90 protein-coding genes and 1 tRNA gene (1 of these 91 cut by a window edge) are annotated in these 93,887 nt (G+C 69.4%); 59 read left to right on the top strand and 32 right to left on the bottom strand.

What is annotated here, in order from left to right; all coding sequences use genetic code 11:
* Positions 1–156: 156 nt before the first annotated feature.
* From O6P37_RS08525 to O6P37_RS08515, 3 genes are all read right to left on the bottom strand, one after another.
* Positions 157–651 carry a methylated-DNA--[protein]-cysteine S-methyltransferase gene (locus O6P37_RS08525; RefSeq protein WP_269893631.1) on the bottom strand — a complete coding sequence of 165 codons (495 nt, stop codon included), beginning with the start codon at positions 649–651 and terminating at the stop codon, positions 157–159.
* A complete protein-coding gene (locus O6P37_RS08520) occupies positions 648–2,138 on the bottom strand; it encodes a DNA-3-methyladenine glycosylase 2 family protein (protein ID WP_269893630.1) in 1,491 nt (496 codons plus the stop codon). The genes O6P37_RS08525 and O6P37_RS08520 overlap by 4 nt, the downstream gene beginning before the upstream one ends.
* 84 nt (positions 2,139–2,222) lie before the next feature.
* Entirely contained in the window at positions 2,223–3,092 is an 870-nt protein-coding gene (locus tag O6P37_RS08515; protein WP_269893629.1) for a helix-turn-helix transcriptional regulator, read from the bottom strand.
* Between the two features lie 186 nt (positions 3,093–3,278).
* On the opposite strand from O6P37_RS08515, the gene O6P37_RS08510 reads away from it, so the two are divergent.
* Positions 3,279–3,449 carry a hypothetical protein gene (locus tag O6P37_RS08510; RefSeq protein ID WP_269893628.1) on the top strand — a complete coding sequence of 57 codons (171 nt, stop codon included), beginning with the start codon at positions 3,279–3,281 and terminating at the stop codon, positions 3,447–3,449.
* The gene (locus tag O6P37_RS08505; protein WP_408633134.1) at positions 3,449–4,729 is read left to right on the top strand and encodes a lipase family protein; all 1,281 of its coding nucleotides are present in this window, start codon (positions 3,449–3,451) and stop codon (positions 4,727–4,729) included. The genes O6P37_RS08510 and O6P37_RS08505 overlap by 1 nt, the downstream gene beginning before the upstream one ends.
* A gap of 23 nt (positions 4,730–4,752) precedes the next feature.
* On the opposite strand, the gene O6P37_RS08500 is transcribed toward O6P37_RS08505, so the two are convergent.
* The 7 genes from O6P37_RS08500 to O6P37_RS08470 form a co-directional block, all read right to left on the bottom strand.
* Entirely contained in the window at positions 4,753–6,759 is a 2,007-nt protein-coding gene (locus tag O6P37_RS08500; RefSeq protein WP_269893626.1) for a fatty acid desaturase, read from the bottom strand.
* Positions 6,760–6,882: 123 nt separating this feature from the next.
* Positions 6,883–8,133, bottom strand: a complete 1,251-nt coding sequence (locus tag O6P37_RS08495; RefSeq protein ID WP_269893625.1) for a PucR family transcriptional regulator — start codon at positions 8,131–8,133, stop codon at positions 6,883–6,885.
* A 62-nt stretch (positions 8,134–8,195) separates the two neighbouring features.
* The gene (locus tag O6P37_RS08490; RefSeq protein ID WP_269893624.1) at positions 8,196–8,501 is read right to left on the bottom strand and encodes a hypothetical protein; all 306 of its coding nucleotides are present in this window, start codon (positions 8,499–8,501) and stop codon (positions 8,196–8,198) included.
* A gap of 2 nt (positions 8,502–8,503) precedes the next feature.
* On the bottom strand, positions 8,504–9,160 hold the full coding sequence (locus O6P37_RS08485) for a DJ-1/PfpI family protein (RefSeq protein WP_269893623.1): 657 nt from the start codon (positions 9,158–9,160) through the stop codon (positions 8,504–8,506).
* A gap of 107 nt (positions 9,161–9,267) precedes the next feature.
* A complete protein-coding gene (locus O6P37_RS08480; protein WP_269893622.1) occupies positions 9,268–10,329 on the bottom strand; it encodes a M48 family metallopeptidase in 1,062 nt (353 codons plus the stop codon).
* Between the two features lie 89 nt (positions 10,330–10,418).
* Positions 10,419–12,242, bottom strand: coding sequence for a fatty acyl-AMP ligase (locus O6P37_RS08475; protein WP_269893621.1), 1,824 nt, complete (start codon positions 12,240–12,242; stop codon positions 10,419–10,421).
* 60 nt (positions 12,243–12,302) lie between these two features.
* A complete protein-coding gene (locus O6P37_RS08470) occupies positions 12,303–13,907 on the bottom strand; it encodes an adenylate/guanylate cyclase domain-containing protein (RefSeq protein WP_269893620.1) in 1,605 nt (534 codons plus the stop codon).
* A gap of 49 nt (positions 13,908–13,956) precedes the next feature.
* Here O6P37_RS08470 and nucS point away from each other — a divergent pair, with 49 nt between their 5' ends.
* A complete protein-coding gene (gene nucS / locus O6P37_RS08465; RefSeq protein ID WP_264013357.1) occupies positions 13,957–14,628 on the top strand; it encodes an endonuclease NucS in 672 nt (223 codons plus the stop codon).
* An 18-nt stretch (positions 14,629–14,646) separates the two neighbouring features.
* Positions 14,647–14,943, top strand: coding sequence for a hypothetical protein (locus O6P37_RS08460; RefSeq protein WP_269893619.1), 297 nt, complete (start codon positions 14,647–14,649; stop codon positions 14,941–14,943).
* A 6-nt stretch (positions 14,944–14,949) separates the two neighbouring features.
* On the opposite strand, the gene mce is transcribed toward O6P37_RS08460, so the two are convergent.
* On the bottom strand, positions 14,950–15,426 hold the full coding sequence (gene mce / locus O6P37_RS08455; protein WP_269893618.1) for a methylmalonyl-CoA epimerase: 477 nt from the start codon (positions 15,424–15,426) through the stop codon (positions 14,950–14,952).
* A 92-nt stretch (positions 15,427–15,518) separates the two neighbouring features.
* Between mce and O6P37_RS08450 the strand changes: the two genes are divergently transcribed.
* The 3 genes from O6P37_RS08450 (at position 15,519) to O6P37_RS08440 (ending at position 18,080) form a co-directional block, all read left to right on the top strand.
* A complete protein-coding gene (locus tag O6P37_RS08450; protein ID WP_269893617.1) occupies positions 15,519–16,697 on the top strand; it encodes an acetyl-CoA C-acetyltransferase in 1,179 nt (392 codons plus the stop codon).
* A gap of 68 nt (positions 16,698–16,765) precedes the next feature.
* The gene (locus O6P37_RS08445) at positions 16,766–17,161 is read left to right on the top strand and encodes a DUF3817 domain-containing protein (protein WP_269893616.1); all 396 of its coding nucleotides are present in this window, start codon (positions 16,766–16,768) and stop codon (positions 17,159–17,161) included.
* Between the two features lie 13 nt (positions 17,162–17,174).
* Positions 17,175–18,080 carry a tetratricopeptide repeat protein gene (locus tag O6P37_RS08440; protein WP_269893615.1) on the top strand — a complete coding sequence of 302 codons (906 nt, stop codon included), beginning with the start codon at positions 17,175–17,177 and terminating at the stop codon, positions 18,078–18,080.
* Here O6P37_RS08440 and glgB read toward each other — a convergent pair.
* Positions 18,074–20,323 carry a 1,4-alpha-glucan branching protein GlgB gene (gene glgB, locus O6P37_RS08435; RefSeq protein WP_269893614.1) on the bottom strand — a complete coding sequence of 750 codons (2,250 nt, stop codon included), beginning with the start codon at positions 20,321–20,323 and terminating at the stop codon, positions 18,074–18,076. The genes O6P37_RS08440 and glgB overlap by 7 nt on opposite strands.
* A gap of 8 nt (positions 20,324–20,331) precedes the next feature.
* Positions 20,332–22,419, bottom strand: a complete 2,088-nt coding sequence (locus tag O6P37_RS08430) for an alpha-1,4-glucan--maltose-1-phosphate maltosyltransferase (protein ID WP_269893613.1) — start codon at positions 22,417–22,419, stop codon at positions 20,332–20,334.
* Positions 22,420–22,634: 215 nt separating this feature from the next.
* On the opposite strand from O6P37_RS08430, the gene O6P37_RS08425 reads away from it, so the two are divergent.
* The 4 genes from O6P37_RS08425 (at position 22,635) to O6P37_RS08410 (ending at position 27,685) form a co-directional block, all read left to right on the top strand.
* Positions 22,635–25,253, top strand: a complete 2,619-nt coding sequence (locus O6P37_RS08425; RefSeq protein ID WP_269893612.1) for a glycosyltransferase family 1 protein — start codon at positions 22,635–22,637, stop codon at positions 25,251–25,253.
* Positions 25,250–26,107 (top strand): Vgb family protein, encoded by an 858-nt coding sequence (locus O6P37_RS08420; RefSeq protein ID WP_269893611.1) that lies wholly within the window; start codon positions 25,250–25,252, stop codon positions 26,105–26,107. Before O6P37_RS08425 ends, O6P37_RS08420 begins: the two co-directional genes overlap by 4 nt.
* A 120-nt stretch (positions 26,108–26,227) precedes the next feature.
* Positions 26,228–26,935 (top strand): MspA family porin, encoded by a 708-nt coding sequence (locus tag O6P37_RS08415; protein WP_269893669.1) that lies wholly within the window; start codon positions 26,228–26,230, stop codon positions 26,933–26,935.
* Between the two features lie 63 nt (positions 26,936–26,998).
* On the top strand, positions 26,999–27,685 hold the full coding sequence (locus O6P37_RS08410) for a class I SAM-dependent methyltransferase (protein ID WP_269893610.1): 687 nt from the start codon (positions 26,999–27,001) through the stop codon (positions 27,683–27,685).
* Here O6P37_RS08410 and O6P37_RS08405 read toward each other — a convergent pair.
* Both O6P37_RS08405 and O6P37_RS08400 read right to left on the bottom strand, forming a co-directional pair.
* Positions 27,676–29,655: an ATP-dependent DNA helicase gene (locus O6P37_RS08405; protein WP_269893609.1), complete on the bottom strand. Its 1,980-nt coding sequence runs from the start codon at positions 29,653–29,655 to the stop codon at positions 27,676–27,678. The genes O6P37_RS08410 and O6P37_RS08405 overlap by 10 nt on opposite strands.
* A gap of 44 nt (positions 29,656–29,699) precedes the next feature.
* A complete protein-coding gene (locus O6P37_RS08400) occupies positions 29,700–30,986 on the bottom strand; it encodes a nicotinate phosphoribosyltransferase (protein WP_269893608.1) in 1,287 nt (428 codons plus the stop codon).
* A gap of 56 nt (positions 30,987–31,042) precedes the next feature.
* Here O6P37_RS08400 and clpS point away from each other — a divergent pair, with 56 nt between their 5' ends.
* The 14 genes from clpS (at position 31,043) to O6P37_RS08330 (ending at position 43,101) form a co-directional block, all read left to right on the top strand.
* Positions 31,043–31,345: an ATP-dependent Clp protease adapter ClpS gene (clpS, locus tag O6P37_RS08395; protein ID WP_264013345.1), complete on the top strand. Its 303-nt coding sequence runs from the start codon at positions 31,043–31,045 to the stop codon at positions 31,343–31,345.
* A 6-nt stretch (positions 31,346–31,351) separates the two neighbouring features.
* Positions 31,352–31,936, top strand: coding sequence for an oxidative stress transcriptional regulator AosR (gene aosR / locus O6P37_RS08390; protein ID WP_269893607.1), 585 nt, complete (start codon positions 31,352–31,354; stop codon positions 31,934–31,936).
* Complete coding sequence (locus tag O6P37_RS08385; RefSeq protein ID WP_269893606.1) at positions 31,933–32,955, top strand: P1 family peptidase; 1,023 nt, start codon at positions 31,933–31,935, stop codon at positions 32,953–32,955. The genes aosR and O6P37_RS08385 overlap by 4 nt, the downstream gene beginning before the upstream one ends.
* A 25-nt stretch (positions 32,956–32,980) precedes the next feature.
* Entirely contained in the window at positions 32,981–33,394 is a 414-nt protein-coding gene (locus tag O6P37_RS08380; protein ID WP_269893605.1) for a M67 family metallopeptidase, read from the top strand.
* 50 nt (positions 33,395–33,444) lie between these two features.
* On the top strand, positions 33,445–33,726 hold the full coding sequence (locus tag O6P37_RS08375; protein WP_269893604.1) for a MoaD/ThiS family protein: 282 nt from the start codon (positions 33,445–33,447) through the stop codon (positions 33,724–33,726).
* Entirely contained in the window at positions 33,723–34,691 is a 969-nt protein-coding gene (locus tag O6P37_RS08370; protein WP_269893603.1) for a PLP-dependent cysteine synthase family protein, read from the top strand. Before O6P37_RS08375 ends, O6P37_RS08370 begins: the two co-directional genes overlap by 4 nt.
* Positions 34,682–35,380 (top strand): rhomboid family intramembrane serine protease, encoded by a 699-nt coding sequence (locus tag O6P37_RS08365; protein WP_264013339.1) that lies wholly within the window; start codon positions 34,682–34,684, stop codon positions 35,378–35,380. Before O6P37_RS08370 ends, O6P37_RS08365 begins: the two co-directional genes overlap by 10 nt.
* A complete protein-coding gene (murI, locus tag O6P37_RS08360; RefSeq protein ID WP_269893602.1) occupies positions 35,377–36,213 on the top strand; it encodes a glutamate racemase in 837 nt (278 codons plus the stop codon). Before O6P37_RS08365 ends, murI begins: the two co-directional genes overlap by 4 nt.
* A 68-nt stretch (positions 36,214–36,281) precedes the next feature.
* Positions 36,282–37,055 carry a cyclic nucleotide-degrading phosphodiesterase gene (locus tag O6P37_RS08355; RefSeq protein ID WP_264013337.1) on the top strand — a complete coding sequence of 258 codons (774 nt, stop codon included), beginning with the start codon at positions 36,282–36,284 and terminating at the stop codon, positions 37,053–37,055.
* Between the two features lie 30 nt (positions 37,056–37,085).
* Positions 37,086–37,868 (top strand): ribonuclease PH, encoded by a 783-nt coding sequence (gene rph / locus O6P37_RS08350; RefSeq protein ID WP_264013336.1) that lies wholly within the window; start codon positions 37,086–37,088, stop codon positions 37,866–37,868.
* A 5-nt stretch (positions 37,869–37,873) separates the two neighbouring features.
* Entirely contained in the window at positions 37,874–38,488 is a 615-nt protein-coding gene (rdgB, locus tag O6P37_RS08345) for an RdgB/HAM1 family non-canonical purine NTP pyrophosphatase (RefSeq protein WP_269893601.1), read from the top strand.
* 71 nt (positions 38,489–38,559) lie between these two features.
* Complete coding sequence (locus O6P37_RS08340) at positions 38,560–40,608, top strand: TRAP transporter permease (RefSeq protein ID WP_269893600.1); 2,049 nt, start codon at positions 38,560–38,562, stop codon at positions 40,606–40,608.
* On the top strand, positions 40,605–41,615 hold the full coding sequence (locus O6P37_RS08335; RefSeq protein ID WP_269893599.1) for a TAXI family TRAP transporter solute-binding subunit: 1,011 nt from the start codon (positions 40,605–40,607) through the stop codon (positions 41,613–41,615). Before O6P37_RS08340 ends, O6P37_RS08335 begins: the two co-directional genes overlap by 4 nt.
* Before the next feature lie 52 nt (positions 41,616–41,667).
* On the top strand, positions 41,668–43,101 hold the full coding sequence (locus tag O6P37_RS08330; RefSeq protein WP_269893598.1) for an MFS transporter: 1,434 nt from the start codon (positions 41,668–41,670) through the stop codon (positions 43,099–43,101).
* Here O6P37_RS08330 and O6P37_RS08325 read toward each other — a convergent pair.
* Both O6P37_RS08325 and O6P37_RS08320 read right to left on the bottom strand, forming a co-directional pair.
* Positions 43,079–43,435: a DUF3817 domain-containing protein gene (locus tag O6P37_RS08325; RefSeq protein ID WP_269893597.1), complete on the bottom strand. Its 357-nt coding sequence runs from the start codon at positions 43,433–43,435 to the stop codon at positions 43,079–43,081. The two genes, O6P37_RS08330 and O6P37_RS08325, sit on opposite strands and share 23 nt — an antisense overlap.
* Complete coding sequence (locus tag O6P37_RS08320; protein ID WP_269893596.1) at positions 43,432–43,809, bottom strand: hypothetical protein; 378 nt, start codon at positions 43,807–43,809, stop codon at positions 43,432–43,434. Before O6P37_RS08320 ends, O6P37_RS08325 begins: the two co-directional genes overlap by 4 nt.
* Before the next feature lie 63 nt (positions 43,810–43,872).
* Between O6P37_RS08320 and O6P37_RS08315 the strand changes: the two genes are divergently transcribed.
* Positions 43,873–43,956: transfer RNA gene (locus tag O6P37_RS08315), tRNA-Leu, on the top strand.
* A 99-nt stretch (positions 43,957–44,055) separates the two neighbouring features.
* Here the strand turns inward: O6P37_RS08315 and O6P37_RS08310 are convergent.
* The 3 genes from O6P37_RS08310 to O6P37_RS08300 form a co-directional block, all read right to left on the bottom strand.
* Positions 44,056–45,633, bottom strand: a complete 1,578-nt coding sequence (locus O6P37_RS08310) for a diflavin oxidoreductase (protein WP_269893595.1) — start codon at positions 45,631–45,633, stop codon at positions 44,056–44,058.
* Positions 45,634–45,729: 96 nt separating this feature from the next.
* Positions 45,730–46,866 (bottom strand): TDT family transporter, encoded by a 1,137-nt coding sequence (locus O6P37_RS08305; RefSeq protein WP_269893594.1) that lies wholly within the window; start codon positions 46,864–46,866, stop codon positions 45,730–45,732.
* On the bottom strand, positions 46,863–48,032 hold the full coding sequence (locus tag O6P37_RS08300) for a zinc-binding dehydrogenase (RefSeq protein ID WP_269893593.1): 1,170 nt from the start codon (positions 48,030–48,032) through the stop codon (positions 46,863–46,865). Before O6P37_RS08300 ends, O6P37_RS08305 begins: the two co-directional genes overlap by 4 nt.
* 190 nt (positions 48,033–48,222) lie before the next feature.
* Here O6P37_RS08300 and O6P37_RS08295 point away from each other — a divergent pair, with 190 nt between their 5' ends.
* From O6P37_RS08295 to O6P37_RS08275, 5 genes are all read left to right on the top strand, one after another.
* Positions 48,223–48,351, top strand: coding sequence for a hypothetical protein (locus O6P37_RS08295; protein ID WP_269893592.1), 129 nt, complete (start codon positions 48,223–48,225; stop codon positions 48,349–48,351).
* 75 nt (positions 48,352–48,426) lie between these two features.
* A complete protein-coding gene (locus tag O6P37_RS08290; RefSeq protein ID WP_269893591.1) occupies positions 48,427–49,758 on the top strand; it encodes an MFS transporter in 1,332 nt (443 codons plus the stop codon).
* A gap of 17 nt (positions 49,759–49,775) precedes the next feature.
* On the top strand, positions 49,776–50,765 hold the full coding sequence (locus tag O6P37_RS08285; protein WP_269893590.1) for a LacI family DNA-binding transcriptional regulator: 990 nt from the start codon (positions 49,776–49,778) through the stop codon (positions 50,763–50,765).
* An 86-nt stretch (positions 50,766–50,851) separates the two neighbouring features.
* Positions 50,852–52,054 carry a cytochrome P450 gene (locus O6P37_RS08280; RefSeq protein WP_269893589.1) on the top strand — a complete coding sequence of 401 codons (1,203 nt, stop codon included), beginning with the start codon at positions 50,852–50,854 and terminating at the stop codon, positions 52,052–52,054.
* Positions 52,051–53,121: a phosphotransferase gene (locus O6P37_RS08275; RefSeq protein ID WP_269893588.1), complete on the top strand. Its 1,071-nt coding sequence runs from the start codon at positions 52,051–52,053 to the stop codon at positions 53,119–53,121. Before O6P37_RS08280 ends, O6P37_RS08275 begins: the two co-directional genes overlap by 4 nt.
* A gap of 7 nt (positions 53,122–53,128) precedes the next feature.
* On the opposite strand, the gene O6P37_RS08270 is transcribed toward O6P37_RS08275, so the two are convergent.
* The 6 genes from O6P37_RS08270 to O6P37_RS08245 are packed head-to-tail and all read right to left on the bottom strand — an operon-like array spanning position 53,129 to position 59,949.
* Positions 53,129–54,424: an MFS transporter gene (locus O6P37_RS08270; RefSeq protein WP_269893587.1), complete on the bottom strand. Its 1,296-nt coding sequence runs from the start codon at positions 54,422–54,424 to the stop codon at positions 53,129–53,131.
* Between the two features lie 36 nt (positions 54,425–54,460).
* Positions 54,461–55,762 carry an MFS transporter gene (locus O6P37_RS08265; RefSeq protein ID WP_269893586.1) on the bottom strand — a complete coding sequence of 434 codons (1,302 nt, stop codon included), beginning with the start codon at positions 55,760–55,762 and terminating at the stop codon, positions 54,461–54,463.
* 52 nt (positions 55,763–55,814) lie between these two features.
* Entirely contained in the window at positions 55,815–57,293 is a 1,479-nt protein-coding gene (locus O6P37_RS08260) for an adenylate/guanylate cyclase domain-containing protein (RefSeq protein WP_269893585.1), read from the bottom strand.
* 21 nt (positions 57,294–57,314) lie between these two features.
* Positions 57,315–57,617, bottom strand: a complete 303-nt coding sequence (locus O6P37_RS08255; RefSeq protein WP_264013317.1) for a hypothetical protein — start codon at positions 57,615–57,617, stop codon at positions 57,315–57,317.
* Complete coding sequence (locus tag O6P37_RS08250) at positions 57,614–59,116, bottom strand: class I adenylate-forming enzyme family protein (RefSeq protein ID WP_269893584.1); 1,503 nt, start codon at positions 59,114–59,116, stop codon at positions 57,614–57,616. Before O6P37_RS08250 ends, O6P37_RS08255 begins: the two co-directional genes overlap by 4 nt.
* Positions 59,113–59,949 carry an SDR family oxidoreductase gene (locus O6P37_RS08245; protein WP_269893583.1) on the bottom strand — a complete coding sequence of 279 codons (837 nt, stop codon included), beginning with the start codon at positions 59,947–59,949 and terminating at the stop codon, positions 59,113–59,115. The genes O6P37_RS08250 and O6P37_RS08245 overlap by 4 nt, the downstream gene beginning before the upstream one ends.
* A 212-nt stretch (positions 59,950–60,161) precedes the next feature.
* On the opposite strand from O6P37_RS08245, the gene O6P37_RS08240 reads away from it, so the two are divergent.
* The 4 genes from O6P37_RS08240 (at position 60,162) to O6P37_RS08225 (ending at position 64,228) form a co-directional block, all read left to right on the top strand.
* Positions 60,162–61,739 carry a methylmalonyl-CoA mutase family protein gene (locus tag O6P37_RS08240; protein WP_269893582.1) on the top strand — a complete coding sequence of 526 codons (1,578 nt, stop codon included), beginning with the start codon at positions 60,162–60,164 and terminating at the stop codon, positions 61,737–61,739.
* Complete coding sequence (locus O6P37_RS08235) at positions 61,740–62,150, top strand: cobalamin B12-binding domain-containing protein (protein WP_269893581.1); 411 nt, start codon at positions 61,740–61,742, stop codon at positions 62,148–62,150.
* Between the two features lie 75 nt (positions 62,151–62,225).
* Positions 62,226–63,182, top strand: a complete 957-nt coding sequence (locus O6P37_RS08230) for an LLM class F420-dependent oxidoreductase (protein ID WP_269893580.1) — start codon at positions 62,226–62,228, stop codon at positions 63,180–63,182.
* A complete protein-coding gene (locus O6P37_RS08225; RefSeq protein ID WP_269893579.1) occupies positions 63,179–64,228 on the top strand; it encodes a CaiB/BaiF CoA transferase family protein in 1,050 nt (349 codons plus the stop codon). The genes O6P37_RS08230 and O6P37_RS08225 overlap by 4 nt, the downstream gene beginning before the upstream one ends.
* Here O6P37_RS08225 and O6P37_RS08220 read toward each other — a convergent pair.
* A complete protein-coding gene (locus O6P37_RS08220) occupies positions 64,213–64,527 on the bottom strand; it encodes a 2Fe-2S iron-sulfur cluster-binding protein (RefSeq protein WP_269893578.1) in 315 nt (104 codons plus the stop codon). The genes O6P37_RS08225 and O6P37_RS08220 overlap by 16 nt on opposite strands.
* A 141-nt stretch (positions 64,528–64,668) precedes the next feature.
* Between O6P37_RS08220 and O6P37_RS08215 the strand changes: the two genes are divergently transcribed.
* Genes O6P37_RS08215 through O6P37_RS08200 form a run of 4 tightly spaced genes read left to right on the top strand, consistent with a single transcriptional unit; the run spans position 64,669 to position 68,717 of the window.
* Positions 64,669–66,072, top strand: a complete 1,404-nt coding sequence (locus O6P37_RS08215; RefSeq protein WP_269893577.1) for a class I adenylate-forming enzyme family protein — start codon at positions 64,669–64,671, stop codon at positions 66,070–66,072.
* Positions 66,050–66,865: an acyl-CoA dehydrogenase family protein gene (locus O6P37_RS08210; protein ID WP_269893576.1), complete on the top strand. Its 816-nt coding sequence runs from the start codon at positions 66,050–66,052 to the stop codon at positions 66,863–66,865. Before O6P37_RS08215 ends, O6P37_RS08210 begins: the two co-directional genes overlap by 23 nt.
* On the top strand, positions 66,852–67,934 hold the full coding sequence (locus O6P37_RS08205; protein WP_269893575.1) for an acyl-CoA dehydrogenase family protein: 1,083 nt from the start codon (positions 66,852–66,854) through the stop codon (positions 67,932–67,934). Before O6P37_RS08210 ends, O6P37_RS08205 begins: the two co-directional genes overlap by 14 nt.
* A gap of 15 nt (positions 67,935–67,949) precedes the next feature.
* The gene (locus O6P37_RS08200) at positions 67,950–68,717 is read left to right on the top strand and encodes an enoyl-CoA hydratase/isomerase family protein (protein ID WP_269893574.1); all 768 of its coding nucleotides are present in this window, start codon (positions 67,950–67,952) and stop codon (positions 68,715–68,717) included.
* A 66-nt stretch (positions 68,718–68,783) separates the two neighbouring features.
* Here the strand turns inward: O6P37_RS08200 and O6P37_RS08195 are convergent, their stop codons facing one another.
* Both O6P37_RS08195 and O6P37_RS08190 read right to left on the bottom strand, forming a co-directional pair.
* Complete coding sequence (locus O6P37_RS08195; RefSeq protein WP_269893573.1) at positions 68,784–69,533, bottom strand: SDR family NAD(P)-dependent oxidoreductase; 750 nt, start codon at positions 69,531–69,533, stop codon at positions 68,784–68,786.
* Positions 69,530–70,294 carry an SDR family NAD(P)-dependent oxidoreductase gene (locus O6P37_RS08190; protein WP_269893572.1) on the bottom strand — a complete coding sequence of 255 codons (765 nt, stop codon included), beginning with the start codon at positions 70,292–70,294 and terminating at the stop codon, positions 69,530–69,532. Before O6P37_RS08190 ends, O6P37_RS08195 begins: the two co-directional genes overlap by 4 nt.
* Positions 70,295–70,369: 75 nt before the next feature.
* On the opposite strand from O6P37_RS08190, the gene O6P37_RS08185 reads away from it, so the two are divergent.
* Both O6P37_RS08185 and meaB read left to right on the top strand, forming a co-directional pair.
* Positions 70,370–71,521, top strand: coding sequence for a thiolase family protein (locus O6P37_RS08185; protein ID WP_269893571.1), 1,152 nt, complete (start codon positions 70,370–70,372; stop codon positions 71,519–71,521).
* A 36-nt stretch (positions 71,522–71,557) separates the two neighbouring features.
* Positions 71,558–72,436, top strand: a complete 879-nt coding sequence (gene meaB, locus O6P37_RS08180; protein WP_269893668.1) for a methylmalonyl Co-A mutase-associated GTPase MeaB — start codon at positions 71,558–71,560, stop codon at positions 72,434–72,436.
* Here the strand turns inward: meaB and O6P37_RS08175 are convergent.
* From O6P37_RS08175 to O6P37_RS08165, 3 genes are read right to left on the bottom strand one after another with little or no spacing between them, the layout of a single operon-like run.
* Positions 72,425–73,012, bottom strand: coding sequence for a TetR/AcrR family transcriptional regulator (locus tag O6P37_RS08175; protein WP_269893570.1), 588 nt, complete (start codon positions 73,010–73,012; stop codon positions 72,425–72,427). The genes meaB and O6P37_RS08175 overlap by 12 nt on opposite strands.
* Before the next feature lie 32 nt (positions 73,013–73,044).
* A complete protein-coding gene (locus O6P37_RS08170) occupies positions 73,045–74,658 on the bottom strand; it encodes an FAD-dependent oxidoreductase (protein ID WP_269893569.1) in 1,614 nt (537 codons plus the stop codon).
* Between the two features lie 27 nt (positions 74,659–74,685).
* On the bottom strand, positions 74,686–75,396 hold the full coding sequence (locus O6P37_RS08165) for an IclR family transcriptional regulator (protein WP_264013296.1): 711 nt from the start codon (positions 75,394–75,396) through the stop codon (positions 74,686–74,688).
* Between the two features lie 119 nt (positions 75,397–75,515).
* Between O6P37_RS08165 and O6P37_RS08160 the strand changes: the two genes are divergently transcribed.
* The 18 genes in view from O6P37_RS08160 to O6P37_RS08075 are tightly spaced (at most 54 nt apart) and all read left to right on the top strand, a layout consistent with a single transcriptional unit that may run on beyond the window.
* Complete coding sequence (locus O6P37_RS08160; RefSeq protein WP_269893568.1) at positions 75,516–76,382, top strand: alpha/beta fold hydrolase; 867 nt, start codon at positions 75,516–75,518, stop codon at positions 76,380–76,382.
* Positions 76,379–78,088 (top strand): bifunctional 3-(3-hydroxy-phenyl)propionate/3-hydroxycinnamic acid hydroxylase, encoded by a 1,710-nt coding sequence (locus O6P37_RS08155; protein WP_269893567.1) that lies wholly within the window; start codon positions 76,379–76,381, stop codon positions 78,086–78,088. The genes O6P37_RS08160 and O6P37_RS08155 overlap by 4 nt, the downstream gene beginning before the upstream one ends.
* Positions 78,036–78,956: a 3-carboxyethylcatechol 2,3-dioxygenase gene (locus O6P37_RS08150; protein WP_269893566.1), complete on the top strand. Its 921-nt coding sequence runs from the start codon at positions 78,036–78,038 to the stop codon at positions 78,954–78,956. Before O6P37_RS08155 ends, O6P37_RS08150 begins: the two co-directional genes overlap by 53 nt.
* Positions 78,953–80,740, top strand: coding sequence for an FAD-binding protein (locus O6P37_RS08145; protein WP_269893565.1), 1,788 nt, complete (start codon positions 78,953–78,955; stop codon positions 80,738–80,740). The genes O6P37_RS08150 and O6P37_RS08145 overlap by 4 nt, the downstream gene beginning before the upstream one ends.
* A gap of 2 nt (positions 80,741–80,742) precedes the next feature.
* Positions 80,743–82,053 carry an LLM class flavin-dependent oxidoreductase gene (locus tag O6P37_RS08140; protein ID WP_264013291.1) on the top strand — a complete coding sequence of 437 codons (1,311 nt, stop codon included), beginning with the start codon at positions 80,743–80,745 and terminating at the stop codon, positions 82,051–82,053.
* Positions 82,054–82,058: 5 nt separating this feature from the next.
* Positions 82,059–82,898, top strand: a complete 840-nt coding sequence (locus tag O6P37_RS08135; protein WP_269893564.1) for a coniferyl-alcohol dehydrogenase — start codon at positions 82,059–82,061, stop codon at positions 82,896–82,898.
* Positions 82,899–82,902: 4 nt separating this feature from the next.
* Positions 82,903–83,892, top strand: a complete 990-nt coding sequence (locus O6P37_RS08130) for a cyclase family protein (RefSeq protein ID WP_269893563.1) — start codon at positions 82,903–82,905, stop codon at positions 83,890–83,892.
* An 11-nt stretch (positions 83,893–83,903) separates the two neighbouring features.
* A complete protein-coding gene (locus O6P37_RS08125; RefSeq protein ID WP_269893562.1) occupies positions 83,904–84,512 on the top strand; it encodes an NADPH-dependent FMN reductase in 609 nt (202 codons plus the stop codon).
* Positions 84,509–85,354, top strand: a complete 846-nt coding sequence (locus tag O6P37_RS08120; RefSeq protein ID WP_269893561.1) for an alpha/beta fold hydrolase — start codon at positions 84,509–84,511, stop codon at positions 85,352–85,354. The genes O6P37_RS08125 and O6P37_RS08120 overlap by 4 nt, the downstream gene beginning before the upstream one ends.
* A complete protein-coding gene (locus O6P37_RS08115; RefSeq protein ID WP_269893560.1) occupies positions 85,351–86,169 on the top strand; it encodes an SDR family NAD(P)-dependent oxidoreductase in 819 nt (272 codons plus the stop codon). Before O6P37_RS08120 ends, O6P37_RS08115 begins: the two co-directional genes overlap by 4 nt.
* Before the next feature lie 54 nt (positions 86,170–86,223).
* Positions 86,224–86,883 (top strand): TetR/AcrR family transcriptional regulator, encoded by a 660-nt coding sequence (locus O6P37_RS08110; RefSeq protein ID WP_264013437.1) that lies wholly within the window; start codon positions 86,224–86,226, stop codon positions 86,881–86,883.
* Complete coding sequence (locus O6P37_RS08105) at positions 86,883–87,077, top strand: ferredoxin (RefSeq protein WP_269893559.1); 195 nt, start codon at positions 86,883–86,885, stop codon at positions 87,075–87,077. Before O6P37_RS08110 ends, O6P37_RS08105 begins: the two co-directional genes overlap by 1 nt.
* A 10-nt stretch (positions 87,078–87,087) precedes the next feature.
* Complete coding sequence (locus tag O6P37_RS08100) at positions 87,088–88,329, top strand: cytochrome P450 (RefSeq protein WP_269893558.1); 1,242 nt, start codon at positions 87,088–87,090, stop codon at positions 88,327–88,329.
* 36 nt (positions 88,330–88,365) lie between these two features.
* Positions 88,366–89,541, top strand: coding sequence for an amidohydrolase family protein (locus O6P37_RS08095; protein ID WP_269893557.1), 1,176 nt, complete (start codon positions 88,366–88,368; stop codon positions 89,539–89,541).
* Positions 89,541–90,806 (top strand): M24 family metallopeptidase, encoded by a 1,266-nt coding sequence (locus O6P37_RS08090; protein ID WP_269893556.1) that lies wholly within the window; start codon positions 89,541–89,543, stop codon positions 90,804–90,806. Before O6P37_RS08095 ends, O6P37_RS08090 begins: the two co-directional genes overlap by 1 nt.
* On the top strand, positions 90,803–91,969 hold the full coding sequence (locus O6P37_RS08085; RefSeq protein ID WP_269893555.1) for a M24 family metallopeptidase: 1,167 nt from the start codon (positions 90,803–90,805) through the stop codon (positions 91,967–91,969). Before O6P37_RS08090 ends, O6P37_RS08085 begins: the two co-directional genes overlap by 4 nt.
* The gene (locus tag O6P37_RS08080; RefSeq protein ID WP_269893554.1) at positions 91,962–92,921 is read left to right on the top strand and encodes an enoyl-CoA hydratase/isomerase family protein; all 960 of its coding nucleotides are present in this window, start codon (positions 91,962–91,964) and stop codon (positions 92,919–92,921) included. Before O6P37_RS08085 ends, O6P37_RS08080 begins: the two co-directional genes overlap by 8 nt.
* A gap of 2 nt (positions 92,922–92,923) precedes the next feature.
* Positions 92,924–93,887, top strand: the 5' portion of a protein-coding gene (locus O6P37_RS08075; RefSeq protein ID WP_269893553.1) for a CaiB/BaiF CoA-transferase family protein. 1,460 nt of this gene lie beyond the right edge of the window; the window shows 964 of its 2,424 coding nt (coding positions 1–964); it begins with the start codon at positions 92,924–92,926; the stop codon falls past the right edge of the window.

Genomic DNA, 93,887 nt, shown 5'->3' with positions numbered 1-93,887 from the left:
ACCAGCGCCGATGATACTACCCCTCCGGGTGGAAAAGTAGGACACCGCCGAACACACATTAAGTCCCCGGCCCTCCGATTTCGATCGGGGGGCCGGGGCATTTGTGTTTCTGGATACCGAAACAGCTGTTCGGCAATTGCCGCTATAATCGCAGAGTTATTCGAACAATGCCGGCACGGCGCGACGCTTTTCCAGATCGAGCAGGGCCCTTTTCTTGGCGAGTCCGCCGCCATATCCGGTGAGGCTGCCATTCGAACCGATGACACGGTGACAGGGCACGATGATGCCGACCGGATTGTGTCCATTGGCCAGGCCGACCGCCCGGAATGCGCCCGGTGAGCCGATCTCGCGCGCGATTTCTCCGTAGGTTCTGGTTTCCCCATACGGAATGGTCAGCAGCGCTTCCCAGACATGCCGCTGAAACGCCGTCCCGACCAGATCGAGATCGAGGTCGAAGTCGATGCGATCCCCGGCGAAGTAGGCCTCGAGCTGGCCGACCGCATCGGGAAAGGCTTCGTCGTCGATCTCCCAGCCGTTTCTGTCGGGTTCGTAGGTCTGGTCGACCATGCGTAGATGCCGGAGTCGTCCATCGACGCCGGCGAGGGTCAGCAGGCCGACGGGACTGTCCACGGTGCGGAAACGCACGGTCATGATGCCTTCTCCTTCGGGGGCCACTGGTTGACGGCGTGGTCGAGTGACGTCCACAGGTGCTGGGTGGCGTATGCGCGCCATGGCCGCCAGCGGCTGCTGTATTCAATGAGGGGCTTCGGATCGCCGGGCAGACCCAGCTTCTCCGCCGCCAGACGGACGCCGAGGTCGCTGGCCGGGAAGGCGTCGGGATCGCCGAGGCCGCGCATCGCGATCACCTCGGCGGTCCACGGCCCGATCCCCGGGAGGGCGAGCAGTGCCTCGCGGGCAAGGACCCAGTCGCAACCCGCGTCGAGCGTGACGGCGCCCTCGGCGAGGGCGTTGACCATGCCGAGCAGCGACCGTCGTCGCGCCGTCGGGAACGCCATGTGCGCCGGGTCGAGATCGGCCAGGTCATCGACGCCGGGGAACACGTGGGTCAGGCCGCCGCCCGGGTCTTCCACCGTCCTGCCGTGCCGGGCGACGATACGGGCGGCGTGCGTACCGGCGGCCTTCACCGAGACCTGCTGACCGAGCACCACCCGGATGGCCAACTCCGCCTCGTCTACCGTGCGAGGGATGCGTTGTCCCGGTGCCTTCGCCACGAGCGCACGGAGCCGCTCGTCGGCGCTCAACGCATCGATCACCGCTTCAGGATCGGCATCGAGGTCGAGCAGTCGCCTGCAGCGGGCGATCGCCGTGGACAGGTCGCGCAGGTCATCGAGTACGAGATCGCACCGGACGTGGTCGGGATGCGGTGTGAGCGATACGATCCCGCAGCCCGACGGCAATCGCAGGGTGCGGCGGTAGGCGCCGTTGCGCACCTCCTCGACCCCCGGGATCGCGCTCGCCGCCAGATGCCCGAACAGTCCCTCGAAGGCGAACGGGGTGCGCACCGGTAGCCGCAGGGACATCGCACCGGGCGCTGCGGGCGTCCGGCCGAATCGTGCGCTCGCCCGCAGCCGCAGCGCCGTGGGCGTGAGGTCGCAGACGGCGCGGACGGTGTCGTTGAACTGTCGGATGCTGGCGAACCCAGCAGCGAAGGCGACATCGCTGAACGGCAGGTCCGTGGTCTCGATCAGGACGCGGGCGGTCTGGGTGCGCTGCGCCCTGGCAAGGGCCAGCGGATTGGCGCCGACCTCTGCCTGCAGGATGCGTTGCAGCTGACGGGTGGTGTAGCCGAGTCGTGCGGCGAGGCCGGTGACCCCGTCGCGGTCGACGGTGCCGTCGGCTATCAGCCGCATCGCCCGAGCCACCACGTCCCCGCGGACGTTCCACTCCGGTGACCCCGGTGAGGCGTCAGGACGACAACGCTTGCACGCGCGGAAGCCGGCGGCCTGCGCCGCGGCCGCGGTGGGGTAGAAGCGCATGTTGCGGGCGAACGGCGGACGCACCGGACAACTCGGCCGGCAGTAGATCCCGGTGGTCAGCACGGCGGTGACGAACCAGCCGTCGAAGCGGGCGTCCTTCGACTGCACCGCCCTCAGGCACCGCTCGAAATCCTCGTGCACATCTCGACTCTTACACGTCGCCACCGACATCACTGGCGGAAAACCGACATGGTCGTGGCGATGCGCGCAGGGTCCCAACGAGCATCAGGGGATCAGACCGAGCCGGCGTGCCATCACGACTGCACCATGCCGACTGCTCGCCCCCAACTTCGCTGATGCATTGCGGAGATACCCTTTCACTGTTTGCGTCCGCAACGACAGGTGTTCGGCTGCCTGCTGATTGGTGCAGCCGAGGCTGACCAGTGTCAGAACATCGATCTCGCGGGGGCTCAACGCGATCCGGGGGGCGTCGTGGTGGGCTTCGTCGAGGTGGTCATCGCTGACGGCTCGAAGAAGACTTTCGGCGACTTGCTTCAAACGGTGCTTGGACACCGGTGCGGTCGCAGCCGCCAGTTGTCTTAACTCGGCATAGACTGCCCGGATCTGTTCCGGGTCGGCGGTCGATGTCGCAGAGTTGGCCGCTACGGCAGCCTGCATCGCCAAGCGCGCATCCACCTCGTCGCGGACGCGGAGTTCGGTGGCAAGCCGGCCGGCAGCATCGACCATCATCTCGGCGGCTCGGCCGGCGATCGGTCCTCCGCCGCGGCTCGCGCCGTAGAGTACGGCCCGAGCAGTGCGGTTGACCATCACTGGAACTGCAAGCACGGAGCGAATGCCCTCAACCACGACCGGTGCATCGTAGTCATGCGTGATGCTCGAGGACCTGCGGTAGTCGGCGACCGACAACGGTCGGCCCGCGACCATGCTGGCCCCACCCAGGCCCGCCTTCGGTCGAATCAGCAGCCCCCGCAGCGCTGCAGTGCGAACTCCGACATGCTCGGTGAGCACCATCTCGCCGTCTCGTACTTCACCGGCGAAGAGGACAGGAACGCATCGCTCCGCAGCGAGGTATCGCATTTCGGCACGCAGCACGTCGCTGTCGCGCGCTCGAAACGGTGAAGCCCACGAGGACATGCCACCCTCCTTCGGGGGTAGTGCGGTTCAGCATCTGACCGACACCGTGTTGCGTATGAAGATGACCGCTGCTCGTCGCAGGGATGATGCGCTGCCCTCGGGTTTCGTCAGCAAATGCACCTGTGCCGGTGAATGCATGTGTGCGCGGGGTGCACGACGCAGCAGCAACGTAGAGGAGGCGCACGCTTGAAAGCGTACGAGGCGGGGCCGTCGACCGTGCCGATTCTCACCGAGACCGTGGGCGGCAATCTCGAGCGCACCGCAGCAGCGTCCTCCTGTGCGAATGCGCTCATCGTGGCCATGCAGGCCCACACGCGCTCGCAGCATGGCGATCTGCAATCCGGGACAGCAGCATGATGAAACGCAGGCGACGGGCGGTATTCGCCGTCGTCACCGCGGTCGGTCTGTTGTTCGCCTCCGTGGGCATTGCGCTCGCCGATGATCGCTTCGGCGACGGGTTCTATCTGCCGCCCGACCCGCTGACCGTGAGTCAGCCGGGCGACGTGATGCGCACGGAGCCATCGAGAATTCCCTATGCAGCCGACTTTCCTGCAGCGTTACCGGCGAAGACGACGCGGGTGATGTACCGCAGTACCGGTGCTCGGGGGAACCCGATCGCGGTGACCGGCACTCTTCTCGAACCCAAGGGGGATTGGCCAGGGCCGGGACCACGACCGCTTGTCGCCTTCGCGGTGGGCACTCACGGCCAGGGCGACCAGTGCGCGCCGTCACGCCTACTCAACTACTACCTGTACTGGAAGCGCGTGCTCGACGTGTTCCTCGAGTACGAGCTGCTGTTCGTTCAACGAATGATCAAACGCGGCTGGGCGGTGATGGTGACCGACTACGAAGGTTTCGGCACTCCGGCCGTTCACACCTACCTCAATCGGTTGTCCTCCGGCCAGACGCTGCTCGACGGTGCGCGCGCGGCCCTGAAGTTGCCCGCCACCTCCCTCGAGCCAAACGGTCCCGTCGCGCTGTGGGGATACTCGCAGGGCGGGCTGGCAGCCGGATCAGCCGCCGAACTGGCAGCCGCCTATGCTCCCGAACTCAATGTCGTGGGCACCTATTCAGGGGCGCCTCGTGCGGATCTGCCCACTCTGACGCCCTACCTCGACGGAGGGATGATCGTCGGCGTGATGGGCTACATGCTCAACGCCGTGATGGCCGCCTACCCCGAGTACAGCGACGCAGTTCATCAGTTGCTGACGCCCGACGGCGAGGACCTCGTCGCGAAGACTCAGAACCAATGTCTGGCCGAAACGATGGCGAACTTCGGCTTCCGGCATCTACACAGATACTTCAATGTCGATCTGCAGACACTCGCGATGACCGACCCCTTGAAGAGCTATTTCGCCCAGCAACGCCTCGGTTCGCAGAGACCCGACGCCCCTGTCCTCATCATCATCAACCGATTCGATCCGCTGGTGCCCTCTGTCGGCGCGAACCAACTCGGACGGGAGTGGTGTGCACAGGGCGCCGATGTCGAGTTCTTCTACAACGAACAACCACCCGTGTTCAACAAGCTGATCGTCAATCACGCGATGCCTATGGTCGTCGATGGACCTCGCGCGCTCGACTGGGTTGCCGACCGCTTCGCAGGGCACGCCAGCATGCCGAACTGTGGGCGGTTCTAGCGCAGACCCCGCGGACACGCCCCTCAGCCGTCGTAGTCGACTGCGACCGTCGGGGTGGTGGGACGGGACTGACATGTCAGGACGAAGCCGGCCTCGATCTCGGCGGTGTTGAGTGCGAAGTTCTGCTCCATCGACACCGCTCCTTTTGTCACCCTGGCTTTGCACGTGCCACACGCACCGCCAAGACACGCATACGGCGCGTCGATGTCGTTCTTCAGCGCGGACTCGAGGACGGTCTCACCCGCGGCGAGTTCGACGGTGTGATCCGCGCCGGACAGTGTGATGGTCACTTCAGAGTCGGCATGGTCATCGAGTTGTGGACGCCGGTCTGCGCCACGGAACAACTCCAGGTGTATCCGCTCCGTCGGCACCCCCTCCGACGCGAGGTCATCGCGCATCGTCGTGACGAGATCGCCAGGGCCGCACAGGAACCACCGGTCGATCGACGTGACGTCGCCGGCGAGCAGTCGTCGAACCATCGCCAGGTCGATGCGGCCGCGAAGTGAGGCGGGGTGGTGCGCATCGGCCGAGCGGACGTGGAAGATGCGCAACCGGTCGGCGTATCGGTCCTCCAGCTCATCGAGTTCAGCGGCGAACATGGTCGATTCGGCGGTTCGGTTGCCGTAGAAGAGGGTGAAGCGACTCTCGGTCTCGATTTCCATCGTGGTGCGCACGATCGACAGGATCGGTGTGATGCCGCTGCCGGCCGCGACCGCGACATTCTCCCGTCGAGCGAGCGGATCGAGGGGTGCGCCGAAGCTACCCGTTGGCGTCATCAGCTCCAAGACGTCGCCGGCGCGCAGTGATTCGACCGCGAACGTCGAGAACATCCCGCCGCCGATCTTCCGCACACCGATCGCCAGTTGGCCCGAGGTGGCCGAGGTGCAGATCGAGTAGTTCCGTCGCACCTCTTCTCCGGCGACGCGATGTTTGACGGTCAGGTGTTGGCCCGCCTGGAACCGGAACTGGTCGCGCAGGTGCTCGGGGACGTCGAAGGTGACCGCGACGCTGTCTGGCGTCAGCGGCTCGACGCTTCTGACAGCGATCGGGTGCGTGCCCGCATGGCGTGCCGCAGAGTTGCGCGGCATCCGGATCGGCAGCAGCGCAGCCAATTTACCGTTGAGGCGTTTCCACTCGTGGTACTGCGCGGAGTCGAGCTGCTGCCCGAACACGGTGCTGATCGCCGAATCTCGCTCGAGGTACGCGGCCTCGTTGCGGCGCCAGGCCGCCACGTAGCGATAGAACGGGATGGAGGGGTGCAGATGGTGGACCAGGTGATAGTTCTGCGACAGGAGCAGGGGAGTCAGGATCCACTCCGAGCCGACGCGGTTGCGCGTCGCGCGGTAGCGGTTCTCGCGTTGGGTGTCTTCCAGGTCGTGGTGGGGTAGCCAGTCGAACCACCACGCCAGCACGAACATCGCCACCCGTTCGGGAATCAGGTAGATCACCGCGAGCGCCCACAGCTGCCCGGCGTAGGCGGCCGCCACGATCACCGTCACCGAGAAGGTCATCAGGGCAACGGTTTCGACGATCTCAGCGCGCGGCCGCCTGCGCAGGTTGCGTACCAGGAAGCCGATGTAGGGCAGGTCCATCGCCGGGAAGCGGATGGGGAGCTGCCACCAGGGCGCGGCGCTGACGAAGTGGTCGGGATCGGACGCGCCGTCGTTGGTGTTGCGGTGATGCTCGATGTGGATGAACGCGAACGCCTTGAAGGAGATCAGCGGCGAGACGAAGAACATCGCCACCCGGCCGAACACGACGTTGACCCAGCGGTGCGAGCTGATCGAGTAATGCGAGGCGTCGTGCAGCACGGTGAACAGCACGAAGATCGCCACGGCGCTTGCTGCGATGGTCGCGACCGCGGGCAGGGCGTCGGTGAGGGCAGCCCAGGTCGACGCGCCGAAGAGTGCAATCGCGAAGGTGAAGATGCCGACGATCGGCCAGGACAGCGTCGGAACCTGCTCGCCCGGATTCGGCAAGGCGTGCTGCGAGGCCGCCGGGGTTCGGGGGTTTTGAGCCGTGGGCAACATCGGAGTCCTCCGCGCTTCGGGATGAGATGCCTCGAAAGCTACAAACCGCGGGCATCAGGCAACAAGGCCCTCACAGCCCTCTCCGGTGTGCTGCGAGCACATCCTCGCTGCGCTCGGGCGCGATCAGTGCGGCGACGATTCGCGCAGCACAGAGGCCCCCAGCACGTCACACACGAGCAGAGCGGCGTGCAACTCGGCGATCTCGGCCGTCGCCGGCCGGCCCCTGCGCTCCTCGGCGCGACGCACCCGTTGCAGGACCGTGTTCCGGTGAATTCCGAGCCTGCCCGCCGCGGTCACGAGACTTCCCTGCGCGTCGAGAACCGCCAGGAGCGCGGCGCGCTCGCCGCGCTCCTTGGCGCCGTCTCGTGCGAGATCGCCGAGCTGAGCGGCGACGAAGGCCCTGGCCGCGTCCAGGTCGCGCGAGATGGCGTCCACCAGTGCGACTTCGCCGAACTCCGTGATCGACGGTGCCGCCCGCCCCGACAGCTCGACGACTCTGCGAGTGCGCAGGGCCTCGAGATGGGAAGTGCGAAAGCCGGCAGTCCCTGGATGGGGCGAGCCCACCGCGATGTGAACTCTCGCACTTCCGCCGGGTGAATCCTCCGCCACGCCTGCCGCCGACGTCCCCGCGCTGCCGGTGACCGACACCCATCCCCACACTCCGAGCGGGCCGTCCGCCACGACGAGCGTGTGCGCCGATCCGAGTGACCGGCCGACCTGCCTGGCGAGCCCCTCGAGGTCGACGCCGCGGTCCTCGACCCAGCACACGAAACCGATCTGCCGACCGGTGAGCCGGTGGCCGAGAACGCGTTCGGCCCGAGCACTGTCGACACGTTCTCCGGCGAGCAGTGCCCGCACGACATCCGCGCGCTCGGCTCTCACCTGATTCTGGCGCCGGTCGAGCTCGGCGACGTACTCGGCGGCCACCAGACTGGAGATGCGGTCGATGTATCCGAACGCGAACAGCTCGAGATCGGCGAACGTCCTCAGCGCAGCAGCAGGGTCGTCGATCGTGCCGGGAAGCGAGTCGGCGAGCTTTTCGGTGAAGTACTCATGGCCCAACCGGTAGAACCGCAACATCACATCCACGCTGTGCCCTCGTGATGCCATGGCTCGCGCATGTTCCAGCGCCGTCACCGGCGCCTCCGCGGCCGCCACGTCGATGCCGTGACGGAACATCGACAGCGCCGCTTCGAGATTCGACGAGCACGAGCCCAGGGTCAGGCCGCGCAGCTCGGCATCCTCGCCGACCTCCGGTATCCGCTCGACCAGGTACATGAGCATGTCGTCGGCCAGGCTGGACACATCCGCCAGCAGGAACGCAGCGATACCGCGTCCCACGACCGCGCCGCGGGCCGGCTCCAGCGCGTCCATGTCTGCACACTAACGCCGACCGAACTGCGACAGCCGGCCGTTCACGAACGCCGCAGCGGGTCTCAGCGGCGGCGCACGCCCGACACCGCCGACCGTGGTAACCGACCCGCCCGCGAATGTCCCGTGAACCCGTCGCCGTCGACGAGCACGTCGAAGGCGAGGTTGAGTCGCATCGGTCTGGTCACCGTCTGCCGCCAGCTGACCTGCCGGCCGTCGTCGGCGACGACGATGTCGGTCACCTGCACGGTCTCGTGCCTGCCTGCGGCGCTGCCGGTGATCACGCCGTCCCGGTCGGCGAAGCTGTACACGATCTGCAGCGATCCCACCGGCGTCTTGATGGTGACGTCCCAGTCGCCCACGATGTCCACGCTCAGACGGCCTTCGGTTCGCGTCCGGTGTCGGTCCACACTGTGCCGCGGCGCTCGTAGGCGAACATCTGCTCGACGGCCAGCGGGATGCGGGGACCGTAACTGCGGTCGAGCAGGTGCAGCGCCAGGTCGAGGCCGGAGGTCACCCCGCCGGCGGTGACGAGGTCACCGTCGTCGACCACCCGGGCATGCACCGGTACCGCACCGGTGGCCTCGAGCACATCGACACCGAGGTGGTGGGTGTTGGCATGGCGACCGTCGATCAGGCCGGCCATGGCAAGTGCGAGCGACCCGCCGCAGACGGTCGCCACGGTGATGTCGGGATTCTCCATCGCCCGGCGCATCAACGGCACCGCTTCGGTCTCGCCGAACCGGGCGAGCAGGACCGGGATCGTCTCGGCGCCCTCGTCGGGATCGCCTTCCAGCGGGCCGGACGCGCCGGGCACGATCACGAAGCCGGGCTTGGCCGGATCGAGCTGGGCGGTGGCCTGCAACGTCAGGCCGCGCGAACCGCTGACCACCGGCCGCGACCCGTCGGCGGACACCAGCACGACGTCGAGATCACCGCCGGCATAGTCACTTCCGGCCACCAGCACCTCATAGGGCGCGATGACGTCGAGGGGGTCGAATCCGTCGAACAACACGATCTGTGCATGCATGGCTGCCATCTTCGAGGTCCGCTGAACGCCGGGAAAGGCACCGCGAGGCCAGGACACGCCGGGAAATTGCCAGCCGACGGGCCGAACCGCGCTGAGGGTCGCCGCGGCTAGCTCTCGGCGGGCCCGCCGTTCGCCCGTCGCCAGCCGGCCACCTTGCGGCCGAACGAATCAGCGGCGTTGGTGGCGACCCGTCCGACCCCGTCGACGACGCCGGACACTCCATCCCGGAGGCCACGGACCAGCGGGTCCTCGGACTGGTCGAACCCGTCCCGATAGGTGCGCGCGGCCGCACCGACATCGTCACTCCACGAGGCGGACTCGTCCTCGGCGCGCCGCGGGTAGTCGCCGCCGAGCACTGCGCCGTAGCCGCCGGAGTCCACCCACTGGGTCAACGCGGCCGCCCGCAGCACCGAGAAAGGATGGGTCCGCAACTCCAGGTTGAGCAGCTTGAGCAGGCCGTCGCGCATGTCACCGGTGCGGTCGTACTCGCGGGCCTGGGCGAGGAACGCCTGCGAGTCCATCTTGTCGAGCCGGCCGCCGCCGGCCAACTTCAGCTGGACCCGGATCGCGGCATCGAAGTCCTGGCTGCACAGCAGGCCGGCCCGGTCGCCCGACATCTCCGATTTGCGTTGCCATTCCATGAGTGCCGCCACGATCGCCCGCAGTGCCCAGCCGCCGATCGGGATGAACCCGAACGACGATGCCAGCCGCATCAGGTGCATGAGCATGGTGCGGTACACGGCGTGCCCGCTGAGCGCGTGGCCGAGTTCGTGTCCGATGATGAAGCGCATCTCCTCGGCGCTCATCAGGTCGTACATCCCCGAGGTGATCACGATGAAGGGCTGGTCCATGCCGATCGTGTAGGCGTTCACCGTCGGTGACTGCAGCACGAAGAGTTCCGGTTCGACGGGCGCGTCGAGCACGGCGACGCAGTCCTCGAGCAGCGCGTCGAGGTCGGCGAACTGGCGCGGACCGACCCTGGCGGCGCTGGCCAGGTACAGCAGCCGGTGCTGGCGCTCACGAAGCATGCCGGACAACACCTTCAGGATCTGGTCGAAACCCTTGAGCCGGCGCAGTGCGGTGAGTGCGATGCGGTCGGCGGGGTGTTCCCAGGCGCGTGAGCTGATGCCCGGGAACGGGCGTCGTGTCAGCACAGGTGTCTCGGTCATCGGCCGCCCTTCTCGTCTGTCAGTTCACGCTAGGACATCCGGTGCAGGGTCCGGCGCACCAATTCGGCGCACGGTAAGGCCACTCGTGCTCAGGCGGTGGGCCTGGTCGTGAAGCCACCCGACAGGTACTCGCTGCGGCAGGCGCGGCGGGCCAGCTTTCCGCTCGTGGTGCGGGGAATGACCCCGGCCTGCACGAAGCGCACGTCGGCGACGGTCACTTGGTGGCGGCGCGCGACCGCGTCGCCGATCGCGGTGATCTCCGGCGCCGGGTCGGCACGCCGCGTGCCCGAAGCGCGTTCGGCGACGATCACCAGCCTCTCACCGGGCGTGCGGAACGCCGCGGCGTAACCCCGTCGCACCATGGGAGACGCCTCTGCGGCGGTGTGTTCGATGTCCTGCGGGTAGTGCTGCCTGCCGTCGATGACGATCAGGTCGGCCAGCCGGCCCGTGACGTACAACTCCCCGTCGAGGTGCACCCCGAGGTCCCCGGTGCGCAGCCATCCCGCCGCGGCCGGGACGCCGTCGGCATGGCTGCCGGATTCGAGCCGTGACGCGAGCGCGGCGTCGAAGGCGTGGCTCGATTCCTCTGGGCGCCGCCAGTAGCGCCGAGCGATGTTGTTGCCGCGCAGCCAGATCTCGCCGATGTGCCCGTCGGCCAGTTCGGCACCCGTGGCTGGATCGGCGATCACCGCCCACTGGCTGCGCGCCACCTGGCCGCAGGACACCTGCGGAACGGTTCCGTCGGGGTCGGCCCCTGCGTTCGCTGTCGTCCGCACCGCCCTGCCCTCGGCGAGCAGCTTGCGGTCGAAGTGCACCAGCTCCGCACGCGCCGACGGAGCGATGGTCGACACGAACAGCGTCGCCTCGGCGATGCCGTACGACGGCTTGATCGCCTGCGGCGGTAGCCCGTAGGGCGCGAAGGCCGCCTCGAAGGCGCGGATCGCCTCGATGCTCACCGGCTCGGAGCCGATGATCATCACGACGTTGCTCAGGTCGACGTCCTCGCCGGCGTCGGGCAGGCCGCGCTGCGCGGTGTACTCATAGGCGATGTTGTGGGCGGCGGTGACGACCCGTCCGCGCCGCGAACCGTCCGAGAGTGCCCTGATCCACCGCTGCGGCCTGCGGATGAAGGCGGTGGGGGACAACAGCGTCGAATGGCCGCCGTACACGGCCGGGAAGCCGATCATCGACAGTCCCATGTCGTGATAGAGCGGTAACCAGCTGACCCCGTGGGTGTTGCGGTCCAGCAGGTCGATGGACAGGATCATCTGCAGCAGGTTGGTGCCGACGTTGCGGTGGGTGATCTCGATGCCGACGGGTGACCGCGTCGATCCGGAGCTGTACTGCAGGTGCGACACGTCGTCGATGTCGAGCGTGACCGGGCTGAAGGCGTCGCCCGCGCAATCGGGCACCTCGTCGACGACCACGATCTCCACCACCCGCCCGAAGTCGCGCTGCGCCAGATAGTCGCGGACCCCTTCTGCGGCGGAGGCGGTGGTGAGCACCGCCGACGGTCGCGCGTCGCGCATGGCGACGTCGAGGCGCTCGGCGTGACCCTGCAGCTCCGGGGCGAACAACGGCACGGCGATCATCCCCGCCTTGACGGCGGCGAAGAAGCCGGCGATGTAGTCGAGACCCTGCGGGGCCAGCACCGCCACCCGGTCACCGCGCGCGGCGATGCGCTGCAGGGTCGCGCCGATCGCCCGCAGCCGGCGGCCGAGCTGCGACCACGTCAGCTCGACGGCGTGCCCGTCGGCCGCGCCGGTGTGGTCGAGGTAGCGGTATGCGACCTCGTCGCCGACGCCTGTGATGTTGCGTTCGATCAGCGAGATCAGGTTCACCCCGGGCGGCAGCACGATGCCGCCGCCGGCGTCCAGGCAGTCCTCGATCTGCAGCAGGCCCTCGGTCGTCATGCCACCGAGTGTAGTAAGCGTTACGCGCAGTACCACTAACCTGCGGGACGGTGTGACGGATCAGACGGGCAGGGCAAGCCGGGTGGGCTCGTCGTGGCCGCGCAGCGTCACCGTGTCACCCATTGACCAGTGCTCCCGTTCGTCGTCGGTGGCGTTGGACACCGCATCGGACGACGCCACCAGCCGGGCGTCGGTGTCCTTCGCGAGCTCACACAACCGCGCGGCCTCGTTGACCGGTTCGCCGATCACGGTGTACTCGAAGCGTTCCCTGGCGCCGACGTTGCCCGCCACCACCTCGCCCGCCGCCACGCCGATGCCGGCCTGGCATTCCGGCACCTCGTCACACAGCCGCCGGGCGATGGCGCGCGCGGCCGCCAGGGCCTCGTCCTCGGCGTTCTCGAGGGCGACGGGGACCCCGAACACCGCGAGCGCGGCGTCGCCCTCGAATTTGTTGACGAAGCCGTGATGGCGGTCCACCTCTTCGACGATCACCGCGAAGAACCGGTTGAGCAGTTCCACCACCTCGACGGCCGGCCGAGCGGTGACCAGTTGCGTCGAGCCGATGATGTCGACGAAAACGACTGCGGCATGGCGTTCTTCACCGCCGAGCTTGATCTTCTGCTGCTCGGCGGCCAGCGCCACCTCGCGGCCGACGTGCCTGCCGAACAGGTCGCGCACGCGTTCGCGTTCGCGCAGTCCGTGCACCATCGAGTTGAAGCCGCGCTGCAGCTCACCGAGTTCGGTGCCGTCGAAGACGACCAGTTCACAGTCGAGGTCACCCTCCTCGACATGCTTGAGCGCGGATCGCACGACGCGCACGGGCGTCGCGATGAGCCAGGCCAACAACCACATCAGGATCATCCCGAACAACAGGGCGACCACCGCAATGATCATCACGGCCACGGCGAACTGAGTCGCGGTGAGATTCTGCAGCGAGACCGAGAACACCGCGAGCAGCAGGATGCCCAGGACGGGCACTCCCGAGCCGAGCAACCAGACGGTCATCGTCCGGCCCATCACCCCGTGCGTCAGCCGCCGCGGTGGTCGGCCCGCCTCGAGCGCCTCGGCGGCGACCGGCCGCAGGGCGAACTCGGTGATCATGTAGCAGGCGGTGGCCACCACGATGCCGGGGAAGCCCACCGCGAACAGGAAGCGGGGGATGAAGGCGGAGTTCTGCAGGCCGTAGAGCAGCGTGAACAGGGCGGTGCCGACGCCCCAGAGCAGAAGGAGCTTCTTGGCCACCCGCCATGGAGCGGCGAAGACGTTCTGTTGGTCGGTCTTGGTGGGTGGACGCTCCTCGATCGACCACCGCAGCGAGCCGACGGTGCGTGAGGTGATCCACGCGGTGCCGAGGAGCAGCGCAACGAGCATGTATGCCGGGACGACACCCCAGGTCAGCCAGGCCGGTGCGTCGGTGAAGACGCTGGGAACCGGGATGGCGACGGCATTGAGCAGCAGTGACACCCCGATGCCGAGGATGTTGGTGAACAGCAGGAAGAACGTCAGGATGACCTGGATGCGGATGCGCCTGCGGTGCTGGCTCTCCGAGGGCTTGCCGAGCAGCCAGGAGCCGTAGTCCGGCGTGCCGGCGAGCCGGCCGCTCTGACGGGTGACCGCCTCCAACACCTTGCCCAGCCGCTGTGGCACGCTCGTCTTGGTGGTCATCGTGATGTCAGAGTAATTCGCAGCCGCCCGAGACCCTAAGGTTGTCGACGTGCGACTCGTGATCGCCCAGTGCACCGTCGACTACGTCGGCCGCCTCACCGCCCATCTGCCGTCGGCCCGCCGGCTGCTGCTGGTCAAGGCCGACGGGTCGGTGAGCGTGCATGCCGACGACCGGGCCTACAAGCCCTTGAACTGGATGAGCCCGCCGTGCCGGCTCGTCGAGGACACCGACGGGCCGCTGCCGGTGTGGGTGGTGGAGAACAAGGCGGGCGAGCAACTGCGCATCACCGTCGAGGCGGTGGAGCACGACTCCAGCCACGACCTCGGCATCGACCCGGGGCTGGTCAAGGACGGGGTCGAGGCGCACCTGCAGAAGCTGCTGGCCGAACACGTCGAACTGCTCGGCGTGGGGTACACCCTGGTGCGCCGCGAGTACATGACCGCCATCGGCCCGGTCGACCTGCTGTGCCGCGATGAGACCGGCCGCTCGGTCGCCGTCGAGATCAAACGGCGCGGCGAGATCGACGGTGTCGAGCAGCTCACCCGCTACCTGGACCTGCTCAACCGGGACTCGCTGCTGGCCCCGGTCAGCGGGGTGTTCGCCGCCCAGCAGATCAAGCCGCAAGCCCGTACTCTCGCCGTTGATCGCGGAATTCGCTGCGTCACACTGGATTACGATCAGATGCGCGGGATGGACAGCGACGAGTACCGGCTGTTCTGAGCCCGTAGACTCGGCGGCATGCCCAGGCGCCGGACTCCGCCGAGGCAGCCGCGTCCGCTGCCATCGTCCCTCGCCGCGCGGCGGGTCGAGACGGGACCGGACGGCTTCGACTACGAGGTGCGGCCGATCGCCGGGTCACGCGCCACCAAGGTCTATCGGTGCCCCGGCTGTGATCACGAGATCAGGGTCGGGACAGCGCATCTGGTGGTGTGGCCGGCGGACACAGGGGAGTCTGCGGTCGATGACCGCAGGCACTGGCACACGCCGTGCTGGGCGAACCGGGCCCACCGGGGCCCGACGCGACGCTGGTCGTGACCGACGTCAGTGTTCGGCGTCCGCCGCGGGCTCGACGAGTTCGATCAGCACCCCGCCACCGTCCTTGGGGTGGATGAAGTTGATCCGCGAGTTCGACGTTCCGCGTCGCGGCACGTCGTAGAGCAACCGCACGCCCTGCTCGGTCAGCCGCTCGGTCAGCGCGTCGATGTCGCTGACCCGGTAGGCGAACTGCTGCAGCCCCGGGCCGCGCTTGTCCAGGAACTTGGCGATGGTCGACGACTCGTCGAGGGGGGCCATCAGCTGGATCTGGGTGCTGCCGACCGGAGCGCCGCGCACAGACAGCATCGCCTCGCGGATGCCCTGCTCCTCGTTGACCTCTTCGTGCAGCACGATCATGCCGAGATGGTCGTGATACCACTTGATCGCGGCGTCGAGATCCGGCACTGCGATGCCCACGTGGTCGATAGCCGTGACCAGGGCCGTGGCGAGGACTGGACGGGCGTCAACTTGATCGGCGGTCATAACGTAAAGGTAACCTAAGGGCCTCGGTTTCGATACTGACGGTCTAGTGGATAGCCTCGTCGGAGCCGCTTTAAACCGTGATGGAGGTTGGTATGACGACGTCGGTGATCGTTGCTGGAGCCCGCACACCGGTAGGCAGGCTGATGGGTTCGCTGAAGGACTTCTCGGGCAGCGATCTGGGGGCCGTCGCCATCAAGTCCGCGCTCGAGAAGTCGGGCGTCGCCCCGTCGGCCGTCGAGTACGTGATCATGGGCCAGGTGCTGACCGCGGGCGCCGGGCAGATGCCGGCCCGTCAGGCCGCAGTGGCCGCAGGCATCCCGTGGGACGTGCCGGCGTTGACCATCAACAAGATGTGCCTCTCGGGCATCGACGCGATCGCCCTGGCCGACCAGCTGATCCGCGCGGGGGAGTTCGACGTGGTGGTGGCCGGCGGCCAGGAGTCGATGAGCCAGGCGCCGCACCTCCTGGTGAACAGCCGGGCCGGATACAAGTACGGCGACGTCACCGCGGTCGACCACATGGCCTACGACGGCCTGCACGACGTGTTCACCGACCAGCCGATGGGCGCGCTCACCGAGCAGCGCAACGACGTCGACCAGTTCACCCGCGCCGAGCAGGACGAGTACGCGGCGCAGTCCCATCAGCGGGCGGCCGCGGCGTGGAAGGACGGGGTGTACGCCGACGAGGTGGTGCCGGTGTCGATCCCGCAGCGCAAGGGCGATCCGATCGAGTTCACCGAGGACGAGGGCATCCGGGCCAACACCACCGCAGAGTCGCTGGCCGGGCTCAAGCCGGCGTTCCGCAAGGACGGCACCATCACCGCGGGATCGGCGTCGCAGATCTCCGACGGCGCCTGCGCCGTTGTCGTGATGAACAAGGCCAAGGCCGAGGAGCTGGGATTGAGCTGGCTCGCCGAGATCGGCGCCCACGGCGTGGTCGCCGGACCCGATTCCACGCTGCAGAGCCAGCCGGCCAACGCCGTCAAGAAGGCGATCGCCAAGGAGGGCATCACCGCCGACCAGCTCGACGTGATCGAACTGAACGAGGCCTTCGCGGCGGTCGCTCTGGCCTCCACCAAGGAACTCGGCGTCGATCAGGAGAAGGTCAACACCAACGGTGGGGCCATCGCGATCGGCCATCCGATCGGGATGTCCGGCGCCCGCATCACCCTGCACGCGGCGCTGGAACTCCAGCGCACCGGCGGGAAGTACGCGGTGGCCGCGCTGTGCGGCGCGGGCGGACAGGGCGACGCCCTGATCCTGCGCCGCTGAGGTTGCGCGACCGCCGGGCGGCACCGCGCTACGACGAGGCGTAGTAGCTGGCTCGCCGATCGGGCACAATGGCGGCCATGACACGTGCTTTCGATCTGCGTTCGGTGGCCGGGTGGCTGCGCCTCGTCGGTCTGCTGGAGGCGGTGAGCTGGGTCGGTCTGCTGGTCGGGATGTACTTCAAGTACGTCGGAAGCCCCAGCACCGAGATCGGCGTGAAGATCTTCGGGCCCATCCACGGCGGCGTCTTCATCGGGTTCGTCGTGGCAGCGGTGGCCGCCGGTGTGGCGTTCCGGTGGGGCGTCACCACATGGTTGCTGGCGTTGCTGGCGAGCGTCGTGCCACTGGCCACTGTGATCTTCCTCATATGGGCCGACCGGACCGGTCGGATGGGGCCCGCCGCCGCGTCCGTGCCTGCGTCGGCGACGATCTCGCAACCGGGCCGGACGGCACCGGAAACGACGTGACAGACTTGGTCGCGTGACTCGTCCACGACCTTCAGTCGGGCCCGCACTGGCCGGTGCGGTTGACCTTTCGGCGCTCAAGCAGCGCGCCGCCGCACCCAGCGAAGCGACCGCGCCCGGTGGTCAGGGTGGCGCACACGTCACCGAGGTCACCGAGGCCAACCTCGAAGCCGAGGTGCTGGTCCGGTCCGGCCAGGCGCCCGTCGTGGTACTGCTCTGGACGCCGCGCAGCGACGCCAGCGTGGCGCTCGGCGAGGCCCTCGCGGCGCTCGCGGCCGACGACGGCGGCAAGTGGTCGCTGGCGCTGGTGAACGTCGACACCACCCCGCGGGTGGCGCAGATGTTCGGTGTGCAGGCGGTGCCCACCGTCGTCGCGCTCGCCGGCGGACAGCCGATCTCGAGCTTCCAGGGCGCCCAGCCCGCGGAGCAGTTACGCGGCTGGATCGACTCGCTGCTCGAGGCGACCGCCGGGAAGCTCTCCGGCACAGGCGATCCCGAACAGCCCGAGCAGGTCGACCCCGCGGTCGCGCAGGCTCGCGAGCACCTCGACGCCGGTGACTTCGACGCCGCACTCTCGGCCTACCAGGCGATCCTGGCCGCCACTCCGAACCACCCGGAGGCCAAGGGCGCGGTGCGCCAGATCGTGTTCCTGCAGCGCGCCACCGCTCACGATCCCGACGCGGTGACGGCGGCCGACGCCGCTCCCGACGACATCGACGCCGCGTTCGCCGCGGCCGACGTCCAGATCATGCAGCAGCAGGTCGAACCCGCATTCGACCGGCTGATCGCACTGGTCAAGCGCACCGCCGGCGACGACCGCACGAAGGTCCGCACGCGGCTGATCGAACTGTTCGACCTGTTCGACGCCGCCGACCCCGAGGTGATCGCCGGCCGCCGCAAGCTGGCCAACGCGCTCTACTGAGCGTCTCCGCGCTCGAGACCGGGTTGCTCGTACTCGAACCACAGCGCGGCCAGCGGCGGCAGCACCATCATCGCGGACGCGGGCCGGCCGTGCCAGGGATCGTCGGTGGCCTCGACCGCGCCGAAGTTGCCGATGCCCGAACCGTGGTAGACGTCGGCGTCGGTGTTGAGCACCTCGCGCCAGGTCCCGGTGTGCGGCAGCCCGAGGCGGTAGCGCGAGTGCTCGGATCCGGAGAAGTTGAACACGCACGCCATCACCGAGCCGTCGTCGCCGTAGCGCAGGAAGCTCAGGACGTTGTTCGCCGAGTCGTTGGCGTCGATCCAGGAGTAGCCCTCCGGCGTGGTGTCGCGCGACCACAGCGCCCGGCGGCTGCCGTAGATGCCATTCATGTCGCGCATCATCCGCAGGATCCCGTCGGAGAAGCCCTGCTCGTCGAGCTGCCACCAGTCCACGCCGCGTTCCTCGGACCATTCGGCACGCTGACCGAACTCCTGGCCCATGAACAGCAACTGCTTACCCGGATGCGCCCACTGGTAGGCCAGCAGGCCGCGGATTCCCGCCGCCTTGGCGTGGTCGTCGCCGGGCATCCGGCCCCACAGCGTGCCCTTGCCGTGCACGACCTCGTCGTGGCTGATCGGCAGGACGAAATTCTCGCTGAACGCGTAGATCATCGAGAAGGTGATCTCGTGGTGGTGATAACTGCGGTGGATCGGGTCGCGGCTGATGAACGCCAACGTGTCGTTCATCCAGCCCATGTTCCACTTCATCGAGAAGCCGAGGCCGCCGAGGTTCGTCGGCCGGGTGACGCCGGGCCATGACGTGGACTCCTCGGCGATCGTGACGATGCCGGGGGCGACCTTGTGCACCGTGGCGTTCATCTCCTGCAGGAACTGCACCGCCTCGAGGTTCTCCCGGCCGCCGTAGATGTTGGGCGTCCAGCCCCCTTCGGGGCGCGAGTAATCCAGGTAGAGCATCGACGCCACGGCGTCCACCCGCAGCCCGTCGACGTGGTACTCCTGCAGCCAGTACAGCGCGTTGGCCACCAGGAAGTTGCGCACCTCGGACCGGCCGAAGTCGAAAACGTAGGTGCCCCAGTCCAACTGCTCACCACGATGCGGATCGGCGTGCTCGTAGAGCGCGGTGCCGTCGAACCGGCCGAGCGCCCAGGCGTCCTTCGGGAAGTGCGCGGGCACCCAGTCCACGATCACGCCGATGCCGGCCTGGTGCAGCGAGTCGACGAGGTGCCGGAATTCGTCGGGACTGCCGAAGCGCGAGGACGGCGCGTAGTACGACGTCACCTGGTAACCCCAGGAGCCGCCGAACGGATGCTCGGCGACGGGCAGCATCTCGACGTGGGTGAAGCCCTGTTCGACGACGTACTGCGTGAGCTGCTCGGCGAGTTCGGTGTAGCTCAGGCCCGGCCGCCACGAGCCGAGGTGCACCTCGTAGGTGCTCATCGGCTCGAACACCGGATTGCGCAGCGCGCGCCGGGTCATCCAGTCCTCGTCGCCCCACGTGTAGCGACTCTCCGTGACACGTGACGCCCGCTGCGGGGGCACCTCGGTGGCGAAGGCCATCGGGTCGGCCCGCTCGGTCACCACCCCGTCGGCCCCGTGCACCCGGAACTTGTACAGCCCGTCGGCGGGGAAGTCCGGCCAGAACAGTTCCCACACGCCCGTCGAACCCAGCACCCGCATCTGCGCCTCGGTGCCGCTCCAGTGGTTGAATTCGCCGATTACACTGACGCCCTTGGCATTCGGCGCCCACACCGCGAACGAGACACCCTCGACCACGCCGTCGGCGGTGGTGAAGCTGCGCGGATGCGCCCCGAGCACCTCCCACAGTCGCTCGTGGCGGCCCTCGGAGAACAGGTGCAGGTCCACCTCGCCGAGTGTCGGCAGGAACCGGTAGGCGTCGGCGGTGCGGTGCACGTGCGGCGTCTCGCCGCCGTGGTCGTAGCTGACCTCGAGCCGGTAGTCGACGAGCCCGGTGAAGGGCAGCGCCACCGCGAACAGGCCGCTCTCGATGTGGGAGAACACGTGCCGCTCGCCGCCGACGACCGCGGCCACCTCGAGGGCGTGCGGCCGGTAGGCACGCAGCACCGTGTGGTCGTCGTACTCGTGCGCGCCGAGCACCGAGTGCGGGTCGTGGTGTTCGCCGGACAGCAGGCGGTTCAGGTCGGCGGTGTGTGGCCGCAGATGCGGACTGGTGACCTCGTTGGTCAGGTCGGTGGCCTTAGCCATGGTGTCGATCACTCCCTACGAAGCAGGTTGAGTCGTTGTTCGGCCGGTATCTGGGGCATGTTGAACACGTGTGCCACCGCCTTGGCGGGATCGAGGCGCACGTAGTTCGACTGGCCCCACTGGTATTCCTCGCCGCTGATCTCGTCGCGCACCCAGAAGCGGTCGTAAGGTTGCATTCCCAATGCGGCCATGTCCAACCACACGGTGGCCTCCTCGGGCCCGAACGGGTTGAGCGTGATCACCACCAGCACCTGGTCACCGGTGACCGGGTCGAACTTGCTGTAGGCCATGACCGCGTCGTTGTCCGGGTAGTGGAACGCGATGGTGCGCAGCTCGTGCAGCGCCGGATGCACCCGGCGGATCTCGTTGAGCCTGGTGATGAACGGCTCCAGCGACTCGCCGTCGGCCAGGGCCGCTTCGAAGTCGCGGGGCCGCAGCTCGTATTTCTCGGAGTTCAGGTACTCCTCGCTGCCCTCGCGGACCGCGCGGTGTTCGAACAGCTCGAACCCCGAGTAGACGCCCCAGGTGGAGCTCATCGTCGCCGCCAGCACCGCGCGGATGGCGAACATGCCGGGGCCGCCGTGCTGCAGGCTCTCGTGCAGGATGTCGGGCGTGTTCACCCACAGGCTCTGCCTGCAGTAGTCAGCGTGTTCGGCGATCTGCTGGCCGAACTCGGTGAGCTCCCACTTCGCGGTGCGCCAGGTGAAGTAGGTGTAGGACTGCGTGTACCCCAGCTTGGCCAGGCCGAGCAGCCGCGCGGGCCGGGTGAACGCCTCGGCCAGGAACAGCACGTCGGGATCCTCGCGCTTGACCTCGCCGATCAGCCACGCCCAGAAGTTCGGTGGCTTGGTGTGCGGGTTGTCGACGCGGAACACCTTGACGCCGTGTGACACCCAATACCGCACCACCCGCAGCACTTCCCGGTACAAACCGGCCGGGTCGTTGTCGAAGTTCAGCGGATAGATGTCCTGGTACTTCTTCGGCGGGTTCTCCGCGTAGGCGATGGTCCCGTCGGGCAGCACGGTGAACCACTCGGGGTGGTCGCGTGCCCACGGGTGGTCGGGGGCGCACTGCAGCGCGAGGTCGAGTGCCACCTCGAGGCCTTCGTCGCGCGCCGCGGCGACGAAGTGGTCGAAGTCCTCGATGGTGCCGAGGTCGGGATGCACGGCGTCGTGGCCGCCCTCGTCGCTGCCGATCGCCCACGGCGACCCCACGTCGTCCGGCGCCGCCGTCACGCTGTTGTTGCGGCCCTTGCGGTGCACCTTGCCGATCGGGTGGATCGGTGGCAGGTAGACGATGTCGAAACCCATCCGGGCCACCCTTGGGAGTGCCTTGGTGGCGGTGGCGAACGTCCCGTGCACCGGGTGGCCCTGGTTGTCCCAGCCGCCGGTGGAGCGCGGGAAGAGCTCGTACCAGGAGCTGAAGCGCGCCAGCGGCCGGTCCACCCACACGCCGTATTGCTCACCGCGGGTGACCAATTCGCGCAGCGGATACTCCGCCAGCATCTCCGTCAGTTCGGGCGCCAGCGCCGCGCCGGCGCGGGTGAACGGGTCGCCCGGCTCACGCAGCCGGGCCGCGGCCTCGGCCAGCGGATACCGGTGCTGGCGCGGCACCCCCGTGGCGGCGCGGTCCAGCAGCTTGGCGCCGACCAACAGGTCGTTGTTCAATTCCGACTCACTTTGGCCCGCGTCGAGCTTGGCGGTGACCGCCTTACGCCACGTCGCGATCGGGTCGCCCCAGCCGTCCACTCGGTACGTCCACAGCCCGACCCGGTCGGGCACGAACTGCCCGTGGAACACGTCGGGCGTGCGTCCGGTCGACATCGGCAGCGCCTGTGGCCGCACCTTGGCCTGCGGGTTGACGACCTCCTGGATCGGGACGGGTTCGCTCGGGCTCACAGCCACCGCCGGCGCCTCGGCGAGGTCGGGGTAGTTGGTGCCGTGATAGCGCACCACCAGGGTCGCCGCCACCGCGTCATGGCCTTCGCGCCACACCGTGGCCCGGACCGGAACCACCTCACCGACGACCGCCTTGGCCGGATACCTGCCGTTTGACACGACGGGCGCGACGTCATCGATACCGATACGACCGGCCACCCACCTGCTCCTCACACTGGCGCGGCCACCGGGACCGCGGATGTTCGAGATCGAGGTACGAGAAAGCTCGTACGAACGCCGCGGTGGTCTGATGCCGACACCGCGAAGTCCCTGAGCGCCCTATACCCACCGTAGTGTCCGGCCCAATCAAACGAGAGGGATCGGATGTGGGCAGCGCACTGCGCCGCCCGGATTTGTCAGTAAGGTTGAGCCACGTGAAAGCCCTGCGAAGGTTCACTGTCCGCGCCCATCTACCGGATCGGTTGTCGGCGCTGGAACGGCTGTCCATCAACCTGCGCTGGTCCTGGGACAGGCCCACACAGGACCTGTTCGCGGCCATCGACCCGGACCTGTGGCGCCGGCTCGGGTGTGATCCGGTCGCGCTGCTCGGCGGGGTCAGCCCGAAACGTCTGGACGCCCTCGCCGTCGACGAGTCCTTCCTGCGCCGGCTCGACGGGCTGGCCGCCGATCTGGACGACTACCTGACCCGTCCGCTGTGGTACCAGCAGGCTCAGGCGGACGGCGCCAGTGAGTCCCCCTTGCCCAACGGGATCGCGTACTTCTCGATGGAGTTCGGGGTGGCCGAGGTGCTGCCGAATTACTCCGGAGGTCTCGGCATCCTCGCGGGCGACCACCTCAAGTCGGCGTCCGACCTCGGCCTGCCGCTGATCGCGGTCGGCTTGTACTACCGGTCGGGCTACTTCCGGCAGTCGCTGACCGCCGACGGGTGGCAGCGCGAGAACTATCCGTCGCTGGATCCGCAGGGCCTGCCATTGCGGCTGCTGACCGACGCGGCGGGCGCCCCGGTGCTCGTCGAGCTGGCGCTGCCCGACGACAACCCGCTGCGGGCCAGGGTGTGGATCGCACAGGTGGGCCGGATCCCGTTGCTGCTACTGGATTCCGACATCCCGGAGAACGACCACGACCTGCGCGGTGTGACCGACCGGCTCTACGGCGGCGACCAGGAGCACCGCATCAAACAGGAGATCCTCGCCGGCATCGGCGGAGTGCGGGCGATCCGGGCGTACACCGAGGTGGAAGGCCTGCCCTCGCCGGAGGTGTTCCACATGAACGAGGGCCACGCCGGCTTCCTCGGAGTCGAACGCATCCGGGAGTTGATCGACGCCGGGCTGGACTTCGACACCGCGCTCACCGTGGTGCGGTCCTCGACCGTGTTCACCACCCACACGCCGGTGCCCGCGGGTATCGACCGGTTCCCGGTCGAGATGGTCAAGCGCTACTTCGGTAGCGCGCCGGGCACCCCGTCGGGCGCGGACTCCCGGCTGCTGCCCGGGGTGCCGCTGGACCGGGTGATCGCGTTCGGGGAAGAGGACGACCCGGCGAAGTTCAACATGGCCCACATGGGACTGCGGCTGGCCCAGCGTGCCAACGGGGTGTCGCTGCTGCACGGACGGGTCAGCCGCGAGATGTTCAACGAACTGTGGCCGGGCTTCGACCCGAACGAGGTGCCGATCGGGTCGATCACCAACGGCGTGCACGCGCCGACGTGGGCGGCGCCCGAGTGGATCGAACTGGGCCGGGAGATGCTCGGCGCGGACAACCTGGACTCGCTGCGCGAGCCCGACACCTGGCAGCGGTTGCAGGAGGTCGACTCCAGCCACCTGTGGTCGATCCGGTCGAAGCTGCGCCGCGCCCTGGTCGAGGACGTCCGGGCGCGGGTGCGCCGCTCGTGGCTGGAACGCGGCGCCTCCGATGCCGAACTCGGATGGATCGCAACGGCTTTCGATCCTAATGCGCTCACCATCGGGTTCGCCCGCCGGGTGCCGACGTACAAGCGGCTGACGTTGATGCTGCGTGACTCCGACCGGCTCGAGCGGCTGCTGCTCGACACCGAGCGGCCGATCCAGCTGATCGTGGCAGGCAAGTCGCATCCCGCGGACGACGGCGGCAAGGCGCTGATCCAGCAGATCGTGAAGTTCGCCGACCGGCCCGAGGTGCGCCACCGCATCGCGTTCCTGCCCGATTACGACATGTCGATGGCACGCCAGCTGTACTGGGGCTGCGACGTCTGGCTGAACAACCCGCTGCGGCCGCTCGAGGCGTGCGGCACGTCGGGCATGAAGAGCGCGCTCAACGGCGGACTCAACCTGTCGATCCGCGACGGGTGGTGGGACGAGTGGTACGACGGCGAGAACGGCTGGGAGATCCCGACCGCCGACGGGCTGGCCGACGAGACCCGCCGTGACGACCTCGAGGCCGCCGCCCTCTACGACCTGCTCGAGAAGTCGGTGACGCCGAAGTTCTACGACCGCGACGAGCACGGTGTGCCGACCCGGTGGGTGGAGATGGTCCGGCACACCCTGCAGGCGCTGGGACCGAAGGTGCTCGCGTCGCGGATGGTGCGCGACTACACCGAGAAGTACTACGCACCCGCGGCCCGGTCGCTGCGCAAAACCGTGGAGCCCGTGAACGGAACGGCCTTCGGCGCGGCCGGGGAACTGGCCGACTACCGGCGGCGGGCCGCAGAGGCGTGGCCGAAGGTCCAGATCACCGACGTGGACAGCTATGGCCTGCCCGACACGCCGCTCCTGGGCTCCGAGCTGACGCTGACCGCCAATGTCCAGCTGGGCGGGTTGCGGCCCGACGAGGTCACGGTGGAGGCGGTGCTCGGCCGCGTCGACGAGAGCGACGCGCTGAAGGACCCGGCGACGGTGGCGATGGCGCACACCGGCACCGCCGACGGCGGCACCGAGGTGTTCTCCACCACCACGCCGCTGCCCGTCGCGGGCCCGGTGGGCTACACGGTTCGGGTGCTGCCGCACCATCCGCTGCTGGCCGCCGACAACGAGCTCGGCCTCGTCACGCTGGCGTGAGCGCCCTCAAGGTCGCGCTCGACGGCGGGCCGTACGCGCTGGCGGCGGGTCCGGACCGAACGATCTGGGTGACGCTCGTGCACGGCGGCGCCGTCGCCCGGATCGGCGGGGACGGCAGGCCGGACGACGACGTGACGGTGTACCCGGTGGCGCCCGGCTCGCGGCCGTCGCTGATCACCGCGGGCCCGGACGGCGCAATGTGGTTCACCCGCACCGGCGACGATCGCATCGGCCGCATCACCACCGAGGGGGAGCAGACCTCCTTCCCGGTGGCCGAAGGCAGTGGGCCGTACGGCATCACCGCGGGCCCTGACGGTGCGCTGTGGTTCACCGGGACCACGTCGGGGGAGGTCGGCCGCATCACCACCGACGGCCGGGTCACCCGCGAGGCCGGGCTCGGCGGCTTCCCCGCGATGATCACCGCCGGCCCGGACGGGGCGCTGTGGTTCACCCTCAACCAGGGCAATGCCGTCGGCCGGCTCGAACCGGCGGGTGACCTGACGGTGCGCGAGCTGCCGACCAGCGGCGCAGGTCCGGTCGGCATCGCCGCCACCCACGACGACGCGGTGTGGTTCACCGAGATCCTCGCCGAGAAGCTCGGCCGCATCCCGATGAACGGGCCGATCGAGGAACTCGACCTGCCCGGCAAGCCGCACGCGGTGATCGCCGACCCCGCCGACGGGGTGTGGGTGAGCCTGTGGGGGTCCAGCCAGATCGCCCGGGTGAGCGGAGACGGCGAGGTGATCACCATCGATCTGCCGCCCGGAAGTGAGCCGCACGGGCTGGCGATCGGACCGGACGGGGCGCCGTGGATCGCGCTGGAGACCGGGTTCGTGCTGCGGCTGCCGATCTGACGCCGCGGACGTTCTGGCGGCTATCCGTAAACCCGTGACATGGCTCGCGGTAGGTTCGGCGCTGTGACGGATCGGGGACGGTGGTGGCGGGCACTCACAGCGGTGGCCGCGGCGGGATGGATGTGCGCGACGCTGGGCGGGCTGTCGCCGACCGCGGCCGCGGAACCCGAACCTCAGCCGGTCGCCGCCGAGGCGCCGCCGCCGGAGGGCGCGCCGCCGCCCGAGGGTGCGCCGCCTCCCGACCCGGGCCGGGTGGAGTCGACGCCGCCTGCCACCGTCACCACCCCCGACGACTGGGTGCTGACGCTGTCGGCGCGCGACGAGACGCAGGCGATCATCCCGCCGCTCACCACGGCGCTGTCCTCGCGCGAGTACGTCGTGGGCGGCACTTACGACGGCGAGTTGTCCGGACCCGACGACGGCGAGCCGCCGCACGGCACCCTCGAGGTCGGCTACGAGATCGGTTGCGGCATCGACATGAGCACCTCCAACGGCGTCTCGCTGACCGCGACGGCGGGCATCAACCCGTCGATCGGCGTGATAGGCACCGACCTCATCTCGCCGATCCCGGACGGCATCGTCCCGGGACTGGGCGGCAACCTCGGCGGCGGTGTCACCGTCGGTCTCAAGCCCGGCATCATCAACATCGTCCCGGTCACCAAGAAGGAGTTCACCGGGGCCGATCCGTGGGTGATGATCAGCAACTTCCGGGTGAAGATCGACGGCTGCGTCGGCGAGTCGTTCATCCGTTCCTACGCTTTCCTGACCCGGTCGACCGATCAGTCCGACGCGGTGCTCGCCTGGTACGGCACCACCAAGAAGGTCTGACGGCGTTTGCCTGAACGGCAACTCTTCTTGCCGGGTGGGCGGTTCGGTGCCGACACTGGCGGGATGAGCGACAACACGAGCGTGTTCCACCAGTTGCAGTTCGCCGACGACTACGCCGACAACCCGCCGAAATTCGTGCCGGGGTACCGCGAGATCCACCGCCTTGCGGCGATCCTCATCTCCGAACGGGCCCCCGAGCAGGCGAGGGTGCTCGTGCTCGGGGCCGGCGGCGGCCTGGAGATCAAGGCGCTGGCCGAGGCGCGGCCCGGCTGGACGTTCGACGGCGTCGACCCGGCGCGGCCCATGCTCGACCTCGCCGCGAAGACCCTGGGCCCGTTGACGTCTCGTACCCGGCTGCACGAGGGGTACATCGACGACGCACCCGCCGGGCCCTTCGACGCCGCGACGAGCTTCCTGACACTGCACTTCCTGGCGCTCGACGAGCGGCGCCGCACCGCGGCGGAGGTACGTCGCCGGTTGGCCCCCGGGGCGCCCTTCGTGGTGGCCCACATGAGCCTGCCCCAACGCGACGCCGCCGAACGCGCTATGTGGTTGTCCCGCTATGCCGAATACGCGCACGACTCGGGGATCAGCAGGGAGATCACCGAACGCGCCAGTGCCACGGTCGATTCGGACGTTCCGATACTGACGCCCGAGCAGGACGAAGCCGTCCTGCGGGACGCCGGGTTCACCGACGTCGTGCAGTTCTACTCGGCGTTCACCTTCCGCGGCTGGGTCGGCTACGCCTGATCCCGCAACCGTTCCAGCGCACCGCGCACCCGTGCGCTGTCGGTGGTCGCCCAGAACGGCGGCAGCGACGCCCGCAGATAGTTGCTGTAGCGCGCCGTCGCCATCCGCGAGTCCAGCACCGCCACCACACCGCGGTCCTGGGTGCCGCGCAACAACCGGCCCGCGCCCTGGGCCAGCAGCAGCGCGGCGTGACTGGCCGACACCGCCATGAAGCCGTTGCCGCCGTGTGCGGTGACGGCCCGCTGGCGCGCGGTGAGCAAGGGGTCGTCGGGCCGCGGGAACGGGATGCGGTCGATGAGCACCAGTGACAGCGACGGCCCGGGCACGTCGACGCCCTGCCACAGTGACAGCGTGCCGAACAGTGACGTGGCCGGGTCGGCGGCGAAACGCTCGACGAGCGCCGACGTGGTGTCCTCGCCCTGGCACAGCACGGGTGTGTCGAGCCGGTCGCGCATGATCCCGGCCGCGGCGCGGGCCGCACGCATCGACGAGAACAGTCCGAGGGTGCGCCCGCCGGCCGCGGTGATCAGTCCAGCGATCTCGTCGAGCTGCTCGGCGGAGCCGGTGCCGTCGCGGCCCGGCGCGGGCAGATGCGCTGCCACGTAGAGGATTCCGGCTTTCGCGTGCTGGAACGGAGATCCGACGTCGATACCGCGCCAGGCGGCGCCCTTGTCCGTGCCCGCCAGGCCCCAGGCGCCTGCCATCGCCTCGAAGTTGCCGCCGACGGTGAGCGTGGCCGACGTCAGCACGGCGGTCGAATGCTCGAACAGCCTGGCGCGCAGCAGCCCGGCGACCGACAGCGGCGCCACCCGCAGCACCGCCCGCACGGTGCCGCGGTTGTCCTCGTGATCGAGCCACACCACGTCGGTGCGGTCGGGGATCGCCGGGCCGAACGAGTCGAGGACGCGTGAGGCGGTGTCGCCGAGATCGGTCAGCGCGGTGACGGCCTCCGACCGCGCCGCGGCCGCCTTCGGGTCGGCGGGGGAGGTGTCGATCGCCGAGCGGGCGCGGTGGGCGGCGTCGCGCAGCGCGGTGAGGTGGGTGGCCAGCTCGTCGTCGAGCCGGTCCATCCGGCCGGGCGAGGTGTCGTGGATGAGCGAGGCGAACGTCGCGGTCGCGGCTTCGAGGCGTTGCGCGAGTTCGGCGTCGATCAGCCGCGCGGCCCGCCGGTGGGCGATGCCGAGCGACGTCGCCGACAGCTCCGCGGTCGCCACCGACGTCACCCGGTCCACCAGATCGTGCGCCTCGTCGACGATCAGGAACCGGTGCTCGGGCAGCACCGCCGCATCGGAGATGGCGTCGATCGCCAGCAGTGCGTGGTTGGTGACCACCACGTCGGAGTGTCCGGCTTTGTCGCGGGCCCGCTCGGCGAAGCAGTCGGTGCCGAAGGGGCACCGCGCCACCCCGATGCATTCGCGCGCCGAGACGCTGGCCTGACCCCAGGAGCGATCCGGCACACCGGGTTTCAGCTCGTCGCGGTCACCGGTCTCGGTGTCCGACGACCATGCGGTGAGCCGCTGGACGTCGCGGCCCAGCGCGGTGGCGGCGACGGCGTCGAACAGCTCGTCCTGCGGCCGGTCCTCGGATTCGGTCGACCCGGTCGAGCCGTTGTGGATCTTGTTGAGGCACAAATAATTCCCGCGCCCCTTGAGAAGTGCGAAGGTCGGCCGGCGAGGCAGCGCGCCCGCCAGTGCGTCCGCCAGCCGGGGCAGGTCGCGGTCCACCAGCTGGCGCTGCAGTGCGATCGTCGCCGTCGACACGACCACCGGCTCCTCGGCCGCCACCGCGCGGGCGATCGCCGGAACCAGGTAGGCCAGCGACTTGCCGGTGCCGGTGCCGGCCTGCACGGCGAGGTGCTCCCCGGTGTCGAAGGCCCGCGCCACCGCCTGCGCCATCTCGACCTGCCCGTCGCGGCGCGACCCGCCCACGGCGGCCACCGCGGCGTCCAGCAGAGCCGTGACGTCGTCCACGGCTCGTGTGCCGCTGGCGTGTGCGTTGGCGCCCGTGACTCCTCCTAGGCCATGCGGGTCGGGATCGCGGGCTCGCCTCTGGAGAGCTTCAGCCCGTCCCACGGCAGGCTGCCCAGGCCGGCGGCGACCAGACGGCGAGCCGCGTCCAGCCCGGGGTCGCCGACCGGTTCACCGGCGCGCACCAGGCAGACGGTCAGCGGGCTCGACTCGAGGCCGTCGGAGTCGGCGGGTGGCCGGCCCGCCGGGTGCACCACCTCCTCGACGATGGTGCCCGACGGCTTCGCGAGCCGCAGCCCCTGCTTGTGTCCGCCGTGGGACTCCTTGTGGCTGCTGCGTTTCGCCACCGGCAGACCGTCGACCTCGACGAGCTTGTAGACCATTCCGGCCGTCGGCGCGCCCGATCCGGTCACCACCGACGTGCCGACGCCGTAGCTGTCGACCGGCTCGGCGCGCAGCGCGGCGATGGCGAACTCGTCGAGGTCGCTGGAGACCACGATCTGCGTGCCGGTCGCGCCGAGGCCGTCGAGTTGCCCGCGGACCTGGCGGACCAGGACACCGAGCTCGCCGGAGTCGATGCGCACCGCGCCCAGCCCCGGGCCGGCCACCTCGACGGCGGTGGCCACCCCGGAGGTGATGTCGTAGGTGTCGACCAGCAGCGTGGTGTCGACCCCCAGCGCCTCGACCTGGGCTCGGAAGGCGGCGGCCTCGTCGGGCCCGTCCGCGGTGGTGTGCAGCAGGGTGAACGCGTGTGCGCTGGTGCCGAGGGCGGGCACGCCGTAGCGGCGCTGCGCCTCGAGGTTCGACGTGCCACTGAAGCCGGCGAGGTATGCGGCGCGGGCCGCGGCGACGGCCGCCTGCTCATGGGTGCGCCGCGAGCCCATCTCGATGAGCGGGCGGCCTTCGGCGGCGCTGACCATCCGGGCGGCGGCCGAGGCGATGGCGCTGTCGTGGTTGAACACCGACAGCGCCAGCGTCTCGAGGATCACGCACTCGGCGAAGGTGCCCTGCACCGACAGGACGGGGGAGCCGGGGAAGTACAGCTCGCCCTCGACGTAGCCCTCGACGTCGCCGCCGAAGCGGTACGACGACAGATAGGACAGGGTATCGTCGTCCAGGAAACCCGACACCGACTCCAGCGCTGCGGCGTCGAAAGTGAACTGCGACAGCAGTTCCACGAAGCGCGCGGTGCCGGCGACCACCCCGTAGCGACGGCCCTCCGGCAGCCGCCGCGCAAACACCTCGAACGTGGTGCGCCGGTGTGCGGTGCCGTCACGCAGCGCGGCGGCCAGCATGGTCAGCTCGTACTTGTCGGTCAGCAGCGCGGCCGTCACAGCTGCCACGGTAGTGGTCGGCGGAGCGGATCCACCACATCGGTATCCTTGCGGGCATGGTGACGCCGGCGAAGGCCCGACCGGGAACCCGCGAGGAACGCGATGTCGCGACCGCATCGGCCACCGACACCCCGTGGGTGACCATCGTGTGGGACGACCCGGTCAACCTGATGACCTACGTGACCTACGTCCTGCAGAAGCTGTTCGGCTACAGCGAGCCGCACGCCACCAAGTTGATGCTGCAGGTGCACAACGAGGGCAAGGCGGTGGTGTCGGCAGGCAGCCGCGAGTCGATGGAGGTCGACGTGTCCAAACTCCACGCCGCGGGCCTGTGGGCCACGATGCAGCAGGACCGCTGATCCGCGGTGCGCAAATGGAAACGGATCGACGGTGCGGGCGGCCCGCGGTTCCGGTCGGCGCTCGCCGAACACGAGGCGGCGCTGCTGCAGAATCTGGTGACGTCCCTGTTGGGCATGCTCGAGGAACGTGAATCCTCCTCGCCGGCAGACGAACTCGAGGCGATCACCGGTATGCGCACCGGCAACTCCCAGCCGCCGCAGGACGAGACGATGAAGCGGCTGCTGCCCGACTTCTTCAAGCCGCACAACGACCACCCGGCCGGGTCCGGCACGGCCGAGAGTCTCAACAGTGCGCTGCGCAGCCTGCACGAGCCGACCATTCTCGATGCGAAAAGGCAAGCGGGACAACGTCTGCTGGACACGCTACCGGGCAGTGGCGGCAAGTTCGAGCTGTCCGAGGACGACGCCGAGTCCTGGGTTGCCGCCGTCAACGACGTGCGGCTTGCGCTGGGCACCATGCTCGACATCGGCGACGGCGGGCCCGACGAGCTGCCGCCGGACCATCCGATGGCTGGACACCTCGACGTGTACCAGTGGCTCACGGTGCTGCAGGAGTACCTGGTGCTGGCGCTGATGGGCAAGGCCAGATGAGTGGTTCCATCACCGACGTCGGCGGGATCCTGGTCGGGCAGCATCACCGCCTCGACGACGACGCCACGCTGGGCTCCGGCTGGGCCACCGGCACCACCGTCGTGCTCACCCCGCCCGGCACCGTCGGCGCGGTCGACGGCAGAGGCGGCGCACCCGGCACCCGCGAGACCGACCTCCTGGACCCGATGAACTCGGTCCGCCACGTCGACGCGGTGGTGCTCACCGGCGGCAGCGCCTTCGGCCTCGCCGCCGCCGACGGCGTGATGACCTGGCTGGAGCAGCAGGGCCGCGGGGTGGCACTCGACGGCGGCGTGGTGCCGATCGTGCCGGGCGCGGTCATCTTCGACCTGCCGGTCGGCGGCTGGGGCTGCAGGCCGACCGCCGACTTCGGCTACACCGCCGCGGCCGCAGCCGGCACCGAGGTGGCCCTCGGCACCGTCGGCGCCGGCGTCGGCGCCCGCGTGGGCGTGCTCAAGGGTGGCGTCGGCACCGCGTCGACGATGCTGGACTCCGGGGTCACCGTCGGCGCGCTCGTCGTGGTCAACGCAGCGGGCGACGCCGTCGACACCGCCACCGGGCTGCCGTGGACGGCGTACCTGACCGAAGAGTTCGGGCTGCGCAGACCGCCGGCCGAGGAGATCGCCGCGTATCTCGACCGGCACGCCGAGCACAGCCCGCTCAACACCACCATCGCGGTCGTGGCCACCGACGCCGCGCTCAGCCCCGCCGGCTGCCGCCGCGTCGCCCTCGCCGCCCACGACGGGCTGGCCCGCACCCTGCGCCCGTCCCACACCCCGCACGACGGCGATACCGTGTTCGCATTGGCCACCGGCGCGATCGAGGTCGCCCCGCCGCCGGACACCCCGGCGTCGATGACGCCCGAGATGGCGTTGATCACCAGCGTCGGGGCCGCCGCGGCCGACTGCCTGGCCCGGGCGGTGCTGGTCGGCGTGCTGGCCGCCGAACCGGTGGCCGGAATACCGACATACCGGAGCCTGTTGCCCGGAGCGTTCGGATGAGCAGGCGTGCGACGAGGAGGTACCCGTGCTGACGATTCGCGCCGACCTGGTCGACGCCATGGTCGCGCACGCGCGTGCCGACCATCCCGACGAGGCGTGCGGCATCATCGCGGGCCCCGAGGGCTCGGACCGTCCGGAACGGTTTGTGGCGATGCTCAACGCCGAACGGTCGCCGACCTTCTACCGGTTCGACTCCCAGGAGCAGCTGCGGGTGTGGCGGGCGATGGACGATGCCGACGAGGTGCCCGTCGTCATCTACCACTCGCACACCGCCACCGAGGCCTACCCGAGCCGCACCGACATCTCGTATGCGTCCGAACCTGATGCCCACTACGTCCTGGTGTCCACCCGCGACCCCGACGACCACGAGTTGCGCAGCTACCGCATCGTGGACGGCGTCGTCACCGAGGAACCCGTCACCGTCGTCTCGGCTTACTGACACCGCCTACTGACACCAGCCCCGCCCACCAGCTCCGAAAGAGGACCACCATGAGCGTCACCGTCTCGATTCCCACCATCCTGCGCACGCACACCGGCGGCGAGAAGCGCGTCACCGCGTCCGGCGCCACACTGGCCGCGGTGATCAGCGACCTCGAGGCGAATTACTCGGGCATCTCCGACCGGCTCATCGACCCCGACAAGCCGGGCAAGCTGCACCGCTTCGTCAACGTCTACGTCAACGATGAGGACGTGCGGTTCTCCGGCGGGCTCGACACCGCCGTCTCCGACGGCGACTCGGTCACCATCCTCCCCGCGGTGGCCGGCGGGTGAGATACGACTCGCCGCTGGAGGCGCTCGGCAACACGCCCCTGGTCGGTCTGCAGCGGCTCTCCCCGCGGTGGCACGACGAGGGCGAGGCCCCGCACGTGCGGCTGTGGGCCAAGCTCGAGGACCGCAACCCCACCGGCTCGATCAAGGACCGCCCCGCCCTGCGGATGATCGAGCAGGCCGAACGCGACGGCCTGCTCGCCCCTGGCGCCACCATCCTGGAACCCACCAGCGGCAACACCGGCATCTCGCTGGCGATGGCTGCGCTGCTCAAGGGCTACCGGATGATCTGCGTGATGCCGGAGAACACCTCGATCGAGCGCAGGCAGCTGCTCGAGCTGTACGGCGCCCGGATCATCGACTCCCCGGCCGAGGGCGGCTCGAACACCGCAGTCGCGCACGCCAAGGAGCTGGCCGCGCAGAACCCGGAATGGGTGATGCTCTACCAGTACGGCAACCCGGCGAACTCGGCCGCGCACTACGAGGGCACCGGCCCCGAGATCCTCGCCGACCTGCCCGAGATCACCCACTTCGTCGCGGGGTTGGGGACCACCGGCACCCTGATGGGCGCCGGTCGCTATCTGCGCGAGCAGGTGCCCGATGTCGCCATCGTGGCCGCCGAACCCCGCTACGGCGAGGGCGTGTACGCCTTGCGCAACATCGACGAGGGCTTCATCCCCGAGCTCTACGACCCCGACGTGCTCACCAGCCGGTACTCCGTGGGCTCGTTCGACGCGCTCCGGCGCACCCGCGAGCTCGTGCAGGTCGAGGGCATCTTCGCCGGCATCTCCACCGGGGCGATCCTGCACGCGGCACTCGGCATGGCCGCCAAGGCGGTCAAGGCCGGCAAGCGCGCCGACATCGTGTTCACGGTGTGCGACGCCGGGTGGAAGTACCTGTCGACCGGCGCATACGCCGGTAGCCTTGATGACGCCGAGGACGCGCTGGAAGGGCAGCTATGGGCATGAGCGGGTACGGCGGTGGCAGTGGATACGCCGCCGGGCAACCGCCGAAGCCGAAGAAGCGGCCGGCATGGCTCGTCGGCGGCCTCACCGTGCTCAGCTTCGTGGCGCTGCTCTACGTCATCGAGATCTGGGACAACATCACCGGGCACCGCCTGGACGACAACGGGATCCGGCCACTGGAGTCCGACGGGCTCTGGGGCATCGTGTTCGCCCCGATGCTGCACTCCAACTGGGACCACCTGATCGCCAACACCGTGCCTGCCCTCGTGCTCGGTTTCCTGATGACGCTCGCCGGGCTCTCGCGGTTCATCTACGCCACTGCGATCGTGTGGATCCTCGGCGGTCTCGGCACCTGGCTGATCGGCAACATCGGCGCACACTGCCCGTACGTCGGCGTGCGCTGCGAGACCAATCACATCGGCGCGTCGGGCCTGATCTTCGGCTGGCTGGCGTTCCTGATCGTGTTCGGTTTCTTCACCCGCAAGGTGTGGGAGATCGTGGTCGGCGTCATCGTGCTGTTCGTCTACGGCGGCGTGCTGCTGGGTGTGCTGCCCGGCACCCCGGGAGTCTCTTGGCAGGGCCATCTGTGCGGCGCCGTGGCAGGCGTCGTCGCGGCCTATCTGCTGTCCAAGCCGGAACGCGCCGCGCGTGAGCGCCGCAAGACCCCGGCGAACCCGTACCTGACGTCGTGACGGATGTCAGCGCTCCCGTCGGCATCTTCGACTCCGGCGTCGGCGGCCTCACCGTCGCGCGGGCGATCATCGACCAGTTGCCCGACGAGAACATCGTGTACGTCGGCGACACCGGCAACGGTCCCTACGGCCCGCTGACCGTCCCCGAGATCCGGGCCCATGCGCTCGCCATCGGCGACGACCTCGTCGCCCGCGGCGTCAAGGCCCTGGTGATCGCCTGCAACACCGCCTCGTCGGCATGCCTGGCCGACGCCCGCGAACGCTACGCACCGGTGCCCGTCGTCGAGGTGATCCGGCCCGCGGTGCGGCGCGCGGCGGCCACCACCCGCAACGGCCGCATCGGGGTGATCGGCACCGCGGCGACCGTCGCATCGGGCGCCTACCAGGACGCGTTCGCCGCCGCCCGCGACACCGTCGTCACCGCCGTCGCGTGCCCCCGGTTCGTCGACTTCGTCGAGCGGGGAGTGACCAGCGGGCGACAGGTGCTCGGACTGGCCGAGGGCTACCTCGAACCGCTGCAGCGCGCCGGGGTGGACACCCTGGTGCTGGGCTGCACGCACTATCCGATGCTGTCGGGGCTCATCCAGCTGGCGATGGGCGACGAGGTGACCCTGGTGTCCAGCGCCGAGGAGACCGCCAAGGATCTGCTGCGCGTGCTCACCGAGCGCGATCTGCTGCGCCCGCACCCCGAGGACCCCGTCGCCGAACCGCCGGTGCGCAGCTTCGAGGCGACCGGAGATCCCGACGCGTTCACCACGCTTGCGGCCCGTTTCCTGGGTCCCGGTCTGGACGGTGTGCGGCCGGTTCGCCGTCACGCCGACGCGAGGATGTGACGTATGCCTTTCGGCCGGATCGAAAGCGGTGATGTTTTCGTCCTCGGCGTACCGGGCATGGCAAGCTAGTGGGCGTGCGAATCACCGTGCTCGGTTGCTCCGGTAGCGTTACCGGGCCTGATTCGCCGGCGTCCGGATATCTGCTCACCGCGCCCGACACCCCGCCACTGGTGATCGACTTCGGCGGCGGCGTGCTCGGCGCGCTGCAGCGCTACGCCGATCCCAACGACGTCCAGGTGTTGCTGTCGCACCTGCACGCCGACCACTGTCTCGACCTGCCGGGGCTGTTCGTGTGGCGCCGCTACGGACCTACACCCGCGCCCGCCCGCGGCGTGATGTACGGCCCGGCCAACACGTGGGCCCGGCTCGGCGCCGCGTCGTCTCCCGAGGGCGGCGAGATCGACGACTTCTCCGACATCTTCGACGTCCGGCCGTGGGTCGACGGCGAGGCCGTGAACATCGGGTCGCTGAACGTGCTGCCCCGGCTGGTGTGCCACCCGACGGAGTCCTACGGCATGCGGTTCACCGATCCGTCCGGCGCCTCGTTCGTCTACAGCGGGGACACCGGCGTCTGCGATGCGCTGGTGGAGCTGGCCCGCGGCGCCGACGTGTTCCTGTGCGAGGCGTCCTGGACGCATTCGCCGGATCGGCCGCCGAAACTGCACCTGTCCGGAACCGAGGCCGGCCAGATGGCGGCCGCGGCCGGGGTATCGGAACTGCTGCTCACCCACATCCCGCCGTGGACCTCCCGCGAGGACGTGATCAGCGAAGCCAAGGCCGAGTTCGACGGCCCGGTGCACGCCGTGGTCTGCGGCGAGACGTTCGACGTCCCGCGCCGCTGAATCACCCGGCCCACCGGTTAGGGTTGGCGCGTGTCCAGACGAGAAGACGGCCGCCTCGACGACGAACTGCGGCCCGTCGTGATCACCCGCGGTTTCACCACCCATCCGGCCGGCTCGGTGCTGGTGGAGTTCGGCCAGACCCGGGTCATGTGCACCGCCAGCGTCACCGAGGGCGTTCCGCGGTGGCGCAAGGGCTCCGGCCAGGGCTGGCTGACCGCCGAGTATGCGATGCTGCCCGCCGCCACGCATGACCGCTCGGACCGCGAGTCGGTCAAGGGCCGGGTGGGCGGACGCACGCAGGAGATCAGCAGGCTCATCGGCCGCTCGCTGCGGGCCTGCATCGACCTCAATGCCCTCGGCGAGAACACCATTGCCATCGACTGCGATGTGCTGCAGGCCGACGGCGGCACCCGCACGGCGGCGATCACCGGCGCCTACGTCGCCCTCGCCGACGCGGTGACCTACCTCGCGGCCGCCGACAAGCTCTCCGACCCGCGCCCGCTGTCCTGCGCGATCGCCGCGGTCAGTGTCGGCGTCGTCGACGGCCGGGTGCGCGTCGATTTGCCCTACACCGAGGACTCGCGCGCCGAGGTGGACATGAACGTGGTCGCCACCGACACCGGCACGCTGGTCGAGGTGCAGGGCACGGGGGAGGGCGCGACCTTCCCGCGCTCGACACTGGACAAGCTGCTCGACGTCGCGCTCGCCGCCTGCGACCAGTTGTTCGTCGTGCAGCGCGAGGCGCTCGAGCTGCCCTACCCGGGCGTGCTGCCGGAGCCGTCGTCGCCGCCGAAGAAGGCGTTCGGCAGCTGACGGTCGTGGTCGACGTCCTGGTCGCAACGCGCAACCGCAAGAAGCTGGCCGAACTGCGCCGCGTCCTCGACACTGCCGGGGTGTCGGGTCTGGAGCTGCGCTCGCTCGACGACGTGGCGCCCTTCGAGGAGGCGCCCGAGACCGGCGCCACGTTCGAGGAGAACGCCGTCGCCAAGGCGCGCGACGCATGGCGGGCCAGCGGACTGCCCGCGGTCGCCGACGATTCCGGCCTGGCGGTGGACGCGCTGAACGGCATGCCGGGGGTGTTGTCGGCGCGCTGGTGCGGCACCCATGGCGAGGACGCCCAGAACACCGCGCTGCTGCTGGCCCAGATGCGCGACGTGCCCGACGAGCGGCGCGGTGCGGCGTTCGTGTCGGCGTGCGCGCTGGTCACCGGACCCGGCCCGGAGCACACCACCGTCGCACGCGGTGAGTGGCGGGGGAGCATCGTCGGGGCGCCGCGCGGTGATGGCGGATTTGGCTACGATCCGGTGTTCCTGCCGGACGGAAACGACCGCACCGCAGCCGAACTCAGCCCCGCCGAGAAGGACGCGGCGTCACACCGCGGCCGCGCTCTGGCGCAGCTGATCCCGGCGCTGCGGGCGCTCACCGGGGCCTGACCGCCGGGCAATCGCGCCGACTCACCGCAATCAGCCACGAACGCAGGCGTTGCGGCATAACGTCTCTCTCGATGGAGAGGTCAACGCCGCAAGAGCCCGGCCCCTCGACGTCGGTTGCCACGGCGCCGTCGACCCCACCGCCGTCGGCGGCTCTCACCGACATCCCGCAGACCGACGACCAGGAGCGCCCGGGTCGTCAGCTCAGCGGGTGGGTGGACCGCGCCGTCGCGGTGATCGCGTTCGCGGTGGCGATCCTGACGATCTGGCAGGTGTTCCGGCCGCTGCCGCAGGGCAGCCAGTACTACCTGATCATCTTCCTGGCAGGCACCCTGCCGCTGGTGTATCTGGTCTACCGGTCCGGACTGCCCCGCATCGACCCCGAGGACCGGCCCGGTGTCCTCGACTGGGTGCTGGCATTCGTCACCCTGCTCGTGTGCCTGTACCCGGTGCTGCCGATGGCGCTGGGCTCGGGCGGCGGCGGGTACAACGCGTTCCTGGACCGGCAGGGTCTGCTGGAACCCACCGATGTGGTGATGGGCGCGCTGCTCCTGGTGCTCATCCTCGAGGCCTGCCGCCGCACCACGGGGTGGGCATTGCCGATCGTGTGTGCGGTGTTCCTCGCCTACGGGTACTACGGCGGACTGCTGCCGCAGGGCTGGGACATCGCGCACGCCGGACTGGATTTCGACCAGATCATCGACGCGCTGTACAACTCGGGCAGCGGATTCTTCGGCACCCCGCTGGACGTGGCGGCCACCTACATCGTGCTGTTCACCATCTACGGTGCGGTGCTCGAGCGGTCCGGTGCGGCCCGGTTCTTCGTCGACCTGTCGGTGGCCGCCTTCCGTCGCTCGCGCAGCGCGGCGGGCCGCACCACTGTGGCGTCGGGCTTCCTGCTCGGCACGGTCTCCGGATCGGGCACCGCGACCGCCGTCAGCACCGGCGCCGTCACCTGGCCGATCATGAAGCAGGCCGGTTACACCCCGGAGCGGGCCGGCGGCGTGCTCGCGGCGGCCGGCGTCGGAGCGCTGCTGTCGCCGCCGACGCTCGGTGCGGCGGCGTTCATCGTCGCCGAGTACCTCGAGGTCTCCTACCTCACGGTGCTGGGCTGGGCCACCATCCCGACGCTGCTGTACTACCTCGGCATCCTGCTGGCCGTGGAGATGGACGCCCGCCGGTTCGGCGTGCGGCCCGCCGAGTTCGAAGCGCAGTCGGCGTGGAAATTGCTGCTGCGCTTCGGCTATCACTTCTCGTCGCTGATCGCGATCGTCGTGCTGCTGGCGTTCGGGGTGAGCGCCACCCGGGCCGTGGTGTACGCCACGGTGCTGGCGTTCGCGCTGTCGTTCCTCGACCGCAGGCACCGTCTGACGCCGCACCGGACGTTCGACGCGCTGGCGTCCGGCGTGCGCGGTGTGCTGCCCGTCGTCGCGGTCTGCGCGGCGGCCGGGGTCATCACCGCGATGACGACCAAGACCGGCCTCGGTGCCCAGTTCTCGTCGGTGCTGGTGCGCGGTGTCGACGCGATCACCGACAACCGCACCCTGATGCTCGCGTTGACGGCGGTCTTCGCCGCGGTCGCGCTGGCCGTGCTCGGCCTGGCGATCCCGGTGACGGCGTCGTTCGTGATCGGCTGGGTGATCATCGGGCCCGCTCTGCTCGAGCTCGACGTGCCCGCGCCCGCGGCGGCGATGTTCGTCTTCTACTACTCGGTGCTCTCGGAGATCACCCCGCCGACAGCCCTTGCGGCGGTGGGTGCGTCGGCGGTGACGGGTGGGCGGGCCATCCCGACGATGTGGCACACGCTGCGCTACGGCCTGCCTGCGTTCCTGGTGCCGATCGCCTTCGTGGTGACCGAACCGGGCGAGCATCTGCTGGGCCGCGGTTCGGTCATCGGTGTGCTGTGGGTGACCGCGGCGGCGTGCGTGGGAATCGCGGCGCTGTCGATCGCCGTCGGCGGGTGGGTGTTCGGCGTGGGGGAGGCCAACCGCGTGTCCCGGGTGTTCGCTGTTTTGTCGGCCCTGCTGTTGTTGTTCCTCGATCCCGTCACCATCGTGGCGGGACTGGCGTGCCTGCTCGTGGCGGTCGCGCTGGCCATCATCGACAAGAGGAGACGAGAATGAGACGTGCGATCGCGGTGGGCGCGGGACTGCTCATGGTCGGTGCGGCGATCACCGGATGCGGTGGCCGCCAGGACAAACCGGCCGCCGACACCGGCGGCGAGGTGACCTGCGAGGTGTCCGGTGACACCCGGATCGCGATCGCGACCGGCAATGCCACCGGCGTGTACTTCTCGCTGGGAAACGCCTACGCAGAACAGATCTCATCGGCGACCGACGGGAAGGTCAAGGCCACCGCCGCCGAGACCGGCGCCTCGGTGCAGAACATCCAGCAGCTCGTCGGCGGGGCGTACCAGGTGGCGTTCTCACTGGCCGACACCGCATCGGACGCCGTCGAGGGCAAGGGCGGCTTCGACGGCGAGAAGCAACCCATCCAGGCGATCTCGCGTCTCTACCCGAACTACACCCAGGTGGTCGTCCGGTCCGACGCGGGCATCAGGTCGATCGCCGACATGCGCGGCAAGCGCGTCTCGACGGGCTCGCCCGGTTCGGGCACCGAGGTGATCGCCAACCGGCTGATCGAGTCGGCCGGACTCAACCCGCAGAGTGACGTCGCCGCGCAGCGCCTCGACCTGACGAAGACCGTCGACGGCATGAAGGACGGTTCGATCGACGCGATGTTCTGGTCGGGCGGTCTGCCGACGCCGGGTATCACCGACCTGTTCACCACGCGGCGCGATGCCGTGACGTTCCTCGACATCACCCCGCAGCTGGCCAAGATGCAGGAGATCAGCCCGGTGTACGAGGAGGGCGTCATTCCCGCGGCGACCTACGGCGCCGCTGCCGACGCGAAGACCATCGTGGTGCCGAACCTGCTGCTGGTGCGCGACGACATCGACGCCAACCTCGCGTGCGTGCTGACCAAGACGCTGTTCGACCGCAAGTCGCAGCTGGAGCAGGCGGTGGGCGCCGCGAAGGGCATCAAGGTCGAGACGGCGCGTGACACCGGTCCGGTGCCGCTGAACCGCGGGGCCGAGAAGGCGCTCGGGGAGCTCGCGCCGTCGCAGTGAGACGGACACCGTCAGGGTTTGCATAGACGACCTAAGGGGTAGCATCCCCGGCGTGCGTCGTCATCCCGGGATCATCGTCGCGGTGCTGGCGGCCGCGGGCATCAGCGTGTCGCTGATGCAGACGCTCGTCATCCCGCTGATCCCCGAGTTGCCGACGCTGCTGAACACCAGCGCGTCGAACGCGTCGTGGGCGATCACCGCCACCCTGCTGACGGCCGCGGTCGCGACACCGGTGTTCGGCCGGCTCGGTGACATGCACGGGCCCAAGCCGATTCTCATCATCTGCACGGTGCTGCTGACCATCGGCTCGCTGATCGCCGCCCTGAGCAGTTCGCTGCTGCTGATGGTGGTGGGCCGCGCCCTGCAGGGCTTCGGCATGCCCATCATCCCGCTGGGCATCAGCGTGCTGCGGGCGTCGGTGCCCGCGCACCGCGTCGGCACCGCCATGGGACTGATGAGCGCCTCGCTGGGCGTCGGTGGCGCACTGGGGCTGCCGCTATCGGCCGTCATCGCCGACAGCTTCGACTGGCACGCGCTGTTCTGGTTCGCCGCCGCGCTGGGCATCGTGTCCGGACTGCTGTTCGCGGCGCTGGTGCCGCGCATCCCGTCGGCGTCGGCCGACCGGTTCGACGGACCGGGCGCCGTGGGATTGGCGGCCGGCCTGGTGCTGCTGCTGCTCGCCATCTCCAAGGGCGGCGGCTGGGGCTGGACGAGCGTGACGACGCTGGGCATGTTCGCCGGGTCGGCGGTGGTGCTCACGGTGTTCGGCTGGTGGCAGTTGCGCACCCCGATGCCGCTGGTGGATCTGCGGACCACGGTGCGCAGGCCGGTGCTGACCACCAACCTGGCGTCGATCGCGGTGGGGTTCGCGCTGTTCGCCATGTCACTGATCGGGCCGCAGGTGCTCGAGTTGCCCGCGTCGACCGGATACGGCCTCGGCCAGAGCATGCTGCACACCGGGTTGTGGCTGGCGCCCGGCGGCCTTGCGATGATGGTGTCGGCGCCCGTCGCCGCACGGATCGCGGCGGTACGCGGCCCCAGGTTCACCCTGGTGATCGGCGGAGCGGTGGTGTCGGCGTCGTACCTGTCCGGGCTCGCGCTGATCCAGAGTCCCTGGCAGGTCATGGTGTTCAACGTGCTGGTCAGCGTCGGGGTCGGGTTGGCGTTCGCGAGCCTGCCCGCGCTGATCAACGCCGCGGTGCCGATGTCGGAGACCGCGGCGGCCAACGGCATCAACGCGTTGGCCCGCGCACTCGGCACGTCGATCTCGAGCGCCGTGATCGGCGCGATCCTCGCCGGGCTGACGGTGACGGTCGGCGGTGCGGTCTTCCCGACGCTGAACGCGCTGCGGATCGCGCTGGTGGTGGCCGCGGGCGCGGCGGCGCTGGCGACAGTGATGGCGCTGCTGATCCCGGCCCGCAAGGCAGACCCCGCCGACGACGGCGAGACGGTGCCCGCCGGGGCTACAGCCCGAACCGCGCCTTGATGTCGCGGGTCTGGAAGTGCTCGACGACGATGCCGAGCAGGGGGATGGTGCCCGCCAGCAGCACGCCGATGGTCTTGCCGATCGGCCAGCGCACCTTGACCGCGAGGTTGGCGGCGAACAGCAGGTACACGAAGTAGACCCAGCCGTGCACGACGGCGATCCAGCCCAGCGAGTCGTTGTCGAAGGCGTACTTCATCACCATCTCGTAGCAGAGCGCGATCAGCCAGATACCGGTGGTCCAGGCCAGCACGCGGTAGCCGAGCAGCGCCTTGCGGATCGTCTCGGTGCTCACGCCGACGGGCGTGGGGGCCTGCGGTGTCTCGGGCGCGGTCATGGCTTGGTCCTGCCTTCGTTGTCGTTCTGGGCGAGTTCGGCCAGATAGGCGTTGTACTCGCGCAGGGTCGGATCGTCGTCGTCGGGTGCGTTGGCCGCCGCAGGCCGTTCGGGAAGCAGGCCGGCGGGGATCTCCGTGACGTCGTCGCCGCGAGTCGGTTCGGGTGGGGCGTCTTCGTAGCGGACGAACTTGTAGTACGCGTAGAAGCAGAAGCCGGCGAACATCGGCCACTGCAGCGCGTAGCCGAGGTTCTGGAACGAACCGGACGCCGACTCGTAGCGGGTCCACTGCCACCACGCCAGGGCGAGGCAGCCGGCGGCGCCGAGGGTCACCAGCGCGATGAGCGCCGGTCTCCTACGCCGTGTAGTGGACATGGTCCAACGGTACCGCGCGGCCGTCGCCGAGCCGACCCGCCGTCCGACTACGATTGACGCGTCGCGGGCGTGATGAAACTGGCAAACATGCCGGCTTTAGGTGCCGGTGCTCGAAAGAGTTTGTGGGTTCGAGTCCCACCGCCCGCACTCGTTACTCGGCAGTCGGCGCACCCCCCACCCTGCGCGTCAACAAATGTTGACGGGAGCAGGTGCGTACACGCCCGTGAGCGCGCAACCCGCCCGCACTCAGTACACGTCGCGCACGTAGCGGTGGCTGCGGATCAGGTCGTTGACGTAGGCGTGGGCCTCGTCGGCCGACTTGCCGCCCGCTTTCCCGACGACGTCGTGCAGTGTGCGGTCGACGTCGCGGGCCATGTGGTCGGCGTCGCCGCAGACGTAGAAGTACGCGCCCTCCTCGAGCCACGCGTACAGGTCTGCGGCGCCGGCCAGCATGTGGTGCTGCACATAATCTTTGCGGGCGCCATCCCGGGAGAACGCCAGGTCCATTCGGCTCAGCACGCCCGCATCGAGGAAGCCCTGCAGTTCGTCGCCGTAGAGATAATCGGTCGCGCGCCTGCGGTCGCCGAAGAACAGCCACGACTTCCCGCTCGCCCCGGTGGCCCGCCGCTCTTGCAGGAAGGCGCGGAACGGCGCGATGCCGGTGCCCGGCCCGACCATGATGATCGGCACGTCGGGAGCGGGCAGCCGGAAGTGGTGGTTCGGCCGCGGGTGCACCCGGACGGTCTGGCACCGATCGGCCAGGTACGTCGACGCGACGCCGCCGCGGCGGCGGTCGCGTACCGCGTGCCGCACCGTCGCCACCGTGAGGTGCACGCGATTCGGGTGCTCCAGCGGACTGGAGGCGATCGAGTAGTCGCGGAACTGCAACGGCCGCAACGTGTCCAGTACCTCGTGCACGTCCAGGTCCGCCATGTCGATCAGGTCGAGCACGTCGACGTCGGCCGGGGTGCCCCCGATGCGCGACGCGACGAGTTCCCGCAGGGCCCGCGACGGCGTCCGGATCTCGAAGTGCTCGAGGAGCAGTTCGTCGAGTGTCAGGTCGTGGCCGTCGACCTCGTGATCCACCCCGACTCCCAGCCGGCTGAGCATCGCCTGGACCAGCGCCGGATCGTTGACGGGGTGTACGGCGATCGAATCGCCTGCCGCGTACGTGATCCCCGAGTCACCGAGGTCGATCTCGAAGTGGCACACCTCCTTGTCGGAGGCGGCGGCGTTGAGCCTGCGGTTGACCACCAGGCGGGCGGCGTACGGGTTGTGGTGGGTCCACGGGCACGGTGCGGGTGCATCGGCCTCCTGCGCCGCGACGGCCACCACGCTCGGTGCGGCGCCTCCGGTCGCCGCGCGGGCCACCTCCAGCAGCTTGACCATGTCCGGGATCCACGCCTCGGACTCCGACTCGTAGTAGCCGTCGCAGTCGACCCGGTCGGCGACGCGCGTCGCTCCCAGTTCGGCCAGCCGCTCGTCGATGATCTTGCCCGCGTTGCAGAACAGCTCGTAGCCGCTGTCGCCGAGGGCGAAGACCGCGAAATCGAGATGGTCCAGCCGGTCGGCGTCCTGCGCGCTCAGCATCTCCCAGAACAGGGTGCCGTTGTCCGGCAGCTCGCCGTCACCCCATGTCGATGCGACGACGATGAAGTGGGTGGCGCCGCGCAGGTCGTCGTAGCCGATGTCGTTGAGCTCGGTCTCGGTGGCGTCGATGCCGATCTCCTTGAGCGCCGTGGCGAGCTGGTAGGCGACGTACTCGGCCGACCCCATGTCACTGGCATAACCGATCACCAGTGAGAACTCCGAAGCGTCGGACACCGGTTGCCTCCCCTCGCTTGCCCGCGGCGCATGCGGGCGATCCAAATTAGGGTCACCTTACTTGGCTCGGGCGATCCGTTGGGACGGCCCCGTGCCTCAGCGGGCGGGATCCTTGCGCGCCCGCACCGGGCCCGGGTTCAGCGGCGGGTGCAGCAGGTCCCCGCGCGCGCTGCCCAGCGCGGTGCGCACCGCCACCAGCAGCCAGGTGCACAGCAGCCCCGCATAGGCGATCACCGCCGCGACCCGCAGCGCGGGCAGGCCCGTGTGCAGGGCCAGTTGTGAGGTGCCGGTGACGAAGGTGCCGACGGGAAAGGTCAGGCTCCACCACGTCAAGGCGAACGGCATCCCGCGCCGCAGCGTCCGCACGGTCAGCGATGTCGCCAGCGCCACCCACAGCACGCCGAAACCCCACATCGGGATGCCGTACAGGATCGCCAGCAGGTTGAACGCCTCCGCGATCGGCGCGTCCACCGCGAGGTGGGCCTGGCCGCCGAGTGTGCCTGCGGCGGTGATGGACTGGCCGACCGGGCCGAGCACGATCCACAGCGTCGGCACCCGTGCGGTCCCCGATGTGCCGTAGTGCGTCAGCCTGCTCCAGATCATCGTGACGATGATCAGCGCGGCCACCAGCGACATGCCGAACATCGCGTAACAGGCGTAGAGCATGGTGGCCCGTCCGGCGCCGGGTGCCATGTGGGGGATGAGCAGCGCACCGGTCGCCGCCGACACCATCGGCGGGACGACCGGCATCAGCCACCCGCCGAACGCGGCGTCCGGTTCCACCTCGTGCTGGGTGAACATCAGAAACGGGATGGTCATCGCGGTGAACAGCCCTCCCGCGGTGCCGACGGACCAGAGCAGCCAGTTGATGTCGACGGCAAGGTCTGTGCCGATCAGATCGGCGCCGAGGAGCAACGTGCCCGCCCCCACGGTGAGGAACGCCATCGGCGCGGCGCCGTAGAAGTGGACCATCTGCGGGTTGCGGGCATGACCGCGCGCGATGGTCGGGTGCCGTGCCCAGTTCAGCGTCACCGCGATCACGAGCAGCAGGAGCAGCGCGGCGGCGAACACCCAGACGCCCTGGGCGAAGGCGCGCAGTCCGGGCAGGTGCACGGGCAGTGTCGCCGCGGCCGTCGCGACGATGCCGGTGCCCATCACCGACGCGAACCAGTTCGGGCCGAGGCTGCCGACCACCTCGCCGGCGACCCCGGTGGGCGCCGGTGTGTCGGTCACGCCGTGGCCACCGGAGCCGTCGCGCTGCTGGCGGGGTCGATGAGGATCTTCGCGTGCGCCTCCGGATCGCCGAGCGCGTCGAACGCGGCGGCCACGCCGTCGAGGCCCACGGTGCCGGTCACCAGTGCCGACGCGTCGACCTTGCCGTCGGCGAGCAGATGCAGGGTGTCGCGGAACTCCAGCGGGGTGTAACCGAACACGAAGCGCAGGTCGATCTCCTTGGCGATGCCCATCGACGGCCGCAGCGTGTCCTCGCCCATGCAGACGCCGACGACGATCACCCGCGACTGCAGCGGCGCGCCGGCGAGGGCGCCGTCGATCATGCCGGGGACGCCGACACATTCGAAGATCACCGGCCGCTTCGGGCCCGCGGCGCCCAGCGCGTCGGCCGCCCGGTACACGTGCGCCCAGCCGGGGAGCCGTCGCAGCTTCTCCATCGACGACATCCCGAGTTCGTACAGGGCGGGCGCCTCGGTGATCGCGCCCTTCTGGGAGGCGGCGGAGTACGGCGAGTCGACCGCGGGGTCCACCACCACGTCCGCGCCGCAGCGGGTGGCCAGCGCCCGGCGACCGGGGGAGAAGTCGCTCGCCACGATCTTGGAGACGCCGAGCGACTTGAGATGGCAGATGACGGCGAGACCGACCGGCCCGCACCCCAGCACGACGGCGGTGTCGCGCTTGGCGATCTCGCTGCGTCGCACGGCGTGCAGCGCCACCGCCATCGGCTCGGTCAACGCGGCGATGTCGGGGGCGAGCCCGTTCGGCACGACGAAGCTCATCGCCGCCTCGACCACCACCTGTTCGGCATAGCCGCCCGGCGCCTTCGGTGACAGGCCGGTGAGGTGGACGCCGCCGTGGGTGCGCAGCAACGGGAACGACACCACGGTGGTGCCCGCCTTGAACTCCTTCGCGGCGCGGCGGCCGCGTTCGGCGACGGTGCCGCAGAACTCGTGCCCCATCACCACGGGGGTGTCGCTGCGCATGAAGTCCCGGTAGCCGACTTCGTCCATCACCCCTACCAGCTCGTCGGCGTGGTGGCGGGCATGCAGATCGGAGCCGCAGATCCCGCAACGCGTCACGTCGAGCACCAACTGACCGTCGGCCGGCTTCGGGTCGGCCAACTCGACGACCTCCAGCGCACCGGCCCGACAGCTCACGGCTTTCATCGCACACCTGACATGTGAGCAGTATGCAACCCGGCGGGCCCGGTGTGACGCGATCGTGTGGCCTGCATCCGGATCGGTTGCCGCAGTGCGCAACGTCACCGCTGTCGTGACCGACCTCACCGCGTTCCGCGACGTCCGGCGGCGGCGCTGCGGCGTTGGAGTGAACGAAGAGGCGACGAAAGGAAGGCCGATGAAGCGGCAATTGATGCGGCTGCGCGAGTACGCGGAGATGGTGTCCGACGTCAAGGCGATCAGCGAGGCCTTGGACAGGCGCCGGATCACGGCGTCCGAGGCGTCCGAGGCGATCAGCCGGCTCTGACCGGCGAGGCCCGTCCGGCTCGGGCTCTGAACCACTACTTATGCGGGTAAGTGCGGTGTAGGCTCCCGTCTCGCCATGGACAGCCAGCCCGCCCCCGTCCGCGAGGCCGACGCCGCCGCGGTGCGCAAGGCCGTCACCGGCGCGTCGATCGGCAATGCCGTCGAGTGGTTCGACTTCGCGATCTACGGCTTCCTGGCGACGTTCATCGCGGCGAACTTCTTCCCCTCCGGTGACGACACCGCCGCACTGCTCAAGACGTTCGCGATCTTCGCGGCGGCGTTCTTCATGCGTCCGCTCGGTGGATTCGTGTTCGGGCCACTGGGCGACCGCATCGGCAGGCAGCGCGTGCTGGCCCTGGTGATCCTGCTGATGTCGGCCGCCACACTCGGGATCGGCCTGCTGCCCACCTATTCGGCGATCGGCGTCGCGGCCCCGCTGCTGCTGCTGGTCCTGCGCTGCCTGCAGGGCTTCTCCGCCGGTGGCGAATACGGCGGTGGCGCAGTGTATCTCGCCGAGTACGCCCGCGATCGCCGCCGCGGGCTGACCGTCACGTTCATCGCCTGGTCCGGTGTGCTGGGCTTCCTGCTCGGCTCGATCACCGTCACCGTCCTGCAAGCGACGCTGTCCAACGCGGCGATGGAGAGCTACGGCTGGCGCATCCCGTTCCTGATCGCCGCACCGCTCGGCCTGGTCGGCCTCTACATCCGGCTCAAGCTGGACGACACCCCGCAGTTCGAGGCGCTCAGCGCGTCCGACGACGTCGCCGCCTCACCGCTGCGCGAGGCCGCCACCACGGCGCTGCGGCCCATCCTGCAGGTGATCGGCCTGTTCGTCGTCTTCAACGTCGGCTACTACGTGGTGTTCACGGTGCTGCCGACCTACATGATCAGCACGCTGCAGCTCAGCAGGACGACGTCGTTCGTCTCGGTCACGCTGGCCAGCCTGGTCGCGCTGGTGCTGATCCTGCCGCTCGCGGCGCTGTCGGACCGGATCGGTCGCAGGCCGCTGCTCATCGGCGGGGCGGTGGCATTCGCGTTGGGGTCGTATCCGTTGTTCCTGCTGCTGAACTCGGGCTCGGTGGTCGCCGCCGTCGTCGCGCACTGCGTGCTGGCGGCCATCGAGTCGGTCTACGTGGCCGCGGCGGTGACCGCGGGGGTGGAACTGTTCGCCACCCGGGTCCGCTACAGCGGCTTCTCGATCGGCTACAACATCTCGGTCGCGGTGTTCGGCGGCACCACGCCCTACGTGGTCACCTGGCTGATCAGCGAGACCGGGAACAACCTCGCGCCGGCGGTCTACCTGATCGTCGCGGCGGTGGTGTCGGCGGCGACCCTGCTGACGCTGCGGGAGTCCGCGGGCCGCCCGCTGGCAGCCGGCGGTGCCGAGGCCCGTCGGTCTGCGGCCTGACATGCGACGATGACCCCGTGGCAGTGAGGGGAGCGGCGAGGCCGACCAAGGCCGACGTGGCACGGCTCGCGAACGTCTCGACGGCCACGGTCAGCTACGTGCTCAACAACGTCGAGGGTCAGCGGATCTCGCCGCAGACCCGGGCCGCGGTGCGCGACGCCGCCGACCGCCTCGGCTACCGGCCGAATCTCGCGGCCCGCAACCTCGCCGTCGGCGGCAGCGGTGTGGTGCTCTACATCGTCCCGCGGATCGCGCTTGGCGAACTGCCCATGGAGGTCGGCAGCCGGTTGACCACCGCGTTGGCGCGTCACGGCGTCGTGCTCTCGCTGCAGTTCGAGACCGACGACGACCGCAACGTGATCGACGCCGTCACCGACCTCGATCCGGCGGCCGTCACCAGCGTGTTCCCCCTCACCGGTGCCGCGCTGGCGGCGGTGAGCGCCCGCGGCATCCCGCAGATCCACCTCGGCAGCGCCCAGCTGCGCGCGATGGGCGCGCTGCACCTGTCCATCGGCGAGCTGCGGATCGGCCACCTCGCCGAGCGCGGGCACCGCCGGATCGCCTTCGCCCACTCCGACATCGACCGCCTGCGCCCGCTGGGGGACTACTGGTTGGAGGGGCTGCGTGTCGCAGCAGGCGCGCGAGGCCTGCCCGACCTCGAGGTCGCCACCTTCGCCACCGACGGCTCCGGCGCGGCCGATCAGGTGCGCACGCTGGTCGACGACGGAGTGACCGCGGTCTGCGCCCAGAGCGACGAGACGGCCTTCGTGGTGCTGCACGGGCTGCGTCAGGCGGGCCTGCGCTGCCCCGAGGACCTGGCCGTGATGGGCGTCGACGCCCGCCCGCTCGGCGCGGTGAGCGGACCGCCGCTGACCTCGGTGGGATTCGACGCTCGGGTGATCGTCGAGGTGTCCGTCGCCGCGATGATGGCCGAGCTCGGTTACCCCACCGAGCACGACCCGGGCATCGAGCACGTGGCCACGCTGATCCAGCGCGAATCGACCTGATCGCTAAGCCGACCGCTTAACAGATCGGGGGTTACTTGTAATACTTACGCGTGTAAGCTGCCACTCGCGTAAAGAGAGGGATTTCCGTGACCGTGAGTGCCAGCCCCGGCGTCTACTTCGACCCCTACGACGTCGAACTCAATGCCGACCCCTATCCCATGTTCAAGCGCCTGCGCGAAGAGGCGCCGCTCTACTACAACGCCCAGCACGACTTCTATGCGGTGAGCCGGTTCGAGGACGTCTGCAAGGCGCTCGTCGACCACGGCACGTTCAGCTCCGCGCGCGGCGCGATCGTCGAGCTCATCAAGGCCAACATCGACATCCCGCCGGGCACCGTGATCTTCGAGGACCCGCCGATCCACGACATCCACCGCAAGCTGCTCGCCCGGATGTTCACCCCGCGCAAGGTCAACGCGCTGGAGCCCAAGATCCGCGAATTCTGCGCCCAGAGCCTCGATCCGGCGATGGAGTCGGGACGGTTCGACTTCATCACCGACTTCGGCGCCATCATGCCGATGCGGGTGATCAGCGCACTGCTCGGCATACCCGAGGAGGATCAGGAAAAGATCCGCGACCACGGCAACGCGCAGCTGCGCACCGAGGCGGGCAAGCCGATGGCGGCCGCGCAGGACGGCCTGGTCGACGGCTCCATCTTCGAGGCCTACATCGACTGGCGCACGGAGAACCCCTCCGACGACATCATGACCGAACTGCTCAACGTCGAATTCACCGACGAGCACGGGGTCAAGCGCCACCTCAGCCGCGAGGAACTGCTGATCTACATCAACGTCGTCGCCGGCGCGGGCAACGAGACCACCACCCGCCTGATCGGCTGGGCGGCCAAGGTGCTCGCCGAACATCCCGACCAGCGCCGCGAACTCGTCGAGAACCCGGCGCTCATCCCGCAGGCGATCGAGGAGCTGCTGCGCTTCGAGCCGCCCGCGCCGCACGTCGCGCGCTACGTCACGCGGGACGTCGAGATCCACGGCCAGACCGTGCCGGAAGGCAGCGTGATGATGATGCTGATCGGCGCGGCGGTGCGCGATCACCGGCAGTACCCGCCTGACGGCGACGTGTTCGACATCCACCGCGAACCGCGCCAGCACCTCGCGTTCAGTGTCGGCACCCACTACTGCCTCGGCTCGGCGCTGGCCCGGCTGGAGGGCCGCATCGCGCTCGAGGAGATCCTCAAACGCTTCCCGGAATGGGACGTCGACATGGCCAACGCCGCCCTTTCTCCCACTTCGACTGTGCGCGGCTGGGATTCGATGCCCGCCATCGTCCGATGACCAGCGTCGAGTTGACGGTCCCGAACGACTGGGACGACATCACCCCGGTCTGGATGACCGCGGCGCTCGGTGATCACCACCCGGACGCGGTGGTGGGCTCGGTCAGTGTCGACCTGCGCGACGACGGCACCAACCGGCGGGCCCGGCTGCGGCTGGGCTACACCTCGGGTTCGGGGCCGGAGACGGTGTTCGTCAAGGCGGTCGACCCCGGCCATCGCGATCTGGTGCGGCTGACCAGTGGGCTGTTCCACGAGCCCCGGTTGTTCAACTCGGGCGTCGAGCTGCCGCTGGAGCACCCGACCGTGTACGCCGCCGTGATCGACGAGGCCCGCGAAGATTTCATCCTGGTCATGGAGGACCTGACGGCCCGTGACGCCGACCCGCGCGATGCCACCCGCCCGCTGACCGTCGAACAGGCGGCGACCGGGGTGCGCGGCCTGGCCCGGATGCACGGAAAGTACTGGGGCGCACGGTCGCAGACACCCGAACTGGAATGGCTGGAACCGTTCGTGCCCTGGGAGGGCATGGGCGCGGCGCCCCTGCAGGCCGCGCTCGACCGACTGGGTGACGACGCGCCGGACGAGGTGATGGCACTCACCATCGGCGGACTCATCGGCGACATCTGGGCGCCCTACATCCGCAGCCTGACGAGGTCGCCGCAGACACTGCTGCACGGCGATCCGCACATCGGCAACACCTACCTGCTGCCCACCGGCGAGATCGGATTCCTGGACTGGCAGGTCGCCCGGCGCGGCAACTGGTCGCTGGACCTGGGGTACTTCCTGCAGGGCGCGCTGACCACCGAGGACCGTCGCAGCAGCGAACGCGACCTGCTCGAGGAGTACCGCGGTTCGCTCGGCCTGCCCGCCGACGAGGCGCCGACGTCCGACGAGGTCTGGCTGCGCTACCGGGCGTCGGTGGCACACGGTCTGACGCTGTGGCTGTGCACCGCCAGCGCGGGCGAACTGTGGCAGCGCCCCGACATCGCTCTGGCCCTGGCGCAACGCTATTCGTTCGCCTATGCCGACCTGAGCACCGCCGAGGCGATCACAGCGATCGACACCTGACGCGCGGTCATACGGCTGGGTTGCCCCGCCACGGGCCGGGCATCAGACTCACCGCGATCGCCGAGATCACCGACACCCCGATCAGGTACGCCGCGATCGAGTCGCTGGTCCCGGTGGCGGCGTAGAGGGCGGTGGCGATGGTCGGTGCGAACGCCGAACCGACCACCTGCGACAGGGTGTAGCCCACCGACACCCCGCTGTAGCGCACGTCGGGGTCGAACACCAGGCTGAACAACGACCCCGTCACACCTGCTGCAGGCGCCATCGCGATGCCGAACACCAGGACGAGCGCGAGCAGGAACAACCCGGGGTCACCGGTGTCGATGAGCGCGAAGACGGGCACCACGGACACGCCCATCGCGACCACGCCGGTCAGGAACACCGGCTTGCGCCCCACCCGGTCCGACAGCGCGCCGAACAGCGGGTAGAGCACCACCGCCACCAGTGCGGCGACGAACACGCCGAAAAGCGCCTGCGCCCGGCTGATCCCGGCGACCGTCGTGCCGTAGGACACCAGGTACGCCACGCAGATGTAGGCGAACACACCCTGGGACAGGTAGGCGCCGGCCACCAGCAGGATCTCGCGCCAGTGCCTGCGGAACGCCGCCACGATCGGCATCCGCACCACGGCGGCGCGCTCACGGACGGCGGCGAAATCCGGGCTCTCGGCGATGGACAACCGGATCACCAGTCCGATGACGATGAGCAGTGCACTGGCCAGGAAGGGGATTCGCCAGCCCCAGGACAGGAACCGGTCGTCGGGCAGCAGCGACACCGCGTAAAAGGCGAGTGTGGCCGTCGCGGTGCCCGCGGGCGCACCCATCTGCGGAAAGGCGCCGTAGAGACCCTTTCTGGCCGAAGGAGCGTGCTCGACGGCCATCAGTGTCGCGCCGCCCCACTCGCCGCCGACCGCGAACCCCTGCACCAATCGCAGCAGGGTCAACAGGATCGGCGCGGCCCACCCGATCTGTGCGTAGGTCGGCAACAGCCCCATCAGCACCGTCGACAGGCCCATCAGCAGCAGCGAGTAGACCAGCATCCGTTTGCGGCCGATGCGATCGCCGAAGTGGCCGAACACCATTCCGCCCAGCGGCCGGGCGAAGAACCCGACCCCGAAGGTGGCGAACGACAGCAGCAGTCCCATCGCCGGCGAGACGTCGGGGAAGAAGAGCTTCGGGAAGACCAGGGCGGCCGCGGTGCCGTAGATCAGGAAGTCGTAGTACTCGACGGTGGTGCCGATGAAGCTGGCCAGCGCGACCCGCAGGCCCGAGGTGCGCGGCGGCACGCCCGCGGGGGTGGTCATGGGTCACGGTATCGCGTGATCGCCCGCCCGGCAGGCCTATTCGACGATGTCGCGCAGCGGCCGGCCCGCGGTCTCCCGCATCGTCATGATGGTGGCGAGGGTGATGACGGCGGCGACGACGAGATAGATCGCAGGGGCGAGTTCGTTGCCCGTGCGGTCGGTCAGCCAGGTGGCGATGTAGGGCGTGGTGCCGCCGAACAGGGCGACCGACGTGTTGTAGCCGATCGAGTAGCCACTGGAGCGCACCTTGGTGGCGAAGAGTTCCGCGCCCGCGGCCAGCGACGCCGAGACGAACACCGCCTCCAGAGCGGCCAGGCCGGCATGGGCGGCGACGGCCGCCGCCAGCGATCCGGAGTTCAGCAGCCAGAACAGCGGATAGCTGAACACCGCGAACCCGATCGCGCCCGCGATCAGCAGCGGCTTTCGGCCCACCCGGTCCGACAGTGCGCCCAACGGGAGGATCAGCACGAGCGCCACGATGCTGGCCACCGTGATGGAGACGAACGCGTCGGTCTTCGTGAAGCCCAGTGTCTCGGTGAAGTAGCTCGGCAGGAAGGTGAAGACCACGTAGAAACCCACGTTGTGGATGATCACCAGGCCGATGATCTGCAGGATGGGCCGCCACGAGGTGGTGACCGCCTCGCGCAGCGGTGACTCGGAGACCTCGCCGGACTCCTTGAGCCGCTCGAACTCCGGTGTGTCGCCGAGGCGGAGCCGGATATAGAGGCCGACGCCGCCGAGCACTCCGGCGATCAGGAACGGGATGCGCCACCCGTAGCTCTCCATCGCCTGCTCGCTCAGCGCGGCCTCGAGCAGGGTGACGGTGATGGACCCGAGCAGGAAGCCGATCACCACCGACCAGACGAGGAACGCCACCACGAAGCCGCGGTGGCGGTTCGGCGCGTACTCCGCGAGAAAGCATGCCCCGCTGCCGTACTCGCCGCCGGCCGAGAAGCCCTGCAGACACCGCAGCACCAGAAGCAGCGCCGGGGCGAACACGCCGATGGAGTCGTAGCTGGGCACCAGGCCGATGGCGAAGGTCGACGCCGACATCAGCAGGATGACCAGCGCGAGCACCCGCTGGCGCCCGATCCGGTCGGCGAGCGGCCCGAAGAACAGTCCGCCCAGCGGCCGCATGAAGAACGCGGCGGCGAAGATGGCGAAGGTGCTCAGCAGTGCGGCGGTCTCGTCGCCGGACGGGAAGAATTTCGCGGCGATGTAGGTGGCGAGGAATCCGTAGACGGCGAAGTCGAACCACTCGACGGTGTTGCCGATCGCCGCACCGCGCACGGCCTGGCGTACCGCCGCCGGTTCGGCGGCCCTGACATCGGAGGTCATGTCCGGGGGTTCCCGGTGGCGTTCGGGATGTAACCTGCCGATCTCGACCGGATCAGCGGGCGGCGGTCGGCGCCCACATGTCGGTGGGGTCGGCCCGGCCGCGCAGCACCTCCCGGCTGTGCTCGGCCCACCGTCGCCGTTCGGTGTCGCCGGCTGCGCGCAGCGCGACGCCTGAGCACAGCACCCGGGCATCGACGCCCTTGGCGCGGTCGGCGAGCCGCGCGGCCTCGTTGACCGCGTCCCCGACGACGGTGTACTCGTAGCGGTTCTCGGCGCCGATGTTGCCGGCGAACACCGGACCGGCCGACACTCCGATGCCGAAGTCGACTGACAGACATCCCAATTCGATGCTCAGGGTTCTTGCGGTGGTCAGCGCCGCGGTGGCCGGCCGGTCGATGGGCAGCGGTGCGCCGAACACCGCGAGCGCGGCGTCGCCCTGGAACTTGTTGACCAGGCCATGGTTGTCGTCGACGGCGGCGACCACGATGCGGAAGAAATCGTTGAGGATGTCGGCCACCTGCTGGGGGTCCCGGTGGGTGGCCAGTTCGGTGGACCCGACGAGGTCGATGAACAGCACCGCGGCCTCACGCACGTCACCGGCGACGGCTTCGGTGCCCTCGATCGCGCGGCGGACCACCTCGGGACCGACGTGGCGGCCGAACAGGTCGCGCAACCGGTCCCGTTCGCGCAGCCCGATCACCATCCGGTTGAAGCCACTCTGCAGGCGCCCGATCTCGGACCGTTCGTAGACGTCGACGAGGCGGCCGATGTCGCCGCGCTCGACCTCGGCCATCGCCGCCACCACGTCGCGCACCGGATCGGAGATCGACCGCGAGACGACGATCATCGCCCGCAGGCCCAGCATGACCGCGACGACGGCGAGCACCAGCACCGGGACCTCTACCGACGCGTCCTGGGAGATCAGCCAGCCGTTGCGGCGCAACATGGTCAGGGCGACGATGCCGGCGCCGGGCAGGGCGGTGCACACGGTCCACATCAGGATCAGCCGCGCGCGGACGCCCGGGACGGCCTCGGCTTGCGCGAGGTCCCCGGCTGTCACGGTCATCACCGGCCGCAGTGTGCTCTGGGTGAACAGGAAGCCAGTGGCCACCGTCGCGGTCGTCCCGAACATCACTGCGAAGGCGATCACCGCCATGACGCCGCCGCCCTCATCAGCGTTGAGGGAAAACATCACCGCGGCGGCAACGGCCCACGGCGTCAAGAGGATCGCTGACTGCCAGTGGGTCAGGTTGCGGACCGTCCGAAGGTTGCCCAGATCCCGATCGCCGCCTTTCAGCAGGCGGAGGGCGGGCTCGATCAGCAGGACGCCGCCGACCGAGACGGCTACGGTGCCGACGGCGACCAGCACCGCGGTGGCGATCAGATTCTGTCGGCTGAGCAGCGCCTGGGCGTCCGTGACGCTCTGCGCGCTCAGCGAGACGGCGATCGCGACCACCTCGGCGGCGGTCAGCAGGTAGGCCAGCGCGAGTCCGGCGCCGTATCTGGCGCGCAGTCGGCCGGGCGGCGGCACGACCCTTCGCTCCGAACCTCGTCAGTCGCTGGCGGGCAGCGGCTTGGCCTCCTTGAGGCTGAGTGGGGTGTCCCCGACGGCCAGCGTGCCCTTTCCGGCCTTGGTCACCAACACCTCGGCGCCGTTGTCGTCGACGTAGCGCTTGCCCATCACGTTCCCGTCGGACAGCGCCGGGTCGAGGGTCGCGTCGGCCGCTTTCTCGCCGTCCAGCGGCACCATCGGTGCGCCGCCGGCCCGCAGGTCGTCGAGGCTCTCGGCGCTGCGCACCACGATCACCTGGGTGTCGCAGACCTGGCTCTGCAGGCGGGTGCCGTTCTTGATCATGCTGGCTCCTTCGTGGCCGTCTGGAATTCGTGGATCAGCTCGCGGCGCAGGACCTTGCCGGTGGCGTTGGTGGGCAGTTCGTCGCGGAACACCACGCGGTCGGGGGTGCGCGAGCCGCGCAGGTGGCTGCGGACGTGCTCGCGCAGCAGGTCCGGGTCGGGGTCGGCTCCGGCGGCGGGGACGACGACGGCGACGATGATCTGGCCCCACTGCGGGTCCTCGGGCCCGATCACCGCGACGTCGTGGACGTCGGGGTGTTCGACGAGCACGTCCTCGATCTCGGCGGGCGCGATGTTCTCGCCGCCGCGGATGATGGTGTCGTCGGACCGGCCGCCGATGAACAGGTAGCCCTGGTCGTCGAGCATCGCGACGTCCCTCGTGGGGAACCAGCCCTCGGCGTCGAGCACCGAACCGATCTCGGCGTAGCGGCCGGACACCTGATCGCCGCGCACATAGAGCTCACCGGTCTCACCGGGGCCGAGCACGGTGCCGTCGTCGGCGCGGATCTGCACCTCGATGCCGGGCACCACCTGGCCGACCGAGCCGAGACGGCGTGCCGCGACCGGATCGTCGGCGCCGAACGCCGCGCGGTGGTCGTCAGGTCCGAGCACGGCGATCGTCGAGCTGGTCTCGGTGAGGCCGTAGGCGTTGACGAAGCCGACGTCGGGGAGGAGCTCGAGCGCGGTGCGCACCAGCGGCAGCGCCACCTTGGATCCGCCGTAGGCGAGGTTGCGCAGCGTCGGCAACTCGACCGGTTCGCTCTGCAGCGCCGTCACGATGCGATCGAGCATGGTGGGCACCACGGTTGCCGTCGTCACGTGCTCGTCGCGGATCAGCCGGATCCATTCGCGGGCGTCGAAGATGGGCAGATACACCATCTTCCGGCCGGCGTAGAGGTTGGACATCGCCGCGCCGACCCCGGCGATGTGGTAGGGCGGCACGCAGATCAGCGAAGCGTCTTCTTCTGCGGCGGAGCCGAACTCGACGGTGCCGGTCACGTAACTCGTCAGGTTGTTGTGGGTGAGCTCGACGGCCTTCGGCCGCGACGTGGTGCCCGAGGTGAAGAGCACCACCGCGACGGCATCGGGGTCGGCGAACTCGGCGACCGGTTCTGCCGTGCGGGCGGCCGCGAGGAAGTCGTCGGAGGTCATCGTCTGGCGGCCGGCCTCGCCGACGACGTCGCGGTAGTCGGCGTCGACGATCACCAGCGCGTCGGGGAGCCGCTCGATCAGTTCGCGCAGGCCGTCGCGGCTGAGCCGGTAGTTCAGCGGGGTGAACGGCACGGCGGCACGCGCGGAGGCGAACAGCAGCAGCGGCAACATCGCCCCGCCGGTGCCCACATAGGCGACGTGCGCGGCGCCGGAGGCGGTGATCACGCCCGCCCCGCCGTCGGCGAGGGCGCTGAGCTCGCCTGCACTCAGCCGCAGGTCGTTGGAGACCACAGCGGTGCGGTCGGGATCGCTGGACGAGGCCATCTCCAGCAGCAGCGAGATGCTCATGGCCGGTCCGCCTCGTCGACGAAGATGTCCAGGGTGGGGTTGTCTCCGCCACCGTAGCGGGTCAGGTCGGTGATTCCCGCCGAAGCCAGCACCTCGGAGTCGATGTAGCAGTTTCCGGTGGCCTCACGCGCAGGCCGGGACAGCACCTCGACGGCGGCGTCGGCCATGATCTCCGGGCTGCGGGCCGATTCGAGCGCCTTCTCGCCGATGTGCGCGACCGCGGCGGTGGCGATGTAGGTCTGCGGCCACAGGCAGTTGAACGCGATGCCGGCTTCTGCGTACTCGGCGGCCCAGCCCTGCGACAGCAGGGTCATCCCGTACTTCGACAGCGTGTAGGACGGGTGGGCGCCCAGCCAGCGCGGGCTGAGGTTCAGCGGCGGCGCGAGGGTGAGGACGTGGGCGTTGGCCGAGTTGCGCAGGTGCGGCAGCGCGGCCTTGGTCAGCAGGAACGTGCCGCGCAGGTTGATGTCCATCATCAGGTCGAACTTCTTGGCGGCCAGCGCCTCGGTCGGCTCGGTGGCGATCGCGCTGGCGTTGTTCACCACGATGTCGATTCCGCCGAAGTGCTCGACGGCGGCCTCGATTGCGCGCGCGACGTCCTCTTCCTTGCGCACGTCGCCCACGACGGGGACGGCCTTTCCGCCCGCGGCCTCGATGTCGGCGACCGCGGTGTGCACGGTGCCGGGCAGCTTGGGGTGTGGTTCGGCGGTCTTGGCCAGCAGCACGACGTTGGCCCCGTGCCGGGCGGCGCCGATCGCGATCGCGAGGCCGATGCCCCGGCTGCCGCCGGAGACCACCATGGTGCGGTCGGTGAACGCTTGCTCGCTGGACATGGGCCTCCTTGGACTTGCCCTCGATGGTATTGGCATTCTCTTTTGACGCAAGTGCCGTAATCATCGATTGTCTCTCACGAGCCGCCGAGGTCGGCGCGGGGGTGTCCGGTGCGGGCGGGGGGTCGTCAGGCACAGGTGAGGCGCGGACGTGGGCACTCATTTCCCACAGGTGGTATTGGCATTCTCATTTTTTGCAAGTACGTTATCCATCGATGACAGACTCCGTGCAGACCTCCTCGGGCATCCCGCTCGAGCCCGTCTACGGGCCCGCCGACCGGGAAGCCGACCCGCCGCCGCCTGGCGGCTATCCGTTCACCCGCGGCAACTTCGCGTCCGGGTACCGCGGGAAGCTGTGGACGTTCCGGCAGTATTCCGGATTCGGCACCGCCGAGGAGTCGAACCGCCGCTACCGGTACCTGCTCGACCAGGGCGGCACCGGGCTGTCCGTCGCGCTGGACCTGCCCACCCAGTGCGGCTACGACTCCGACGATCCCGAGTACGGCGAAGAGGTGGGCCGCGTCGGCGTCGCGGTCGACACGCTCGCCGACGCGGAGATCCTGTTCGACTCGATCCCGCTGGACAAGATCAGTACGAGCTTCACCATCAACGGCACAGCGGCGATCCTGCTCGCCTTCTACGTCGCGGCGGCGGAGAAGGCCGGGGTGCCCCGCGAGAAGCTCACCGGCACGATCCAGAACGACATCCTCAAGGAATACGCGTCGCGCGGGACCTGGATCTGGCCGCCCGAGCCGTCACTGCGGCTGATCGCCGACACCATCGAGTTCTGCGCCGCCGAGGTGCCGCGGTTCAACGCGATCTCGGTGGCCGGTGCGCACTTCCGCGACGCCGGCGCCAACGCCGTGCAGGAGATGGCGTTCACCCTGGCCGACGGCGTGACCTACTGCGACACCGTCGTCGAACGCGGCCGGATGAGCATCGACAAGTTCGCGCCGCAGATTTCGTTCTTCTTCTACACCCACGGCGACTTCTTCGAGGAGATCGCCAAGTACCGCGCGGGCCGGCGGCGCTGGGCGACCATCGTGCGCGAGCGCTACGGCTCGACGAGTGACAAGGCGTCGATGTTCCGGTTCGGCTGCGTGTCCGGCGGCGCGTCGCTGTACGCACCGCAGGCGCAGAACAACGTGGTGCGCATCGCCTACGAGGCGATGGCGTCGGTGCTCGGCGGCGTGCAGTCGATGTTCACCGCCGCATGGGATGAGCCGTTCGCGCTGCCCAGCGAGGAGTCGGCGACGCTCGCGCTGCGCACCCAGCAGATCCTGGCCTACGAGACCGGGGTGACCCGGGTGGCCGACCCGCTGGGCGGGTCCTACTTCGTCGAGGCGCTCACCGACGCCACCGAGGAGAAGATCGTCGAGATCATGGGTGACCTCGAGGCGCACGGCGGGATGGTGCGCTGCATCGAGGACGGCTACCTGCAGGGCCTGATCGCCGACGAGGCCTACAAGATCCACAAGGAGGTCGAGTCGGGGGAGCGGCCGGTGGTGGGCGTCAACAAGTTCGTCACCGCCGAACCGCCGCCGGACATCGACACTTACGAACTCGACGCGCAAGGGCGCGACCTGCAGCTCAAACGGCTGGCGAAGGTCAAGGCCGAGCGGGACAACGTCGCGGTGAAGGAAGCACTTGCCGCCCTCGCGCGGTCGGCCGAGGGAGACGACAACCTGATGCACAAGCTGGTCGACTGCGCGAACGCGTACTGCACGGTCGGCGAGATGGTGTCCACGCTGAAGTCGGTGTGGGGCGAGTTCCAGCAGCCGGTGGTGTTCTAGATGACCGGATCAGCTCCGGCGCGCGTGCTCGTCGCCAAACCGGGCCTCGACGGACACGACCGCGGCGCCAAGATCGTCGCACGCACCCTGCGCGACGCCGGATTCGAGGTCATCTACACCGGCATCCGCCAGCGCATCGAGGACATCGTCTCGATCGCGCTGCAGGAAGACGTCTCGCTGGTCGGCCTGTCGATCCTGTCCGGGGCGCACGTGGCGCTCACCGCACGCACCGTCGATGCGCTGCGGGCCGCCGATGCGGGGGACATCGCCGTCGTGGTCGGCGGCACGATCCCGCAGAGCGACGTGCCCAAGCTGCTGGAAGCGGGTGCGGCCGCGGTCTTCCCGACGGGCACCTCGCTGGAGGACCTGGTGCGTGACGTGCGTGCGCTGACCGACAAGGCCACCCAGTGACGAGTGTGAAACGTCGGCGGTTTTCGGCCCTGAATCCCGCCGGGGATTCACACTCGGCGAAGGAAGTGCGGTGACATGAGACTCGGTGTGATGATCGGGGCCGAGCGCGGCGACATGGCCCGCAAGGTCAAGAAGCTGGTGTCCGACATCGAGTGGGCGGAGTCCGCGGGCCTCGACACCGCGTGGATGCCGCAGGTCCCCGACGACTTCGACTGCCTGACGATGGTCGCGCTGATGGCCGCCCACACCTCGCGCATCGAACTCGGCACCGCGGTGGTGCCGCTGCAGGCGCAGCATCCCATTGCCCTTGCACGTCAGGCGCTTTCGGTGCACGCCATGGCCGGGGGACGGCTGGCGCTGGGCGTCGGCCCGTCGCACCACTGGATCATCCGCGACATGCTGGGGCTGCCTTACGAGAAGCCGGCCGGCTACACCCGCGACTACCTGGAGGTGCTGAGCGCCGCGGTGTCCGGTCCCGGCCCGGTGGACGTGGAGAACAGCAACTTCACCGTGCACAACCCGACGGCGCTGGGCGCAGAGAAACCGCTGCCGGTGCTGGTCGCCGCGCTCGGGCCGGTGATGCTGCAGCTCGCGGGTGAGCACGCGGACGGCACCGTGTTGTGGATGGCCGACGAGAAGGCCATCGGCGACCACATCGCGCCGAAGATCACCAAGGCTGCCGCGGATGCGGGCAGGCCGGCGCCGCGCATCGTCGCGGGCATCCCGGTGTGCCTGTGCGCGAACTCCGAGATCGACGCCGCCAAGGAGCGGGCGAATCGCATTCTCTCCGAGGCCGAGACGTCGCCGAACTACCAGAAGCTGCTCGACCGCGGCGACGCCCGCAACGTCGGCGACCTCTGCGCGGCGGGTGATATGGAACAGATTCAGCGTCGATTCCAAATGTTCGCCGACGCCGGGGTGACCGACCTGTCGGTGCGGCTGCTGCCGATCGGCGACAACCGCGACGAGCTGATCGCCTCGAAGCACCGCACGCGTGAGGTGATCGCCGAGCTCGCCAAAGCCGTGCGATGAGCGGTCCCGGGCCGCTCGCAGGCATCCGCGTCCTGGAGGTCGGCGTCATGCTGGCCGGCCCGTACGCCACGATGATGCTGGCCGATCTGGGCGCCGAGGTCGTCAAGATCGAGCCGCCCGGCGGTGAGATCTCCCGGCAGGTCAGCGACAGCTACTTCGCCAGCCTGAACCGCAACAAGTCGAACATCTGCCTGGACCTGCAGTCGCCCGACGGGCAGCGCCGGCTCGGCGAGCTGGTCGCGGAATCCCATGCGCTGCTGGTCAACATGAAGCCCTCGGTGATCCGCAAGCTCGGCCTGACCTATGAGAACCTGCGGCGCTTCAACGAGAAGATCGTGTGCGTCGCGATGACGGGTTTCGGCCTCGACGGCGGCGACGACCCGGCGTTCGACTACGTGATCCAGGCCGCCACCGGCGTCGCGGCGATGACCGGCGATCCGGACGGGCCGCCGACGCTGCCCGGATATTCCTCGGCGGACAACTCGACCGGGCTGACCGCCGCTCTTGGCCTGCTGGCGATGATCGTGTCGGGTCGCGGTGGTCAGGTGGACGTCTCGCTGCGCGACGTGATGCTCTCCCAGCTCAACTACCGCGCGGCGGCCTACCTCAACGACGGTGTCGAGCCACGCCGCTTCCCGAACGGCGCGCACTCGTATTACGTTCCCGCGCAGCTGTTTCCCACCGCAGCGGGGTATCTTGCGCTGTTCATCACCCATGACGGGTTCTGGCGGCTGTTCGCCACGGAGGCCGGTATCGACGGCTTCCCGACGATGGCCGAGCGTGCGGCCCGCCGCGAGGAGGTGCTGGCGGTCGTCACGGCGGCGCTGCGCACCGACACCGCGGCCGGGTGGGAGGCGCGGTTGCGCCCGCTGGGCATCCCCGCCGCGGCGGTGCGCAGCCTGCCGCAGGCGCTCGACGCGACGCCGGAGGCGCTGGTGGATGCCGGGCCGTACCGGCTGGTCGGCAGCCCGGTGCGGGTGTCGGGGTTCAGCCCTGAGTACCGGCCGCCGCCGCCCCTGCCGGCGCAGGCTCAGACGTCGTCGTAATCGACGATGACGACCGCGGTGTCCGGCACCGCCTGACAGGTGAGCACGTAGCCGTCCTCGACCTCGTCGTCGTCGAGGGCGTCGTTGACCCGCATGGTGGCGGTGCCCTCGGTCAGCTTGGCCATGCAGGTGCCGCAGTTGCCCGCCTCGCAGGAGAACGGTGGCGTCATCCCGCCGCGGCGGGCGCTCTCCAGCAGCGTCTCGCCGGGGCGGCCGGCCACCGACACTTTCGCCCGATCGAAGATGAACGTGATCTCACCCGGTCCGGCGGAAGCGTCGGTCATCGGTTCGGCCGTCATCAGACTCCTCTGGGCATCGTCATTCTGGTTATAAGAGAACTCTATTCTCTTCTAATGATAGGCTCTTCTCAAGACGAGTTCGGCACCGGCTCGGTGCGGCACGAGGAGGGCGTAAGCGGCGGTGTGCGAGGAGGCCGACACGTGACTGACCCGGTCGCTCTCGCCTTCGAGGACCGCGAGTTCACCCTGGCACAACTCGACGCGATGGCCAACGGGATGGCCACCACCCTGGAGCACCGCGGTGTGCGCGCCGGTGACCGGGTGGCACTGATGTCGTCCAACCGCCCCGAGTTCGTCGTCGCCCTGCGGGCGATCTGGCGGCTGGGCGCGGCCGTCGTCCTGATCAGCCCGGCATGGAAGCGCCTCGAGGTGCAGAACGCCCTCACACTGACCGGAGCGTCGCACGCCGTCGGCGACCAGGCACTGCTGGCCGAACTGGTGCCGATGCTGCATCTCGACGAGCCGATCGCGCCCGGCATGCGGACGTTCCCCGCGCCGCCGCCCGGTTCCGACGCGCTGCTGGTGTTCAGTTCGGGCACCACCGGCATGCCCAAGGCGGTCCGGCACACCCACCGCGCGTTCGCCGCCGCCGTGCGGCAGTGGCGGGACGCGCTGGAACTGTCGGCGACGGACCGGATGCAGATCATGACGCCTCCGTCGCACATCCTCGGCCTGCTCAACATCGCGATGGCACTGGACACCAGGGCGTGGATCCGGCTGCATCGCCGCTTCGACGTCGACGCGATGCTGCGTCACATCGCGGCCGACCGGATCACCATCGAGATGTCGGTGGCCCCGATCGCGCTGGCCATCGCCGGGCATCCGCAGCTCGAGAGTCACGATCTGTCCTCGCTGCGCTACATCATGTGGTGCGCCACCCCGGTCACCCAGAGCGCCGCCGACAGCGTCACCCGGCGCGTGGGTGTGCGGTGGGTCGCCGCCTACGGCACGAGCGAGGTCCCGGTGATCGCGGCCAACCCCGTCGACGGCGCACGACTGGACACCGTCGGCCGGCCCGTACCCGGGGTGAGTGTGCGCATCGTCGACCCCGAGACGGCGGCGGTGCTGCCGCCCGGGCAGACCGGCGAGATCCAGGTCAGATCCGATGCCGTGATGGCCGGCTACCTGCCCGCCGAGGCGACGGCCGAGGCCTTCAGCGACGGCTGGTACCGCACAGGCGATGTCGGCGCGCTCGACGCCGACGGCTGGCTGCGGATCACCGACCGGCTCAAGGAGATGATCAAGGTGCGCGGCTTCCAGGTCGCGCCCGCCGAGGTGGAGGCGGTGCTGCACGGACACCCGGCGGTCGAGGACTGCGCCGTGTTCGGGGTGCCCGACGCGGCCGACGGCGAGGCCGTCATCGCGGCCGTGACCACCAGCGCGCCGGTGTCGTCCGAGGAACTCGTCGGACTGGTGGGCGACCGGCTCGCCCGCTACAAGCAGCCCCGCCGCGTGGTGTTCGTGCCCGAGATTCCCCGCCTACCGTCCGGAAAGGTGTTGCGCCGCGTGCTCAAGGAGGCTCATGGACGTCCGACTGACCAGTGAACAACAGCAGCTCCGGGACGCTGCGGCCAAGCTCGCCGACGACCTCGGTCCGGGGTCGGTGGCCGACCTCGACGACGACGGCCGCGCCGCCCGGCTGGAGAAGACCGTCGCGTCGACCGGGTGGCGGTCGCTGCGCTCGGACGAGGCGTCCGGGGTGGAGGTGGCGATCGTCGCCGAGGAGTTCGGCCGCGGCCTGGTCGACGTTCCGTTCCTCGGTCCGGTGCTCGCCGACGACCTGCAGCGCAGGATCGGCCGCGAACTCGCGTCGCCCGACACCGTGCCCGCGTCCGTTGACCTCACCGGAAGCCTTGCGGGTGTGAACGAGTCGCCCGCGGAGCTGACCGAGCTGTCGGACGAGGACCGGATGCGCTGGTATGCGCTCGCGCTCGCGGCGACGACCGCCGACATCGTCGGCGCGGCCCGCGGCGCGCATGCGCTGGCATGCGAGTACGCCAAGGTCCGCGAACAGTACGGATCGACGATCGGGTCGTATCAGGCGGTCGCGCACCTGCTGGCCGAGAGCCTGGCGCTCATCGAGGGGTCGATCAGCGTGTCGCGGCACGCGGCCTGGGCCGTCGACGAACTGCCGGTCACCGAGGCGGTCGAGGCCGGCCGGGTGGCCAAGATCTACTGTGCGCGTTCGGCACTGACCGTGTGCGAGACGTCGATCCAGGTGCACGGCGGCATCGGCAACACCTGGGAGTGCCTGGCCCACATCTACCTGCGTCGGGTGCTGGCCGCCACGGAGGCCTGGCCCGTCAAGTTGGAGGAGCTGACCATTGGACTTTCGTGACGGACCCGACGAGGCCGCGTTCCGGGATCGGCTGCGCGCGTGGCTGACCGAGCAGAAGGGCAAGTTCCCGACCTCGGGCGACGAGTACTGGGCCAAGGCCGGCGAATGGCATCAGGCGCTGTTCGGTGCCGGATTCTTCGGCACGTCGTGGCCGAAGGATTACGGCGGCCAGGACCTGCCACCGGTCTACGACGTCATCGTCGACGAGGAGATCGCGAAGGCGGGCGCGCCGGCACGGCCGAGTCTGGGGTACCTCGTCGTCGGCCTGAGTCACCACGGCAGCGAGGAACTGCGGCAACGTTTCCTGCCCGGCATGATCAACGGCACGGAGCGGTGGTGCCAGGGATTCTCGGAACCGGGCGCCGGGTCGGACCTCGCATCGTTGACCACGACGGCGGTCCGCGACGGTGACGAGTACGTCATCCACGGCCACAAGATCTGGACGAGCTACTCCGACGTCGCCGACTGGTGCCTGGTGCTCGCGCGCACCGAAAAGGACGTTCCGAAGCACAAGGGCATCTCGGCGTTCATCGTGTCGATGCACCAGGACGGCATCGAGCAGCGCCCGCTCAAGATGATCAGCGGCGTCACCAGGGAGTTCGGCCAGGTCGAATTCGACGGGGCGCGGGTGCCCGCCGACAACATGGTGGGCGCACCGGGCGAAGGCTGGAAGCTTGCGATGACGGTGGTCAGCCACGAGCGCGAACCGTCGACGCTGGGCTTCTCGGCGCGATACGGGAAGACGGTGCGCCAGTTGGCTTCCCGGGTCGACGGGCCGGCGCCCGACGAGCTGTCCTGGGCATGGGTGCAGACCGAGATGCTGCGGCTGCACGTGCGCAGGCGACTCTCCGAACAGCTCGACGGCATCAAGCACGGGCCGGACGGGTCACTGGACAAGTTGCTCATGACGTGGGTCGAGCAGTCGGTCGGGCATGCCGCGCTCGCCACGGTGGGTACCGGCGACGAGGATCTCTTCGGCGCCTACATGTACAGCCGCGCGCAGAGCGTCATGGGCGGCACGTCGCAGATCCAGAAGAACATCATCGCCCAACGCATCCTGGGATTGTGAGCGAGAGGAACTGACATGTACGACATGCCCGACGAGATCGACGTCCGTGCCGACGGCGGTCTGCGGATCATCACGCTCAACCGCCCCGACGAGCTCAACGCGGTCAACGACCCGCTGCACGTGGGGCTGGCCCGGATCTGGGAGGCGCTGAACGAGGACGCCGATGCGAGGGCGGCGGTGATCACCGGTGCGGGACGCGCGTTCTCGGCCGGCGGCGACTTCAACTACCTCGACGAACTACGCAGCAACGAAGCGCTGCGGCAGAAGACGATCAAGCACGGCCGCGACCTCGTCATCGGAATGGTGCGGTGCCGCATCCCGGTGGTCGCCGCGGTCAACGGTCCGGCCGTCGGCCTGGGCTGCAGCCTGGCCGCGCTGTCCGACATCGTCTACATGGCCGAGACGGCGTTCTTCGCCGATCCGCACGTGTCGATCGGACTGGTCGCTGCCGACGGCGGGCCACTGGTGTGGCCGTCGCAGATCAGCCTGTTGCAGGCCAAGGAGTTCGCCTTCACCGGTGTGCGGATCAAGGCCGCCCGCGCCCTCGAACTCGGGATGGCCAACCACGTGGTGGCCGATCCGCTCACCGAGGCGATCGCGTGCGCGAAGAAGATCATGGAGTTGCCGCAGCAGGCGCTGGAAGCCACCAAGCGGCTGATGAACATCCAACTCGAGAAGTCGGTGATGGCGTCGCTGGACTACGCCAACCTGTCCGAATACGTCTCGTTCGGAACCGATGACTTCAACCGCATCGTCGACGGTCTGATCGCCAAGAACACGTAGCTCCGAATGCGTTGACTCTGCGCCCAGGGCGGCGATGTGCGAGGAAGGCACGCCCTGAACGCGGAGTCAGCGGGAAGTGAGTTCTTCCGAGCGCTGGACCGTGCCGGTGATGCCGTCGGCCCGCTCGCCGGCCAGCAGCACCGCCGCGCGGGCCATCGCCTCGGGCGGCTCGACCATCTCCGGCGGGATCTCCATGCCGGCGCCGCCGGCCTGCCAGCCCTCGGTGAGCACCACGCGCGACGGGCTCAGGCAGTTGACGGCGATGCCGTCGGCCTCCAGATCGGCGGCCAGCCCGAGGTACAGCCGCTCGACGGCCGCCTTGGACACCCAGTAGGCGTTGGATCCGGCGTCGACCATCCCGACGCCGGTGGTTGTCACCGCGATCAGCGAGCCGCCGCCGCGCGCCCGCACATGCGGGATCACGGCCTTGGTCACGAGGAACACGCCGGTCAGATTGACGTCGAGGCACAGCTGCCAGCGCTTGAGCGGGGTCGACTCGACCGGTCCCAACCACAGCACGCCCGCGTTGGCGACCAGCACGTCGATCCCGCCGAACTCCGAAACGGTCGCCGCCACAGCGGCTTCCACCGACTCCTCGCTGGTGACGTCGCACGGCACGGGGAGCGCTCGTCCGCCCGCCGCGGTGATCGCGTCGGCCACGGAGCCGATGGTGCCTGGCAGCTTGCCCTGCTCCTCGGAGCGGGCGGCCACCGCGACGGCCGCGCCCTCGGCGGCCAGCGCCCCGGCGACGGTCGCGCCGATGCCGCGGCTGGCGCCCGCGACGAACGCGACCTTTCCCGCCAGCGACGACGTCACCTGGGCGGGAAGCGCAGTGCCCCGTCGAGGCGGATGACCTCGCCGTTGAGGTAGTCGTTCTCGATGATGCTCTGCACGAGCTGGGCGTACTCGGTCGAGCGGCCCATCCGCTTGGGGAACGGCACCTGCGGCGACCAGTACTGCTCGAGCTGGTCGGCGGCCTTCCCGTAGGCAGGGGTGTTGATGGTGCCGGGTGCGATGCTGACCACGCGGATGCCGAGCGGCGAGAGATCGCGGGCGGCAACGAGAGTCATGCCGAGCACACCGCCCTTGGCTGCGGCGTAGGGCAGCTGGCCGACCTGGCCCTCGTATCCCGCGATCGAGGCGGTGTTGATGATGACGCCGCGGGCGCCCTCGTCGAGCGGCTCGCTCGTGGCGATCGCCGCGGCCGACAGCCGCATCACGTTGAACACCGCCGTCAGGTAGAACTCGATGGTCCGCTTGAAGCCGTCGAGGTCCAGCGGCGAGCCGTCCTTGCCGATCAGCCGGCCACCGCTGGCGGGGCCGCCGTGGGTGTCGACGGAGATGCGTAACGGGCCGAGCGACTGCGCCTCGGCGATCGCCGCCTTCACCGACTCCTCGGACGTCGCATCGGTGTGCACGTAGCGCACGCCCAGCTCGGACTCCAGCTCGCGACCCTTGTCGTCGGCGACATCGGCGACCACGACCTTGGCGCCCGCGCCGTGCAGACGGCGGACCGTCGCCTCACCGAGTCCGCCGGTACCACCGACGACGATCGCCGCGCTTCCCGCGATCTGCATGCGGTTCCCCTTCTTGCAACTGACACTCTCGGACTGTGAGAATAACATTCTCACCCGAGTCAAGAGGAGTCCGCGATGCCCGAGGCCGTGATCGTCAACGCACTGCGTATCCCCATCGGCACCGCGATGAAGGGCACGCTGCGCGACACCGACGCCTACACGATGGCCGACCACGTGGTGTCCGCCGCCGCGGCCGAGCTCGACCCGACGCGCGTCGACGACGTGATCCTCGGCGAGGGTCTCTACGGCGGGGGTGTGATCGCCCGGCACGCCGCCATCACCGCAGGTCTGCAGTCGGTGCCCGGGCTGTCGAACAACCGGCACTGCGCGGCGGGACAGGCCGCCGTGCAGAGCGCCGCCGCGAGCATCCGCGCCGGCATGGACGAGCTGATCATCTCCGGCGGGGTGAACTCGGCGTCGACGTCGCCGCGGTTCAAGCGGCGGGTGAGCAGTGAGAAAGACGCCGAACTGGTCGACTGGTTCCCGCCGACGCACCCGAACCGGCCCGACGCGCCGAACATGGACATGTCGATCACGGTCGGCTGGAACGCCGCGGTGCGGGCCGGGGTGAGCCGCGAGGAGATGGACGAGTGGGCCTACGGCTCGCATCGCAAGGCCATCGCGGCGATCGACGAGGGCCGCTTCAAAGAGGAGATCGTCGCGATCGACACGCCGCACGGCGTCTTCGACACCGACGAGCATCCGCGCCGCGACACCAGCCTCGAGAAGCTGGCCGGGCTCAAGCCACTGCACCCCGAGATCGAGGGCTTCTCGATCACCGCCGGCAACGCCTGCGGGGCCAACGACGGCGCGGCGGCGCTCACCATCGCCAGTGATCGGCTCGGCCTGCCCGCGCTGGCGACCGTTCGGTCATGGGCGTCGGTCGGTGTCGACCCGGCCTTCACCGGCCTCGCGCCCGTCGAGGCGATTCCCAAGGCGCTCAAGCGGGCCGGCCTTGCCGTGTCCGACGTCGACCTCTTCGAGATCAACGAGGCGTTCGCCGCGATGTGCGTGGCCACCATCAAGCTGCTCGGCATCGATCCGGATCGGGTCAACGTCAGCGGCAGCGGGTGTTCGCTCGGCCACCCCGTCGCCGCCACCGGGGCGCGGATGCTGGTGACGCTGGTCCACGAACTGCGCCGCCGTGGCGGGGGCATCGGTGTCGCCGCCATGTGCGCGGGCGGTGGAATGGGCTCGGCGACCGTGATCGAGGTCGCGGCACCCTAGGCTCCGCTGATGTCGCAATCCCGGATCCACCCCGGAATGGATGTCGACGAGCTCGTCGCCGCGGCCCGCGGCGGATCGGCCCGTGCGGCGGGCCGGCTGCTGAGCCTCGTCGAGGGCTCGCGCCGCGAGGAGGTGCTCGCGGCGGTCGGTGTGCACGAAGCGCGCGTCGTCGGGTTCACCGGGCCGCCGGGTGCGGGCAAGTCGACGACGGTCGCCGCGCTGGTCGCCGTCTACCGGGGCCGCGGTCTGCGGGTGGCAGTGCTGGCCGTGGACCCCTCGTCGCCCTACAGCGGTGGCGCGCTGCTCGGTGACCGGATCCGGATGGCGGCCCACATCAACGACCCCGATGTGCTGATCCGATCGGTGGCGACCCGCGGGCACCTGGGCGGACTCGCGGCCGCGGTGCCCGCCGCGATCCGGCTGCTGGCGGCGCTGTCCTACGACCTGGTGGTGCTCGAGACGGTCGGCGTCGGCCAGTCCGAGATCGAGATCGCCGCGATCGCCGACCCGACGGTGGTGGTGCTCAACCCGGGTGCGGGCGATGCCGTGCAGGCCGCCAAGGCCGGCCTGCTCGAGGTCGCCGACCTGGTGGTGGTCAACAAGGCCGACCGCGAGGGCGCCGACCAGACCGTGCGCGATCTGCGCGGCGAGGTGAGCGTGCCGATCCTCAAACTGGTCGCCGCGCAGGGCGAGGGCGTCACCGAACTGGCCGAGGCGATCGACGCCCATCACCGGTCGGACACGGCCGAGCGGCGTGCCGCGCGCGCCCGCACACAGATCCTGTCGCTGGCGCAGACGCTGCTCCGCACGCATCCGGCGCTGGGCGGGCTGGCCGAACGCGTCGCCGACGGCAGTGTCGACCCGTACACCGCTGCCGAGCAGTTGTTCGCCGCACCCGAGGAGTCAGCCGGGTAGGTCGACGATGCGGCGCATCGTCCGCAGCAGCTCGGCGCGCAGCGTCTCGTCGTCGATGTCCACCACCAGCGGGTGCATCACCGCGACGCTGATCACGCCGGACAGCATCGCCGCGTGCAGCCGGGCCCGGCTGCCGGTCTCGTCGCCGAGCATCGCCGCGTAGAGCCGGTCGATGAAGCGCTGGAACGGCCGGTGCTCGGCCAGCAACCGCACGATGACTGGATCGAACTGGAGCACGCTGACCGCGGTGCGACGCTCGATGGCGAGGTCGACGACCCGGCGCAGCAGCAGCTCGCGGGCCTGCACGCGGTCGGATTCGGCCTCCGCGGCCTCCAGCACGTCCTCCAGCCCGCCGAGTTCCCGCTCGGTCAGGGCGATGACGATCTCGTCCTTGGTGCGGAACTGGTGGTAGACGGCGGCTTTGGTCACGCCGATGCGGTCGGCGATCATCTGCAGCGACGTCGCGCTCACCCCGCGCTCGGAGATCAACGCCAGCGCGGCGTCCAGCACGCGCAGCTGCGCCGCCGAGCGCGGGATCGCGGCGAACCGGCCGTCGGTGGCGGAGTCTGCGAGCACCCCGTCAGGGTAGTCGGGCGGCTACGGCACGGTCAGTCCAGCGATTCGCCGGTGGCCGCGGCGTGCCCGGCGCGCAGCCCGAAGACCATGGCCGGACCCAGGGTGCCGCCCGCGCCGCCGTAGGCCTTTCCGGTCGCGCCCGCCATGGCGTTGCCCGCCGCGAAGAGGCCGGCGATCGGCGTGCCGCTGACGTGAAGTACCCGGCCGTCGCGGTCGGTGCGCGGGCCGCCCTTGGTGCCCATCGCGCCGATGGACACCGGGACCGCGTAGAACGGCGCCGTGTCGATGGGCCCGAGCGTCTGCAGCGCCGGTGAGCCGGCGCTCTGGTCGCCCCAGTAGCCGTCGTAGACACTCGACCCGCGGCCGAAGTCGGGGTCGACCTCGTCGGCGACGTTGCGGTTCCACGCCTCCAGGGTGCGCGCCAGGCCCTCGGCGGCGATGCCTGTCTTCTCCTGCAGTTCGGCGAGATCGGCGGACTTCGAGAACCACTCCGGCGCAGGCCCGTCGGGCTCGACCCCGAGGAAGCCGTACTTCTTGAGGTGCAGCGAGTCGAACACGATCCAGGCCGGGTCGTTGACGTACCCGCCCTTGGGATCGAGGTACTGGAACGGGCCGGCCATCGAGTTGTACTCGCCCGCCTCGTTGACGAACCGCTGCCCTGCGCGGTTGACGATGATGCTGCGCGGCCGCGTGCGTTCCAGGCGGACACTGCGGCTGCGCGGGTGGCCGTCGATCGTGTCGCCGGGGATCTGCACGATCGGCACCCACCACGCCTCGCCCATGTTGGCCAGGTCCGCGCCGTGCGCCATCGCCATCCGCAGGCCGTCACCGGTGTTGTTGGGCGGTGAGACGGGGCCGCGCATCGGGCCCCGCAGGAAAGCGTCGACCAGGGCGGGATCCCACTCGAACCCACCGCTGGCCAGGACGACGCCGCGCCGGGCCCGGACCTGGATCTGCGTGCCGCCGTGGTCGATCCGCACTCCGGCGATGCGACCGTCCTCGGCGATCAGCTCGACCGCCCGCGCCTGCGTGGTCGGCGTGACACCGGCGTCGAGCAGGCCCTTGAGCAGCCCGGCGATCAGCGCGGTACCCGCCACACACGGTTCGGTCAGCGATTCGTCGGCGGTCGCGTGGATGCGGGCCCGGGTCTCGGCGTCGATGCCGACGTTGCTGAAGTCGGCGGGGAACGACGTGATCCGGTCGTGCCAGTCGCCCAGCTTCGCCAGGTCGAACGGCGTGGCGTTCAGCGAGCGCCCGCCCGCAGGCCGGCCGCCGGGCAGTTCGGGCTTGTAGTCGGGGAAGCCCTCCGCGACGACGAACCGCAGGTCGCTGTGCGTCTCGACGAAGTCGAGCAGCGCCGGGCCGGTCCGCACGAACGTCTCGACGAGGTCGTCGTCCATGTAGCCCAGCGACTGGGCCCGCAGATAGCTCAGCGCGTCTTCGGCGGTCAGTTCGCCGTCGGGTGCGCGGTCGTGCGCGGGGATCCACACGATCCCGCCGGACACCGCGGTGGTGCCGCCGACGGTGGCGGCCTTCTCGTACACCTCGACCGCCGCGCCGTCGGCGGCCGCGGTCAGGGCTGCGGTCAGCCCGGCGCCGCCACTGCCCAGCACCACCACGTCGGTCGCGTGGTTCCACTCGGTCACCGCAGTCATCTCCTTCCGGGCGATCCTCTAGGACAGGATCGTGGACAGTTTCGCGGCGGCGTCGATGACTGCCGCCCGGCCTTCTCGCACAACGTCTTCGCGGTGCGAGATGAGGTTGATGCAGGTGGGCGGAGACGGAGGCCGCCGGCGTACCGGCACGGCCAGACCGTAGGTGTTGGGCTCGACCTCGCCGTGGGTGATCACCCAGCCGTGCTCTCGGGTCTGCGGCACCAGGTCGCGCTCGCCCGGTCGCGGCGGCATGCTCGACAGCAGGGCGATGCCGGCGGCGCCCCGGTCCAGCGGGTAGCGGCTGCCCTCGTGGAAGGACAGCTGGTAGTAGACGTGGGTCGGGGCGATCACCGCGATCGCGACCTGCTGATCACCCTCGGCGATGAGCAGTGAGACGGTGGCGCCGAGTTCGTCGGCCAGTCCGCGCAGCACCGGCACGCTGAGCTGGCGCACGTTGTTGTCGAAGGACGCCCCGAGCAGGGCGAGACCCGACGCCGGCCGGTAGCGCCCGTCCTCGCCCTTGGTGATGTAGCGGAACTGCGCCAGGGTGCCGAGCAGCCGGTAGGCGATGGTGCGGTGCACGCCGACGAAGTCGGCGACCTGCTGCACCGTCAGCCCGGTCGGCGAGGTGGCGACCGCCTGCAGCGCAGAGAGCCCGCGCGCGAGGGTCTGGGACCCGGCGGCGAGCTTGTCCGGCGGATTGGGGCCGTCTCCCTTGACAGACGTCATTGCGAGAGTGATGCTCTTAACATAGTGCACATAACGGTGCGATATTAGCACACAACGTTCGCACTGAGCGAGAATGTCATTTCCGCCAGCCAAGCAGCGGAGTCGCCGGGAAGGGGACCATGTCCGAGCACGAGAGCGTGTGGAGCGACCTCCAGGGCGTCCCGTTCTCGCAGGGGTACCTCGATGTCGGCGGCGCGCGGACCCGTTATCTGCACGCAGGCGACCCGTCCCTCCCGACGCTGGTCCTGCTGCACGGTTCCGGCGGGCATGCCGAGGCCTATGTGCGCAACCTCGAGTCGCATGCGGAGCACTTCTCGACCTGGTCGGTCGACATGCTGGGCCATGGCTACACCGACAGGCCGGGCCACCCGCTGGAGGTGCGCCACTACGTCGATCACCTCCTGGCGGTCCTCGACGCGATCGGCGCGCAGCGGGCCCACATCAGCGGCGAATCGCTGGGCGGCTGGGTGGCGTCGCGGTTCGCGGTCGATCACCCCGACCGGCTCGAGCGGCTGGTGCTCAACACCGCCGGCGGCTCGCAGGCCGATCCGGAGGTGATGAAGCGGATCATCACGCTGTCCATGGCCGCCGCCGAGAACCCCACGTGGGAGACCGTGCAGGCCCGCATCAAGTGGTTGATGGCCGACAAGTCGAAGGGCTACGACGACATCGTCGCCAGCCGGCAGCGGGTGTACCGGCAACCCGGCTTCGTCGACGCGATGCGCGACATCATGGCCCTGCAGGACCCCGAGATCCGGGCGCGCAATCTGATGAAACCCGATGACTACGGCGCGATCACCGCGCCCACGCTGGTGCTGTGGACCAGTGACGACCCGACGGCCGACGTCAGCGAGGGCCGGCGGATCGCGGAGATGATCCCGGGCGCCCGCTTCGAGGTGATGCCCGGCTGCGGACACTGGCCGCAGTACGAGGATCCGAAGACGTTCAACCGGCTGCACCTGGACTTCCTGCTGGGGCGGCAGTGACGGCGCCGGCTGCCGTGGACCCCGACATCGTCATCGTCGGGGCCGGACCCGTCGGGCTCACGCTGGCCAACATCCTCGGCCTGCAGGACGTGCGCACACTCGTCGTCGACGAGCGCGACAGCCTGATCGACTACCCGCGCGGCGTCGGCCTCGACGACGAGGCGCTGCGCACATTCCAGGCGATCGGTCTGGTCGACAAGGTGCTGCCGCACACCGTCCCGAACCAGATCCTGCGCTTCTTCGACCGCAACCGGCGGCTACTCGCCGAGATGGCTCCGCCCGACGCCCGCTTCGGCTGGCCCAAGCGCAACGGATTCGTCCAGCCGATGGTCGACGCCGAACTGCTCGCGGGCCTCGACCGCTTCGACCACGTGCAGGTGGCCTGGGGCAGCCGGATGGAGGCGTGCGCCGAGACCGACGGCGGCGTCACGGTGCGGCTGTCGGGTGACGAGAACCCGGTCACCGCGCGGTATCTCGTGGGGTGCGACGGCGGCCGCAGCGCCACCCGCAGGTTGATGGGGGTGGCATTCGAGGGCACCACCTCGGCCACCCGGTGGCTGGTCGTCGACGTGGCCAACGATCCGCTGGGCCACCCCAACAGCGAGGTCGGTGCGGACCCCGAGCGACCGTACGCCTCGATCTCGATCGCGCACGGAATCCGCCGGTTCGAGTTCATGATCCACGCCGACGAGTCCGACGAGCAGGTCGAGGAGCCGGCGTTCATCGAGCGGATGCTCGGCCGATTCGTCCCGGATCCGCAGCGCGTCGACGTGATCCGGCACCGGGTCTACACCCACCACTCCCGCATTGCCGGCGCATTCCGCGCCGGCAGGATGTTCCTGGCCGGCGACGCCGCACACCTGATGCCGGTGTGGCAGGGGCAGGGGTACAACAGTGGCATCCGCGACGCCGCCAACCTCGGCTGGAAGCTGGCGGCAGTGATCAAGGGCCAGGCCGGTGACGCGCTGCTGGACACCTACGACGTCGAACGCCGCAAGCACGCCCGGGCGATGATCGACCTGTCCACGATGGTGGGCCGCGTCATCTCCCCGACGAACCGTCGCGTCGCGGCGCTGCGCGACAGGGTGATCCGTGGCGCGTCCGTCGTCCCGACGCTGAAGCGCTACGTGCTCGAGATGCGGTTCAAGCCGATGCCGCGCTACGAGCAGGGTGCGGTCCACCACGACCACGCGCCGACGCCGACGTCGCCTACCGGCACGCTGTTCATCCAGCCCCGCGTCGACACCCGGGAGCAGGCGGGCGTGCTGCTCGACGACGTCCTCGGCACCGGATTCGCGGTGCTGTGCTGGAACAACAACCCGCGTGCCCTGCTCGGCGAGCAGATCTTCGACCGCTGGAAGGCGTTGGGCGCCACGTTCGTCGCCGCCCGGCCGGTGACCCAACTGCACTGGACCGGACACGACGACCCCGACGTCGTGGTCGTCGGCGACCGGACCGGCGCGGTGAAGGCGTGGTTCGACGCGCACACCGAGTCGGTGCTGTTCCTGCGGCCGGACCGCTGCATCGCCGGCGCCTGCATCGCCCAGCGCGCACCCGAGACCAGCGAAGCACTGTTCGCGGTGCTGCATGTGACCCAGAGAGGAGGCAACGATCCAGATGGGAACCTCAACAACGGAAGTGGCGCTGTGCTGCATGTCGCACAGTCCACTGTTGAATCTTCCGGGACCGTCGCAGGAACTCCTTGACGACATCGGGACGGCCATCGCGGACGCCCGAGACTTCGTCACCGCCTTCGACCCGGAGCTCGTGGTGATCTTCTCGCCCGATCACTACAACGGCTTCTTCTACCGGCTGATGCCACCGTTCTGCATCGGCACGTCCGCCCGCGGTGTCGGTGACTTCGGCACCCACGCCGGGCCGCTCGACGTGCCGGAGTCGACGGCCAACCACTGCGCGAGCGCGGTGTGGGAGGCCGGTGTCGACGTGGCGATCTCGGCCAGCATGGACGTCGACCACGGCACCGTTCAACCGCTCGAGAAGCTGTTCGGCGATCCGACGTCGCGCCCGGTGCTGCCGATCTTCATCAACTCCGTCGCCACCCCGCTTGGCCCGCTCAAACGGTCCCGGATGCTCGGCGCGGCGGTGGGCGGCTTCCTCGCCGGACTCGGCAAGCGGGTGCTGGTGATCGGCTCGGGCGGGCTGTCACACGACCCGCCGGTGCCGACGTTGGCGGCGGCGCCGCCCGCCGCGCTGGAGCGCATCGTGCACGGGGCGCCGATGAGCACCGAGGCGCGAATGGCGCGGCAGGCCGCGGTGATCGACGCCGCACAGCATTTCGCCCGTGGCGAGAGCCGGCTGCAACCCCTGAACCCGGTGTGGGACCAGACGCTGCTCGAGATCCTCGACGAGGGCTGGCTGACCGACCTGGACGGCTGGTCGAATTCGTTCATCGCCCGCGAGGGCGGCAACTCCGGACACGAGATCCGAACCTGGGTGGCGGCTTTCGCCGCTCTGCAGGCCGCCGCGGGTGGCTACCGTACCGAACAGCGGTTCTACCGGGCGGCGCCGGACCTGATCGCCGGCTTCGCGATCCGGACGGCGGTCGCCGTATGACGTCTGCAGCGGCGGGCGCCGCGGGCTTCGACATCGAGGTCGACGTGCTCGTGATCGGTTCCGGCGGAGGCGGGATGACCGCTGCGCTGACCGCCGACGCGGCGGGGCTCGACACGCTGGTGGTGGAGAAGGCGTCGCAGTACGGCGGCTCCACCGCGCTGTCGGGCGGCGGCATCTGGGTGCCGGGCGCCCCGTCGCAGCGCCGGGCGGGTTACGTGCCCGATCCCGAGGAGGTGTTCAGCTACCTACGGACCATCACCGGCGGACTGGTCAGCGACGCGCGGTTGCGCACCTACGTCGACCGCGCGCCCGAGATGATGGAGTTCCTCGAAAAGCGCAGCCAGTGGTTCGAATTCGTCTGGAAACCCGGCTACGCCGACTACTACCCGGAACTGCCCGGCGGCTCGGCGCTCGGCAGCACCATCAACGTGCCTGCCATCGACCTGCGGGAGCTGGGCGACGAGGAGCAGCAGCTGCTTGCGCCGCTCGCCCTCGCGCCGAAGGGAATCTGGTTCGCGCCCAAGGATCTGCGGCTGTTCTATCAGGTCAGGCAGAACTGGCGCGGCAAGGCGGTGCTGCTCAAACTCATCTGGCGGATGGTCCGGGCCCGGGTGTTCGGCGACCGGATGGCGGCGATCGGCCAGTCGCTGGCCGCGCGGATGCGGCTGGCGATGAAGCAGCAGGACATCCCGCTGTGGCTGGACGCACCGATGAGCGAGCTCGTCACCGACGACGAGGGAGCGGTGATCGGGGCAGTCGTCGACAAGGACGGCCGGTCGGTGCGCATCCACGCGCGGCGCGGGGTGATCATCGCCGCCGGTGGCTTCGACCACGACATGACCTGGCGCCGCGAGTACCTGCCCGAGCTGGAGAAGGACTGGAGCTTCGGCAATCCGGCCGCAACGGGTGACGGTATCCGGGCCGGACAGAAGGTCGGCGCGGCCACCGAGCTGCTCGACGAGGCCTGGTGGTTCCCGGCGATGTGCTGGCCGGATGGGCGGCTGCAGTTCATGCTGAACGAACGGATGATGCCCGCGCAGTTCGTCGTCAACGGGGCGGGGGAGCGTTTCATCAACGAGGCGGCGCCCTACATGGACTTCGCCCACGCGATGATCGAGGGCCAGCGCACTGGTGTGGAGCACATCCCGTGCTGGCTGGTCACCGACATCCGCTCGTTCCACCGCTACGTCGTCGGCGGTCACCTGCCGCTGCCGAAGATCCCGTTCGCACCGGTGCCCACCGGGTGGAAAGTCCCGAAGGCCTGGCTCGATTCCGGAATCGTCAAGGCGGGTGACTCGTTCGAGGAGCTCGCCGCTGAGATCGGCGCGCCGCCGGCGCAGCTGCGCTGGACGGCCGAGCGGTTCAACGAACTGGCGCGCAGCGGCCACGACGACGACTTCAACCGCGGTGACAGCGCTTACGACAACTACTACGGCGACCCGACGCTGCCCAATCCGAACCTGCACCCGCTGGGCAAGCCGCCCTACTACGCGTTCCAGATCATCCTCGGCGACCTCGGCACCTCGGGTGGTCTGAGCACCGACGAGTTCGCCAGGGTGCTGCGCGACGACGACACACCGATCGATGGCCTCTACGCGGTGGGCAACGCATCGGCCGCGGTGATGGGCCGCAGCTACGCCGGGGCAGGCGCGACCATCGGCCCCGCCATGACGTTCGGCTACGTGGCCGCCCGGCACATCGCCGGCGGCGACACCGCAGGCACTTCTTCAATCCCCCACTCCTCGAACCCCCACCACTCGACCCTCGACAGCCCACGGAGGTAACCATGAAGATCTCGCTGTTCTACGAATTCCCGCTGCCGCGGCCGTGGTCTGACGACGACGAGCACCAGCTGTTCCAGCACGGCCTCGACGAGGTGGAGGCCGCCGACAAGGCCGGCTTCTCCACCGTCTGGCTCACCGAGCACCACTTCCTCGAGGAGTACTGTCACTCGACCGCTCCGGAGATGTTCCTGGCCGCGGCGAGCCAGCGCACCAAAGACATCCGGCTGGGTTTCGGTGTCATGCACCTGCCGCCGCCGATCAACCACCCCGCCCGCATCGCCGAACGGGTCGCGACGCTGGACCACCTGTCCAACGGCCGTGTCGAGTTCGGCACCGGCGAGGGGTCGTCGGTGGCCGAGCTCGGTGGCTTCAACATCGACCCGGCCGACAAGCGCGCACAGTGGGAGGAGGCCCTCGAGGTCGCGATCCGGTGCATGACCGAGGCGCCGTTCTCCGGTTTCAAGGGTGAGCACGTGGAGATGCCCGCCCGCAACGTGATTCCCAAGCCGCTGCAGCAGCCCCATCCGCCGGTCTGGGTGGCCTGCACCAGGCCGTCGTCGGTGCAGATGGCCGCCCAGAAGGCAATCGGCGCACTCAGTTTCGCCTACACCGGACCCGAGGCGCTCAAGGAGCGGGTGGACGGCTACTACCGGGAGTTCGAGGAGAAGGGCACTCCGATCACCCCGGCGATCAACCCGAACCTGCTCGCCATCGGCGGCGACCTGTCGATGATGGTCGCCAAGAGTGACGACGAGGCGCTCAAGAAGCTCGGAATCGGTGGCGGCTTCTTCTCGTTCGGCATCATGCACTACTACATGACCGGGATGCACACCCCCGGCCGCACCGGCGTGTGGGAGCTCTACGAGCAGGCGGTCAAGGAGGACCCGACGCTGGCCTACGGGCCCGGCCGCGGCGCGATCGGCTCGCCGGACACGGTGCGGGAGTTCCTGCGCGGCTACGAGGCCAGCGGGGTCGACGAGATCATCCTGCTGCTCAACCCGCGCAGCCACGAGGGCACCATGGAGTCGATCGAGATCATGGGCAAAGAGATCCTGCCCGAGTTCATCGAGCGCGACCAGAAGGCCGTGACGGACAAGGCGAAACGCCTCGAGCCCGTCATCGAGAAGGTGGAGTCGCGCCGCGAGGCGTCCGACGCGCCGCTCTTCGACGAGACCTACTCCTTCGGCGGCCTGCCGACCGGCCGCGGCGGCAAGTTCACCGCCGGTGAGATCCCCGAGGCGATGGCCGAGATCAACGAAGGCCGCGTTAAGGCGGCGCAGGCGGAGAAGGCAGCGCGCGAGCAGGCGGGCTGACGGCGGTGAACGAGGTCGGCGATCGATGGCGTTACGACGGCAAGCGGGTGGTCGTCACCGGCGTCGCGTCCGGGATCGGCGCGCACGTGGCCCAGCAGGTCACGTCGCTCGGCGGTGAGGTCATCGGGCTCGACCTCCGGCCGCCCGCGGTGCAGATCGCGTCGTTCATCGACCTCGACCTGTCCAGCGAGCCGTCGATCGACCACGCCGCCGCCTCGATCGGCGGCAGGGTCGACGCCCTGTTCAACGTCGCGGGCGTGTCGTCGGGCATCGGTGATCCGCTGAGGGTGGTCACCATCAACTTCCTCGGCACCAGGCGGTTCACCGAGGCGATCGTCCCCGCCATGCCGCCCGGGTCGGCGATCGCCAACGTGTCCTCGCTGGCCGCCTCGGCATACCGCGAGAACGCCACGGTGACAGCAGGACTGGTGGAGACGGCGACCATCGACGAGGGCCTCGAGTGGTGCGCGGCCAACCCGGAGGCCCTCGCCGACGGCGGTGGCTACCGGCTGGCCAAGGAGGCCATCATCCTCTACGGCATGGCGCAGGTCTGCGCGCTGGGCGCCAAGGGCATTCGCATCAACTGCACCGCACCCGGGGTCACCGACACCCCGATCCTCGACCAGTTGCGCACCGCCTACGGCCAGGACTTCCTCGACGCCTTCCGCACGCCGCTGGGCCGGGTGTCCACGCCGGACGAACAGGCCAGCGTGCTGGTCTTCCTCAACAGCGCTGCCGCCAGCTACATCACCGGTCAGGTGATCTGGGTGGACGGCGGCACCGTCGGCGAGAGCGACCTCGCCGCATCGGTGCCGCGCCGCACCGCCGACAACGCGCAGGAGTGAGACGATGGCGAGCCTGAACGACTTCCGCCGACTCGGTGACGACGTCCGCAACTGGGGCCGCTGGGGTGACGACGACGAACTGGGCACCCTGAACTTCATCACCGCCGAGAAGGTGGCGCAGGCTGCCGGCCTGGTGCGGCACGGCAAGGTGTTCTCGTTGGGAGTGGACTTCGGCTCGTCGGGGCCGCAGGGCGCATTCCAGTACCGGCCCAATCCGATCCACGTGATGACCGTCGACGGCGGCGACGCCGAGACGCTGGTCAAGTACGGCCCGGACTGGTTCAAGAACACGGTGGCCCAGCAGCTCTCGGGGTACTTCGTCGACAACCCGTTCCGGTTCAACGACGACATGGTGATCATGCCGCTGCAGGCCGCCACGCAGTGGGACGCGTTGTCGCACGTCTACTACGACGACAAGCTGTACAACGGGTTTCCCGCGAATTCGGTGACCAGCCTCGGCGCGTTCCACTGCGGAATCGACAAGGTGGATCCGAAGGGCATCACCACCCGCGGGGTGCTGCTGGACCTGGTCCGTCACCGCGGCGCGCAGACTTTCCTCGAACACGGAAATCCCATCACCCCTGAGGAACTCGACGAGGTGGTCCGCGCACAGGGCGTCACGGTGGGACGCGGCGACGTCGTGTTGATCCACACGGGCTGGTGGGCGCGATTCCTGGAGAACCGCGACGGCACCGAGCCGTACTCCGGCCTGGACTGGCGATGCGCATCGTGGCTGCACGACCACGAGATCGCCGCGGTCGCCGCGGACAACCTGATGGTCGAGGACCCGGTGTCGGGCATCGAGGGGACGATCCTGCCGCTGCACATGCTGTGCCTGCGCGACATGGGTCTGATGCTGGGCGAGTACTGGGACCTGACCGCGCTGTCCGCCGACTGTGCCGCGGACGGCGTGTACGAATTCCAGCTGATCGCACCGCCCCTGCGCTTCACCGGCGCGGTGGGCTCACCGGTGAATCCGATCGCCATCAAATGACGGGAGACGACATGACCGTGACGGAAACGGCGACGGCGCAGACCGAGAGCGCGCAGCGGCCGCTGGTGGTGGGGCTCGGCGGCACCCTGCGGGAGAACTCGTCGACCGAACGCGCGGTGCGGCACTGCCTGCAGTCCGTCGAGCGCGAAGGCGGCCGCATCCGCATGTTCGCCGGGCCGGACCTCGACCTGCCGATGTACGCCCCGCACCAGCTCGAGCGCACCCCGAAGGCACTCGAGCTCGTCGGGGCGCTGCGCGATGCCGACGCCGTCGTCGTCGGGTCGCCGGGCTACCACGGCGCGGTGTCCGGACTGGTCAAGAACGCGCTCGACTACATCGAGGATCTGCGCGAGGACGCGCGGGTGTACCTCGACGACACACCATGGGGCTGCATCAGTTGCGCCTACGGGTGGCAGGCCGCGGTCGGCACCCTGGGGCAGCTGCGGTCGATCGGCCACGCGCTGCGGGCCTGGCCGACGCCGCTGGGCGTGGCGATCAACTCGGCCGACCGGATCTGGGACGAAGCGGGCGAACTCGTCGACGAGCCGGTGCGCAACCAGCTCGACATGCTGGCCGGCCAGGTGCTCACCTTCGCCCGCGCGCACAGGAACACCACGTGACGTTCACGCGGCGGTCGACGGCGGTCGACGGTCTGGTCACCGCGTACCTGGAGGCCGGCGACGGCGACCCGGTGGTGTTGCTGCACGGTGGCGAGTTCGGCGTCACCGCCGAGATCGGCTGGGAGCGAATGATTCCCGCTCTCGCGTCGAAGTATCGGGTGCTGGCCCCTGACATGCTGGGGTTCGGCGGATCGGCGAAGGTGGTCGACTTCACCGACGGCCGCGGGATGCGGATCCGTCACATCGCCCGCTTCTGCGAGACCCTCGGCGTCTCGGCCGCCCACTTCGTCGGGAATTCGATGGGGGCGATCAATCTGCTGGTGGACGCCACGTCGGAGGCGCCGGTGCTACCGGTGCGCAGCATGACGATCATCTGCGGTGGCGGCGAAATCCAGCGCAACGAGTATTCGGGCGCGCTCTACGACTACGACGCCAGCCTGCCGGCGATGCGCCGCATCGTCGCGGCGCTCTTCGCCGACCCCTCCTATCCCGAGGACGACGACTACGTGCAGCGGCGCTACGAGTCCAGCATCGCACCCGGAGCGTGGGAAGCGCTGGCCGCGGCGCGGTTCCGCCGGCCAGGTCTCGAGCCGCCGCCGCTGCCGTCGAGTAGACGCGCCTACCATCGGATCACCGTGCCGACGCTGATCGTCGAGGGTGGCAGCGACAAGCTGCTGCCCGCGGGCTGGGCGGCCGAGATCGCCGGCCAGATTGCCGGCGCCCGCTCCGCGGTGGTCGACGACGCCGGGCACTGCCCACAGATCGAGCGACCCGCGGCGGTCGACGCCCTGCTGTCGGAGTTCCTGGCCGACGTCGCCCACAGAGAGGTGCCCGCACAATGACCACCGGTGAACTCGAGGGCAAGGTCGCCGTGATCACGGGTGGGGCGTCGGGACTCGGCGAAGGGCTGGTGCGGCGATTCCACGCCGAGGGCGCGACGGTGGTGTTCGGCGACATCGACACCGAACTCGGCGCGGCGCTGGCCAGTGAACTCGGTGCACGCGCCGAGTTCATCGAGACCGACGTCTCCGACATCGGCCAGGTGGGCACGCTGGTGTCGACGGCGATCGCCGAGTACGGCGGTCTGCACGTGATGATCAACAACGCAGGGGTTTCGGGGAAGATGTTCCCGAAGTTCCTCGACGACGACCTCGCCGACTTCCACCAGGTGATGGCGGTCAACGTGCTCGCGGTGATGGCAGGCACCCGGGACGCCGCACGGCACATGTCCGAACACGGCGGCGGCTCGATCATCAACCTGACGTCGATCGGCGGCATCCAGGCCGGCGGCGGCGTGATGACCTACCGGGCCTCGAAGGCCGCCGTCATCCAGTTCACCAAATGTGCCGCCATCGATCTGGCGCACTGGGAGGTCCGGGTGAACGCCATCGCGCCGGGAAACATCCGCACCGCGATCGTGCGGAAGTCGGCGACGGGCGAGGACGCGGCGCGACTCGAGGAGTTCGAGGCGAGGATCCGTGCGCAGATGCGCAACGACCGCCCGCTCAAGCGGGAAGGCACCGTCGACGACGTCGCGGAGGCGGCGCTGTACCTGGCGGGGGACCGGTCGCGCTACGTCACCGGGACCATCCTCCCGATCGACGGTGGCACGGTGGCCGGCAAGGTCATCGCGCGCAAGGAGAAGCCGTCGGCATGACGGTGGCCGGCCATAAATCAGTCGCTTGACTTAAAGGCTGTGACCGGCTTCACTATGAAGGTGACCACTGCGAGAGTTGCCCGCGCCGACCGGGCCAGCGGAACCCAGGAGGCGATCCTCAAGGCGGCCGAGCGGCTCTACGCCGAACACGGGGTCTTCGCGGTGTCGAACCGCCAGGTCAGCGAGGCCGCCGGACAGGGGAACAACGCCGCCGTCGGCTACCACTTCGGCACCAAGGCCGACCTGGTCCGCGCGATCGAGGAGAAGCACCGCGGGCCCATCGAGCGGTTGCGCGAGAAGATGGTCGCCGAGCTCGGGCCCGCGCCGGACATGCGGGACTGGGTCAGCTGCCTGGTGCGCCCGCTCACCGACCACCTCGAGGCGCTCGGCAACCCGACCTGGTACGCGCGGTTCGCCGCGCAGGTGATGACCGACCCGGCCTACCACAGCATGATCGTCAGGGACGCCCTGTCGTCGCCGTCGCTCGTCGAGGTCATCAACGGCATCGCCGCGTGCCTGCCGGAACTGCCCGCCGACGTCCGCGCGGAACGAAACGTCATGGGCCGCAACCTGTTGATGCACAGCTGCGCCGACCGCGAACGCGGAATGGCGCAGGGCACCGCCGTGCCGCGGGCGTCCTGGTCCGGGGCGGCGTCGGGTCTGATCGACGCGATCGTCGGGTTGTGGCTCGCCCCGGTCTCCGAGGAACCCTGATGAAGATCACCGTCGACCAGGACAAGTGCGTGTCGTCCGGCCAATGCGTGCTGAACGCCGCGGACGTCTTCGACCAGCGAGACGAGGACGGCGTCGTCGTCCTGCTCGTCGACAGCCCACCGGCCGACCTGGCCGGACCGACCCGCGACGCGGCGGCAGCCTGCCCGGCGCTGGCCATCCACATCGAGGAGTGAAACACCCACCATGTCGGACACCCTGACCGGAACCGAGGCCGACGTCACGGCCGAGATCCCCGACTACCCGATGGAACGCGACGCCCGCTGCCCGTTCGCGCCGCCATCGCTGATGCTGCAGATGAACGAGACCAAACCGCTGTCGCGGGTGCGGATCTGGAACGGCAGCACCCCGTGGCTGATCACCGGTCACGCCGTCGCGCGGGAACTGTTCGCCGATGCCCGCGTCAGCGTCGACGACCGCCGCGAGGGCTTCCCGCACTGGAACGAGCACATGCTCTCCACGGTGAACAAGCGGCCGCGCTCGGTGTTCACCTCGGATGCCGAGGAGCACACCCGGTTCCGCCGGATGCTGTCCAAGCCGTTCACCTTCAAGCGGGTCGAGGCGCTGCGGGCGACCATCCAGGAGGTCACCGACGAGTGCATCGACGCGATCCTGGCCGGCCCGCAGCCCGCCGACATCGTCGCCAAACTCGCGTTGCCGGTGCCCACCAAGGTGATCAGCGACATGCTCGGCGTGCCGTATGAGGACCACGAGTTCTTCCAGGAGCACGCGAACGCCGGGCTGGCCCGCTACGCGGCCGCGGATGCGATGCAGAAGGGCGCGATGAGCCTGCATCAGTACCTCATCGACCTCGTCGAGGAGAAGCAGGCCAATCCGGCCGAGGACGCGGTGTCGGATCTGGCCGAGCGGGTGACCGCAGGCGAGATCAGCGTCAAGGAGGCCGCCCAGCTGGGCACCGGCCTGCTCATCGCCGGACACGAGACCACTGCCAACATGATCGGCATCGGCGTGCTCGCGTTGCTGGAGAACCCCGAACAGGCTGCGCTGCTGCGTGACTCGGACGACCCGAAGTTCATCGCCAACGCCGCCGAGGAACTGATGCGGTACCTGTCCATCATTCAGAACGGACAGCGCCGTGTCGCCATCGAGGACATCGAGATCGGCGGCGAGACCATCCGCGCCGGCGAGGGCATCATCATCGACCTGGCGCCGGCGAACTGGGACTCCAACGCCTACCCCGAGCCGGAGAGGCTGGACTTCACCCGCAGCGCCGGACAGCAGCTGGGCTTCGGCTACGGCCGCCACCAGTGCGTCGGACAGCAGTTGGCGCGCGCCGAACTGCAGATCGTCTTCCACACCCTGCTGCGCCGCATCCCCACGCTGAAGTTGGCCATCCCGCTCGAGGAGGTGCCGTTCAAGCACGACCGGCTCGCCTACGGCGTCTACGAACTGCCCGTCACTTGGTGACCGGCCGCTAAACCACCAGCCCGATTGGAGACACCGATGTCCACGCCTACCGTCCCTTCACAGTCAACCCTTTATCCCCCCGAGGGCTGGGGTGCGCCCAAGTTCCGCAAGGGCCACGCCACCCAGGACCTCGGCCTTCCCGCCGGCACGGAGATCTTCTCCGCCGACAACCACATCTCGGTGGCCGACGACATCTTCTACGAACGCTTCCCCGAGGAGCTCAAGGGCGCCGCGCCGCGCATCTGGTACGAGGATGGCGCCTACATGGTCGGGATGAAGGGCAAGGCGTGGACCGGCGGCGACTTCGGCCGCGTCCTCATGCAGTACGACGATCTGGCCGGGGCTGCGTCGAACAACATCGAGGCCCGGATCCGGGAGCTCAAAGAGGACGGCATCGACAAGGAACTCGCGTTCCCCAACGCGGTGCTGGCGCTGTTCCACTATCCCGACAAGTCGCTGCGCGAGCGGGTCTTCCGGATCTACAACGAGCACATCGCCGATCTGCAGGAGCGCAGCAACGGCCACTTCTACGGCGTCGGCCTGATCAACTGGTGGGACCCGAAGGGCACCCGCAGCACGCTCGAAGAGCTGAAGGCGTTGGGCCTCAAGACATTCCTGCTGCCGCTGAACCCCGGCAAGGACGACGAGGGCAACATCTACGACTACGGCAGCACCTCCATGGACGCCGTATGGGACGAGATCGAGGCGGCCGGGCTGCCGGTCAGTCACCACATCGGCGAGACCCCGCCGAAGACGCCGTGCCAGCACAACAGCGTGGTCGTCGGCATGATGGTCAACGTCGACTCGTTCCGTGAGCAGTTCGCCAAGTACGTGTTCTCCGGCATCCTGGACCGGCACCCGTCGCTGAAGATCGGCTGGTTCGAGGGCGGGATCGCCTGGGTGCCCACCGCACTGCAGGATGCCGAGCACATGCTGGCGTCCTACCGGCACATGTTCAACCACGAGCTCGAGCACGGCGTCCGCCACTACTGGGACAACCACATGAGCGCGTCGTTCATGGTGGACCCGCTCGGCTTGGCGCTCATCGACCGGATCGGCGTCGAGAACGTGATGTGGTCGTCGGACTACCCGCACAACGAGAGCACGTTCGGGTATTCGGAGAAGTCGCTGGCCACCGTGGTCGATGCGGTCGGGCCGGAGAACGCCGCGAAGATCATCAGCTCGAACATCAAGAACTTCCTGGGAGTCTGATGACCGCCACTTTCGCCTCGTCGAGCGGGCTCTCCCAGCTCGACATCCCCGACCTGCCCGACCGCGAGCGGATGTACCGCGAATGCGGTGCGCGGCTGCGGGAGTCCATGAAGGCCAAAGGCGTCGGTGCGCTGGTCCTGCTGGGCAACGGCAACGTCGTCTACGCGACGGGCGCCAGCTGGCCGCTACTGGATGCGGGTCTGTCCCATGTCGAGCGGCCGGTGGCCGTCGTGCTGGCAGACGATGAGCACCCACACTTGTTTATGCCCTTCAAGGAGGGCAGCGCGTTCGACACCGAGGTGCCGACCGACCACGTGCACGGGCCGCTGTACCTCGAATTCGACGAGGGCGTCGAGCACTTCGGCCGGGTGCTGGCCGCGCTGGCCCCACCGGGGACGACCATCGCGGTCGACGAACTGACCGGTGCGATGCGCCGCGCCGCGGACCGCCTGTTCCCTGCCGGCCCGCCCTCGGACGCGGCGCAGGTGATCGGGCCGGCCAAACTGGTCAAGACCGTCGACCAGATCGCGGCCGTCCGGAAGGCCTGCCGCATCACCGAAGAGGCGGTCGCCGACGTGCAGGGATCACTTGCCGCCGGTGTGCGCCAGATGGACCTGTCCGCGCACTTCGTCCGCCGCGCCTTCGAGCTCGGCGCCACCACGAACATGATCGAAGCCATCTGGCAGGTGATGCCGACCACGCGGGACAGCGGCACGGTGTGGACCACCACGGGCGATCTGGCGTTGCCGCTGTTGCCGACGCAGCAGGAACTGGCCGAGGGTGAAGTGCTGTGGACAGACATCAGCATCACCTACGAGGGTTACTGCTCGGACTGGGGACGCACCTGGGTCGTGGGGCAAGAACCCACGCCCCGCCAGCAGGACCAGTTCGCCAGGTGGCGACACATCCTCGACGCCGTGCTGGCGGTGACGAAGGCCGGCGCCACCTCCGGTGACCTCGCCCGCGCAGCGATCGCGGCCAACGGCGGCACCAAACCCTGGCTGCCGCACTTCTACCTCGGCCACGGCATCGGCACGAATGCCGCCGAAATGCCGATGATCGGAACGGACCTCGGCCAGGAATTCGACGACAACTTCGTCTTCCCCGCCGGGATGTTGCTGGTCCTCGAACCCGTCATCTGGGAGGACGGCACCGGGGGCTACCGCGGTGAGGAGATCGTGGTGATCACCGAGGACGGGTGTCAATCGATCACGGACTACCCCTACGCGCCGTACGGGCAGACACTGATAGGCCTACAAAAATGAGTGAAGAGATCGTTCCCGACGACCTGGCCCTGCGGACCGGACGACGGCAGCGGGTGCTGGCGCAGATGGCGGCTCACGACCTCGACATCCTGGTGCTCGGCCGGCAGGCCAACGTCCGCTACGTCACCGGCGCCCCACAGCTCTGGGTCGCGGGCACCCGGCCGTTCGCCCCGATCTGCGTACTGGTCCGCGCCACCGGAGACATCCACCTCAACAGCAGCTGGGACGAGGGCATACCGGAGGAGATCGGCCACGACCACCTCTACGGCCTGGCGTGGAATCCGATGACGCTGATCGAGGTGCTCAAGGGAATCGATGGAGCGGTGGACGCCCGCCGCGTGGGTACCGACGCCATGTCCCCGACGTTCGCGCAGCTGCTGCCCCTGTCGTTCCCGAACGCCGAATTCGTGGACGGGGAGATCGCGATGAAGGCGGCGCGGCGGGGAAAGACCGTCGACGAGCTCCTGGTGCTGCGCCGAGCACTCGCGGTGGCCGAACGTGGGCTTGCCGCAGCGGTGTCCGGGCTCGCGGGCGGCATCACCGAGCAGGCGCTGAACGGTGTGCTGATGGAGGCGATGGCGGCCGGCGGGTTCAGCACCTCGGCCACCCAGGACGGGGTGTGGGTGACCTCGCGCGAGCATGCGTGGCGGGTCGGGCGCCGCGACGGCCGGATCGCCGAGGGTGATCTGGTGGCGCTGGCCGCCGGCGCGCTGGCCGACGGCTATGTCGGCGAGGTGGGGCGCACCTACCCCGTGGGCGAGGTCAAGGGCGCCGACACGCTGTATCGCCGCTCGAATGACCTGTGGGAGCGGCTACTCGACGCGTGCAATCCCGGTGCGCCAGCCAGTGCTCTGCTGGACGCATACGAGGCTGCCGGTGAGGCGCTGCCGCCCATTCCGGTGGCTCACGGCCTTGGGCTGGGCTTCGACCCTCCGGTGGTCTCGCCCGATCTGCCGGCCACCTGTGCTGCCGAACGGCTCGACCCCGGGACGGTGCTGGCCGTCACGGCCTACGTGTGGGAGCCGGGCGTCGGCGCGGTGTTCCAGCGGGATGCCGTGCTGGTCACCGACTCCGGCCCGGAGGTGCTGACCACCAGTCCGACCTACACCGGTGCGACGGTCGGGGCCGCTGCCGGGGCTCGTGTCGGAGATGGGAATGGCTGACCGGCCCTCGCCGGAGGAGATCATCCTCTACGAGAAGGACCCGAGGACCAAGATCGCGACGATCACCTTCAACCGGCCGGAGTTCCTCAACGCGCCGACGTCGGCGGCCCGGTTGCGTTACGCCGACCTCTGCCGCGCGGCCACTGTCGACAACGACGTCAAGGTGCTGGTGATCCGCGGCGTCGGGGACAACCTGGGCAGTGGCGCCGACCTCCCGGAGTTCATGGAGGGCAACGACAACCCCGAACTGCGGCTGGCCGAGCTGCGCCTCGAGGACGACGGCGTCGGCGACGTGACCTATCCGCCGAAGGGCACCTTCCGCAACGGCGCGACGATCAGTGCCTGGTACGCCAACGTGCAGGCGGGCAACCGGCCGCTGCAGGAGCTCAAGAAGATCAGCATCGTCGAAGCCAAGGGGTACTGCTACGGCTGGCACTTCTACCAGTGCGCCGACGCCGATCTGGTCATCTCCAGCGACGACGCCCTGTTCGGGCATCCGTCGTTCCGGTATTACGGCTGGGGACCCCGGATGTGGACCTGGATCCAGATGATGGGGTTGCGCAAATTCCAGGAGATGGTGTTCACCGGCCGGCCCTTCACCGCCGCGGAGATGTACGACTGCAACTTCCTCAACCGGGTTGTCCCCCGGGAGGACCTGGAGGCCGAGACGGCCAAGTACGCCCGGGCGTGTGCGCGTAACCGGCCAGTGGACACGGTGTTCCAGCAGAAGCTGTTCTTCGAGGTGTTCAAGCAGCACCAGGGGGAGTACATGGGCAGCCTGCTGTCGGCGTTCTTCGAGTCGATGGGCAGCGGCGTGGCCAACGACGACGCCGACGACCTCGACATGCACGAGGCCATCGGCAGCGGCCTGGCCGGCGCGGTGAACGACAACGACAGCAAGTTCCCGCCCGACTTCCGGCTGAGCAAGTCGAACCGCGCGAAGAAGGAGTGAGCGTGCCGCCGCTGGCCGGCTACCGCGTCATCGACCTGTCCACCGGCATCGCCGGCGCCTACTGCACCAAGCTGCTGGCAGACGGCGGCGCCGAGGTCGTCAAAGTCGAACCGCCGCAGGGTGACCCGTTGCGGCGGTGGTCAGCCTCGGGCGCCGACATCGCCGCCGGGGCCGACGGCGCGCTGTTCACCTTTCTCGCGAGCTCCAAGCACAGCGTGGTGGCCGATCCCACGGACGGGTCAGACGCCGACTTCGTCGACGGGCTGCTGGCGGGGGCGGACGCCGCCGTCTGGTCACGCGGCTCCGATGTGGCTGAGCACCCGCGGTTCTCGCCGGCGGACATGCACGGCCGTCATTCCCAGCTCGCCGTCACCGCGATCACACCCTTCGGCCTGACCGGACCCTGGCGCGACCGGGCGGCCACCGAGTTCACCCTGCAGGCCTGGTCGGGCGGGATCGTCGGCCTCGGCCGGGGAGCCGCCGACCGCGCGCCGGTGTACGTCGGCGGGCAGGTCGGGGAATATCTCGCGGGCGCCTACGCCGCCGCCGCCACACTCGCCGCGCAGCACCGCGGCGGCGCCCTCATCGACCTGTCCATGCTGGAGACGCAGATCCTCGGGCTGACCTACTACCCGGTGACGTTCCACGAAATGCTCGGCAGGCCGTGGCGCGACGCCCGCCGCCTCACCGTCCCGGGCATCGCGCAGGCGGCCGACGGACTCGTCGACATCGGGTGCGGCACCGCGCAGCAGTGGTTCGACCTGTGCGCGATGACCGGCCACGAGGAGTGGATCGACGAGGACTCATCGCTGTCGATCACCCAGCAGGCCAACGAGAAGGCCGAGGAACTGTACGCCTGGGTGCGCGGCCAGGCGTCCGACGACATCCGCGACCTCGCCACCGCGTTCCGCATCCCCAACGCGCCGGTGGCCAACGGCGCCAACATCACCGGGCTCGATCACTTCC

Origin of the sequence: Mycobacterium hippophais (genome assembly GCF_027529605.1) — a bacterium.
In the GTDB taxonomy this organism is placed as follows: Bacteria; Actinomycetota; Actinomycetes; order Mycobacteriales; family Mycobacteriaceae; genus Mycobacterium; species Mycobacterium arseniciresistens.
The sequence above is the reverse complement of the archived record's forward strand: the minus strand, read 5'-3'. Positions and strand labels throughout refer to the sequence as shown.

Bases quoted from the DNA above. Each gene is read 5' to 3' on its own strand.
- O6P37_RS08220 (WP_269893578.1), bottom strand. From the start codon at position 64,527: ATGACGGCCGAACCGATGACCGACGCTTCCGCCGGACCGGGTGAGATC.
- O6P37_RS08145 (WP_269893565.1), top strand. From the start codon at position 78,953: ATGACGTCTGCAGCGGCGGGCGCCGCGGGCTTCGACATCGAGGTCGAC.
- O6P37_RS08470 (WP_269893620.1), bottom strand. From the start codon at position 13,907: ATGACCACCAAGACGAGCGTGCCACAGCGGCTGGGCAAGGTGTTGGAG.
- O6P37_RS08460 (WP_269893619.1), top strand. From the start codon at position 14,647: ATGCCCAGGCGCCGGACTCCGCCGAGGCAGCCGCGTCCGCTGCCATCG.
- O6P37_RS08125 (WP_269893562.1), top strand. From the start codon at position 83,904: ATGACCGTGACGGAAACGGCGACGGCGCAGACCGAGAGCGCGCAGCGG.
- O6P37_RS08235 (WP_269893581.1), top strand. From the start codon at position 61,740: ATGACCGGATCAGCTCCGGCGCGCGTGCTCGTCGCCAAACCGGGCCTC.
- O6P37_RS08240 (WP_269893582.1), top strand. From the start codon at position 60,162: ATGACAGACTCCGTGCAGACCTCCTCGGGCATCCCGCTCGAGCCCGTC.
- O6P37_RS08140 (WP_264013291.1), top strand. From the start codon at position 80,743: ATGAAGATCTCGCTGTTCTACGAATTCCCGCTGCCGCGGCCGTGGTCT.
- O6P37_RS08160 (WP_269893568.1), top strand. From the start codon at position 75,516: ATGTCCGAGCACGAGAGCGTGTGGAGCGACCTCCAGGGCGTCCCGTTC.
- O6P37_RS08295 (WP_269893592.1), top strand. From the start codon at position 48,223: ATGAAGCGGCAATTGATGCGGCTGCGCGAGTACGCGGAGATGGTGTCC.
- O6P37_RS08250 (WP_269893584.1), bottom strand. From the start codon at position 59,116: ATGAGCATCTCGCTGCTGCTGGAGATGGCCTCGTCCAGCGATCCCGAC.
- O6P37_RS08525 (WP_269893631.1), bottom strand. From the start codon at position 651: ATGACCGTGCGTTTCCGCACCGTGGACAGTCCCGTCGGCCTGCTGACC.
- glgB (WP_269893614.1), bottom strand. From the start codon at position 20,323: ATGGCTAAGGCCACCGACCTGACCAACGAGGTCACCAGTCCGCATCTG.
- O6P37_RS08335 (WP_269893599.1), top strand. From the start codon at position 40,605: ATGAGACGTGCGATCGCGGTGGGCGCGGGACTGCTCATGGTCGGTGCG.
- O6P37_RS08245 (WP_269893583.1), bottom strand. From the start codon at position 59,949: ATGTCCAGCGAGCAAGCGTTCACCGACCGCACCATGGTGGTCTCCGGC.
- O6P37_RS08320 (WP_269893596.1), bottom strand. From the start codon at position 43,809: ATGTCCACTACACGGCGTAGGAGACCGGCGCTCATCGCGCTGGTGACC.
- O6P37_RS08150 (WP_269893566.1), top strand. From the start codon at position 78,036: ATGTCGCACAGTCCACTGTTGAATCTTCCGGGACCGTCGCAGGAACTC.
- O6P37_RS08505 (WP_408633134.1), top strand. From the start codon at position 3,449: ATGAAACGCAGGCGACGGGCGGTATTCGCCGTCGTCACCGCGGTCGGT.
- O6P37_RS08275 (WP_269893588.1), top strand. From the start codon at position 52,051: ATGACCAGCGTCGAGTTGACGGTCCCGAACGACTGGGACGACATCACC.
- O6P37_RS08225 (WP_269893579.1), top strand. From the start codon at position 63,179: ATGAGCGGTCCCGGGCCGCTCGCAGGCATCCGCGTCCTGGAGGTCGGC.
- O6P37_RS08085 (WP_269893555.1), top strand. From the start codon at position 90,803: ATGAGTGAAGAGATCGTTCCCGACGACCTGGCCCTGCGGACCGGACGA.
- O6P37_RS08210 (WP_269893576.1), top strand. From the start codon at position 66,050: ATGGACGTCCGACTGACCAGTGAACAACAGCAGCTCCGGGACGCTGCG.
- O6P37_RS08385 (WP_269893606.1), top strand. From the start codon at position 31,933: ATGAGTGGTTCCATCACCGACGTCGGCGGGATCCTGGTCGGGCAGCAT.
- O6P37_RS08115 (WP_269893560.1), top strand. From the start codon at position 85,351: ATGACCACCGGTGAACTCGAGGGCAAGGTCGCCGTGATCACGGGTGGG.
- O6P37_RS08415 (WP_269893669.1), top strand. From the start codon at position 26,228: ATGTGCGCGACGCTGGGCGGGCTGTCGCCGACCGCGGCCGCGGAACCC.
- O6P37_RS08410 (WP_269893610.1), top strand. From the start codon at position 26,999: ATGAGCGACAACACGAGCGTGTTCCACCAGTTGCAGTTCGCCGACGAC.
- O6P37_RS08500 (WP_269893626.1), bottom strand. From the start codon at position 6,759: ATGTTGCCCACGGCTCAAAACCCCCGAACCCCGGCGGCCTCGCAGCAC.
- O6P37_RS08300 (WP_269893593.1), bottom strand. From the start codon at position 48,032: ATGAAAGCCGTGAGCTGTCGGGCCGGTGCGCTGGAGGTCGTCGAGTTG.
- O6P37_RS08365 (WP_264013339.1), top strand. From the start codon at position 34,682: ATGGGCATGAGCGGGTACGGCGGTGGCAGTGGATACGCCGCCGGGCAA.
- O6P37_RS08200 (WP_269893574.1), top strand. From the start codon at position 67,950: ATGTACGACATGCCCGACGAGATCGACGTCCGTGCCGACGGCGGTCTG.
- O6P37_RS08445 (WP_269893616.1), top strand. From the start codon at position 16,766: ATGGCGGCCATGACACGTGCTTTCGATCTGCGTTCGGTGGCCGGGTGG.
- O6P37_RS08105 (WP_269893559.1), top strand. From the start codon at position 86,883: ATGAAGATCACCGTCGACCAGGACAAGTGCGTGTCGTCCGGCCAATGC.
- O6P37_RS08485 (WP_269893623.1), bottom strand. From the start codon at position 9,160: ATGCATGCACAGATCGTGTTGTTCGACGGATTCGACCCCCTCGACGTC.
- O6P37_RS08100 (WP_269893558.1), top strand. From the start codon at position 87,088: ATGTCGGACACCCTGACCGGAACCGAGGCCGACGTCACGGCCGAGATC.
- O6P37_RS08290 (WP_269893591.1), top strand. From the start codon at position 48,427: ATGGACAGCCAGCCCGCCCCCGTCCGCGAGGCCGACGCCGCCGCGGTG.
- O6P37_RS08495 (WP_269893625.1), bottom strand. From the start codon at position 8,133: ATGGACGCGCTGGAGCCGGCCCGCGGCGCGGTCGTGGGACGCGGTATC.
- clpS (WP_264013345.1), top strand. From the start codon at position 31,043: ATGGTGACGCCGGCGAAGGCCCGACCGGGAACCCGCGAGGAACGCGAT.
- O6P37_RS08375 (WP_269893604.1), top strand. From the start codon at position 33,445: ATGAGCGTCACCGTCTCGATTCCCACCATCCTGCGCACGCACACCGGC.
- O6P37_RS08080 (WP_269893554.1), top strand. From the start codon at position 91,962: ATGGCTGACCGGCCCTCGCCGGAGGAGATCATCCTCTACGAGAAGGAC.
- O6P37_RS08265 (WP_269893586.1), bottom strand. From the start codon at position 55,762: ATGACCTCCGATGTCAGGGCCGCCGAACCGGCGGCGGTACGCCAGGCC.
- O6P37_RS08185 (WP_269893571.1), top strand. From the start codon at position 70,370: ATGCCCGAGGCCGTGATCGTCAACGCACTGCGTATCCCCATCGGCACC.
- O6P37_RS08340 (WP_269893600.1), top strand. From the start codon at position 38,560: ATGGAGAGGTCAACGCCGCAAGAGCCCGGCCCCTCGACGTCGGTTGCC.
- O6P37_RS08325 (WP_269893597.1), bottom strand. From the start codon at position 43,435: ATGACCGCGCCCGAGACACCGCAGGCCCCCACGCCCGTCGGCGTGAGC.
- O6P37_RS08095 (WP_269893557.1), top strand. From the start codon at position 88,366: ATGTCCACGCCTACCGTCCCTTCACAGTCAACCCTTTATCCCCCCGAG.
- O6P37_RS08090 (WP_269893556.1), top strand. From the start codon at position 89,541: ATGACCGCCACTTTCGCCTCGTCGAGCGGGCTCTCCCAGCTCGACATC.
- O6P37_RS08110 (WP_264013437.1), top strand. From the start codon at position 86,224: ATGAAGGTGACCACTGCGAGAGTTGCCCGCGCCGACCGGGCCAGCGGA.
- mce (WP_269893618.1), bottom strand. From the start codon at position 15,426: ATGACCGCCGATCAAGTTGACGCCCGTCCAGTCCTCGCCACGGCCCTG.
- O6P37_RS08450 (WP_269893617.1), top strand. From the start codon at position 15,519: ATGACGACGTCGGTGATCGTTGCTGGAGCCCGCACACCGGTAGGCAGG.
- O6P37_RS08230 (WP_269893580.1), top strand. From the start codon at position 62,226: ATGAGACTCGGTGTGATGATCGGGGCCGAGCGCGGCGACATGGCCCGC.
- O6P37_RS08475 (WP_269893621.1), bottom strand. From the start codon at position 12,242: ATGACGACCGAGGGCCTGCTGCAGATCGAGGACTGCCTGGACGCCGGC.
- O6P37_RS08515 (WP_269893629.1), bottom strand. From the start codon at position 3,092: ATGTCCTCGTGGGCTTCACCGTTTCGAGCGCGCGACAGCGACGTGCTG.
- O6P37_RS08165 (WP_264013296.1), bottom strand. From the start codon at position 75,396: ATGACGTCTGTCAAGGGAGACGGCCCCAATCCGCCGGACAAGCTCGCC.
- O6P37_RS08480 (WP_269893622.1), bottom strand. From the start codon at position 10,329: ATGACCGAGACACCTGTGCTGACACGACGCCCGTTCCCGGGCATCAGC.
- O6P37_RS08270 (WP_269893587.1), bottom strand. From the start codon at position 54,424: ATGACCACCCCCGCGGGCGTGCCGCCGCGCACCTCGGGCCTGCGGGTC.
- O6P37_RS08190 (WP_269893572.1), bottom strand. From the start codon at position 70,294: ATGCAGATCGCGGGAAGCGCGGCGATCGTCGTCGGTGGTACCGGCGGA.
- O6P37_RS08255 (WP_264013317.1), bottom strand. From the start codon at position 57,617: ATGATCAAGAACGGCACCCGCCTGCAGAGCCAGGTCTGCGACACCCAG.
- meaB (WP_269893668.1), top strand. From the start codon at position 71,558: ATGGATGTCGACGAGCTCGTCGCCGCGGCCCGCGGCGGATCGGCCCGT.
- O6P37_RS08130 (WP_269893563.1), top strand. From the start codon at position 82,903: ATGGCGAGCCTGAACGACTTCCGCCGACTCGGTGACGACGTCCGCAAC.